Annotated in this window: 101 protein-coding genes, 2 tRNA genes and 1 pseudogene (1 of these 104 running past the window's edge); 51 read left to right on the forward strand and 53 right to left on the reverse strand. The window is 57.7% G+C overall.

The features are described 5' to 3' along the window. Positions 1-694 precede the first annotated feature (694 nt). Positions 695-2,533 (forward strand): AMP-dependent synthetase/ligase, encoded by a 1,839-nt coding sequence (locus BLT77_RS00005; RefSeq protein WP_281241939.1) that lies wholly within the window; start codon positions 695-697, stop codon positions 2,531-2,533. A gap of 67 nt (positions 2,534-2,600) precedes the next feature. Then, complete coding sequence (locus BLT77_RS00010; RefSeq protein WP_028111157.1) at positions 2,601-3,002, forward strand: acyl-CoA thioesterase; 402 nt, start codon at positions 2,601-2,603, stop codon at positions 3,000-3,002. Between the two features lie 42 nt (positions 3,003-3,044). Here BLT77_RS00010 and mtnC read toward each other — a convergent pair whose 3' ends face one another. After that, positions 3,045-3,731, reverse strand: coding sequence for an acireductone synthase (mtnC, locus tag BLT77_RS00015; RefSeq protein WP_090359748.1), 687 nt, complete (start codon positions 3,729-3,731; stop codon positions 3,045-3,047). A gap of 70 nt (positions 3,732-3,801) precedes the next feature. Further along, on the reverse strand, positions 3,802-5,031 hold the full coding sequence (hutI, locus tag BLT77_RS00020) for an imidazolonepropionase (protein WP_090359752.1): 1,230 nt from the start codon (positions 5,029-5,031) through the stop codon (positions 3,802-3,804). A gap of 109 nt (positions 5,032-5,140) precedes the next feature. Here hutI and hutC point away from each other — a divergent pair, with 109 nt between their 5' ends. From hutC to BLT77_RS00040, 4 genes are all read left to right on the forward strand, one after another. Next, entirely contained in the window at positions 5,141-5,845 is a 705-nt protein-coding gene (gene hutC / locus BLT77_RS00025) for a histidine utilization transcriptional repressor HutC (RefSeq protein WP_090359757.1), read from the forward strand. Positions 5,846-5,902: 57 nt separating this feature from the next. Then, positions 5,903-7,594, forward strand: a complete 1,692-nt coding sequence (gene hutU / locus BLT77_RS00030) for a urocanate hydratase (protein WP_090359760.1) — start codon at positions 5,903-5,905, stop codon at positions 7,592-7,594. Continuing rightward, positions 7,594-9,126 carry a histidine ammonia-lyase gene (gene hutH, locus BLT77_RS00035; protein WP_090359765.1) on the forward strand — a complete coding sequence of 511 codons (1,533 nt, stop codon included), beginning with the start codon at positions 7,594-7,596 and terminating at the stop codon, positions 9,124-9,126. The genes hutU and hutH overlap by 1 nt, the downstream gene beginning before the upstream one ends. 123 nt (positions 9,127-9,249) lie before the next feature. Then, complete coding sequence (locus tag BLT77_RS00040) at positions 9,250-10,527, forward strand: mechanosensitive ion channel family protein (RefSeq protein WP_090359769.1); 1,278 nt, start codon at positions 9,250-9,252, stop codon at positions 10,525-10,527. Here the strand turns inward: BLT77_RS00040 and BLT77_RS00045 are convergent. Next, entirely contained in the window at positions 10,515-11,066 is a 552-nt protein-coding gene (locus tag BLT77_RS00045; RefSeq protein ID WP_090359774.1) for a lysophospholipid acyltransferase family protein, read from the reverse strand. The genes BLT77_RS00040 and BLT77_RS00045 overlap by 13 nt on opposite strands. A 129-nt stretch (positions 11,067-11,195) precedes the next feature. Here BLT77_RS00045 and BLT77_RS00050 point away from each other — a divergent pair, with 129 nt between their 5' ends. Then, positions 11,196-11,609, forward strand: a complete 414-nt coding sequence (locus tag BLT77_RS00050; protein ID WP_090359778.1) for a YybH family protein — start codon at positions 11,196-11,198, stop codon at positions 11,607-11,609. Here BLT77_RS00050 and BLT77_RS00055 read toward each other — a convergent pair. The 4 genes from BLT77_RS00055 to rsmD all read right to left on the reverse strand — a co-directional run bounded on the left by BLT77_RS00055 (position 11,606) and on the right by rsmD (position 15,098). After that, complete coding sequence (locus tag BLT77_RS00055; RefSeq protein WP_090359782.1) at positions 11,606-12,427, reverse strand: ZIP family metal transporter; 822 nt, start codon at positions 12,425-12,427, stop codon at positions 11,606-11,608. The genes BLT77_RS00050 and BLT77_RS00055 overlap by 4 nt on opposite strands. A gap of 138 nt (positions 12,428-12,565) precedes the next feature. Next, positions 12,566-13,714, reverse strand: coding sequence for a cyclic di-GMP phosphodiesterase (locus BLT77_RS00060; RefSeq protein WP_090359786.1), 1,149 nt, complete (start codon positions 13,712-13,714; stop codon positions 12,566-12,568). A gap of 524 nt (positions 13,715-14,238) precedes the next feature. Next, positions 14,239-14,490 (reverse strand): DUF1145 domain-containing protein, encoded by a 252-nt coding sequence (locus BLT77_RS00065; RefSeq protein WP_090359790.1) that lies wholly within the window; start codon positions 14,488-14,490, stop codon positions 14,239-14,241. Continuing rightward, positions 14,490-15,098, reverse strand: a complete 609-nt coding sequence (gene rsmD / locus BLT77_RS00070; RefSeq protein ID WP_090359795.1) for a 16S rRNA (guanine(966)-N(2))-methyltransferase RsmD — start codon at positions 15,096-15,098, stop codon at positions 14,490-14,492. Before rsmD ends, BLT77_RS00065 begins: the two co-directional genes overlap by 1 nt. Before the next feature lie 122 nt (positions 15,099-15,220). Here rsmD and ftsY point away from each other — a divergent pair, with 122 nt between their 5' ends. The 5 genes from ftsY (at position 15,221) to BLT77_RS00095 (ending at position 19,481) form a co-directional block, all read left to right on the forward strand. Further along, positions 15,221-16,531, forward strand: a complete 1,311-nt coding sequence (gene ftsY, locus BLT77_RS00075) for a signal recognition particle-docking protein FtsY (protein WP_090359799.1) — start codon at positions 15,221-15,223, stop codon at positions 16,529-16,531. A 3-nt stretch (positions 16,532-16,534) separates the two neighbouring features. Continuing rightward, positions 16,535-17,212: a cell division ATP-binding protein FtsE gene (ftsE, locus tag BLT77_RS00080; protein ID WP_090359802.1), complete on the forward strand. Its 678-nt coding sequence runs from the start codon at positions 16,535-16,537 to the stop codon at positions 17,210-17,212. Beyond that, positions 17,209-18,162, forward strand: coding sequence for a permease-like cell division protein FtsX (ftsX, locus tag BLT77_RS00085; RefSeq protein WP_245709820.1), 954 nt, complete (start codon positions 17,209-17,211; stop codon positions 18,160-18,162). The genes ftsE and ftsX overlap by 4 nt, the downstream gene beginning before the upstream one ends. Positions 18,163-18,245: 83 nt before the next feature. Beyond that, entirely contained in the window at positions 18,246-19,109 is an 864-nt protein-coding gene (gene rpoH / locus BLT77_RS00090; protein ID WP_090359806.1) for an RNA polymerase sigma factor RpoH, read from the forward strand. A 66-nt stretch (positions 19,110-19,175) separates the two neighbouring features. After that, a complete protein-coding gene (locus BLT77_RS00095; RefSeq protein ID WP_090359811.1) occupies positions 19,176-19,481 on the forward strand; it encodes a YkgJ family cysteine cluster protein in 306 nt (101 codons plus the stop codon). On the opposite strand, the gene BLT77_RS00100 is transcribed toward BLT77_RS00095, so the two are convergent. The 4 genes from BLT77_RS00100 to gpmM are packed head-to-tail and all read right to left on the reverse strand — an operon-like array spanning position 19,387 to position 24,087. Next, entirely contained in the window at positions 19,387-20,208 is an 822-nt protein-coding gene (locus BLT77_RS00100) for a divergent polysaccharide deacetylase family protein (protein ID WP_245709821.1), read from the reverse strand. The two genes, BLT77_RS00095 and BLT77_RS00100, sit on opposite strands and share 95 nt — an antisense overlap. Next, a complete protein-coding gene (locus BLT77_RS00105) occupies positions 20,175-21,371 on the reverse strand; it encodes a S41 family peptidase (RefSeq protein ID WP_090359816.1) in 1,197 nt (398 codons plus the stop codon). Before BLT77_RS00105 ends, BLT77_RS00100 begins: the two co-directional genes overlap by 34 nt. Before the next feature lie 35 nt (positions 21,372-21,406). Next, entirely contained in the window at positions 21,407-22,552 is a 1,146-nt protein-coding gene (locus BLT77_RS00110; RefSeq protein ID WP_090359821.1) for a murein hydrolase activator EnvC family protein, read from the reverse strand. Further along, a complete protein-coding gene (gene gpmM / locus BLT77_RS00115; protein ID WP_090359824.1) occupies positions 22,552-24,087 on the reverse strand; it encodes a 2,3-bisphosphoglycerate-independent phosphoglycerate mutase in 1,536 nt (511 codons plus the stop codon). Before gpmM ends, BLT77_RS00110 begins: the two co-directional genes overlap by 1 nt. Before the next feature lie 235 nt (positions 24,088-24,322). Between gpmM and BLT77_RS00120 the strand changes: the two genes are divergently transcribed. From BLT77_RS00120 to BLT77_RS00150, 7 genes and pseudogenes are all read left to right on the forward strand, one after another. Beyond that, a complete protein-coding gene (locus BLT77_RS00120; protein ID WP_028111176.1) occupies positions 24,323-24,757 on the forward strand; it encodes a rhodanese-like domain-containing protein in 435 nt (144 codons plus the stop codon). Positions 24,758-24,896: 139 nt separating this feature from the next. Further along, positions 24,897-25,385 carry a protein-export chaperone SecB gene (secB, locus tag BLT77_RS00125; protein ID WP_028111177.1) on the forward strand — a complete coding sequence of 163 codons (489 nt, stop codon included), beginning with the start codon at positions 24,897-24,899 and terminating at the stop codon, positions 25,383-25,385. 14 nt (positions 25,386-25,399) lie between these two features. Continuing rightward, complete coding sequence (gpsA, locus tag BLT77_RS00130) at positions 25,400-26,404, forward strand: NAD(P)H-dependent glycerol-3-phosphate dehydrogenase (RefSeq protein WP_090359828.1); 1,005 nt, start codon at positions 25,400-25,402, stop codon at positions 26,402-26,404. Positions 26,405-26,478: 74 nt separating this feature from the next. Next, entirely contained in the window at positions 26,479-27,666 is a 1,188-nt protein-coding gene (locus BLT77_RS00135) for a BaiN/RdsA family NAD(P)/FAD-dependent oxidoreductase (protein ID WP_090359833.1), read from the forward strand. Between the two features lie 447 nt (positions 27,667-28,113). Further along, positions 28,114-29,148, forward strand: coding sequence for a LysR family transcriptional regulator (locus BLT77_RS00140; protein WP_090359837.1), 1,035 nt, complete (start codon positions 28,114-28,116; stop codon positions 29,146-29,148). Positions 29,149-29,187: 39 nt separating this feature from the next. Further along, a pseudogene (locus BLT77_RS00145) lies at positions 29,188-29,364 on the forward strand (transposase); the annotation flags it as partial. Positions 29,365-29,638: 274 nt separating this feature from the next. After that, positions 29,639-31,483: a multiheme c-type cytochrome gene (locus BLT77_RS00150; protein ID WP_090359842.1), complete on the forward strand. Its 1,845-nt coding sequence runs from the start codon at positions 29,639-29,641 to the stop codon at positions 31,481-31,483. A 320-nt stretch (positions 31,484-31,803) separates the two neighbouring features. On the opposite strand, the gene BLT77_RS00155 is transcribed toward BLT77_RS00150, so the two are convergent. The 8 genes from BLT77_RS00155 to BLT77_RS00190 all read right to left on the reverse strand — a co-directional run bounded on the left by BLT77_RS00155 (position 31,804) and on the right by BLT77_RS00190 (position 40,348). Continuing rightward, positions 31,804-33,147 (reverse strand): ATP-binding protein, encoded by a 1,344-nt coding sequence (locus BLT77_RS00155; protein WP_090359851.1) that lies wholly within the window; start codon positions 33,145-33,147, stop codon positions 31,804-31,806. Beyond that, the gene (locus BLT77_RS00160) at positions 33,140-33,820 is read right to left on the reverse strand and encodes a response regulator transcription factor (RefSeq protein WP_090359858.1); all 681 of its coding nucleotides are present in this window, start codon (positions 33,818-33,820) and stop codon (positions 33,140-33,142) included. The genes BLT77_RS00155 and BLT77_RS00160 overlap by 8 nt, the downstream gene beginning before the upstream one ends. A gap of 91 nt (positions 33,821-33,911) precedes the next feature. Beyond that, complete coding sequence (locus BLT77_RS00165) at positions 33,912-34,886, reverse strand: SLAC1 anion channel family protein (RefSeq protein ID WP_090359862.1); 975 nt, start codon at positions 34,884-34,886, stop codon at positions 33,912-33,914. A 177-nt stretch (positions 34,887-35,063) separates the two neighbouring features. Continuing rightward, the gene (locus BLT77_RS00170) at positions 35,064-36,695 is read right to left on the reverse strand and encodes an Ig-like domain-containing protein (protein WP_176819141.1); all 1,632 of its coding nucleotides are present in this window, start codon (positions 36,693-36,695) and stop codon (positions 35,064-35,066) included. Positions 36,696-36,848: 153 nt separating this feature from the next. After that, positions 36,849-37,493: a response regulator gene (locus tag BLT77_RS00175; RefSeq protein ID WP_090359870.1), complete on the reverse strand. Its 645-nt coding sequence runs from the start codon at positions 37,491-37,493 to the stop codon at positions 36,849-36,851. Then, positions 37,490-38,875, reverse strand: coding sequence for a sensor histidine kinase (locus tag BLT77_RS00180; protein WP_090359874.1), 1,386 nt, complete (start codon positions 38,873-38,875; stop codon positions 37,490-37,492). Before BLT77_RS00180 ends, BLT77_RS00175 begins: the two co-directional genes overlap by 4 nt. A gap of 132 nt (positions 38,876-39,007) precedes the next feature. Next, complete coding sequence (locus BLT77_RS00185; RefSeq protein WP_090359879.1) at positions 39,008-39,658, reverse strand: thiol:disulfide interchange protein DsbA/DsbL; 651 nt, start codon at positions 39,656-39,658, stop codon at positions 39,008-39,010. Positions 39,659-40,072: 414 nt separating this feature from the next. Next, positions 40,073-40,348 carry an accessory factor UbiK family protein gene (locus BLT77_RS00190; protein ID WP_090359882.1) on the reverse strand — a complete coding sequence of 92 codons (276 nt, stop codon included), beginning with the start codon at positions 40,346-40,348 and terminating at the stop codon, positions 40,073-40,075. Positions 40,349-40,476: 128 nt separating this feature from the next. Here BLT77_RS00190 and rep point away from each other — a divergent pair, with 128 nt between their 5' ends. From rep to BLT77_RS00205, 3 genes are all read left to right on the forward strand, one after another. Continuing rightward, positions 40,477-42,492, forward strand: coding sequence for a DNA helicase Rep (gene rep, locus BLT77_RS00195; protein ID WP_090359886.1), 2,016 nt, complete (start codon positions 40,477-40,479; stop codon positions 42,490-42,492). Positions 42,493-42,621: 129 nt separating this feature from the next. After that, positions 42,622-42,698 (forward strand) — tRNA-Arg (locus BLT77_RS00200). 37 nt (positions 42,699-42,735) lie between these two features. Further along, positions 42,736-42,811: transfer RNA gene (locus BLT77_RS00205), tRNA-His, on the forward strand. Between the two features lie 389 nt (positions 42,812-43,200). On the opposite strand, the gene moaA is transcribed toward BLT77_RS00205, so the two are convergent. From moaA to BLT77_RS00235, 6 genes are read right to left on the reverse strand one after another with little or no spacing between them, the layout of a single operon-like run. Further along, a complete protein-coding gene (gene moaA, locus BLT77_RS00210; RefSeq protein ID WP_090359893.1) occupies positions 43,201-44,187 on the reverse strand; it encodes a GTP 3',8-cyclase MoaA in 987 nt (328 codons plus the stop codon). A gap of 15 nt (positions 44,188-44,202) precedes the next feature. Further along, a complete protein-coding gene (locus tag BLT77_RS00215) occupies positions 44,203-46,002 on the reverse strand; it encodes a bifunctional molybdopterin-guanine dinucleotide biosynthesis adaptor protein MobB/molybdopterin molybdotransferase MoeA (protein WP_090359896.1) in 1,800 nt (599 codons plus the stop codon). Between the two features lie 2 nt (positions 46,003-46,004). Beyond that, complete coding sequence (gene mobA / locus BLT77_RS00220; RefSeq protein ID WP_245709822.1) at positions 46,005-46,616, reverse strand: molybdenum cofactor guanylyltransferase MobA; 612 nt, start codon at positions 46,614-46,616, stop codon at positions 46,005-46,007. Then, on the reverse strand, positions 46,604-47,281 hold the full coding sequence (locus BLT77_RS00225; RefSeq protein WP_090359899.1) for an energy-coupling factor ABC transporter ATP-binding protein: 678 nt from the start codon (positions 47,279-47,281) through the stop codon (positions 46,604-46,606). Before BLT77_RS00225 ends, mobA begins: the two co-directional genes overlap by 13 nt. After that, positions 47,274-47,981, reverse strand: a complete 708-nt coding sequence (locus BLT77_RS00230) for an ABC transporter permease (RefSeq protein ID WP_090359903.1) — start codon at positions 47,979-47,981, stop codon at positions 47,274-47,276. The genes BLT77_RS00225 and BLT77_RS00230 overlap by 8 nt, the downstream gene beginning before the upstream one ends. A gap of 5 nt (positions 47,982-47,986) precedes the next feature. Next, positions 47,987-48,784 carry an ABC transporter substrate-binding protein gene (locus tag BLT77_RS00235; RefSeq protein ID WP_090359906.1) on the reverse strand — a complete coding sequence of 266 codons (798 nt, stop codon included), beginning with the start codon at positions 48,782-48,784 and terminating at the stop codon, positions 47,987-47,989. A 211-nt stretch (positions 48,785-48,995) separates the two neighbouring features. Between BLT77_RS00235 and BLT77_RS00240 the strand changes: the two genes are divergently transcribed. Both BLT77_RS00240 and BLT77_RS00245 read left to right on the forward strand, forming a co-directional pair. Then, positions 48,996-50,369: a sigma-54-dependent transcriptional regulator gene (locus BLT77_RS00240; RefSeq protein ID WP_090359909.1), complete on the forward strand. Its 1,374-nt coding sequence runs from the start codon at positions 48,996-48,998 to the stop codon at positions 50,367-50,369. Beyond that, positions 50,369-52,459 (forward strand): sensor histidine kinase, encoded by a 2,091-nt coding sequence (locus tag BLT77_RS00245; RefSeq protein WP_090359912.1) that lies wholly within the window; start codon positions 50,369-50,371, stop codon positions 52,457-52,459. Before BLT77_RS00240 ends, BLT77_RS00245 begins: the two co-directional genes overlap by 1 nt. Positions 52,460-52,503: 44 nt before the next feature. On the opposite strand, the gene BLT77_RS20540 is transcribed toward BLT77_RS00245, so the two are convergent. From BLT77_RS20540 to BLT77_RS00255, 3 genes are all read right to left on the reverse strand, one after another. Then, on the reverse strand, positions 52,504-52,626 hold the full coding sequence (locus BLT77_RS20540) for a hypothetical protein (protein ID WP_281241940.1): 123 nt from the start codon (positions 52,624-52,626) through the stop codon (positions 52,504-52,506). A gap of 197 nt (positions 52,627-52,823) precedes the next feature. Further along, complete coding sequence (locus BLT77_RS00250) at positions 52,824-53,729, reverse strand: helix-turn-helix transcriptional regulator (protein ID WP_090359913.1); 906 nt, start codon at positions 53,727-53,729, stop codon at positions 52,824-52,826. Next, positions 53,726-54,541: a formate dehydrogenase accessory sulfurtransferase FdhD gene (locus BLT77_RS00255; RefSeq protein WP_090359916.1), complete on the reverse strand. Its 816-nt coding sequence runs from the start codon at positions 54,539-54,541 to the stop codon at positions 53,726-53,728. Before BLT77_RS00255 ends, BLT77_RS00250 begins: the two co-directional genes overlap by 4 nt. Before the next feature lie 273 nt (positions 54,542-54,814). Here BLT77_RS00255 and BLT77_RS00260 point away from each other — a divergent pair, with 273 nt between their 5' ends. From BLT77_RS00260 to BLT77_RS00315, 12 genes are all read left to right on the forward strand, one after another. After that, complete coding sequence (locus tag BLT77_RS00260; protein WP_090359917.1) at positions 54,815-55,282, forward strand: DUF3305 domain-containing protein; 468 nt, start codon at positions 54,815-54,817, stop codon at positions 55,280-55,282. Continuing rightward, positions 55,269-55,862, forward strand: a complete 594-nt coding sequence (locus BLT77_RS00265; RefSeq protein WP_090359921.1) for a DUF3306 domain-containing protein — start codon at positions 55,269-55,271, stop codon at positions 55,860-55,862. The genes BLT77_RS00260 and BLT77_RS00265 overlap by 14 nt, the downstream gene beginning before the upstream one ends. Positions 55,863-56,037: 175 nt before the next feature. Beyond that, positions 56,038-57,663, forward strand: coding sequence for a 4Fe-4S binding protein (locus BLT77_RS00270; RefSeq protein WP_090361297.1), 1,626 nt, complete (start codon positions 56,038-56,040; stop codon positions 57,661-57,663). Between the two features lie 12 nt (positions 57,664-57,675). Then, positions 57,676-58,305 carry a TorD/DmsD family molecular chaperone gene (locus BLT77_RS00275; RefSeq protein WP_090359922.1) on the forward strand — a complete coding sequence of 210 codons (630 nt, stop codon included), beginning with the start codon at positions 57,676-57,678 and terminating at the stop codon, positions 58,303-58,305. Positions 58,306-58,433: 128 nt separating this feature from the next. Next, positions 58,434-58,634 carry a hypothetical protein gene (locus BLT77_RS00280; RefSeq protein WP_090359923.1) on the forward strand — a complete coding sequence of 67 codons (201 nt, stop codon included), beginning with the start codon at positions 58,434-58,436 and terminating at the stop codon, positions 58,632-58,634. Positions 58,635-58,646: 12 nt separating this feature from the next. Further along, complete coding sequence (locus BLT77_RS00285) at positions 58,647-61,511, forward strand: formate dehydrogenase subunit alpha (protein ID WP_090359927.1); 2,865 nt, start codon at positions 58,647-58,649, stop codon at positions 61,509-61,511. A gap of 12 nt (positions 61,512-61,523) precedes the next feature. Next, positions 61,524-62,102 carry a formate dehydrogenase FDH3 subunit beta gene (gene fdh3B / locus BLT77_RS00290; protein ID WP_090359931.1) on the forward strand — a complete coding sequence of 193 codons (579 nt, stop codon included), beginning with the start codon at positions 61,524-61,526 and terminating at the stop codon, positions 62,100-62,102. Between the two features lie 25 nt (positions 62,103-62,127). Beyond that, complete coding sequence (locus BLT77_RS00295) at positions 62,128-63,165, forward strand: formate dehydrogenase subunit gamma (protein WP_090361300.1); 1,038 nt, start codon at positions 62,128-62,130, stop codon at positions 63,163-63,165. Positions 63,166-63,798: 633 nt separating this feature from the next. Next, on the forward strand, positions 63,799-63,996 hold the full coding sequence (locus tag BLT77_RS00300; protein ID WP_028111222.1) for a twin-arginine translocation signal domain-containing protein: 198 nt from the start codon (positions 63,799-63,801) through the stop codon (positions 63,994-63,996). A gap of 12 nt (positions 63,997-64,008) precedes the next feature. Continuing rightward, complete coding sequence (locus BLT77_RS00305) at positions 64,009-66,879, forward strand: formate dehydrogenase subunit alpha (RefSeq protein WP_090359947.1); 2,871 nt, start codon at positions 64,009-64,011, stop codon at positions 66,877-66,879. 23 nt (positions 66,880-66,902) lie between these two features. Then, a complete protein-coding gene (fdh3B, locus tag BLT77_RS00310; RefSeq protein ID WP_090359951.1) occupies positions 66,903-67,496 on the forward strand; it encodes a formate dehydrogenase FDH3 subunit beta in 594 nt (197 codons plus the stop codon). 67 nt (positions 67,497-67,563) lie between these two features. Then, on the forward strand, positions 67,564-68,553 hold the full coding sequence (locus tag BLT77_RS00315) for a formate dehydrogenase subunit gamma (RefSeq protein ID WP_090359956.1): 990 nt from the start codon (positions 67,564-67,566) through the stop codon (positions 68,551-68,553). 341 nt (positions 68,554-68,894) lie between these two features. Here BLT77_RS00315 and BLT77_RS00320 read toward each other — a convergent pair whose 3' ends face one another. Together BLT77_RS00320 and BLT77_RS00325 are read right to left on the reverse strand one after the other, a co-directional pair. Continuing rightward, positions 68,895-69,365 (reverse strand): YehS family protein, encoded by a 471-nt coding sequence (locus BLT77_RS00320; RefSeq protein WP_090359960.1) that lies wholly within the window; start codon positions 69,363-69,365, stop codon positions 68,895-68,897. 199 nt (positions 69,366-69,564) lie between these two features. Next, positions 69,565-70,290, reverse strand: coding sequence for a hypothetical protein (locus BLT77_RS00325; protein ID WP_090359964.1), 726 nt, complete (start codon positions 70,288-70,290; stop codon positions 69,565-69,567). Between the two features lie 268 nt (positions 70,291-70,558). Here BLT77_RS00325 and BLT77_RS00330 point away from each other — a divergent pair, with 268 nt between their 5' ends. Beyond that, entirely contained in the window at positions 70,559-71,032 is a 474-nt protein-coding gene (locus tag BLT77_RS00330) for a cupin domain-containing protein (protein WP_090359968.1), read from the forward strand. 154 nt (positions 71,033-71,186) lie between these two features. Here the strand turns inward: BLT77_RS00330 and BLT77_RS00335 are convergent, their stop codons facing one another. The 4 genes from BLT77_RS00335 to BLT77_RS00355 all read right to left on the reverse strand — a co-directional run bounded on the left by BLT77_RS00335 (position 71,187) and on the right by BLT77_RS00355 (position 76,950). Further along, entirely contained in the window at positions 71,187-73,520 is a 2,334-nt protein-coding gene (locus tag BLT77_RS00335; RefSeq protein WP_176819142.1) for an alkaline phosphatase D family protein, read from the reverse strand. Between the two features lie 395 nt (positions 73,521-73,915). After that, a complete protein-coding gene (locus tag BLT77_RS00345; RefSeq protein ID WP_090361303.1) occupies positions 73,916-74,959 on the reverse strand; it encodes a DcaP family trimeric outer membrane transporter in 1,044 nt (347 codons plus the stop codon). A 123-nt stretch (positions 74,960-75,082) separates the two neighbouring features. Next, positions 75,083-75,436: a cytochrome c3 family protein gene (locus tag BLT77_RS00350; RefSeq protein ID WP_090359983.1), complete on the reverse strand. Its 354-nt coding sequence runs from the start codon at positions 75,434-75,436 to the stop codon at positions 75,083-75,085. Between the two features lie 5 nt (positions 75,437-75,441). Beyond that, positions 75,442-76,950: a flavocytochrome c gene (locus BLT77_RS00355; RefSeq protein WP_090359987.1), complete on the reverse strand. Its 1,509-nt coding sequence runs from the start codon at positions 76,948-76,950 to the stop codon at positions 75,442-75,444. A 225-nt stretch (positions 76,951-77,175) separates the two neighbouring features. Here BLT77_RS00355 and BLT77_RS00360 point away from each other — a divergent pair, with 225 nt between their 5' ends. Beyond that, complete coding sequence (locus BLT77_RS00360) at positions 77,176-77,946, forward strand: TetR/AcrR family transcriptional regulator (RefSeq protein WP_090359990.1); 771 nt, start codon at positions 77,176-77,178, stop codon at positions 77,944-77,946. Positions 77,947-77,982: 36 nt separating this feature from the next. On the opposite strand, the gene BLT77_RS00365 is transcribed toward BLT77_RS00360, so the two are convergent. After that, complete coding sequence (locus tag BLT77_RS00365; RefSeq protein ID WP_090359993.1) at positions 77,983-79,065, reverse strand: rhomboid family intramembrane serine protease; 1,083 nt, start codon at positions 79,063-79,065, stop codon at positions 77,983-77,985. A gap of 8 nt (positions 79,066-79,073) precedes the next feature. Next, on the reverse strand, positions 79,074-79,661 hold the full coding sequence (locus tag BLT77_RS00370; protein ID WP_090360000.1) for a hypothetical protein: 588 nt from the start codon (positions 79,659-79,661) through the stop codon (positions 79,074-79,076). Between the two features lie 157 nt (positions 79,662-79,818). Here BLT77_RS00370 and BLT77_RS00375 point away from each other — a divergent pair, with 157 nt between their 5' ends. Next, positions 79,819-80,673: a 2OG-Fe(II) oxygenase family protein gene (locus BLT77_RS00375; RefSeq protein WP_090360004.1), complete on the forward strand. Its 855-nt coding sequence runs from the start codon at positions 79,819-79,821 to the stop codon at positions 80,671-80,673. Between the two features lie 297 nt (positions 80,674-80,970). Here BLT77_RS00375 and BLT77_RS00380 read toward each other — a convergent pair whose 3' ends face one another. The 7 genes from BLT77_RS00380 to BLT77_RS00410 all read right to left on the reverse strand — a co-directional run bounded on the left by BLT77_RS00380 (position 80,971) and on the right by BLT77_RS00410 (position 88,968). Continuing rightward, entirely contained in the window at positions 80,971-81,732 is a 762-nt protein-coding gene (locus tag BLT77_RS00380) for an outer membrane protein OmpK (protein ID WP_090360008.1), read from the reverse strand. A 77-nt stretch (positions 81,733-81,809) separates the two neighbouring features. Next, entirely contained in the window at positions 81,810-82,505 is a 696-nt protein-coding gene (locus BLT77_RS00385; RefSeq protein ID WP_090360012.1) for a LuxR C-terminal-related transcriptional regulator, read from the reverse strand. Between the two features lie 213 nt (positions 82,506-82,718). Next, the gene (locus tag BLT77_RS00390) at positions 82,719-83,909 is read right to left on the reverse strand and encodes a 4Fe-4S binding protein (RefSeq protein ID WP_090360017.1); all 1,191 of its coding nucleotides are present in this window, start codon (positions 83,907-83,909) and stop codon (positions 82,719-82,721) included. Positions 83,910-84,014: 105 nt separating this feature from the next. Next, a complete protein-coding gene (locus BLT77_RS00395; RefSeq protein ID WP_090360021.1) occupies positions 84,015-84,290 on the reverse strand; it encodes a tetrachloroethene dehalogenase in 276 nt (91 codons plus the stop codon). Positions 84,291-84,292: 2 nt separating this feature from the next. Beyond that, positions 84,293-85,690 carry a reductive dehalogenase gene (locus BLT77_RS00400; RefSeq protein ID WP_090360025.1) on the reverse strand — a complete coding sequence of 466 codons (1,398 nt, stop codon included), beginning with the start codon at positions 85,688-85,690 and terminating at the stop codon, positions 84,293-84,295. Positions 85,691-85,781: 91 nt separating this feature from the next. Beyond that, positions 85,782-86,744 (reverse strand): LysR family transcriptional regulator, encoded by a 963-nt coding sequence (locus BLT77_RS00405; protein WP_090360029.1) that lies wholly within the window; start codon positions 86,742-86,744, stop codon positions 85,782-85,784. Positions 86,745-87,102: 358 nt separating this feature from the next. Further along, entirely contained in the window at positions 87,103-88,968 is a 1,866-nt protein-coding gene (locus tag BLT77_RS00410) for a YdgH/BhsA/McbA family protein (protein WP_245709824.1), read from the reverse strand. A 167-nt stretch (positions 88,969-89,135) separates the two neighbouring features. Here BLT77_RS00410 and BLT77_RS00415 point away from each other — a divergent pair, with 167 nt between their 5' ends. Then, positions 89,136-89,927, forward strand: a complete 792-nt coding sequence (locus tag BLT77_RS00415; RefSeq protein WP_090360037.1) for a helix-turn-helix transcriptional regulator — start codon at positions 89,136-89,138, stop codon at positions 89,925-89,927. Here the strand turns inward: BLT77_RS00415 and BLT77_RS00420 are convergent. Continuing rightward, positions 89,924-90,610, reverse strand: coding sequence for a pseudouridine synthase (locus tag BLT77_RS00420; RefSeq protein WP_090360041.1), 687 nt, complete (start codon positions 90,608-90,610; stop codon positions 89,924-89,926). The two genes, BLT77_RS00415 and BLT77_RS00420, sit on opposite strands and share 4 nt — an antisense overlap. Positions 90,611-90,752: 142 nt before the next feature. Here BLT77_RS00420 and BLT77_RS00425 point away from each other — a divergent pair, with 142 nt between their 5' ends. Next, a complete protein-coding gene (locus BLT77_RS00425) occupies positions 90,753-91,658 on the forward strand; it encodes an AraC family transcriptional regulator (protein WP_090361306.1) in 906 nt (301 codons plus the stop codon). Positions 91,659-91,671: 13 nt separating this feature from the next. Here the strand turns inward: BLT77_RS00425 and BLT77_RS00430 are convergent, their stop codons facing one another. Beyond that, entirely contained in the window at positions 91,672-92,649 is a 978-nt protein-coding gene (locus BLT77_RS00430; RefSeq protein WP_090360045.1) for a LysR family transcriptional regulator, read from the reverse strand. 473 nt (positions 92,650-93,122) lie between these two features. On the opposite strand from BLT77_RS00430, the gene BLT77_RS00435 reads away from it, so the two are divergent. The 8 genes from BLT77_RS00435 to BLT77_RS00465 all read left to right on the forward strand — a co-directional run bounded on the left by BLT77_RS00435 (position 93,123) and on the right by BLT77_RS00465 (position 101,616). Next, on the forward strand, positions 93,123-94,085 hold the full coding sequence (locus BLT77_RS00435; protein WP_090360050.1) for a LysR family transcriptional regulator: 963 nt from the start codon (positions 93,123-93,125) through the stop codon (positions 94,083-94,085). Positions 94,086-94,175: 90 nt separating this feature from the next. Further along, the gene (locus BLT77_RS20135) at positions 94,176-94,343 is read left to right on the forward strand and encodes a hypothetical protein (protein ID WP_176819143.1); all 168 of its coding nucleotides are present in this window, start codon (positions 94,176-94,178) and stop codon (positions 94,341-94,343) included. Between the two features lie 6 nt (positions 94,344-94,349). Beyond that, entirely contained in the window at positions 94,350-95,816 is a 1,467-nt protein-coding gene (locus BLT77_RS00440; protein ID WP_245709825.1) for a disulfide bond formation protein B, read from the forward strand. Positions 95,817-96,053: 237 nt separating this feature from the next. Next, positions 96,054-98,258 (forward strand): molybdopterin-containing oxidoreductase family protein, encoded by a 2,205-nt coding sequence (locus BLT77_RS00445; protein ID WP_090361309.1) that lies wholly within the window; start codon positions 96,054-96,056, stop codon positions 98,256-98,258. A 10-nt stretch (positions 98,259-98,268) separates the two neighbouring features. Continuing rightward, entirely contained in the window at positions 98,269-98,817 is a 549-nt protein-coding gene (locus BLT77_RS00450) for a 4Fe-4S dicluster domain-containing protein (RefSeq protein ID WP_090360059.1), read from the forward strand. Further along, positions 98,817-99,407 (forward strand): TorD/DmsD family molecular chaperone, encoded by a 591-nt coding sequence (locus tag BLT77_RS00455; protein WP_176819144.1) that lies wholly within the window; start codon positions 98,817-98,819, stop codon positions 99,405-99,407. Before BLT77_RS00450 ends, BLT77_RS00455 begins: the two co-directional genes overlap by 1 nt. A gap of 61 nt (positions 99,408-99,468) precedes the next feature. After that, on the forward strand, positions 99,469-100,431 hold the full coding sequence (locus BLT77_RS00460; protein WP_090360069.1) for a formate dehydrogenase subunit gamma: 963 nt from the start codon (positions 99,469-99,471) through the stop codon (positions 100,429-100,431). 123 nt (positions 100,432-100,554) lie between these two features. After that, positions 100,555-101,616 (forward strand): porin, encoded by a 1,062-nt coding sequence (locus BLT77_RS00465; RefSeq protein ID WP_090360074.1) that lies wholly within the window; start codon positions 100,555-100,557, stop codon positions 101,614-101,616. Between the two features lie 413 nt (positions 101,617-102,029). On the opposite strand, the gene prpF is transcribed toward BLT77_RS00465, so the two are convergent. From prpF to BLT77_RS00510, 8 genes are all read right to left on the reverse strand, one after another. Further along, entirely contained in the window at positions 102,030-103,208 is a 1,179-nt protein-coding gene (gene prpF, locus BLT77_RS00475; RefSeq protein ID WP_090360083.1) for a 2-methylaconitate cis-trans isomerase PrpF, read from the reverse strand. Between the two features lie 53 nt (positions 103,209-103,261). Further along, positions 103,262-105,871, reverse strand: coding sequence for a Fe/S-dependent 2-methylisocitrate dehydratase AcnD (gene acnD, locus BLT77_RS00480; protein WP_090360088.1), 2,610 nt, complete (start codon positions 105,869-105,871; stop codon positions 103,262-103,264). 62 nt (positions 105,872-105,933) lie between these two features. Beyond that, positions 105,934-107,061 carry a bifunctional 2-methylcitrate synthase/citrate synthase gene (gene prpC, locus BLT77_RS00485; protein ID WP_090360092.1) on the reverse strand — a complete coding sequence of 376 codons (1,128 nt, stop codon included), beginning with the start codon at positions 107,059-107,061 and terminating at the stop codon, positions 105,934-105,936. A gap of 52 nt (positions 107,062-107,113) precedes the next feature. Then, complete coding sequence (gene prpB, locus BLT77_RS00490; RefSeq protein ID WP_090360097.1) at positions 107,114-107,998, reverse strand: methylisocitrate lyase; 885 nt, start codon at positions 107,996-107,998, stop codon at positions 107,114-107,116. Then, positions 107,995-108,669 carry a GntR family transcriptional regulator gene (locus BLT77_RS00495; protein ID WP_090360102.1) on the reverse strand — a complete coding sequence of 225 codons (675 nt, stop codon included), beginning with the start codon at positions 108,667-108,669 and terminating at the stop codon, positions 107,995-107,997. The genes prpB and BLT77_RS00495 overlap by 4 nt, the downstream gene beginning before the upstream one ends. Before the next feature lie 303 nt (positions 108,670-108,972). Continuing rightward, positions 108,973-109,911, reverse strand: a complete 939-nt coding sequence (locus BLT77_RS00500) for an acyltransferase (RefSeq protein WP_090360111.1) — start codon at positions 109,909-109,911, stop codon at positions 108,973-108,975. 6 nt (positions 109,912-109,917) lie between these two features. After that, positions 109,918-110,796, reverse strand: a complete 879-nt coding sequence (locus tag BLT77_RS00505) for an acyltransferase (RefSeq protein ID WP_425431705.1) — start codon at positions 110,794-110,796, stop codon at positions 109,918-109,920. Between the two features lie 85 nt (positions 110,797-110,881). Then, entirely contained in the window at positions 110,882-112,396 is a 1,515-nt protein-coding gene (locus BLT77_RS00510; protein ID WP_090360114.1) for a YifB family Mg chelatase-like AAA ATPase, read from the reverse strand. Between the two features lie 396 nt (positions 112,397-112,792). Here BLT77_RS00510 and ilvC point away from each other — a divergent pair, with 396 nt between their 5' ends. Together ilvC and ilvG are read left to right on the forward strand one after the other, a co-directional pair. After that, the gene (gene ilvC / locus BLT77_RS00515) at positions 112,793-113,791 is read left to right on the forward strand and encodes a ketol-acid reductoisomerase (RefSeq protein ID WP_090360118.1); all 999 of its coding nucleotides are present in this window, start codon (positions 112,793-112,795) and stop codon (positions 113,789-113,791) included. Between the two features lie 4 nt (positions 113,792-113,795). Further along, a protein-coding gene (gene ilvG / locus BLT77_RS00520) for an acetolactate synthase 2 catalytic subunit (protein ID WP_090360121.1) crosses the window boundary here: on the forward strand, positions 113,796-115,343 show its 5' portion. It continues 102 nt past the right edge of the window; only the first 1,548 of its 1,650 coding nucleotides appear in the window; the start codon lies at positions 113,796-113,798; the stop codon falls past the right edge of the window.

A 115,343-nucleotide genomic window follows, 5' to 3' on the forward strand; every position in this document is an offset into this window, starting at 1 on the left:
GATGGAAAGCCCGTCGCCCTTGCGAATGCGAGGGCCCAGTGTCTTCGGTTGTGCTGCTTTAAAGCCGCTGGGTACCCGCGTGCGCGGGCACGACGGAGGAAAGCCCGCCGCCCTTGCGAATGCGAGGGCCCAGTGTCTTCGGTTGTGCTGCTTTAAAGCCGCTGGCTACCCGCGTCCGCGGGCACGACGGATGGAAAGCCCGTCGCCCTTGCGAATGCGAGGGCCCAGTGTCTTTGGTTTTTGTTGGGTGCTGGAAAGCCGCTGGCTACGCGCGTGCGCGGGCACGACGGAGGGATGAGCTGGGTTTCGGCGGTCGCGATCAGCGCCGTCTGCCGCTTCCCATTCGTTGATTAGTTACTGCTACGCCATCCCGTTCGCACCGTCGTCCTTGCCAGCGCGAGGGCCGAAAATGGAGGCTTTCACTGCTTCTGAGCCGGCCAGTTTACTGGACTATTCTTGCTAGAGGCGCGAAAGGTATAACCATTTAGCCTTACTTGTGTTCGCTGAAAAGTTAAAATGTAATCATTTGGAATGCTGAATCCCTTCTTAACTGCTCGGATCAGTTGGTGCTTATTGTGCGGTAACGCACAAATTAAGTGGAATTGACCTTAACTGGGAGGCGTTAGTTGGGTAAGATTCGTGCCAATCAGTGTACATATGTACGCTAACTTTCCTGTTGTGGTGGGAGTAAGTAGTGACCCAACTATTAGAAGATCTGCATCTGGTTGATCTGGTTCGTGCACGTATCGATGAGATGCCGGAAAAGGCAGCGTTGTCCTATCGCGAGAAAGGACAGTGGCACGACATCAGCTGGAAACAGTTGGGCACGACCATCACTCAGTTGGCTCGGGTGCTTCTTCACCTTGGCCTGGAGCCTCAGGATAAGGTAGCGCTGTTTGGCCAAAACTCTGAAAAGTGGACCATGGCGGATCTGGCATGCATGCAGGCCAGGGCTGTGGTTGTGCCAATCTATCCCACCAATACCGCTGAACAGGCGGGTTACATCCTCAACGACGCCGCCGCTAAAGTAGTGTTTGTTGGCGATCAGGAGCAGTACGACAAGGCGTTGGAGGCACTGCCTCATTGCCCTAGCGTAGCTCACCTGGTGTTGATGAACAGCACCATTGCCAAGCGTGATGCGGCGGTGATTCAGCACAGCTATGAAGAGCTGCTGAGATACAACGTTGAATACTGCCGGCAAGCGCTAGAGCAGCGTATTGAAGAGTCCAACCTCGACGACCTGCTGACGCTGATCTACACCTCCGGTACCACAGGAGAACCCAAAGGGGTGATGCTGGATTACCGTAACTTTGCCAGTACTACCCGTCAGCACTCAAGGGTACTGGACTACGGAAAAGGTGATCGCAGCCTGGCATTCCTGCCGCTGTCCCACGTATTTGAACGCGGATGGACCCTGTACTCCCTGGGACTGGGTGCCCATGTGGGTCTGCTGGACAACCCTGCCGACGTGCAGCAGGCGATGGTGGAGTTTAAACCCAACGTCATGTGCGCGGTGCCGCGATTCTACGAGAAGGTCTACAGTGCCGTCGCCGATAAGGTATCCAAAGCGCCGGCACACCGTCGTGCCCTGTTTTACTGGGCGCTGCGTCAGGGCCAAAAACGCTTCCAGGCCGACAACGGTGGTCAGCCGCTGGGTAAAGTCTCTCAGGCGTTCTACCGGCTGGCCGACAAGCTGGTGCTGACGAAATTGAGAGCAGTACTTGGCGGTGAGATGCGGTTTATGCCCTGTGGGGGGGCCAAGCTCGATGATGTGGTTCATGAATTCTTCCAATCCATCGGCATTACCCTGTTGTGCGGCTATGGCCTGACAGAAACCACGGCCACGGTAACCTGCGGGTTGCCGGGGAGCATCAAGTTGCAAGGTAATGGGCGTCCGTTGCCCGAAGCACAGGTGAAGATCGGTGCCGAGAACGAGATCCTGGTTAAGGGCGATACCGTGATGCGGGGCTACTACAACCGGCCGGAAGACACCGAGGCGGTATTTGAGGATGGCTGGTTTAAGACCGGTGATGCCGGTTATCTGGATGAGCAGGGTATGCTGCACATTACCGACCGCATCAAAGAGCTGATGAAGACCTCTAATGGCAAGTACATCGCCCCTCAGCGGGTTGAGGGCATGGTAGGCCGCGATCCGCTGATCGAACAGGTTGCCATCATCGCCGAAGCGCGTAACTACGTGTCGGCCCTGATTGTACCGGCGTTCGAGTCGTTGGAGGCCTGGGCCAAAGAGAAGGGCATCAAGTACAAAGATCAGCTGGAGCTGATTCAACACTCTGCGGTTGTCGAGCACTTTGAGCAGCGTTTGAAAGAGGTGCAGGGGGAGCTGGCTAAATTTGAACAGGTGAAAAAATTCACCCTGCTGCCGCGGGAGTTCTGCATGAAGCGGGGTGAGCTGACGCCGACGCTGAAACTGCGCCGTAAGGTGATCAACGAGCGCTTCGAAGCTGAAATTGATGCCATGTACGCCAAAGCCAAGAAGCTGGTGGGGCGGAAGAAAGCCTCGGCAAAGTAAGCTAAGGGTTGACGAGAAGGGTGCCGGAAGGGCACCCTTTTTTTGTTCATACTAAAAAGGATTTGTGATGTACAGAACGTTGATTACACCTCGGTTCTCAGAAACCGATGCTTTGGGACACATCAATAACACCGTAGTACCGGTGTGGTTTGAAGAGGCCCGCACGCCGATCTTCCGCTGTTTTATTCCCACTCTGGATCATCGCCAGTGGAATTTGATTCTGGCGGGCTTCAATGTGGACTATCTGCTGCCCACTTACTATGGTGAAGACGTTGAGATTCGCTCCGGCATTCACCATATCGGCAACAGCTCTCTGAAGATCTGGCACCAGGCGCTGCAGGGGGGCAAGGTGGTGGCTCAGGCCGAAGTGGCGATGGTGCATTACGATTACGAGGCGGAAAGCTCTACGGCCATCGGTGAAGAGGTGCGGTTGCTGTTGGCGGAGCTGCAGGATCCGCGCCCCTGGTAGGCAAGAACAGCAATAAAAAAAAGCGGCCATAGGCCGCTTTTTTTAGAACTGGCTGAGTTCCAGCTGACTGAAGTCGTCGATGACGTGGTGCTTGCCCCGACGGGTGTCCTTGGAGCGCACCACCTGGCAGGTCTTGAGGCCGGCGGCTTTGGCTGCGTTTAATTCGTCCAGGTTGTCAGAGACAAACAGGATGAGGTTAGGCCACATGCTGATGGTGTTGATGATGTTGCGGTATGCCTGTGGATCCACCTTCTGACCGACGTGGGTGTCGAAGTGACCGTGGAACAGATCGCGCAAATCGCCAAACTGGCTGTGCTGGAACAGCAACTCCTGAGCTTCGGTTGAGCTGGAGGAGTAGCTGTAGATTCGTCTGCCATCCTGTTTCAGAGACTTCAGGCCTTCGGCGGCATCCGGAAAGATGTGGCCTTCCAGTTCACCATTTTGGTAGCCCTGACGCCAGATCATCCCTTGCAGGGTTTTCAATGGGGTGGCTTTCTTGTCCTGTTCGATCCACTCCAGCAGAATGGCAACAACACGGTTAAGGTCTGCCTCTGGCTCTGCAGCCATCTCCTTAACGTCATCGATACAGTGGGATACGACCACGTGATCCTGGTGGGTCTCAATAAACTTAGCCATCTCTTTGGCTGAGTAAGAGAACAACACGGTCTGAATGAAGTCGTAATCCGTGGTGGTACCTGCGGTATCTACGATAACGGCTTGAATTCCCATAATCCCTACAATTATTAATCTCGCTTCTGGGCAAATAGTAGCGCCGAGCCGGGTTCATTGCCAGCATTTACTACGGCATTCGCACCGGTTGGCCCTGTTTATAAACCGCTGAACAGGGGTTGGATCCGTATTGCCATGCCAGCTCGGCAGGGTGGCCGATTCGCCATTGGCTGATGTCGGCGTCGAAGCCGACTTTCAACTGCCCGCAGCGGGCCTGAACCCCCAGTGCCCGTGCGGCGTGGCGGGTAACGCCGGCCAGGGCTTCTGCCGGTGTCAGGCTGAACAGGGTGCAGCCCATATTGAGCATCAGCAGGGTTGAGCATAGGGGCGAACTGCCGGGGTTAAAGTCCGACGCCAATGCCATAGGAACCTGGTGCTGCCTGAGCAGATCCACCGGCGGCTTGCGGGTCTCTTTCAGAAAGTAGAAGGCACCGGGAAGCAGCACTGCGACGGTGCCGGATTGGGCAATGGCTTTGACACCCTCTTCATCCAGGCACTCGATGTGATCCACCGACAGCGCCTGATGCCGTGCCGCCAACTGGCTGCCGCCCATGTTGGACAGTTGCTCGGCGTGCAGTTTGACCGGCAGACCATGGGCCTTGGCGGCCTTGAACACCGCTTCGGTCTGGTCGAGGTCAAAGGCGATGTTCTCACAGAACACATCCACGGCGTCCATCAGTCCATCGGCAGCCAGTGCCGGCATCATGTCGTTGCAGACGTGTTCGACGTAGTCGTTATCGCGTCCCTGATACTCGCTGGGAATGGCGTGCGCCCCCAGAAAGGTGGTGTGAATATCGATGGGATGCAACTGCCCCAGATGGCGTGCCAGCTCCAGCATCTTGCGCTCCGTGTCCAGGTCGAGGCCGTAGCCGGACTTGATCTCGACCCGGGTTACCCCCTCTTTCAGCAGGCTGTTGAGTCGAAGCCGGGCGTCGTGGAACAGGGACTCGGTGTCGGCGGCGCGGGTCGCATTGACCGTCGATTGAATGCCGCCGCCCTGGCGGGCGATCTCTTCATAGGTGGCGCCATTCAACCGGGCTTCAAATTCGTTGGCGCGGCTGCCAGCGAAAATCAGGTGGGTGTGGCAGTCGATCAACCCCGGGGTCAGCCACTGGCCATTGCCCTTGAGCACCGGTACCGAAAAGGGGTCGAACTCAGGCAGGTCAGAACGACGCCCCAGCCAGGCGATTTTGCCGTCTTTCACCGCCAGGGCGGCGTCTTCGATCTCACCGTAACTGCCCGGTTGTTCAGGATCCATGGTGGCCAGATTGACTTCAATCCACAGTTGGTCCCAGTCCATTGTTCGCTCCTTCGGCGCTGATTGTCTGACCTCATTCTGGCAATCTTTGCTTGTATATACAAGTTGCCTGTGTCATTTTGTGGCCAGTTATCTTCAGGAGAGTGGACCCTTGGCCGCACCAAAGTTTGTCGAAATTAAGCAGCATTTGATCGCCAATATCGAGCGGGGAGTGTGGCGTGAGCATGCCAAGGTGCCGTCGGAAAATGCGCTGGCTGGCGAGTTTGGCTGCAGCAGAATGACCGCCAGGCGGGCATTGACCGAGCTGGTGGAGCAGGGGGTGCTGGTGCGCAGTCAGGGGCAGGGCACCTTTGTGGCTTCGCTGAAATCCCAGGGGTCGATGCTCAACATTCGCAACATTGCCGATGAGGTGCGGGGTCGGGGCCATGATTATCAGGTGCAGGTGCTGGAGCAGCTCAGGCTACCGGCCGACGCCTCGGTAGCGATCGCCCTCGGAGTGGCGGTAGGAGCCGAAGTGGGGCAGACCCGGCTGCTGCACAGTGAGGATGGTCGGCCAGTACAGCTGGAACTGCGTTTCGTCAATCTGGCGCTGGTGCCCGACTACCTGGAGCAGGACTTTTATCGCCAGACGCCCCATGAGTATTTGAGTCAGGTGGCGCCGTTGACGGAAGCCCACCATGAAGTGGAAGCGGTGGTGGTGGATGCCAAGACCGCCTCGTTGCTGGAGATCGACCAGGGCGAGCCCTGTTTACGGATTCATCGTCGTACCTGGAGTCGATCCGGTACGGTGAGTTTTGCACGATTGACCCACCCAGGCAGTCGATATCGTCTGGGCGGTCATCTGGTTATGGACTGATGCTGGTGCTCCTGCGGGAGCGATAACCCAGCCAACGACAACAGTGAGGAAATCACGATGAGCATTAAGAAGGACACTGCAACGCGCATCGATGAGAGTCGCGTCATTCGCGCTCCACGGGGCACCGAGTTAACGGCCAAAAGCTGGCAGACGGAAGCGCCGCTGCGGATGCTGATGAATAACCTGGACCCGGAAGTGGCTGAACACCCGCAAGGGCTGGTGGTGTATGGCGGCATCGGCCGCGCAGCCCGGAACTGGGAGTGTTTCGATCAGATTGTGTCGACCCTCAAGCGTCTGGAAACCGACGAGACCCTTCTGGTGCAGTCCGGCAAGCCGGTGGGCGTGTTTAAGACCCACGATAACGCGCCGCGGGTGCTGATCGCCAACTCTAACCTGGTACCTCACTGGGCCAACTGGGAACACTTTAACGAACTGGATAAGAAAGGCCTGGCGATGTATGGCCAGATGACCGCCGGTTCCTGGATTTACATTGGTACCCAGGGCATTGTCCAGGGTACCTACGAGACCTTCGTCTCCGTTGCCAAGAAGCACTTCGGTGGTGACGCGAGCGGCCGCTGGATCCTGACCGGTGGCCTGGGTGGCATGGGCGGTGCCCAGCCACTGGCGGCCACCATGGCCGGTTTCTCGATGATTGCGGTGGAGTGCGACGAGACTCGCATCGACTTCCGTCTGCGCACCGGTTATGTGGATAAGAAGGCCACATCGCTGGGTGAGGCGATGGCGATGCTTGAGCAAGCCAAGGCCGAAGGCAAGCCGGTGTCTGTGGGGCTGCTGGGCAACGCTGCCGATCTGTTCTCCGAGCTGGTGGACAAGGGCATTACTCCGGACGTGGTGACCGACCAGACTTCGGCCCACGACCCGCTCAATGGCTACCTGCCCCAGGGCTGGACGATGGCGCATGCCGCCGAGATGCGTCTTAAGGACGAGGCGGCGGTGGTGAAAGCCGCTAAGGCGTCCATGGCGGTTCAGGTTCGGGCGATGCTGACCCTGCAGAGTCGCGGTGCCGCGACTTTGGATTATGGCAACAACATTCGCCAGATGGCACTGGAAGAGGGCGTCAGCAATGCCTTTGACTTCCCCGGCTTTGTTCCGGCTTACATTCGGCCGCTGTTCTGTGAAGGCATCGGGCCGTTCCGCTGGGTGGCACTGTCCGGCGATCCCGAAGACATCTACAAGACCGATCAGAAAGTCAAAGAGCTGATTCCGGATGACAAGCATCTGCACAACTGGCTGGACATGGCCCGTGAGCGGATTCAGTTCCAGGGGCTGCCGGCGCGCATCTGCTGGGTGGGCCTGAAAGATCGGGCTCGCCTGGGTAAGGCGTTTAACGAGATGGTGAAAAACGGCGAACTGAAGGCGCCGGTTGTCATCGGTCGTGACCACCTGGATTCCGGCTCGGTGGCCTCGCCCAACCGCGAAACCGAAGGGATGATGGACGGCTCCGATGCGGTCTCCGACTGGCCACTGCTCAACGCCATGCTGAATACCGCCGGCGGCGCCACCTGGGTCAGCCTGCACCACGGTGGTGGCGTGGGCATGGGCTTCTCCCAGCACTCCGGCATTGTGATTCTGTGTGACGGCAGCGACGACGCCGACGCCCGCATCGGTCGGGTGCTGTGGAACGATCCGGCCACCGGGGTGATGCGTCATGCCGACGCCGGTTACGACATCGCCCGTGACTGTGCCAAACAGCAGGGCCTGGACCTGCCGATGCTGGAGGAGAAGTGATGTTTGAGCTGACTCTCAAGCCCGGTGAACTGACCCTGACCCAGCTGCGTCATGTGGATCTGCACGGGGTTCGGTTGACCCTGGATGCGGGCGCCTACGGCGCCATTGATCGCAGCGCCGCCATGGTGCAGCAGGTGATTGATGAAGATCGGGTGGTGTACGGCATCAACACCGGCTTTGGCCTGCTGGCCAACACCCGCATCGAAAAAGACGACCTGGCGTTGTTGCAACGCTCCATCGTGCTGTCCCACGCCGCCGGTACCGGCGAACCCATGAGCGACAGTGCCGTGCGCCTGATGATGGTGCTGAAAATCAACTCTCTGGCCCGGGGCTTTTCCGGCATTCGCCGCGAGGTGATTGACGCCCTGATCGCCCTGGTGAATGCCGAGGTGTACCCCATTGTGCCGGAGAAGGGCTCGGTCGGTGCTTCCGGGGACCTGGCGCCGCTGTCGCACATGGTGCTGCCGCTGTTGGGTGAAGGCGAGGTGCGTTATCACGGGGAAGTGATCGATGCCAAAACTGGCCTGATTAAGGCGGGATTGTCGCCGATGTCGCTGGCGCCGAAAGAGGGGCTGGCATTACTGAACGGCACCCAGGCCTCCACCGCATTGGCCCTGCAGGGGCTGTTCCGCGCCGAAGATCTGTGGGCCGGAGCCAGTGTGGTGGGTGCCATGAGCGTCGAAGCCGCCCTGGGCAGTCGTCGCCCCTTCGATGCCCGCATTCACGAAGTGCGTGGCCAGAAAGGTCAGATCGATTCGGCGGCGGTATTCCGCTTCCTGCTGGAGGACAACTCCGAGCTGGGAGACAGCCATGCCGGTTGTGAGAAGGTGCAGGATCCCTACTCCCTGCGCTGCCAGCCTCAGGTGATGGGCGCCTGCCTGACCCAGATTCGCCAGGCGGCCGAGGTGTTGCTGGTGGAGTCCAACGGCGTTACCGATAACCCACTGGTGTTTGCCGCCGAAGGCGACATCATCTCCGGCGGGAACTTCCATGCCGAGCCGGTGGCCATGGCGGCCGATAACCTGGCCATCGCCATCAGTGAGATTGGTGCATTGGCGGAGCGCCGCATCGCCTTGCTGATCGATCGCAACCTGTCCGGGCTGCCGCCGTTTTTGGTGGACAACGGTGGGGTCAACTCCGGCTTTATGATTGCCCAGGTAACGGCGGCGGCCCTGGCCAGCGAGAACAAATCCCTGGCGCATCCGGCCTCGGTGGACAGCTTGCCCACCTCTGCCAATCAGGAGGATCATGTCTCCATGGCCACCTTTGCGGCACGGCGATTGCGGGAGATGGCCGACAACAGCCGAGGCGTCCTGGCGGTGGAGCTGCTGGCTGCCGCCCAGGGACTGGATTTTCGTAAGCCCCTTCGGGCCAGTAAGCCGGTGGAGAGTGCCAAGGAGCAACTGCGCCAGCGGGTGAGCTTCTACGATAAAGACCGCTATTTTGCTCCGGATATCACCGAAGCAACGGCACTATTGCATCGTGCAAGCTACAATAGCTTATTGCCGGGCGGCATCCTGCCAAGCTTGTAATAGTTAATTAGCTCAATGCGATACATCAAGCCCTGCGTATGCAGGGCTTTTTTATGTGCGGGCTTGCCAGTATCCTGAGTCCCTATAACGGGCGGCGCCTACCTTTCGCAGACTGGAATTATTGTGGAACAAGAGATTAAGAACGAGATGCGCCACTGGCTGGCCGAGTGGATGACCAAGATGGACATTCCCACCAAAGGGGACGACCTGCTGGCGGTGGGCATTATTGCCGTGGTGGCGCTGATCACCGCCTTTGTGGTGTACAGCTTGTTTATCCGGGTTTTAGTGCGTGGTACCCGCCGGATTATCGAGCGTAGCAACACCACCTGGGCGTTGCCGATAAAGCAGCACCGGGTGCTGGAGAAGCTGGCTCAGATTGCCCCTCTGGTGGTGCTGGATCTGTTTACCCCCATGATGCTGAATCTCTGGCCCTTCTGGGAGGACATGGTGTCCAGGTTGCTGGAGTTGACGATGTTGGTGATGTCGATTCGGGTGTTGTATGCCTGTATGGACACCGTCAGGATGGTGGCGTCTATGCGGCCCGAGGGGCGACGGTTGCCGGTGCAGAGCATTGTCCAGCTGATCAAGCTGTTCCTGTTCATCGTTGCCTTGATCCTGTTTATCGGCATCATGCTGGACAAGTCGCCGTTGTATCTGCTGTCCGGTTTGGGTGTCGCCACCGGTCTGGTGATGTTGGTGTTCCGTGACACCATTTTGGGGTTTGTGGCTGGCATTCAGCTGGCGGCGAACCGCATGGTCAGCCCCGGAGACTGGATTGAGATGTCCAAGTACGGCGCCGATGGCGAAGTGATGGAGGTTACCCTGACCACGGTTAAGGTGCAGAACTGGGATAAAACCATCACCATGATTCCCGCGTATGCGCTGACCACCGATGCCTTTCGTAACTGGCGTGGTATGCAGGAGTCAGGGGGGCGGCGCATCAAACGAGCAGTGAACCTGGACGTGAATTCAGTGCGTTTCGTGGATGAGGCTCTGTTGGCCGAGTTGCAGCGTATAGAACTGCTGCAGCCCTATCTGGAGCAGAAGTTGGCGGAATTGAAGCAGGTGAACCTGGCCCACCAGGACATGGCGATGCCGGTTAACGGCCGCCGTATGACTAACCTGGGGTGTTTGCGCGCTTATCTGGACGCCTACCTGAATGCCAACCCTCACCTCACTGCTGAGATGACCATGATGGTTCGTCAACTGGCACCCTCAGAGTTAGGGCTGCCGCTGGAGCTGTATTGCTTCAGCAACGACACCCGATGGGAGGTCTATGAAGGCATTCAGGCGGACATCTTTGACCACCTGTTTGCCATCCTGCCCGAGTTTGATCTGCGGCCGATGCAGCGCCCCAGTGGCTTGGACCTTGCGGCACTGGTGCCGGCTCAACCCGAATAACGCGGTACCGGCTGCGGGTATTTGCCCGGGATGGCGCGGAAAAAGTCGAGTATGGTGTTCATGTCGGAGGCCATGTCGTTGCCGGGAACCAGAGGCGCACGAATGATCACCGTCTTGGACTTAAAGTCCAGACCGGCGCAGTAGATGGGAACCCGGGCCTGTTTGGCGATGTGGTAGAAGCCGGTCTTCCAACGGTTGACCGGTTTACGGGTGCCTTCCGGCGCCAGGGCAAGAATGAAGTTCTCCTGGCTGGCGAACAGTTCGATGGCGGTATTCACCAGGTTGTTCTGTTTGCCCCGGTTGACCGGAAAGCCCCCTAATGCCCGGAAAAACCACCCCAGCGGCCAGCGGAACAGCTGGTGTTTGCCGATGAAATTGGCGTTCATTCCCAAGGCCCACTGGGCCAGAATGCCGATGGGGAAATCCCAGTTGCTGGTGTGGGGGCCAACAATGATGATGTAACGGCCGGTGGCGGGAATCTGGCCTTGAATGGACCAGCCCAGGCGCTTGAGCAGCCAGGCCGAGATGCGGTGTGTCATAGTGGTTGGTCTGTGTGTAACGAGCAATGGATTAAGTATACCAACCCCGGCGTTTCAGAGTGACAATCGCTGCTGTTAAAGCCAGCAGTTAAACGGAATCAATAATTCCAATGACTAAGGAAGGTGATTATGACGAGGCTTTTGCTCCTGACCTGGCTGCTGTTCAGCCCGCTGTCTCTGGCCTCAGAGGCGGACATTCGGGCAGTCTTGGCGCAGCAGCAGGCGGCCTGGAATCGGGCCGACATCGAAGGCTACATGCAGGGGTACTGGAACAATGAGCAGTTGCGCTTTGTCTCCAGCGGCAAGATCAAGTATGGCTGGCACAATACCCTGAAAGGCTATCAGAAGCGTTATCCCGACGCGGAAACCATGGGGCAGCTGCATTTTGAACTGGAAACGGTACAGATGTTGTCCGACGATGCGGCCCTGGTGGTGGGCCGCTGGCAGTTACTGCGCAAAAAAGATCGACCAGCAGGTGAGTTTACCCTGATCTTCCAAAAGATAGGGGGTCAGTGGCGCATCGTCCACGACCATACCAGTTAGTGGTCGTGGCTCATCTCTGCCGGCGCTGACTCCTGATCGTGGTCGAGGTGTAACTCCGCTGCGTCGTGCAGGTGATCGCCGGCTTCACTGTGGCCATGATCCGGGTGGGCCGCCATCAGCAGCACCAGAAACAACAACCCCAGGCCGCCGCCGATCCAGTGGCTGGAGTGCAGCTTGGGCAGGCCGCTGTGCTGATGGTCATGGTGGTGCCCATGGCCGTGATGTTCATGGGGACGGTGCCACAATACGTGCAAAATGGAGCCGGTTACGAATGCCTGCAGGTAAACCACATGGCTGGCGGTCATGGTCAGCAGTAACTCTGGTCCCAGAACATAGCCGACGATGGTGGTCACCATCATCAGCCCCAATACCGATGCGGCGATAAGACGGCCGTAGGCCGGACGCAGCAGCCACCAGACCGCCAGGCCTGCGGGCATGCGGTGCAGTATGATACCGAACGCCAGCAACAATGGCCCTTGCGCGTTGGCTGCCATAAACAGCGCGCTGCCATCGGTGATCGAATGCAGCAGCAGGCCGCCGATTCCCAGGGTGACCGTCAGGTTGTGGGCAAAGGTCGAGTGGCGCTTAAACAACTTCTCCGACAACGTTGGGCCAAATAGCCCCAAGGTGATGAAAGCCAATGCTGCGCCGCCGCCCAGGCGCACGACCTGAGGTAAAATATCAAACAACACCAACCCGCCCAGGGAAACCATCACGAAGGCGCCAATGGCGGTGATGATGCCCCGTTGTTTACGCAGGCCGTGATGGAGGATGGGGCCGACTGCCAAGATCAGCAGGCTGGCGATTAAATAGTTCATAATGATAATTGTTCTCAATTGGGGGGCGTACGTTACCTCGTCGTCCCCACGCTGTCCAGCGAGGATTGCGGAAAATTATACCCGCATTCGCATTCAGATGCAGATGGAGTGGCTTGGATCCCCTTGGGGCAGTGAACCCTACAGGTAGTTGGTCAGTTCCAGTTTATGGTCCCGGGGATCAATCGCTTTCAGAATGTGGTCGTTATGGCGTTCCAGCTCAATCTCATTGGGCATGATGTGCGTGTGAGTCTTGAGGTTGTAGACCACCTTTACCATCGGCTTGGTGGGCTTACGGTTTTCCGTTTCCATCACAATGCCTACCCGGCCACTGGCGAGTTCAACCATGCAGCCATTGGGGTAGACGCCCAAACACTGAATGAATTTTACTACCAGGTTTTTGTCCAGTCCGTTGGGGGTCATCCCCAACAGCCGTTTGAGCGCCAGGGTGGGCGCCATGCCTTTGTGGTAGACCCGGTCGGCGGTCATGGCGTCATAAATATCACAAATGGCCACCATGCGACCGGCCATGGTGATCTGCTCCCCTTTGAGCCCCTGCGGGTAGCCGGTGCCATCGAGCTTTTCGTGATGCATGGCGGCAACGTCCAGGCTGACCTTGCTGATGCCGGGGGTGGACGAGATGATTTGGCGGCTGTGCCCGGCGTGGGTCTTCATCACTTCAAACTCTTCCGGGGTCAGCTTGCCGGGTTTGTTGAGGATCGCTTCCGGAATCCGAATTTTGCCGATATCGTGCAGCAGGGAACCGACACACAACTGGTGCAGGGTGGTGCCGCTGATACCCAGCGCCCGGGCAAACAGGGTCATCAGAATGGTGACCCCAAGAGAGTGCTCCAGCAGGTAGTCGTCCTTATCCTTAATCAGCCGCAAGCAGGCCAGTGCGCTTTGGTTGCGAAATACACTACCGATAAATTCGTCGGCCATGACGTTGACCGGTTGCAGATCCAGTTGCTGCCCCAACTTTACGTCAGACATCAATCGTGATTGCAGCTGTTTGGCTTGTGATAGCAGCTTCTTGGCTCTGGGCAGCTCACTTTTGAGGCTTTCTTTGGCCGGAGTTTTGGGAGTGACGGGTTGGGGTTTGGCGGCTGAAGGGGCACGCTTGGACTTGCTCGGGTCGATGACGATCCGCTCGACGCCCAAGTTGCGCAACATACCCAGGATGGACGGGTCATTGATGTAACCCTTTTGAACCATTGACAACTTTGGGTGGTCGGGAATGCTATCGACGTACATCCCTAACGCAAGCTGGTCAATCGAAATGATCTTCATCGTTGTGATAGTTGTCTTCTTTAGTTGTTCGGGAGTGTGATCTGCGCCACCTTCTTTCGGCTAACCTTAACTACTTGGCTATGAATATCAACACTCACATGATTGTTTAATATGTGTTTGTAATATCACTAAGTTACCAGAACAGAAACTAGGCTCATTATTATCCATTGGCGTAACGAAAAAAATGGGCAGAAGCTCATATTTTGCCGACAATTCCGAACAATCATCGATTTTAACTTTTTAGCAAGGTGCTGTGTTATGGCGCATTTTTAATGAATGTTAGCGTCGGGGTTGTTGGGGTTACCCAACTGGCAACAGTGAGGTTGGCACCGGACTTTCGGCAATCGGGGACGGGAGCCTGAGTATATCTGTCCCGCTGCAGTGGCAAGCAGGTGACGTCTAACTATAATCCCTGTCCGCCGGCCACCACCGGCGGTGAGCCATTCACCCATCTCTGAGCGCTACTGCAAACGGGTGACGGCCTCTTTAGCGGGTTCGGCCACATCGTTGGGTCGAAACCGCGGTTACGGCCTATCTTTGCTTGGCTGAGGGCGGAAAAACTCGAACACCCCAAACAGCAATACCCGGCCGACGGCGATCAGGCCCTGGCGCTTGTAGAACAGGCTGGCCATGGCCAGCGTCAGGTGGGCGGTCACGGTGACCAGCAGCAGCAGGGTGATGAATTCGCTGAGTGGCAACGGCCAGATCAGGTTGAGGATCATTACGCCCCAGGCAATGGCGGTGGCGCGGCGACCCCAAAAACACAGCAGTTCCATCAGGCCTCCTGTCGTTGATACAGACGATAACAGACCTGACCGGCCTGCTTTTCCTTCAGTGGCTTCCAGTTGGCAGGTATCGCCAGTGAGGCCAGAGCGGTTTCGGTTTCCAGATAGATCAGCGCGTGGTCATTCAGCCAACCGTGCTGTTCAAGCTGGTCGATCACCGGTTGAGCCAGGCCCTTATGGAAGGGGGGATCGATAAACACCAGGTCATAGGCCTCGGTGGCAGTGGTCGACAGCCGCTTTATGCTGTCACCGCAGATCACCGTGGCGTTGTCAGCACCCAGGGTGGTGAGGTTGCGTTGTAGCTGGTTGGCGGCGCCTTTGTCCAGTTCACACAGGGTCACGGATGCGGCATGGCGGGACAGGGCTTCCAGCCCCAGCGCACCACTGCCGGCAAAGCAGTCCAGTACCCGAGCATTGAGGGTATCGCCCTGCAGCCAGTTAAACAGAGTTTCACGCACTCGATCGGTGGTGGGACGCAGACCCTGCAGATCCGCAACCGGCAGTTTTCGGCCTCGATATTTGCCACTGATGATGCGGACCTGACCGCCGTTGCCAGCCGCCGATGTGCGGGATTTGGGGTTTCGTGAGCCTCTGGCCATGGATTCCTCGGTTTTTGCTGCGTTTCTGGTTAAACTATGGCGCTTGAAAAACTCGCTATTGTAACAGGGGCCAGGCCCCAAGTATCTAGGGCGAGCCCCAATGATCAGTAAAGGTTTTGAAGATGGCGAAAGGCATTTTTTCCTGGTTTAGCCGCAATAAAGATGAGCAGACCGAAGAGGTCGAGCAGGAGCTGCCTGAACAGGCGGAATCCCAGTCTCCCTCTGAACCTGAGTCCAGTGCTCAGGACCCGCAACCCACACCGACCGATAAGGCGGAGTCCGAGCCTGCCCCGATCGAAGAGGCGGTCGAAGACCCTAAGCCGGAGGTTGTTGAACCGCAGCCGACTCGGGTGGATGTGGCCCCCGACAGTAATCTTGACGCAGAACCGGTTGCGGTCGAGTCCTCTGCAGAGCCAGAGCCAGAGCCAGAGCCAGAGCCAGAGCCAGAGCCAGAGCCAGAGCCAGAGCCAGAGCCAGAGCCAGAGCCAGAGCCAGAGCCAGAGCCAGAGGGCGGCTTCTTTGCCCGATTGAAAGCGGGCCTGAAAAAGACCCGCGAGAACATCGGCGGCGGCTTTATGGCGCTGTTCCGGGGCAAGAAAATCGACGATGAGTTATTTGAAGAGTTGGAAACCCAGCTGCTGCTGGCGGACGTGGGCATCGAAACCACCACCCGTATCATCGATAACCTGACCGAACGTGCCGGCTTTGGTGAGCTGAAAGACAGCGATGCCCTGTTTACCCATCTGAGGGGCGAGCTGAAAACCTCACTGGACAAGGTGAATGAGCCGCTGTGCATCGACAATCCCGATGGCCCCATGGTGATCCTGATGGTGGGTGTGAACGGTGTCGGTAAGACCACCACCATCGGTAAGCTGGCCAAGCAGTTCCAGGCTCAGGGGAAATCGGTGATGCTGGCCGCCGGCGATACCTTCCGTGCCGCCGCAGTGGAGCAACTGCAGGTGTGGGGCGAGCGCAACGCCATTCCGGTGGTGGCTCAGCATACCGGTGCCGACAGTGCCTCGGTGATCTTCGATGCCCTGCAGGCCGCGACGGCTCGTAAGGTGGATGTGCTGATTGCCGATACCGCCGGCCGGTTGCAGAATAAAGCGCACCTGATGGAGGAGCTGAAGAAGATCGTCCGGGTGATGAAGAAGCTGGATCTCAAGGCGCCGCACGAAGTGATGCTGACCCTGGACGCCAGCACCGGACAGAACGCCATCAGCCAGGCGCAGCTGTTTAACGAAGTGGTGCCGTTAACCGGATTGACCCTGACCAAACTGGATGGCACAGCAAAGGGTGGCGTTATCTTCGCATTAGCTGATAAATTCAGCATTCCAGTACGTTACATTGGCGTGGGTGAGGGCATCGATGATTTGCGTCCGTTCGACAGCGACGCCTTTATCGAAGCCCTGTTTACCGAGGAAACAGGATAATCCATGATTCGCTTCGAGCAGGTCAGCAAGGTCTACAGCGGTGGTTTCCAGGCTCTGAACCGGGTCAACTTCAGCGTAGAACCCGGTGAGATGGCATTTTTGACCGGCCACAGTGGCGCCGGCAAAAGTACTCTGCTGAAGCTGATCACTGCCATTGAGAAGCCTACTACCGGCAAGGTGTGGGTTCATGGCCATGACATCGGAAAGCTGGCCCGCTCGAAAGTACCATTTCTGCGTCGTCAGATCGGCATCATCTTTCAGGATCACAACCTGTTGATGGACAAGTCGGTGAAGGACAACGTGGCCCTGCCGTTGTTGATTGAAGGCTTTAGTGCCGGTGAGATCGACAAGCGGGTCGGGGCGGCCCTGGACTTGGTGGGTCTGGGTGACAAGCTCAACTACTACCCCATGCATCTGTCTGGCGGGGAGCAGCAGCGGGTCGGTATCGCCCGTGCCATCGTCACCAAGCCGAAACTGCTGCTGGCGGATGAGCCGACCGGTAACCTGGATCCCAAGTTATCGATGGAGATCATGCGTCTGTTCGAGACCTTTAATCGAGCCGGCACCTCGGTGCTGATCGCCACCCACGATCTCGGCCTGATTGCCAGAATGCGCTACCGCACCCTGACCCTGCGCGACGGCGCCATGATCAGCGAAGCCTATCAGGGAGCCGAGTTATGAGTCTGTCCGGCCGTAAGATGACCCTGGGTCGTCGCATCAGCGTCTATTGCCAGGGGCACCTGCGCCATGCTCTGGGCAGTCTCGGTGAACTGTGGCGACTGCCGCTGACGTCGCTGCTGACCATGGCGGTGCTGGGGATCAGTCTCAGCCTGCCGACGGTGCTGGCGGTGCTGGTTAAAAACAGTGCCCAGTTGCAGCAGCAGTGGACCGATCCTACCGAAATCAGCCTGTTTCTTCGCGACGACCTCAGTGATGCCCGGTTGCAGGGTCTGCAGTCCCGGCTCAAGGGGATGGCGGAGATCGATCGTTTCGAGTACCTGTCGGCAGAGCAGTCGCTGCAGGACTTTAAAGCGATGTCTCAGTATGGCGATGCCCTGCAGTACCTGGACAACAATCCGCTGCCGGCGGTGATTCGGGTGATCCCCAGCCTGCGGCATCGCGAGCTGGAGCCGCTGCAGCAGCTGAAGCTGAAGCTGGAGGCGTTGTCGGACGTGGACATCGCCCGCCTGGATCTCGACTGGCTGATGCAGTTAAAGACGCTGATGAACAGCCTGGCCAAGATGGCTTGGGGACTGGCAGCGTTGCTGGTGGGAACCGTGGTACTGGTGACCGCCAATACCATTCGCATGGCCATTACTCAGCGCCAGGATGAGATTCGGGTGATGAAGCTGGTGGGGGCCACCAACGGCTTTGTCCGCCGCCCCTTCCTCTACGCCGGCGTCTGGTACGGCGTCATCGCTGCCGTGATCGCCTGGACCCTGGTCAGCGCCACCCTGGTGTGGTTTGACCGGGCACTGGGTGAGTTCATCAGCAGCTATCAGTCCGGTTTTCAGTTAGCGGGCCTCAGCGGGGCCGAACTCGGCACCATGATGTTGGCGTCGGTGTTGCTGTGCTGGCTCGGCGCCTGGCTGTCGGTGCAACGCCATCTCACTGCCATTGAACCTCAATAGCCATTACGGGTCATAAAGACAGCGTGTGAAGCGGATCCCGTTTCGTGCTAGACTCCCAAGCCAAGCGTTTTTCAGAGGTATCAATGAGCGACAAAACTAATGCCATGGGCTTGATGGTCGTCCCCCAGGGCGGCGGCAGTCTGGAGTCTTACATCCAGGCGGTTAACAGCATCCCCATGCTTGCTGCAGAAGAGGAATACCAACTGGCCGTACGTCTGCGCCAGAGCGGTGATATTGATTCGGCGAAAGCCATGATCATGTCTCATCTGCGTTTTGTTGTTCATGTGGCCAAAAGTTATTCCGGTTACGGCCTGCCTCAGGCCGATCTGATCCAGGAAGGTAACATCGGCCTGATGAAGGCGGTGAAGCGTTTCGACCCCGAAGTCGGAGTACGGCTGGTGTCCTTTGCGGTACATTGGATTAAAGCCGAGATCCACGAATACGTGCTGAAAAACTGGCGCATTGTTAAAGTGGCCACCACTAAGGCACAGCGCAAGCTGTTCTTTAACCTGCGTAAAGCCAAGCAACGCCTGGGCTGGTTTACCGCCGATGAGGTGTCCACCGTCGCCGAGACCCTGGGGGTCAGCGAATCCGAAGTGCTGGAGATGGAGTCTCGTCTGGCGGCTCAGGATGCGGCCTTCGACATCCCCAACGAGCCGGACGATCCGGACACCAGCTACGCCCCGGCCTACTATCTGGAAGATCAGGGCTCCAACCACGCCGACGACATTGAACAGGAAGATCATGAGGCTCAGGCCCGTGAGCGCCTGTATGCCGCCATGCGTACTCTGGACGAGCGCAGCCAGGAGATTCTGCGAAACCGCTGGCTGGAAGAGGACAAGGTGACCCTGCAGGAGCTGGCAGACCGCTATCAGGTGTCGGCCGAGCGCATTCGCCAGCTGGAAAAGAACGCCATTAAGAAGCTGCAGAACCTGATGGATGACTGACCGGGTGTTCGCGGGTCTGATTACCGGGTCGGCACTGCCGGCCCGTTTCGTTTGTGGAGGTGTGTGATGGAATGCCGTTTAGGCTGTGGTGCCTGCTGCATCGCGCCGTCCATCAGCTCGCCCATTCCGGGGATGCCAGAGGGCAAGCCCGCCGGGGTACGCTGCGTGCAGCTTAACGACGACAACCTGTGCAAGCTGTTTGGTCAGCCGTCACGGCCGGTGGTGTGTGGCGCTTTCAAGCCGGATGCCGACCTGTGCGGCGGCACCGATCAGCAGGCTATGGCGACGCTGATGGTACTGGAGCAGGCAACTTATGAAGATATGCGGTCGGGGGCTGCACTGGCCTTATCCACTGGCGCTGGCGGTCGCTGAGCAGCTTCGACGCCGGTACCAGCCGTATGCCCATCTCTGGCAATCGTGACAGATTGCGTTCCAGATAGTTGAGCGTTTCCGGGTAGGGGTGGCCGATGAGCACCGCCTGGCCGTATTTTCTGGCGATGGTCAGCGCTTGCTCAAACTGCCGATTCAGATCCACGTCCTGGGTTTCGTTATCGAGGAACACATGCCGCTTCAGGGTTGGAATGCCGTGGGCAGCGGCGCTGTCGTAGGCCACTGAGTCCGGGGTGGTCAGGCTGTCGACAAAAAACAGCTTCCGCTCGGCCAATTCGGTCATCACCTTATCCATCATCGGTCGCTGCCGAGTCAGTTCACTGCCCATGTGGTTATTGACGCCACAGACAAAGGGCACGTCGGCCAGGGCCCGCTTGATGGTCAGTTGTACCTGCCATTGGCTCATGCCCGGCAGCAGGGCGCTGGGGCCCAGGGCGTTGCCAGCCTCGGCCAGCATCGGCAGGTGCAGCATGATTTCGTGTCCCTGGCGCCAGCCGGACACGGCCAGCTGCCGGCCCCACGGCGTGTGGGGCAGTACACTGAGGGTGGTGCCTGGGGGCAGATCCAGCACGCGGTGATCGGTCTGCCGATAGCCTACGTCATCGATGATCAGGCTCAATTCGGCGGCCGTTGCCAGAGTGCTGCAACACAGCAGCACGGCGGCGACAATCTGTTTTATGGTGACTCCTGATCCGGTTGTAACAACCACTCATAGGCTGCAGCCAGCTGGCTATCCTGTTGCCAGCGCCCGCTGATGTCGGTGTTTTCCATTATAGGAGTTTCTTTCTCATTCTCCAGTAACACACTGACATCCGGGGAGATCCCCTGCTTATCGATGAAGGTGCCATTGGGAGTGGCGTAGCGGGCTGTGGTGAGTTTGATGGCACCCTGCTGGCCCATCAAGGGGATCAGACTCTGCACCGTGCCTTTGCCAAACGAGGTTTGGCCAAACACCGTGGCCCGGCGGTGATCCTGCAGGGCACCGGCCAGAATCTCCGCCGCCGAGGCGCTGCCTTCATTGATCAATACCCCCACTTTCATCTTGTTAAACAGGCTGTTTTCCGAGGCGTAGTAATCGTTATTGGCGTCCAGAAAGCGGCCGTGAGTGGAGACGATGAGGCCGCTCTGCAGAAACATGTCGGCCACCTGTACTGCCGCATCAAACATGCCGCCAGGGTTGTTGCGCAGGTCCAGAATCAGTTGCTGATAGCCCTGTTGCTGCATGCGGTCTGCCACCGTGGCCACCTCTTCGGCGGTCTGGCGGTTGAAGCTGGTGATCTGCAGATAACCCACCCGCTGTGGCAGTTCGAAAAACAGGGCGCTGTCGATGCTGATGTTGCTGGGCTGCAGCAACACGGTCACCGGCTCGGCCAGATTGCGGCGACTCAGCACCAGTGACAGCGAGCGATCCTCTTTGCTGGCGGTTTTAATGTAGCGGATCAGGGTATCGATGGTGTCGGGTGAGGCGGTCAGATCGTCGACCTTTATCAGAATGTCGCCGGGTTTTACGCCAGCGTAATCGGCGGCGCTGTGGGCCAGTGGAGCGATGACCTGAATTTGATCCTCTTCGATACTGACCTCGATACCATAGCCGTAGTAGTGACCGTTATTGGCTTCACGCAGCAGTTGCAGGGTTTGCGCTGTCAGGTAGGTGGAGTGGGGATCCAGGGATTCGAAGATCCCCTTGAGCGCAGCCTCGAGCATCGCCTGGCGATCCACCGAGTCCACGTAATAGTAATCGACGATGTCCTGCACCGTGATCAGGAGTTGCTGAGCTTCCTCTAAAGTCGGCGGCGCCACCTCCTTGTGTTCCTGTGCGTTGACGGAAAACGCGAACAGGATGCCGACCAGTAAGGCACCAATACGCGACATGGCGTACCCCTCTGGTCACTGATTTTGGGGAGGATTTAGCGTCTTCTCAGGTAAGGCGCCGGATCAACTGCAAGTCCCCGATGGCGAATTTCAAAGTATAGTCCGCTATCGAGTTGTCCGCCTGATCTTCCACTCAGGGCGATCACTTCGCCACTCTCGACCCGTTCGCCCACCTCTTTGAGCAGACTCTGGGCGTGGCCGTACAGGCTCAGGTAGTCGTCACCGTGATCCAGTACCACCACCAGCCCGTAGCCGCGCAGCCAGTCGGCAAATACCACCTGACCGGGGGCCACGGCTTCGACGTTACGGCCCTCTTTGGCATCAATGAGCATGCCGTTCCAGCGCAGTTGTCCCTGGCGGTGGTTGCCAAAACCCTGCTTTACCCGGCCACTGATGGGCCAGGGCAGTTTGCGCTTCAGCTTGCTGAGGCCGTCAAGAGACACCGGTTGTGCCGCCAGAGCGGCCAGGGCCTGTTCGATGGCCTGAGTCAGCACCTCGCTGTCGACCTCGAGCCGGTTCAGTCGGTTGCTCTCTTTTTGCAGTTGCTGGTCGAGTTTAGCCAGGGTTTGTTTGCGCCGCTGTTGCTGCTTTTTCAGCCGTTGCTGCTGTTCATCCAGCCGCTGCTGGGTCTGCTCCAGCTGTTGCTTGCGAGCCAGTTGCTGGCTGTGGTTGTCCATCAGCGCCTGCTTGGTGGTGGCGATGGCTTCCATCGCCTCGACCCGGGCCTGATTCAGGTAGTGGTAGTAGGTCAGCAGCCGCTGCTTATCGGCGCTGTTTTGATTCAGCAGCAACTGCCCGACTTCGCCTTGCCCGGCGATCCAGGAGGCTTTGATTTGATCGGCAAGTTGTTGCTGCTGTTCGGAATATTGCGTCTCCAGCTGGCGTTGTTCGCTGCCAAGGACGGTCAGTTGTCGGTTCAGTTTGGTCAGTTTTGCCTGATTGGCATTAATGGCCGCCGCCTGTTTGTTGATCGCCAGTTCATCTTCACGCAGAGCCTGGCTGGCCTTATCGCGGCCGGCCTTGCTCTTGATCAGTGCGGATTGGCTGGATTTGATCTGCTTCTGCAGTTGCTGCAACTGCAGCTGCTGTTGATCGATCTCCTCCTGGCTGGCGCCAGCGGAAACACTGATCAGGCCCGCCATTACTATGGCGGGCCACAAACGGGTGCGGCCACTCATCATCAGTTCTTCAGGGTCATGATCGGCGTGCCGGACATCTCTTCCGGAATCTCCATCCCCATCAGGTGCAGCATGGTGGGGGCGACATCGGACAGGCGGCCACCTTCACGGGCATCGGCGTTGCGGCCCACGTAGATGAACGGCACCGGCTCACTGGTGTGGGCGGTATGGGCCTGACCGGTGGCGGCATTCTGCATCTGCTCGGCGTTGCCATGGTCAGCGGTGATCAGGCACTCGCCGCCCACTTTCTGCAGGGCTGCTACGACTCGGGCAATGCTGGCGTCGACGGCTTCGCAGGCCTTGACCGCGGCGTCGAAGTCACCGGTGTGACCGACCATGTCGCCATTGGGGTAGTTGCAGATGATGGCATCGAAGTCGCCGTTTTCAATGGCATTGACCAGCTTGTCGGTCAGTTCGGTGCTGCTCATCTCCGGTTGCAGGTCGTAGGTGGCGACGTTGGGAGATTTGATCAGAATTCGCTCTTCGCCTTCAAACGGCTGCTCGATGCCGCCGTTAAAGAAGAAGGTGACGTGGGCGTATTTCTCGGTTTCCGAGATCCGCAGCTGACGCTTGCCGTTGTTGGCCATCAGTTCGCCGAAGGTGTTTTTCAGCGAGGCTGGCGGGAAGGCGCAGGCGGTGTCGATGTCGGCGGCGTACTCAGTCAGCATCACAAACTCGGCCAGCTTGGGCTGCTTGCTGCGCTGGAAGCCGTCGAAATCGGCGTCGGTGAAGGTGCGGGTCAGTTGACGGGCACGGTCGGCGCGGAAGTTCATGAACACCACCGCATCGCCATCGTTGAAGGTGGCGTCGGCGTTGAGACTGCTGGCGGCGACAAATTCATCGTTTTCATCGCGATCGTAGGCGGCCTGCAGGGCGTCGGTGGCGGACTCGAACCGATACTCGGCTTTACCTTGAGTCAGCAGTTCGTAGGCACTCTGCACCCGCTCCCAGCGCTGGTCACGATCCATGGCGTAGTAGCGGCCGACGATGGAGCCGATGGCGCCACAGCCCAGTTCGGTAAACAGGGCATCGAAGCGGGCCAGGGAGTCGTGGGCGCTGCGCGGCGGCGTATCGCGGCCGTCGAGGAAGGCGTGCAGGTAGACCTTGTTGGCACCGCGGGCGGCAGCCATACGAATGGCGGCTTCCAGATGGTCTTCGTGGCTGTGGACGCCACCGGGAGACAGCAGCCCCATGATGTGGACGGCGCCGTCGTTGGCCAGTGCCTTGTCGATGGCCTGGCACAGCGCCGGGTTGTGTTCGAACTCGCCGTCGTCGATGGACTTGCCGATGCGGGTCAGGTCCTGGTAGACGATGCGGCCGGCACCCAGGTTGATGTGGCCCACTTCGGAGTTGCCCATCTGGCCATCGGGCAGGCCGACGTCGATGCCTGACCCGGAGATCAGGGTGGAGGGATAATCATTGAACAGGCGGTCAATGTTTGGCGTGTTCGCCTTGCTGATGGCGTTGTCATCAGCGTCTTGACGGTGGCCCCAGCCGTCGAGGATCAGCAGGGCAAGGGGAGTAGTACGCTTGGTCATCTACGGTCCTTTTTGCCGCGTAGGCAATTTAAAAATACTGCCATCAGTGTACAACGTAACCAGCGGTCGTCACCACTTCCAACGCCCAATCCTGTAATTTTATTACAGCTGGGCTTTTTCGTCGCCGCCGTGATCTGGGGCAGGGCCCTTTGTGGTGTCAGCACTTCACAAGTGGGGTAATCGGGTTATACTGGCGATTTTCAGCCCTCCGAAGATAACCTAATTAGGCAACGACATGCAGGAATACATCGATTTTCTAAGCCGCCATCCAATGCTCAGTGCAGCCTGGGTTGGTTTGCTGGGCGCCTGGGTGTTTACCATGGCCAAATCCAGCTTCTCTAAGGTGAAAAACGTCGCCGCTCAGGAAGCGGTACGTATGATCAACAAAGAGGACGCTGTGGTGGTAGACGTGCGCGGTGAAGATGAGTTCCGCAAGGGCCACATCGCCAACGCCATCCATCTGCCACTGGCAGAAATTAAAAATAATCAGCTTTCAACCCTTGAAAAGCACAAGGACGCACCCATTATAGTTGTGTGTAACGCTGGCGTTAGCTCCGTTCAGGCGGCGCAAATGTTGGTATCCGCGGGCTTTGGACAGGTTTTCAGCCTGCAGGGCGGCATGACCGATTGGAAGTCAGCTAACTTGCTGGTAGTGCGTAAGAAGCGCTAAACCCAGGATTCAGGTCGCGCGATCACTATTAATTACGGCGAATGGACCCTGTCACAGGCATGCACGGCGCGACCGCCAGGAGTGCAGCCGACCATGACGGGACGCCCAGAACGATTACAACAATTTTAGGATTAGACACATGGCAGAAGCAGCTAACAACGCAGCGACCAACGAGCAAGCGGCACCTCAGTTCCAGATTCAGCGCGTTTACACCAAAGACATCTCTTTCGAGACCCCTAACTCGCCAGCCATCTTCCAGAAAGAGTGGAAGCCAGAAGTCAAACTGGACCTGGACACTCGCAGCAACAAGCTGGCCGATGACGTTTACGAAGTGGTTCTGAACATCACCGTAACCACCAAGGTTGAAGACGAAGTGGCCTTCCTGTGTGAAGTTCAGCAAGCGGGTATCTTCTCCATCGCCAACCTGCCTGAGCCACAGCTGGCCCACGCTCTGGGTGCCGGTTGCCCGAACATCCTGTTCCCATACGCTCGTGAAGCCGTAGCCAGCCAGGTTAACCGTGGTACTTTCCCTCCACTGAACCTGGCCCCAGTGAACTTTGATGCCCTGTTTGCTCAGTACATGCAGAAGCGTCAACAGGAAGCTGCTGGCGAACAAGCCGAAGCGTAAGCGGGAGCTGTCAGTTGACTGAACCAGCCGCAGTAACGGTATTGGGGGCGGGGTCGTACGGCACCGCCCTCGCTATTTCCCTGGCGCGTAATGGTCATCGAACCATTATCTGGGGACATTTGCCGGATCATATGGCCCAGCTGCAGGCGGATCGCCGCAACGAGGAGTTTCTCCCCGGTGTCGATTTTCCTGATGAGCTGATTGTCGAAGCCGACCTGGAAAAGGCCCTGGCTGCCAGCCGCAATGTGCTGGTGGTGGTGCCGAGTCACGTCTTTGGTGTGGTGCTGAAACAAGCCCAGCCATTGTTGCGTGATGATGCCCGGGTCGTGTGGGCAACCAAAGGGTTGGAGCCGGAAAGCGGCCGCCTGCTGCAGGATGTGGCCCGGGAGATTCTCGGCGACGGCATTCCGCTGGCGGTGATGTCTGGCCCCACCTTTGCTAAAGAGATGGCGGCGGGCCTGCCGACGGCCATCTCCCTGGCGTCCACCGACGACGAGTTCGCCGAGGACATGGCCAGCCTGATGCACTGCGGCACCTGGTTGCGGGTGTACCGTAACTCCGATTTCATCGGCATGCAGCTGGGCGGGGCGGTGAAAAACGTCATCGCCATTGGCGCCGGCATGTCCGACGGCATCGGCTTCGGTGCCAATGCCCGTACCGCCCTGATCACTCGGGGCCTGGTGGAATTGTGTCGTCTGGGCTGTGCCCTGGGCGCCGAGAAAGACACCTTTATGGGCATGGCCGGCCTGGGGGATCTGGTGCTGACCTGCACCGACAACCAGTCCCGGAACCGCCGTTTTGGTCTGGCCCTAGGTCAGGGTAAAGACGTCGATACCGCCATGGCCGAGATTGGCCAGGTGGTGGAAGGCTATCGCAACACCAAAGAGGTGTTCATGCTGGCTCAGCGGGTGGGCGTAGAGATGCCCATTACCGAGCAGTTGTACCAGGTGTTGTACCAGGACAAGCCGGTGCGTGAAGTGGCGAAACAATTGCTGTCTCGGGACCCCAAGTCCGAGTAAGATAGCCACCGCGATGACCAGAATAAAGGGATGCCAGGCGCATCCCTTTTTGCTTTTTGACTGAGTGAAACGAGATGACTGTACAGACAGACGTACTGGTGATTGGTGCCGGCGCCGCCGGCCTGATGTGTGCCGCTACCGCCGCCGCCCGTGGCCGCCGGGTGATGGTGATCGACCACGCCAAGCAGGCGGGCAAGAAGATCCTCATCAGTGGCGGCGGCCGTTGCAACTTCACCAACCTGTACCTGGAGCCCGCCAACTATCTGTGCGGCAACCGCCATTTCGTCAAGTCGGCGCTGGCTCAGTACACTCAGTGGGACTTTATCGACATGGTGGTGCGCCACGGCATCGCCTATCACGAGCGGGATCATGGCCAGCTGTTCTGCGATGATAGCGCCAAGGAGATCGTCAAGATGCTGCTGGCGGAGTGCGACAACGGCGGCGTGCAGCTGCGGCTACGCACCGAGGTGGAATCGGTCAGCAAGCTGGATCAGGGCTTTGCGGTTGCCACCAGCATCGGCCGGATTCAGTGCCAGTCTCTGGTGGTGGCCACCGGCGGCCTGTCGATGCCCAAGCTGGGGGCCAGCGCCTACGGTTACCGGCTGGCGGAGCAGTTTGGTCTGATGGTACTGCCGACCCGGGCCGGACTGGTGCCTTTCACCCTGCAGCCCCAGGACAAGCTGCATTTTGAACCGCTGTCGGGCATCAGCCTGACCGCCACGGTGGCGGCCCGGCGTGGGCCGGCATTCACCGAACAACTGCTGATTACCCACCGCGGCGTCTCTGGTCCGTCGGTGCTGCAGGCTTCCAACTATCGCCAGCCCGGCGAAGCGGTCAGCGTCGATCTGCTGCCGTCAGTGGACGTGGCCGAGGCGCTGGCCCAGGCCCGTCAGGCCCATCCGAAACGACAGCTGCAAACCTGGCTGTCGGAGCATTTCCCCGCCAGGCTGGCGGAAACCCTGATCGCCTACCATGGCTGGCAAAACCTGCCGCTGGGACAGCTCAACAAGGCCACGCTGGAGGCGATTCCGGCGCAACTGAACCGCTGGCAGCTTAAGCCGGGGGGAGACGAAGGCTACCGCACCGCCGAGGTAACCCTGGGCGGCGTGGATACCGACCAGCTCAGCTCCAAGACCATGGAGTGCAAGACGGTGCCCGGGCTGTTCTTTGTCGGTGAGGTGATGGACGTCACCGGCTGGCTCGGCGGGTTTAACTTCCAGTGGGCCTGGAGCTCCGGCTACGTGGCGGGGCAGAATGCCTGATTAGTTTTCGGAAACTATAACGAAGACACTAGGAAATTCGCCGAAGACAAAGATTTAAGCTTTTGCGCCTAACTCATTGATTTATTGCATATGGTGAGCGAGTGGATTGTCTTCGTTTTTTTCGAAGACAAAGTGGGGTATCCAGCTGCAAAGGTTGATGTCAGTGGGCACTGAGAGCGTTCTCAGTGCCTTCCGTATTCGCACAGTTCCAGTTGGGTCATGGTTACAAGCTAGCCCTCAACCCAGGGCGGCGTCAAACGCAGGCCAGTGCTCTTGGGCGACTGCGTACTTGGGGTGTTATGGTCAATGCTGGCTGATACAGAATCTCAAGAAGCCTAGGGGCTAACAGAGTGCCTATGAAATTGGGGATATTCACAGTAACTCGGTAGCTATTTAGTGTACCATCCTCCACAACAGCCCCTTTAGCTTGACAAAAATGTATTCAATATGAAGAACAAACTGCTGCATTTGGACCTCCTTACCCTCAGTGTATTTGTTAAATTGGTGGAGGAAAAACATGGTTTGACTGTGGCACGGCAGCTGGGACTGTCTCAATCAAAAGTCAGCCGATGCGTGAAGCAGTTAAAAGAGGCCTTTAAGGATGAACTGTTCCATAGATCTGGCGACGGGTTAATACCAAGCTCTGTAGCTATGGATCTCTACGAACATGCCAAAATTATCGTTAGTCAGCAGCTAACGATGCAGGATAAAATCAACACTAGCAGTTGCAAATCTTTGCACCTGAAAGTGCTCGCCAATGAACACTTCTACAATGCTTTTATGAAAGCAACTGAAGAGGTTTCAAGAAAACAAAAAATTAATCTGAGTGTCGAGTTTCTTTCCTGGGACCAGGATTCGACGAGTAAAGTTTCACAACGTGAGGTGGATATCGAAATTTGCCCAGGGCCGCGAGATAGTAGTTCAATCGTTAGTTTTCCTTTTGCCACATCCGTGGAGCCGTTTTTTATCGTCGCTCGCAGCAATCACCCAATCTTTACACGTCCTTTCACCATGAAACGGTTATTTGAATACCCGTTTGTCCTGACGAGGCACCCGAAAGAAGAGAAATCTAAAAACAACCTGGGCATGTATATTCAAAAGAACAATTTGTCTATTGTTTCTTGCTCAATATCGCCAAGTATCAAGTTCACTATGGATCGCGTTAAAAGCAGCGATGCCATAGGATTATTCGGCAATCTTTTTGCTTATCAGGAATGCCAAAATATTGAGGGGGTGCAAGCTCTCGATATAACGGATACCTTCGTTCCCATTGCATGGCCCAATCCGTCCGACAAACCTGAATCCATTAGTCTCCACTGCCGTAAGGCGGGCCCAGTTGCCTTAACAGAAGCTCTATCTTTGAGTTTAATGAAACAATTTCAGACTATGCAGAGGGAGTATTGGGGACCCAATCCTGAGAATCGCAGGCAAGTTAACAGGAATTTGCAAACACCCCCTAAACTCGGGGTCATTCCGAATTAGAGTTCTCCGGCTTACACTGAGCCAAGGGGAGGGCGCATGATGAAAAAATTACGCTATACAGAAACTCAGGTCGTTAAGATCCAGAAGGAAGTTGAATGTGGCCGCCTAGTCAAAGAGGTCTGCCGTGACTATGGCATATCCGGCGCGACCTATTATAACTGGAAGTCCAAGTACGGCGGCATGGAAGCCTCGGACGTAAAACTCCTGAAAGAACTGTAGTGCCAGTAATGCGACGACAGTTGGTTGATAACACAAAGCAGTCATTTGGCGTCAGCCTTCGCAGAGCTTGTCGGGTTGCTGACGGAGCCACCACAAACTGATTTCAGTTTCTACAATTCGTTATTCAGTTAATATTCTCAGTTTTGAACTTGAGTACTTTAAACCAACTCCGCTTTGAGCTTGGTCACAGAATAAGATGTGTTTAACAATATGATCACCCTGCTTTTTAAGCGAGCACGCTTCATAAAACAATTGAAAGCAGGGAATAGATATGATGAGAAAAGCGATACTCTGTCTGGCCATGACAGCAAGCTTAAGCCTGGTTGGCTGTGGCGATGGTAAAGACGGCTCACCAGGAGAGCCCGGTCAGCCAGGAGATCCGACGATACCAGTTGCAACCTATGTCAACCGGATCCAAATCAACACAGAAAGCGTCGATTATAGCGAAGGCTCAATTGCCCTGATCTTTAATGCCGAAAATGAGCAGGGTCTCGCCATCAGCGGCTTGAGCAAAATCCGCCTTTATGCAACCAAGAACGGTCCAGAAGGGCTCTATGGCGTTGACAAGGAGAAAGGCATTGCCGAATACCCCACCACCGAGGGCTCGGCTTTAGAAGAATTAGAAGCCGGTCGATATCGACTGACGGTACCGATCAGCAGCGTCACCGAGACCGATGACTCTCAACTTGTTCTGCTTACCCTGTCCCACACCACCGATGCTGGTGTTGCTATTCCCAAACAATATGCGATGGGTAAATACAGCGATAAAACCTACTCCGTGTCTACCGAGAAGTGTGCGACTTGTCACGTGAGTCTGGAAGAGCTAAAAATGGGCTGGCACTCTCCGGTTAACGATATCGCCAACTGCAATACCTGCCATGGCGACCACTATCCCGACGGTGGCCATTTCAAGTCGGAAACCCCATTGCATAAGCTGGGGCATACTATTCATAGGGACAACTTTGACGTCGGCTTCGACACACTTAATTGCAGCAGTTGCCATGCTAACGAAGTAGTCACTACCAGTCGGGGCTGTAATGACTGTCATGACAACCAGCAGCAAAGCAAAATTGGAAAGCAAATTGCCTATAGTGCTTCAGCATCCGACACTGACTGGCGGCTGGTTCACACTCGCGTGCAGCAACGTCGACAGCTTATTGAAAATCACGACATCGATATCATCGTGACTCCTTTTGATACATCTACACGGCAATACTGCACTGAGGTGACCATTGCTAACCTGGCCCCATCATTGGAACAACAGGTTGTTGACGGAACTATCAAACAGCAGGTGTATTTTGTAGATTCAGATCCTAATACCAAGCAGGTTCTGAACTCTTTTGGTGGTTACGGTGGAACCGAAGCTCCAACTTATTCCGGGAACACCATGTCTTTGTGCACTAAGCCGGTAGTTGAAGAGGCTCGTTATCCCTTAGTATCGGCGCGATTTACCCTTTTGGACCCGCTTGGAGATGGCAAAAACGTACTACTTTCCAAATTCTCTGAGGCTCCTCGCAACACTATGTCCGTCGAAAGTTGTAGTGGCTGCCACAATAGCGATCATACGGCACAGGCCATTTTTGTTCGTACCCGCAAAGGTGGGGTAGACAAAGATCACTCAACCTTTGGTGATTACAACGATGGGGGTTCTTCCTGCCTGGCTTGTCACAATGCCGGGGCTCACTACGGTGAAAATGGCAGCTTAATGGGTGCCATCCACAGCTACCATTTCGGTATAAATGCTGACGCACGCAACGAGCGGGAGCGGAGTGAACTCGGAAACCCTAAACATCGTGGTTCAACAGAGAAGCTAACTCCTAGCCAGTGCGTAGTATGTCACCAAAAAGGGATTGATCTGAACGCCGTTGAGCCCACTTATCTAGCTATGAAAGAGCATACCAATAGTGATGGTGTAGTATCTGGCGGCGGCAAAAACTCTCCCATCAGCGAGGCATGTCGTAGTTGCCACAGCGATGAAAAAGCCAAGATGCACATGCAAAGCCAAGGTGGCGAATTTAATGTCATAGGTACTGATTCAGGTTTTGAAAGCTGCGCCGTATGCCACGCCACTGGTAGCAGTGTTGGTATAGAAAAGTTCCACAAAATTTCTTTATAATCTTACTCAGGCAGCGCTAATTAGGCGCTGCCTGCTTCAATTCAATATGTAATCCCGTTGTGACCATCAATCTGGGAGTAACGTAACGGGTGAACCGCCACCAATTTCCTAGACACTCTGGGCAGTCCAGACTTGTTTTTTGCAATAAGCGCTTGTTTTCAGGCGCTTGGGTTTGTCTTCGGTGGGATTCCTTAAAAGGGGTGGAATGGAGGCGTCAAGAACGCGGCTTGTAGAGCAGGTTTGTCGTCGTTATTTTTCCATAAAGCTATGATCGCACCTGGAAAAGGTGTGGGTGAATCAGGAAGACCGCCAATGAGGCGTCAGAGTGTGCTGGCGGTGGGAAACAGCACCGTGAATTTGGCCCCGCCCAACGAACTGTCACTGACCTGAATCCTTGCCCCCATTCGACTGGCGGCCGCCTGGGCGATGGCCAGGCCTAACCCCAATCCGCCGGTGGCCTGAGTCCGGCTGGCATCCAGACGGGAAAACGGCAGGAAGATCAATTCGTGGTCTTCGGCGCTGATGCCCTGACCGTCCTCCTCAACCGAAATCTGAATGCCGTCCGGCATCGCCTCGGCGGTAACCTGCACCTGGCTGTGGCCATAGCGCTGGGCGTTGCTGACCAGGTTGTCGAACAGCAGCCGAAAGCAGCTGCCGTCGACGGCGTGTTGTGGCAGCTGTTTTACAAAGCAGCGCAGCGGCAGGGCATCGAGCTTTTTAAACCAGCTGAGTCGTTGCTCCAGCAGTAGAGACAGCTCCTGAAGCTGTCGTTCCGGCTGGCGGTCGAGGGCGTTCAGCCTGACCAGGGTCAGCACCTGATTGGTGAGCTGATCCATGTCTTCCACATAGGCGTCGATGTTGTCCAGCAGGGCGATCTGGTCGGCGCTGGAGCACTGTTTGCGCAGCAAGCCATTGGCCAGTTGAATGCGGCTGAGAGGGGTGCGCAGTTCGTGCGGTACCGCCTGGGCAAATACCCGGCTTTCATGAACCGAGGTGCTGATGGCCGAGGCCATGGTATTGAAGCTGTTGGCCAATTGGCGCACCGGCTCTGCGTCAGGCACGTCGGCTCGGACATCCAGTTGGCCCTGGCCAAAGCGATGCTGGGTGTCGGTGAGGGCCTGAATCTGCCTTTGTAGCTGCCTTGCCGGTACATACAGGGCCGCACCCATGGCCAAAATAGCCATCATAAACAACAGGTAAGGGAAAAACTCTTCCGGATCTTCCTCCCAGGCCGCTTCCAGGTCGACGGGCATGCCCGAGGCGCCGAGGTGGTCGATCAACAGCAACCGACCCTGGCTGCCCTCCATGCTGAAGCTGGCGAGCAGATCGTCGCTGTCGTGAAAGCGGTAGACATCGGCCAGATCGAACTTGGCCACCAGGTCGCACTGGGTGCAGGGCGCTGCCGGCACCACCTGCCAACGCACCTCGAAGGGGAAGTTCCACAGGTCCAGAGTGTCAAAGAACTCCGCCGGTGGCAGCGGTTGCAGGCGCCAGCTGTTGTAGAGAAACGAATAGGCGGCGTGGGTATCGGCGTAGAAGTCCTTGGTGTCGCTGTCATCCAGCACCAGCTCGGCGAAGTTCAGCGTCAGGGCGATGCTGCCCACCAGAGCCATAATCATGCTCAGGTACAGTCGGGTGAACAGCGGCGGAATCAGTTTAGTCATGGACCAGCATGTACCCGCGGTTACGGACGGTGAGAATCATCTTGTAGGGCGCCCGGTCGTCGTTGAGCTTTTTGCGTAGACCACTGATGCGCATATCGACAGAGCGATCGTGGCCGTCGTAGTGAATGCCTCTGAGCGCTTTGCAGCAGGCCTCTCGAGTCACCACCTGGCCGGCGTGCTCGGCCAGAAGCAGTAACATTCGGTACTCTGACTCGGTGAGGTCGACATGATGGCCGTCGAACTGCACCCGCTGCTGGCGAGGGTGAATCACTATATTGCCGCAGTTGATGCTATCGAAATTGACCGGACGCCAACGGCGCAGTAACGCTTCGATGCGGGCAGCCATGATGTGGGGTTTGACCGGTTTGGTCAGGTAATCGTCGGCGCCCATCTTCAGCAGACTGATCTCACTGAACTCATCGTCACAGGCGGTCATCACCATGATCGGCTTCTGATAGAAGGTGCGAGCCTGCTGGCAGACCTCGATGCCGCTCAGCCCCGGCAGCATCAGATCCAGTACCACCAGATCCGGGTCAACGTTCTTGATTGCCGTCAGCGCGTCGGCGCCATTGTCGACGATCTGGGGCTGGTACTGCTCCGCCTGCAGGTACATGGCGGTCAGGCGGGCGATCTCGGCGTCGTCTTCGACGATCAGGATGCGGGCTTTGGTCACGGCGGCGTCACTGGTGAATCGTTAGGGATACCGCCTATTGTAACGGGCTGGAACGGAATGCCCAGCCCGCTTACACCGGCTTACATCGACACTATTCCGGCTGGCAGATCTCATCGCGCCACACGGCGGCAAAGGTTTTTATCAGTAACACCAGGATCACCAGCGAAGCCAGTGACAGCAGGGCAAACGACAGGTAGCCGAACAGAGGCTTTGAGGTGGCGCTGTACATCACCTGGGCGGCGATGCTGGCGGCGGCCAACGGGAACGAGTAGGCCCACCAGGAGACATAGAAGCGGATTTTGGAGAAGCGGGCAAACTGGGTCAGCAGCAACAGCACCAGGAACATGGCAACGTTGAACAGTACCTGGGCCAGGGTATCGATGGTGCCCGTGAGTTTCAGGTAGGCGGTAAAGCCCACCGCTGGCGGGGCGATGAAGATGAACAGGGTTGGCAGCAGCTTTTCCGGCAGCGGGTCATGGAAGATAACCCGGTTCAAAATTAGTGCTTTTAGTATTATCCAGAACAGCAGGCCGATGGAGAAGAAGAACCAGCTGATCTCCATATAGCCATGTTCGACCCCGGCGATGGGAACGATGATGTTGCCGACGATGGGGATAAACCAGGCCGGGGTGCTGTGGGCAATCTTGAATTTTGGGTGGTGAATCCACTGGGTCAGTACGTACAGGGTAAACAGCAGGTGCAACACCGCCCCGATGCTCCAGAAGGCCAGCGAAAGTGGCTTGGACAGCGGTAGCATCGCGGCGCTCAGCAGCAGCAGGCTGATGGAAAACGTGGGAAAGAAGCTGAGTTTAATGGGATGGTTGAGTTCGGCGCGTACCGCCTCGGTCTGGGTGAACAACTTCATCAGATAACTGCCGCACAGGGCGGTAAACAGCACCAGGGTCAGGATCAGCAGCAGTTGGCTAATGATGGTTGGCGCAGCTAACACCTGGGCGGCTTTGCCCCAGGCCAGGGTTAAACCGCTCATGCCCATGATCATGGCAAAGAACGATACCGGAAAATACGCCAGTTGCGAGGAGCGAGACAGTTCCGCCTGCTGATTCATAAACTCATCCCTAATTTAGACTATTCTAATACGCTATGCTGAACGGGTATCCAAGTCCAGTGCTCGAACGGGGTTTTTATCTTTAGGCAGACAAATCTGTGAACTGACGACGGTTGACCCGGATTCATAAAAAAGCCGCCCCGAGGGGCGGCTTGCAGGTTTGACGTATGATGAGTCTTACTTGTGGATCTTGCCGCCGTAGTTGTCGGTCAGGCTCTGCAGTTTGCTGCCAGCTTCGTGGCAACTGCCGCAGGCGAAGCCATCCTTCAGGTAAGGGTACATAAACTTACCGTCTTCGGTGAACTGGCCCTTCTCATTGAACAGGTCAATCTTAAAGGTGTGAATCATCTCGTCACCGAACAGGTTACCGTTTTTCTCTGTTGAGGTGGCGTTCTTCACCGCTTCCGGCATGTGACAGTCGGTACAGGCAAAGTTCTTATGCAGGTTTACCACTCCGTCGTTAAAGTCCTGGGTCTGGTGACAGGTGGAACAGCTCTTCACTGCGCCTTCGTGGATGCTGTCGTTGTCCATATTGACGGTGGACTTGTGCGGATTGTGGCAGCTATCGCAGCTCATACCAGCGTTGTAATGCGGGTTGGTGGCGAGGCCGGTATCGGGGTCGATACCCATCAGCTCGTCATGGCCCTGGTGGTGACGTGGCAGGCCACCTTTAACGGCGATACGACCACCGAACTCTTCTCCGTCAGGGAAGGCTGTCTTATAGCCATTGACGTAGTTGTTGCCTGCGTCACCGCCTGAGCGGTTACCGTCACGGGTGTGACACTCGGCGCAGTGCATCGCCTCGCCATACCCCATGGTTTCGCTCTGCAGGCTCGCGGTGGTGCGAGGCTCGGCTTTTCTGGTGATGTTGTCTTTGCTTGGGCTGTTGATGTGCTCAGAAGCGGCACCGTGGCAGGCCTCACATTGAACACCAGCCATGGCAAAGGTGCCACCGAAACCAGCCAGATCGTCTTGACGTTGTTCGTATTCACCGGTGGTGAACGGTTTCCAGCCGGTATTGTGGCAGTTACCGCAGTTGTAGATCATATCGACATCAGTGGCGTGGTAGCTGCTCATCTGGTTGCCGGTGGCGTCGGATCCATACAGGTTATACTGCACACTGGTACCGGTCACAATGTGGCCATTGGCGTCAAACCAGCGGATCTTTTTCCAATAGCCGCCGGAGGTGTAGGTGACGTCGGCGTAGCTGGTCGGGGCGCCCAGGGTGTTCATGGTGGGCACTTCATTACCATCGGCATCGACGTTGGTGATCAGCGCCATGGCGCCATCAATGCTCACGCCATTCTCTTCATAGTAAGGGAATACTGGCTGCTCGCCGTCGATCTTGGTGATCTTGAAGTTGTGACCGCTCTTCTGGTGGGCGGCGTACGCTTCTGCGTGACAGCTTTGGCAAGACTCGGAGCCAACATATTCCAGTACCACGACTTCTTTGGTCACGGTTACCAGAATTTGTGCGGCAGTAGCATCGGTGCCGTCGCTGACGCTGTAATCGATGACGTCATTGCCGAAGAACCCGGCTGGGTCATACTCGATCTGGCCATCTTTAATGGTGGCGGTGCCGTGAGTGGCGGTGGCGGTGGCCAGAGTCAGAGTATCGCCATCGGCATCGCTGGCCTGAGTCAGCGCATCGATCATGATGGCGGTGTTACTGGTGGTTTCGGCGGTAATCTCTACCGCAACTGGCGGTGTATTTGGATCGGTGATAACTGCGTTGTTGTCATCGTCGCTACAGGCTGTCAATAGACTGGCGGCAATCAGTGTCGCGAGTAATTTTGTTTGGGTTTTCATCATCATTCTCCTGCAGTGGTGGTCCACTGTCTGTATCCCACTTGCAGTATCGAATGTGTGAATTGGTGTTGCCAGATTAGGGGAGTTGTCACCCTGAACCCGGTTGATAAGTTCTCTTATCAGAAGTGATTCAGGATGATGTTTTATAAGGAATTATTCATCGGACGAGGCGGCGATAAACTGCACCATTTGTTGGCCGTGAGTTGTTAAAAAGTAGATCTTGTTCGCATTTTGTTCCACCAGCCCGCTTTGCTTTAGCTGGCGCAGGTGGAAGTTGAATTGGGTGTGGTTGTCTACCCCTGCCAACCGGCACAGATCCATAAAGCGTAACTTCTTGTGCAGGGCCAGCTGTTGCAATACTGCCCGGCGCATGGGGTTGGACAGCGCCGAAAACACCTTGTTGGCTTCCTCCTCCGGCAGTGTCAATGCCGGTTGCCGCTGAGCCTGGACCCGTCTGAGGGTGGTAGCCAGAGTCGTCAGGTTAAAGGGTTTGGTGACAAAGTCATCGGCGCCCCGCTTCATGGCATCGACGGCGGTATCGACAGTGGCAAAGGCGGTGGTGATGACGATGCCGATGCCTGGCTGCAGACGCCTTAGGGCGGCGATGGCGTCGACCCCGGTCATGCCCGGCATCACCAGGTCAAGCAGGGCGATGTCGAATTTCTGTTGCTCGGCCTCGTCCAGCGCTTGTTCTGCGCTGTGACAGCAGGTGACGGTGAAACCTTCGCATTGCAGCGCCTCTTCGATGGCACTGTTGAGTTCGATGTCGTCTTCGGCAAGCAGAATCGACAGGGTCATGAGGCGCTCCTTGGCAGGGTAAACTGAGCCACCAATCCGGTGTCTCCATTGCTCAGGGTCAGTTCACCCTGATGTTGCTGAATAATTTGCTGGCAGATTGGCAGGCCCAGCCCGGTACCCTGCCCCTGGGGTTTGGTCGTGAAAAAGGGGCTCATGGCCTGGGTCAGCTGAGAGGGCTCCATGCCGCTGCCGCAGTCACTGACCCGCACCTCGATGCCGTTGGCACAGACTCTGGCGGAGATGGTCAGCCTCAGGGTATCGCTGCTGGCATCGATGGCATTGCTGACCAGGTTGATGATCACCTCCTCCAGTTTGATCTCGTCGCCCATGACTATCAACTCCGGATCAAGATCCAGCTGGACGCGGAACGGCTTGAGTCGATGCTGCATCAGGTCCAGTGCCGAGTGAATGACCTGTCCCAGCTCTACCGGTTGGGCTTCGGTAGTGCTGTTGCGGGCAAAGTGCAGCACCTCCTGGCTGATGTGGCTGGCCCGGTTCAGCCCGTGGCGAATTCGCTGCAGTTGTTTTTTCTGGGCCTCATTGGGATCCAGCTGGCGCTCCAGCAGATCGCAGCCCAAGGTCGCGTAGCTCAGTGGGGTCTTGATCTCATGGGCGATGCCGGAGGCTAACTCGCCGATGGCCCGCAGTTTTTCGCCACGCATTACCCGCCGTTGTTGCTCCTCAATCTGCTGCTGGTATTCCAGATCGAACAATTTCAGTGCCTGCAACAGCCCCAGCAGCAAGCCAAAGGCGCTGAGCATGCGGACAATGGGTACCCAGATGCCCCAATTGGAGGACAACAAGCCGGCGGCAATGGCGTAGCACAGCAGCGCCACACCACAGTAGCCAAACCATTGGGCGCCCTGATGGTGGCTGGCGGCCAGTTCTCGGGCGTAATAGATCATGGCGACCCCGGCCAGGCTGCCCCCCGCCAGGCCAAAGATCCAGCGGGTCAATTGCACCGATAGCAGCAGTGACTGCTCAACGGGAAAGATCAGCAGGTGCATCAGGGTGGCAGACAAGTAGAGTACCAGTAGTGTGGGCACCAGATAGCTCACCCAGCGCCGGTGGGGCGCTGTGAGAATATCCAGCATCTGCCAGGCAAACCACACCAGCGCCAGAAACGAGATCAGCAACTTGGCGATGCGCAGCAGCTTCACCTGAATCCACCACTGCTGGGACAGCTCACCGCCCACCAGCTTCAGGTAGAGTTCAGACCATTCATGGAAGGCGTGGGTAAAGCCAAACAGCGCCAGCGCCGGCAGCGCCGAGGCGATGGCCAGCTTACTGAATTTGAGATTGCGAAAGCTGATGACGCAGCCGATGGTGAAGAACACCAGACCGTAAAATAGGTAGACGTTGAACAGGATAAGCTCATTCATCGGCTAAAGGCTAGCCAATTCCTCGGTCATCTGCTGTGACCGCAAGAGGGTTCCTGAAGTAAAAGTGGCGGGAAGGGTCACAAAAAAGCCTCCACAAGTGGAGGCTTTTCAACTGGATAAGAGGTTTTCGATTTACTTCTGGGTGGCCAGATAGTTCATCAGATCGGTCAGTTGCCCCAGAGTTTCGATGTTGCGCATGTTGATCATGTACTTATCGTTGATGATAAAGGTGGGCACACTCTGAATGCGGAACTTCTGCTGCTCCATCATCCAGGTCATCACCTTGCTCTGGACCGCTTTACTGGCGGCGATGTTGTCGTAATCGCTGACGTCGACACCGTTATCGGTAAACACCTTTTTGATGTCGTCGCGGGTTTTGATCTTATCCTCTTTCTCGGCGTCATGGGCGCCTGGAGCATGATCATGGGCGCCACCGGCAAGGATGTCGAACATCGGAATCTTGACCTTGTCGGTCACACCCATCTCCTGCATAACAGCCAGGGACAGGATCACTTCGTTGCCGATGTCGCTGTTCATGAAGTCAACATGGGCCTGCTGGAAGTCGATGCTTTTGTCCAGGCCGGGCTTGATCAGCGGCAGGTAGCGCTTCTCCATGGTGATGCAGTTGTGGCAGTACAGGGAGAAAAACTCCTTGATGGTTGGTTGCTCAGTCGCTGGACCCTGGCTCACTACGCTGTAGTGGGTGCCTTCGGTAAATTGGGCTGCCCAGGTCGCCAGGGGGGCGATCATCAGGGCGACGGCTAGGGCGATACGCTTGCTCACAATGTGTGTCCTCGTTGTCTCTACAGGAGAAATAAGTGGGGGAAACAGTACAGGGGCTTAAGCTAACCTATGGAGCCACTCCAAGGTCAATAAATATCGCGTTAAACCTGCACTAATGTTGAACTGGTTCGCCTTTTACCAACTCTTCGGAGTCAGGCGGAACTTTTCGGTATTTTAACGAGTGAGCGGTGCAGGTCGGGGCGATGGAGTTGTATTAGTTGCCGTGGCCGGGTAATGGGGTCAATGCCCCTGGGCCGACAGTGTAGGTGGGCGTCGGCCAGCATCAGTCACCGCAGGCAGCTCAAACCATCGGCGAGCCTCCCGCGGTGCAGGTAGTGGCGGATAAGCGGGCGAAACAACCGGCAGCGGTCAGTGCTGACCCGGTAGTCGCCTAGCGGCCAGTGGTGGATGCCATCAGGCTTGTGGCTGATCGTCGCCCTGATCAACGGCCGGTTCGCCTTCCAGAACCGCCAGGCGCGCTTCCAGCGTTTCGACCATCTGACGGGTTTTTGCCAGCACGGCAGTCTGACGATCGAACTCTTCGCGGCTGACCATGTCCAGCTTGGACAGCTGGCTTTGCAGAATGGTTTTGGCCTTGGCTTCGAAGTCGTCCGCGGCGGCTTTGAGGCCGGAGGGCAGGGCGTCGTTCATCTGCTTGGCGATTTGTTCCAGTTTTTCCGTATTGATCATGGTTTCATTACTCCGTAACGCTTGCATTTATGGTAACAAAGTTTGCCCGGGGATTCCCCCTTTGTTCGGTTGCGGCGCTGAGCGGTCGTTTTAGGTAGAATGGCGCAGTATTTTGGTTTGGAGCAGCAATGAGACTTAATCCTGGTCAGCAGGCGGCTGTGGAGTTTGTATCCGGCCCCTGTCTGGTGTTGGCGGGTGCCGGCAGTGGCAAAACCCGGGTGATCACCAATAAGATCGCCCACCTGGTGCAGCAGTGCGGTTATCAGGCTCGGCACATCGCTGCGGTGACCTTTACCAACAAGGCGTCCCGCGAGATGCGGGAGCGGGTGGCGCAGACTCTGGGCAAGAAAGAGGCTCGCGGTTTGTGGGTGTCGACCTTCCATACCCTGGGGCTGGAGATCATTCGTCGTGAGCACAAGTCGCTGGGACTCAAGCCCAACTTCACCCTGTTTGACGACCAGGACAGCCTGGCTCTGCTCAAGGAGCTGACCGCTGATGAGCTGGAGGAAGACAAAGACCTGCTCAACCAGCTGATCAGCACCATCAGCAACTGGAAGAACGATCTGATTTTGCCAGCCAAGGCCACCGAACTGGCCCAGGATGCGCAAACGGCGTTGTTCGCTCAGCTGTATCAGCGCTACCGGGATCACCTTCAGGCCTATAACGCCCTCGATTTCGACGATCTGATCATGGTGCCGACCTTGCTGCTGGCCAGCAACGAAGAGGTGCGCGATCGCTGGCAAAACCGAATCCGCTACCTGCTGGTGGATGAATATCAGGACACCAACACCAGCCAGTACCAGCTGGTGAAGCTGTTGGTGGGCAATCGGGCCCGGTTTACCGTGGTGGGGGACGACGATCAGTCAATCTACTCCTGGCGTGGCGCCAAGCCGCAGAATCTGGTGTTGTTGCAGAAGGATTTCCCCAAGCTGAACCTGATTAAGCTGGAGCAGAACTACCGCTCCAGCCAGCGAATACTGAAATCGGCCAACATTCTGATTGCCAACAACCCGCACGTGTACGAGAAAACCCTGTTCTCGGAGTTGGGCTATGGCGATACCCTCAAGGTGCTCACCGCCAACAACGAGGATCATGAAGCGGAACGGGTGGTGGCCGAACTGATTCGGCATAAGTTTGTCAACCGCACCGACTACAAGGAGTACGCGGTGTTGTATCGGGGTAATCACCAGGCGCGGCTGTTTGAAAAGGCGATGATGACCAACCGCATCCCCTACAAGCTGTCTGGTGGCACCTCGTTTTTCTCCCGGGCAGAGATCAAGGACATCATGGGCTACCTGCGGTTGCTGGTAAATGCCGATGACGACAATGCGTTTTTGAGGATCTGCAACGTGCCCAAGCGGGGGTTGGGGCCGGCGACACTGGAGAAGCTGGGTCGACTGGCCAACAAGCGTCAGATCAGCCTGTTTGCGGCGGCGTTCGAACCGGATATGGAGCAGCACCTGCCCAAGGGGGCGGCCGAGTCGGTGATGGTGTTTACCCGTTGGGTGGTGGAGCTGGCGGATCGGGCCCAGCGTGGTGATACCCTGGCGGCGCTGAAGGATCTGGTGCGCGAGATCAACTACGAAGACTTTCTGTACGACACCTCGCCCAGCCCCAAAGCGGCGGAGATGCGGATGAAGAACGTCTCAGAGCTGTACCGCTGGATCACCGACATGCTGGAGGGCGATGAGCTGGAAGAGCCGATGACCCTGCCCCAGGTGGTGACCCGACTGACCCTGAGAGACATGATGGAACGGAACCAGGAGGAGGAGGCGGCGGATCAGGTGCAACTGATGACCCTGCACGCCTCCAAGGGGTTGGAGTTCCACTATGTGTTCATGGTGGGCATGGAGGAGGGACTGTTGCCGCACCAGAGCAGCCTCGATGAGGGCAACGTCGAGGAGGAGCGGCGGTTGGCCTACGTGGGCATTACTCGGGCCCAGAAAGAGCTGATCTTTACCCTGTGCCGGGAGCGGCGCCAGTATGGTGAACAGATTCGCTGTGAGCCAAGCCGGTTTCTGGCGGAGCTGCCTCAGGATGACCTGGAGTGGGATCGGGGCAAAAAGCGTCAGAGTGAACAGCAGCGGCAGCAGGCGGGCAAGGCCAATATTGCTGCGTTGCGGGCGATGTTGAAGGGAAAATAGGGTTCTGGGCGATTAGTCAGTGACAAAAAGCGTCGGGTTAGCTATTTTTTGCTCGGTTGAACGGTTTTTCTTGAAAAACTGTTGGACGTTGGCGGGCGTTCACCGTAAGATGGCCGCCGTCAAAAGGAAGCGCCCATAGCTCAGCTGGATAGAGCGCACCCCTCCGGAGGGTGAGGCCGGGGGTTCGAATCCTCCTGGGCGCGCCATGTTTTTGCGCGTGGCATGACGAAAGAAATCTCTATGGTGGCTGTAGCTCAGTTGGTAGAGTCCCGGATTGTGATTCCGGTTGTCGTGGGTTCAATCCCCATCAGCCACCCCATATTCAAGATTAAAGCCCTGTTTTTACAGGGCTTTTTTCGTTTCTGGAAGTGTTCTCGCTCTGTCTGGTGGCACATTTGGTTCCATTTTTGGTGGAACCAAAACGAGTGCGGAAATCTTAGGTAACGCAGAATTCTTGCTTGGACTACGGTTGTCGTGGGCTCAATCCCCGGAAGCCACCCCATATTCAGAAAGCCAGTCGAAAGACTGGCTTTTTTGGTTTTCGGCTTCGGAAGCCCGAGTGCTCAGTCCGCGCACTGCAAATCCCATTTGCCACCGACTAGCCCAGAATAGCCGCCGCTAAGCGGACTGGTTGTTTGCCGGGCCGGAGCAATAAAAAACCCCGTCGGGCAAGGCCACAACGGGGTTGATGGTGGTCACCGATGTCGGTTAGCCGCCGGTCAGGCTCATAAAGCGCAGAATCTGAGAGCCGTCGTCGTGGCCAAACAGGTGCTTTTCCGGTTTGACCTTCATGGCGGTGATGATGGCGGCCTTCACCGCTTCCACGTCGCCGTCGTTGTCCCGCAGCACCCGCTTCAGATCCACCGAGTTCTCGTTGCCCAGACACAGCAGTAATTCCCCTTTCACGGTGACCCGGACCCGGTTGCACTCATGACAGAAGTTGTGGCTGTGGGGAGAGATGAAGCCGATGCGGGACTCACTGCCTTCCATGCGGAAGTAGCGCGCCGGACCGCCGGTGCGCTCACTGCTGGGGATCAGTGGGTAGGTCGGCTCAATCAGGCCCCGCACCTCTTCACTGGTACACAGAGTCTGCTCTCGGCGATCGGTGTCAAAGGCCCCCAGCGGCATCTCTTCGATGAAGCTGATGTCGATGTTGCGCTCTCGGGCGAAGTTCACCAGATCCAGCACTTCGTGATCGTTCTTGCCCTTCATCACCACGGCGTTGAGCTTAACCCGTTCGAAATCGGCGTCACAGGCGGCATCGATGCCGGCCAGAACCCGCTCCAGGTTGCCCTTACGGGTCACTTGGGCAAACCGTTCCGGCTCCAGGGTATCGAGGCTGATATTGAGGCGCTGCAGGCCGCTGCCGGCCAGCACATGGGCGAACTTGGTCAGTCGTGACCCGTTGGTGGTCATCGACAGATCTTTGAGCCCGGGCAGTTTTCCGAGTTTGCGCACCAGAACCGGCAGGTCGGTGCGCACCAGTGGCTCGCCACCGGTCAGGCGGATGCGTTCAACACCGAGTTCGGTGAAGGCGCGGGCGATGGTGCCCAGCTCCTCCAGGGTCAGGACGTCGTCCCGGCGCAGGAAGGTGGGGTTCTCGTCCATGCAGTAGACGCAGCGGAAGTCACAGCGATCGGTGACCGACAGCCGCAGGTAATCGATTTTGCGTCCAAAGCCGTCTATCAGGCTCATTCTGTGTTCCTCGCTCTACAACAGATCCGCGAAGGGTTGTACCCAAACGCTGTCGCCGGCGGCGACGTTACCCTGACATTCTTCGACCACGATCAGGCAGTTGCCTTCGACCATAGAGCTGAGCATGCCGGAGCCTTGAGCGCCGGTGGTGGTCACCGTCAGTTCGCCCAGGGCGTTGAGCTGCATTATGCCACGCTGGAATTCGGTTCGACCGACTTTGCTGCGAAGCGGTTCGCAAGTTGTGGCCCGCATCATCTGTGGCTTCCAGTCTGGCTCGCCCATCATCTTGCGCAGTGCCGGTTGGACAAACTGCATGAAGGACACCATCACTGCCACCGGGTTGCCCGGCAGGCCGAACAGCAGGGTGTCATTGATCTTGCCAAACGCCAGCGGTCGGCCGGGACGCATGGCGATCTTCCAGAAATCGATGCTGCCCAGACGTTCCATCACCGGTTTGATGAAGTCGGCATCGCCGACGGAGACACCGCCGGAGGTCAGCACCACGTCGGCGGTTTCACTGGCTTGCTGCAGGGCACTGGCCATCGCATCTTCGGTATCTTCGAGGATACCGAGATCGATCACCTCACAGCCCAGTTTGGCCAGCATGCCCTGAATGGTGAAACGGTTGGAGTCGAAAATGCAGTTGGGTTTCAACGGTTCGCCGGGCTGGCAGACTTCGTCGCCGGTGGAGAATACCGCCACTTTGGGGCGGCGCAATACCGGCAACTGCCCCAGGCCCAGGGAGCCCAGCAGGCCCAGCTCGGCAGGGCCGATGCGTTTGCCGGCGGTCAGGGCACAGGCGCCTTCGGCGATGTCTTCGCCAGCGTTGCGGATGTTCTGTCCCAGTTCGATCTCGCCCTGGAAGCACACCTGATCCCCTTGCTGGTCGGCCACTTCGCGCATGATCACCGCGTCGGTGCCTGCGGGTACCGGTGCACCGGTCATGATCTTCACCGCCTGGCCCGGCAGCAGGGTGCCGTCGTAGCCGTAACCGGCCAGCACTTCCGCCACTACGGTGTAATGGCTGGTTTCAGGGGCGTGGCAGATGGCGTAGCCATCCATGGCGGAGTTGGTGTGCTGCGGCACATTGATCGGTGAGGCCATATCCTCAGCCAATACCCGGTTTTGAGCGTCCAGCAGAGGCAGGGTTTCGGTACTCGAGACCGGCTTGACCTCGTTCAGGATGCGGGCGATGCCCTGGGCAACCGACAGTTGCTTGCGCTCGACGTCGTCGCAACCACAGGTGCCCAGTGGCGCGTAGCCCACCGGCTTCCAGTCGGCGACGAAGGTTTCGATGAAATCGGCGATGGCGTCGACGTCGTTGATGTCCATCACCGGCAGGCTCAGATCCGCAGGCAGCTGGGTGTCGGCGTCCACCGCCAGGGCCTGAATGGCATCATCCTGGGTGTAGACGAACGGCTTGCCGACTTCGGCGCGGTGCAGCTCCAGCTTCGGCAGTGGCAGCTTTTTAAAGCCCTCCACCAGAATCATGTCGACCCGGCTCTGGTCGATCATTGCCAGCAGCTCTTTCAGGTCCGGATCGCCGTCGGTGACTTTCTCCGCCATCAGGCAGCGGCGTACGTGCGAGGCCACCAGCATCTGTTCGGCGCCAGCCTTGCGCAGCTCGTAGGAGTCTTTGCCGGGAATGTCGACATCAAAGTTGTGGTGAGCGTGCTTAACTACCGCCAGGCGCTTACCGCGACGGTTGAGTTCAGGAATCAGTTTCTTCAGTAGAGTGGTTTTACCGGTGCCGCTGTAGGCACAGATCCCCAGAACCGGAACCCGGCAATCCGCCAGGATTTGATCCACATTCATAGTTACGAATCCTTATCTGCCAGCAGCAGCTGCTCTAGCTGGTCTCGCTGCTCGGCTGTATTGATATTGGCAAAGGCCTGCGCTTGGCCTGCAAAGGTCACTTTGGTGACTCGGTGCTGGTTGTACCAAAGTAAAATCTTGCGATCGCCATTGGCCAAAAAGGCGTCAATGGAGTCCGTCAGGTTTGCTTTCATCAGCAGGATGACGGAGTGCTCGCGCTCATCGTCGCAGGCTACGGCGATCTCTGCATCGGTGGCTTGCAATTGCTCGAACAGTTTGTGAACCAAGTCACGGGGGGCCATGGGCACATCACAGGGAAGTACCACTAAATAGGGGGTGGTGCAGTGGGCCAGGGCGGTGCGTATGCCCGCCATTGGCCCCTGAAATCCTTGCAGGTCATCGGCATGAACCGGGTAGCCCAGTTGCCGGTATTGATCCTGATTGCGGTTGGCGATGATCTGTACCTGGGCCGCGTCAGCGGCGAAACGATCCAGAACATGGCTGACCATGGGTTTTCCGGCGACGGTGATCAGACCTTTGTCTTCGCCGTCCATGCGACGGGCCTGGCCACCGGCCAGTACCGCCAGGGTAATGAGTTGATCTATTGCTGACACGCGGTGGGTTCCTCGCTGACAGATTGGAGCAGGTGACCATTATGCAGCTGCCAGCGTTGCCGGCACAGCTTAGTGACCTCGGTGGTTTGATGGCTGGTGACCAGGATGCCGCACCCCTGTTGTTGCAGCTGGGTCACCATCTTGGCGACCACCTTGATGGAGTGGTCGTCCAGATTGGCGGTGGGTTCGTCCAGCATCAGGATCTCCGGCCGCACTACCCAGGCCCGGGCCAGTGCCAGCCGCTGGCGTTCACCTCCGGACAGCACCTGAGCGGGACGGTCGATCAGGTGGGTCAGTTCGGCAATTTCCAGTGCTTGCCCAATACGCCGCTGCTGCTCCTCTTTGCTGAGAGACTGCAGGCTGAGGCTGTAGGCCAGGTTCTGCTGAACGCTGCCGTCAAACAGGTAGGGGGTCTGGTGTAGGTAGACGATCTGACCGGCGCCGATGCGCAGTCGCCACCAGGGGCCGCTGGCACCGTCCACCTGACGGCTGCCGCGGTCGGGCTTACGCAGTCCGGCCAGGGTTTTCAGCAGGGTGGTTTTGCCGACGCCGTTGGCGCCCCGCAGCCAGACGCTCTGGCCGCTGCCGATGCTGATGTGGTCGATCTTGAGCAGCGGCCGGCCATCGATACTAATCAGCAGATCCGACAGCGAAACTTTAACCATGTTGTCGGTGCTCCTGTTTGCCGCGCAGTGCGCTCAGTGAAAAGTTCAGTAACAGCGCCAAAAACACCAGTACCATCCCCAGCGCCGCCGCCTGTGCGAACTCGCCCTTGCTGGTTTCCAGGGCGATGGCAGTGGGCATGTTTCGGGTCAGGTTCTGAATGTTGCCACCCACCAGCATGGAGCTGCCCACTTCGGTAATGATGCGGCTGAAGGCGGCAATGATAGCCACCATCAAGGGTACCCGCAATTCATGACACAGGGTGATAAAGGCGCGTAGCTTGGTGGCGCCCAGGGTGCGGGCGGTCTCCCAGGCCCGCCAGTCGCCGGCACTGAAGGCGGCGTAACTGGTGGACACCAACACCGGCGTGGCCAGAAAAATCTGGCCCAGCATCATGGCATTCTGGGTAAACAGCCAACGTAGATCGCCCAGCGGTCCTTGACGGAACAGCAACAGGTAGACCATCAGACCCACCACCACCGTTGGAATGGCTTGCAGGGTCTGAAACAGGGCGATGAGGGTCTCGCGGCCAAAAAAGCGCCCCTGCGCAAGCACGAAACCCGCCAGGATGGCGGGTATCAGGCACAGGGCCATGGCTTTGACGGACACCGAAAAGGACACCAGAATGATGCTCCAGACTTTCGGGTCAAAGCTAAGCAGCAGGCCTATGGCCTGCTGTAGGGTTTCGAGAGTACTACTCATTTACTCTACTTATTGTAGGTTGCTCTAAACAGAGGCTGATCCTGAACGCGGAAGGCGTCGATCAGTTTTTGACCTTTGTCACTGGCCAGCCAGTCGCTGAACGCCTTGGCTCCTTCGTGGTTCAGATCAGGGTACTTCTTATCGTTGATCAGAATCACCTGGTAAGGGTTCATCAGGGACGCATCGCCTTCAAACAGGACCTTCAGTTTCAGCTTGTGCATGAACGCCAGGTAGGTGCCACGATCGGCCAGCAGGTAACCTTGCATTTCGTTGGCGGTCAGCAGCGCCGGGCCCATGCCCTGGCCGATGGCGCGATAGCCGGCGTAGTCGGTGGTGACACCGGCTTTTTTCCATAGGTTCAGCTCTTTCATGTGGGTGCCGGACTCGTCGCCGCGGGACACGAAGATGGCGTTGCTGTCGTGGATGCGCGTCATGGCATCGACGATGCCTTTGGCGTCAGCCAGCTTGGCTGGATCGCTGTCCGGACCGAGAATGATGAAGTCGTTGGCCATAATCTGGCGAGGCACGCGGCCAAAGCCTTCTTCGACAAACTTGGCTTCGGCGCCCGGGGCGTGGGTCATCACCACATCCACGTCGCCGTTACGGCCGTGGCGCAGGGCTTTACCGGTACCGGTGGCGATCACCTGAACGTGGTAGCCGCTGTCCTTTTCAAAAGTAGGCAGCAGGTAAGCCAGCAGACCTGAGTTGTCAGTGCTGGTGGTGGTGGCCAGTTTAATGTCCTGCGCTGCGAAAACCGCAAAGCTAAGGGTAAAGGCCAGCAAGCCAGTCAGTATGCGCTTCATCAATTTCTCCGTCATTTGAATAGATGTTGCTGTGTTCTACTCAAATACGTAGCAAGGAGGGTGCCAACCTGTATGGGCTAGAAACTATGACCCAGATCACAGGATTTGGCTGGTCAACTAGGTCAAAATGACGCACCCTTTGTGGTGCCTTAGCCAAAATGCCCTAGCTTGCGACATATTGGCTCCATTTGCCTCGAGAAAAGAATAGATTATGACTCAAGAATCGTTTCAGGCTCCGGCGTTATCGGTGTTGATTGTGGACGATGAGCCGGGCATGCGCTCATTCCTGAAAAAAGCGTTGTCCAAGCGGTTTGCCCTGGTGGAAGCCGCAGGCAGTGTCGAGGACGCCGAGCGTCTGCGTAGCCGCTGTCATTTTGATTTGCTGATCGTCGACATCCGCCTGCCTGGCCGCGATGGCATCGAGTGGAACGAGGCACTGGATCCGGGCAGCAGGCGCTCGGACATCATCTTTATGACGGGCTATGCCGATATGGAAACCGCCATCCGTGCCCTGCGGGCTGGTGCTGCCGACTTCATTCTTAAGCCGTTCCACCTGGAGCAGATGATGCAGGCGGTGGACCGTTGCCTGGAACGGCGGCTGCTACGCCGGGAAAACCTGCTGTTGAAGCGGGAGGTGGAGCAGAGCCACGTCGGCCACAACACCCTGATCGGCATCAGTGATGCCATGGCGCAGGTGAAGGACGTCATCAGCCGGGTGGCGCCCACCAATTCGGTGGTGCTTATCGAGGGCGAATCGGGTACCGGCAAGGAACTGGTGGCGCGGATGCTGCACCAGAAGTCCGGTCGTAGCGGTCCTTTCGTGCCGGTGAACTGCGGCGCCATCGCCCCGGAATTGCTGGAGAGTGAGCTGTTTGGCCATGTGGCCGGGGCCTTTACCGGCGCCCGCAGCGCTCGGGAGGGGCTGTTCAGTTTTGCCAGCGGCGGCACCATCTTCCTCGATGAGATTGGCGAGATGCCCCTGCAGATGCAGACCGCGCTGCTGCGGGTGTTGGAGCAGCGTGCGATTCGGCCGGTGGGGTCGGAGAAGGAGACACCGGTGGACGTGCGGGTGATTGCCGCCACCAACCGTGAGCTGATGGATGAAGTGAACGAAAACCGCTTCCGCCGCGATCTGTATTACCGCCTCAATGTACTCAATGTGCGTATTCCGGCCCTGCGGGAGCGCCAGGACGACATTGTCGAACTGGTGCACCACTTCACCCGCCAGTTGTCGTCGGAGTTGGGTCTGAAAGAGGTCAGCTGGAGTCACGAAGACCTGGATCTGATGACCCGCCACGACTGGCCGGGCAACATTCGTGAACTGCGGAATCTGGTTGAACGCTGTCTATTGCTGGGTAAGCCGCCGGCGGAGTATTGGCGCCAGCAGCAGAACGTGCCGGTGGCGTCGGCCGAGGCCATCGAAAGCGGCTACCCCAACGAGATGCCGCTGAAAGAGGTGGAGCGGATGCACGTGATGCAGGTGGTGGAGAGCCAGCAGGGCAACAAGTCCGCTGCCGCCCGGGTGTTGGGCGTGTCCCGCAAGACGCTGGATCGTAAATTTAAAGAGTGGGGCCTGCAGGAGTGATGTTGTCCTCCTGGCGTGATCGAATTGAAGGGGATGTGCGGCTGCTGACCAGCACCGTGCGTTACCGCCTGCTGGTACTGATGCTGCTGCCGGTGCTGCTGACTCTGGCCAGCCTGGTGTTCATCACCATCTACTGGAACGTCTCTTACACCGGCAGTCAGCTGTTCATGAAAGTACGGGCGGATCTTGGGGTGGCTCAGGGGGTGATCCTGGAGCAGCTCAACGATCAGGAGCAGGTGATCTCTCAGGTTCAGAGCGCTTGGCGCCTGAAAAGCCTGTTGGGTGCCAAAGACTCCCACGGCGTGGCCATCAACCAGTTGCTGGAGCGAAATCGCGAACTGCTGGGGTTGGATTTCCTGCGGCTGATTTCGTTGCCGCAGGCGTCGGTGGATCCGCGTCTTCAAAAGCTAATACCGGCAGAACACGAGCGTGCTCGCTCTGGCATTCAGGTGCTCAATAAGCCGGAATTGGCGGATCTGGGGCCGGTTCTGGCCCGGCAGGCGCAGATGCCGATTCAGTCGACGCCGATGGCTGCCGACAGCGTTCAGGGGATGGAGAGCCGAGGCATGGTGATGCGCACCCTGCTGAAGGTCAAGGACACCGATGGTACCGTGGTGGGCTACCTCGATGGCGGTGTGCTGCTGAACCGCAACCGCGACATGGTGGATAACATTCGCGACTTGCTGTATGCCCCGGGTACCCTGCCCAACGGGGCGGTGGGAACCGTGACGCTGTTTCTGGATAACGTACGAATCAGTACCAACGTTCCCGGTGGCAACAGCGGTGAACAGCGGGCCATTGGCTCGCTGGTGTCGGATCAGGTGAAGATGAAGGTGCTGGAGCGGGGTCAGGTGTGGATTGACCGTGCCTTTGTGTTCCATGACTGGTATATCTCGGCCTACGCGCCGTTGTACGACATCGATGGCCGCCGCATCGGCATGCTCTACACCGGCTTTACCGAAGCGCCGTTCATCCATAACTATCTGCTCAATATCCTGGAGCTGGGCTTCATCCTGATGGTGGTGCTGTTCCTATCGGGTCTGGCGGTGTACAAGGGGGCCACCGGACTGCTGAAGCCACTGGATCGCATTCATACCGTGGTGCAGGCGATGCAGGAGGGCAAGGAGCGACGCATTGGTAACCTGGGTCTGGATCCAGACAACGAACTGTCGCAGCTGGCCCGTCAGTTTGACCGCATGCTGGATCTGCTGCAGCAACGAAACCGTGAGATTAAGGCGGCCGCCGAGCAGCTGGAGTTCAAAGTGGATGAGCGGACCCGCAGCCTCAAACAGCGCACCAAGGAGCTGAAAGAGAACCTCAAGTTGCTGGAGGAAACCCGGGCGCAGATGGTCACCAACGAGAAACTGGTGGCACTGGGTGAGCTCACTGCTGGCATTGCCCATGAGATCAACAACCCGACGGCGGTAATCCTCGGCAATATGGAACTGATGAAGTTTGAGCTCGGCGATCGGGCCGACGATGTCGAGGAGGAGATCGAGCTGGTGCTGCAGCAGGTGCAGCGCATCAAGGCGATCATCCAATCGCTGCTGCAGTACGCCCGCCCCGGTGACTTCGATGCACCGCTGGAGCGGCAGCAGATCAACCCCATTGTCGAAGAGATGCGGGTACTGGTGCGCCACTCCATCGAGAAACAGGCCATCGATGTGGCCCTGGACCTCAAGGCCGATGCCCGGGTGGTGGTGAACTCTCAGCAGTTGCTGCAGGTCTTGATCAACCTGGTGATCAACGCCAGCCATGCCATGGAGGATCGGGGCCAGATTCGGGTCAGCAGTGACAACTGGCTCGATGACGAGGGCAAGGTCAAAGGGGTGACACTGGCGGTGGCAGACACCGGCGTCGGTATTGAACCCGAGCTGCTGTCGCGGATTTTTGATCCCTTCTTTACCACCCGCAAAACCGGTACCGGTCTGGGGCTGGCTCTGAGTTACGGCATTATTCGCCGTTTCGGAGGCCACATCGACGTCGATTCGGTGCTGGGTGAAGGCACCACCTTCACCATCCGCCTGCCGTCGGATGTGTTACTGAAAGAGGACGCCCTGTCCGTCAATCTGCGCGGACTCGAGGGGTAACACAGGGCGCCGCAAGGCGCCCTTTTTTTGTCGGCCGATTTCTGTCAGTCGCTGGCGTAGTCGACGATGGCTTCGATTCCGGGGTGATTGTTGTCATACCCGTCGGCGATCACAGGATGGGAGTCGTCCACCACTTCAATGAAGATCAGCTTTTCGTCACTTTTCATCGCCAGGTGCCGGATCACCCGCCCGCTGCCATCGGGCCGCGGTTCAATCTGCAGGACTTCAGGGGAGAGTGAACTCTTCCAGTTCGACGCGATACTTCATGCAGCCTGCTTAGAATGGCAGGATAGGCATAAGGAGGCTGTTGAAGAAAATAGCTGATGTCGTTGAAAAAGGCGGGCAACTGCCCGCCCTGTGCCGGTTAGCTCGGGCTCCAGATAATGCGTCCGCAGTCGGACAGATCGTAGCCTCCCAGGCGTTGGGCGAAGGCCAGGGTGTCCGGTGTCTGCATCAGCTCAAACATCTGTTGCAGCAGGTAGCGGAAGTACACCCCCTGTGGCATCACCAGATCGAACGACTCTTTTCCCAGTGGCACGAAAGCCAGGCCGAACTCACCGGCGATGCCCTGGCAGCCCATGCCAAACTCGGCTTCCCCACGGGCGATCATGCCGGCCATCTCGCGCTCGCTGTAGGCGGTGCTGGTCACATTCAGGTCGGTACTGGTGCGGTGCATTCGGGTCAGCCAGTTGTCGAAATGGTGACGGGCGCCGGCACCCTCCTGCCGAGTGACCCAGCGGTAGCGCAGGGCCAGGGTTTCGTTCAGATCGTGGCACAGGTGCTGGTGTTCGCTGCGCAGCATGATGCCGTATTCGCGGCTGCAGGCGTGCACCATCACCCACTGTTTAAACTGCGGGTGACGCTTCAGCAAGGCGGTGTGGCGTAGATCCCGCTCGGCCTCGTCGCCCCAGTGCAGGGCACAGACGTCGGCGTGGCCCCGGGCCAGCTGGTTCAGGCCCAGGCGGGAACCGGTGGAGCAGTAGTTCACCAGGCCGGCAGACTCGATGCGACGGCCGAGACGGTTGATGACCCATTGCAACAGCGGATCGTCGCTGCCGGTGATGATCAGACGGTCGCTGAGCATGCCAAAATGGCAGGATTCCATCACCCAGCGGTCGATCATCGGTTTGGGGAACAACCATTTTCCGGTGACCTTGGTGCCAGGCAGTTGCTGCTCGTTGGCCATGGCGTAGACCTTTTTCTCGTTCAAGTCGAGATACTCGGCCACTTCCTTGGCATTCATAAACAGGTTATCGCGTTCCGTCGTCATGCTTGGACCTCATCAAAATCAATGGTATCGGCGCCGTTGTACACCAGGAAGTGGCGGCCCTTGGCGCGGGAGACCAGGGTAATGCCCATTTTTTGTGCCAGTTCCAGCCCCATCTCGGTAATACCGGAGCGGGACACCAGTACCGGAATCCCCATTTTGGCCACCTTGATCACCATCTCCGACGTCAGTCGACCGGTGGTGTAAAAGATCAGGTCGTCACCGTTCTGGCGTCCCAGAAACAGCTCACCGGCCAGGGTGTCTACGGCGTTGTGGCGGCCGATGTCTTCCACGAATGACAGGATCTCTGCGTTGCGGCAGACACCACAGCCGTGCACGGCACCGGCGTTCTTATAGGTTTCGTTGTATTCTCCGAGGTTTTTCAACAAGCCGTAGATGGTGGACTGCCTGATGGCGGGCACCGGCAGTTGGATCTCGTCCAGTCCGGCCATAAAGCTGCCAAACACCGAACCCTGGCCACAGCCAGAGGTAACGGTTTTCTCACTGAGCTTCTCTTTCAGTCCGTCGGTGGACTCACTGGTGATCACCGCGGCGGAGTTTACATCCCAATCGACAATGACCGACTCGACTTTGTCGATGTCGCTGATAAAGCCTTGGTTCTTCAAATAGCCCAGGGCCAGTTTTTCGGGCCGTGCACCCAGAGTCATCAGGGTGACGATGGGCTGCCAGTTGAGGTAAAGGGTCAACGGGCGTTCGCAGGCGATTTGACGTTCCTGTGGCTGGCCACTGGCGTCGATGGCAACCACGGACTTGGTCAGTGGAGCGTCGGTGTCGGTGCGACTGAACTGGGGCATAAGGGCTCTCAATTACGCGAGTAAGGGAATAAACAACGAATCAATGCATTAGACTAGCAAAATCCGTTCCAGCCCTAACCCGGCTGTTTGCCGGTTCTGGTGTGATCTGGATCACGGGATTAGGAACACAATGACCCACTGCGGGTAGGGGCTTGGGACAAAATGTCCTTGCCGCGGCCGAAGGTGTGACACGACTCACAAAAAACGGGCTATTTTTATTGGAACGCTTTTTGCTTTGCTATTGCGAGTTTCCCAATCTAGGGCACAAAATCGATGCAACGAACCGACAATATCTGGCCTCTGCAGGTCAAGCTGAAATCAAAACAGGTCACCATGGGCCGCTGGAGTCAGACCACCTGGGAGGTGGACCAGTTGCTGCCGGCGTCGGCGGATCCCATCGAGGGCGCCACCATCGTCGGCCTGGAGCTGTTTAAAGATGAGCGGTCCAACTACCGGCTGAACCTGGATCTGGATAACCCGTTGCTGTTTGTGGTGTGCGATGAAACTGAACAGGGGGAGCCGATCCCCATGTTGGTTACCGCCAACCAGAACATCGCCGCTGGCTGCCTGGAGAGCGATCAGCCGGTGTTTACCTGCCCCATTCCTCAAGCCATCGGCTGTTGGATTGAAGCCTACATTACCCGCCATGGCGAACAGCCGATCTGTGCCCATCGACGCAAACACATCGATGTGCGCGGCGAGATGAAGGCCAAGCGGGAGAAGCGCGATGAGCGATACTAAATCCGGCTTGTTGTCCCGCTGGCAACAGCGCCTGACCAAGGTCAAGGAGGAGGAGCAGGCGCTGGAGTCGTCGTTGGAACCGGCCTCGCCCGCCGAGGCTGAGCTTCCTGTCAGTCAGGAGGGCGAGCCTGTCGCCGAGGTGGAGGCCGAGTCGGCAGAAGTTGGTGCCGCTGCTGAAGCCGGTGAGCCTGACGCCCTGCCGGATCCCGATGCCATTGAGGAGGGGGGCAGCTTTGCCCAGTTCCTGGCGGAGGGGATTGACCCGGACAAGAAGAAGAGTGCCCTGCAGGCGTTGTGGCGCCAGCCTCAGTACAATGTAACCGACGGTATGGCTGAGTACGCCCTGGATTACAGCAATCAGCCGAAACTGAGCGCTCAGGTGGCCAAAGAGGTGGCGAAAAAGGTGTTCCGTCATCTGGATGCCAAGCTGGAGGAGGAGCGCCGTCAGGAGGCGCTGGCGAAGGCGCAGGCCGAGGCACCTGCCCTGGATGAAAAGCCGCCAGAATTACCCAGAGTGGCCCGGGAGGATGGACAAAATGACCCATCCGATCCGGACACCGGCAAAGAACAGCAGAGCTGACCGGCATTACCGTCAGCCACAGGCGCCGGGCTTTGGTACAGGCCTTGCAACTTACCGACCACCAGCCACGACCCCGTCCGCTGCATGAGACGTTGGCGATGGCGACAGAAAACAGGAACGCACAGTGAACAACCCTCAACACGCCGTAGCCGAACAGGCGCTGGCTCAGGTTCAGATGTTGGAGAACCTGATTCCGCAAACGGTCACCTATACCACCGCCGGTCACCTGTTGATCATCGGTGCTGAAGACGCCATTCGATTGGCCGCGGCCAGCCTCGATGGCATGGCCAGCATTACCCTGGTGGCCACCGACCCCATTACCAGCCAGGATGAGGAACATCTGGCCGAGGTGATGCGGGCGGTTGAACAAACCGAAGCACTGCCCAGCTACTACAGCAAACAGGTCATGGTAAAAGGCTTCCTGGGTCAGTACCAGGCGTTCATTAAAGACGACAGCGGTAAAGAGTTGGAGTTGGCGCCGGCGGCGGTACGCCGTCCCCACTACGATCTGGTGCTGGACTTGGGTCAACAGCCGAGCCTGACGCTGGAGTTGCTGCCACCCGGGTATTTTCATGTCGCCGACGATGCCCACAAGCTGGCGGGTGCGGTGGCGCAACTGCCTGAACTGGTCGGGGAGTTCTCCAAGCCCAGGTACGTGAAGATCAACGCCGATATCTGTGCTCACCATGGCAGCGGTATCGACGGCTGTAACCGCTGTCTGAACTTCTGTCCGGCGGACGCCATCGCCAGCGTGAACCACAAGATTGAGGTGGATCATAACCTGTGCCACGGTGCCGGCAGCTGCTCCAACGCCTGCCCCACAGGAGCCATCAGTTATGATCAGCCGTCCCCCACGGTGTTGCAGGACTATCTGAAACGCCTGGTTACCCGCTACATCGAGCTGGCCGACAGCCGTCCGGTGGTGCTGTTTCACGATATGACCGCCGGTGACGAGGCATTGAAAGCGCTGCAGGGTCTGCATGGTGCGGTGCTGCCGGTGGCGCTGGAAGAGATTGCGGTTGCCGCTACCGACAGTTGGATGTCGGCACTGGCCTGGGGAGCGCGCCAGGTGGTGGTGTTGACCACCGAAGTAACGCCACCGACGCTGATGGCCCTATTACAACGGGAACACAAACTGGCGTCGGATCTGCTGCAGGCCATCGGTCTGGAAGATCGGATTCAGATGCTGGCCACAACCGAACTGGACAGTCTGACCGGCTTGGTGGAGCAAAGTGCCGGTTGGCCGGAACTGGCCATCGCCGCCTATCCGTCCAACCTGCCCAAGCGGGACGCCTTCTACAACGGCCTGGATCACCTCAATGGCTGCGCGGCCGCCAATGATGAAAGCCTGTCGATACCGCACCTGCCTTACGGTGAGGTGGTGGTGGACGCCGACAAGTGCACCCTGTGCCAGAGCTGTTCCGCCCTGTGTCCGACTCGGGCCCTGATGGATGGCGGTGACACGCCGGCGCTAAACTTTACCGAGCAGGCCTGCGTACAGTGTGGCTTGTGTGAAAAGGCCTGTCCGGAAAAGGCGATCACCCTGATCAGTCAGGTGACCCTGGACCGGGATCGTCGTCAGCAGTCCAGAGTGCTGCATGAAGAGGAGCCTTTCGAGTGCATTCGCTGTAACAAGCCGTTTGCCACCAAGGCGGTGATCACCAAGATCACCGCTCAGATGGAGAGCCACAGCGCCTTCGCCGGCGATGCCCTTAAGCGGATTCAGATGTGTGAAGACTGTCGCGTCAAAGACATGTTCGAAGGCATCATGAACGATCCAGAAAAACAGTTGCGCGTCTAAACAGAGGTAATCATGACAGAACAACAACACCATCGAGTGGTTTCCGAAATTCAACAGTTTCGCGCCGACATCTATCAATTGCTGGCGGGCCTGTTGCGGGACGCTCCCTCTCAGGATCTGCTGGATTTTCTGGGTAACCTTGAGGTCAACAGCGACGACGACGGCGAGATGGTCAAAGCCTGGAGCAGCCTCAAACTGGCGGCGCAAACCTACAGCGTTGAGACTGTGACTCAGGAGTACACCGACCTGTTTATCGGTCTGGGCCATGGCGAAGTGATCCCCTACGCCAGCTGGTACATGACGGGCACCTTGATGGACACCCAGCTGGTACAGCTGCGGCAGGATCTGGTGCGTCTGGGCTTTGCCCGGGAAGACGCCGTTAAGGAGCCGGAAGATCACATCGCCGCCCTGTGTGAAGTGATGTCGGTACTGCTGCTGGAAAACCCTCAGCACGTGCAGCTGAGCTTCTGGCAGAAGCACCTTAAGCCATGGGCTGACCGGCTGTGGAGTGACCTGGCCAATGCCCAGGGAGCCGCCTTCTACGCCGCCGTGGCCCATCTGGCCGAGCAGTTCTTTATTCAGGAGAAGGATGAGTTTGCCGCCCTGACCCTGGAGACCCCGGTGCAGGAGGGCACCCTGTAAAGGAGTGAAGTGTGCTGGCTGTTCTACACTGAATAGCCAGTACCAGCGATTCCGTAAGACCGGAAACACCCGGCGGTGGGGCAGCCTGCAGTAGCCCCACCTTAATCCACTAACACCATGGAGGTGTTATGAAAGACAGGCAGCAACAACAGCGACGCAGTCTGCTCAAGGCGTTTGGCCTGGGAGCAGGGGCCCTGGCTCTGGCCAGTGGCAGCGTCCGGGCCCAGGCCAGTTCCCCGGCTGAGGCTTCTCCCCCCGATGCGCAGTCCGATACCCGCTTCAAGGTAACGGCTCATGTTCAATCCTACTACCAGACCTTAAAGGACTGACGGAGGGCGAGTATGAAACTCATGCGCAATTCACACGCCACTGCATCCGCTCGTGAGGCTATCTCACTTGGGTTGAATCGGCGTCAGTTTCTGCGGCGGGCGGGCGTGACCACCGGCGGCATTGCGGCGGCGTCCATGCTGGGCACCGGCATGATTCGCAAGGCCGAAGCCGCAGGCGGCAGTGCATCCGGTACCGTGGAAACCAAACGAACCATCTGCTCCCACTGTTCGGTGGGCTGCGGGGTGTACGCCGAGGTCAGCAACGACGTCTGGGTCGGTCATGAACCGGCGTTTGATCACCCCATCAACCGCGGCGCCCACTGTGCCAAGGGCGCGTCGCTGATTCATCACACTCACAGTGAAAAACGGGTCAAGTATCCGATGAAACTGGAGGGAGGCAAATGGAAGAAGCTCAGTTGGGAGGAGGCGATCGATCAGGTCGGTGAGCTGATGCTGAAGATTCGTAAGGAGTCCGGCCCCGACGGCCTGTTCTTTATGGGGTCCGCCAAGTTCTCCAACGAAGGCTGTTATCTGTACCGCAAATTCGCCGCCATGTGGGGCTCCAACAACATCGACCACTCGGCTCGGATCTGTCACTCCACCACGGTCGCCGGGGTCGCCAATACCTGGGGCTACGGTGCCATGACCAACTCTTACAACGATATGCGTAACTGTAAGAGTATGATTTTCATTGGTGCTAACCCGGCCGAGGCCCACCCAGTTTCTCTGCAGCACATCCTGATTGGTAAAGAGCGCGGTGCCAAGATGATCGTGGTCGACCCGAGGTTCACCCGTACTGCGGCGCATGCCGATGAGTACGTGCACATTCGCCCCGGTACCGACATTCCATACATCTACGGTTTGCTGTGGCACATCTTCGCCAACAATTGGCATGATCAGGATTTCATCGACCGTCGCGTCTGGGCCATGGAAGCGATTCAGGCCGAAGTGCAGAACTACCCGCCAGCGGAGGTGGAAAACATCACCGGGGTACCGGAAGCACAGATGTACAAGGTGGCGAAGATGCTGGCGGACAACCGCCCTGGCACCATTGTCTGGTGCATGGGGGGAACCCAGCATACCGTCGGAAACGCCAATACCCGTGCCTACTGCATTTTGCAGCTGGCGCTGGGTAACATGGGGACCTCCGGTGGCGGTGCCAACATCTTCCGCGGCCACGATAACGTTCAGGGCGCCACCGACCTGGGACTGCTGTTCGACAACCTTCCTGGGTATTACGGCCTGTCGGACGGTGCCTGGAAGCACTGGTCGCGGGTATGGGAGCTGGATTACAACTGGGTCAAGGGACGCTTTGATCAGGGCACCTATCTGGGCAAGCAACCCATGAATACTCCGGGCATCCCCTGTTCACGCTGGCACGATGGTGTGATGGAGGACCCCACCAAGCTGGGCCAGAAAGACAACGTCCGCATGGCGTTTTATTGGGGGCAGTCGGTGAACACCGAAACCCGCGGCCGGGATGTGCGCAAGGCCCTCGATAAGATGGATGCGGTGGTGGTGGTAGACCCCTACCCAACCATGGCGGCGGTGATGCACACCCGTAAGGACAACGTGTTTATTCTGCCGGCCTGTTCCCAGTTTGAGACCTCTGGCTCGGTGACCGCTTCCAACCGCTCCATCCAGTGGCGGGATCGGGTGGTGGCGCCGCTGTTTGAGTCCAAGCCTGACCACGAGATCATGTATTTGCTGGCCAAGAAACTCGGCTTTGCCGACCAGTTGTGTAAGAACATCAAGGTCAACGGCAATGAGCCCCTGGTGGAAGACATTACCCGCGAGTGGAACCGAGGCATGTGGACCATCGGCATGACCGGTCAGTCGCCGGAACGGCTGAAGATGCACCAGCAGAACTGGGGCACCTTTGAGTTTGAAGATCTGGAGGCCAAAGGCGGTCCCGCCAAAGGTGACACCTATGGTCTGCCCTGGCCCTGCTGGGGTACTCCGGAGCTCAATCACCCCGGGACTCACATCCTGTACGACACTTCGAAGCACATTATGAAGGGCGGCGGTAACTTCCGGGCCCGCTTTGGGGTCGAGTTCGAAGGCCAGGATCTGCTGGCGGCGGATCCCGGCTCCAAGGGCAACGAACTGGGCGCCGGTCATCCGGAATTCACCGCCGACATGCTCAAGCAGTTGGGGTGGTGGGACGATCTGACCGCCGAGGAGAAACAGGCAGCCGAAGGCCGCAACTGGAAGACCGATCTGTCTGGCGGCATTCAGCGGGTGGCCATGAAACATGGCTGTATCCCGTACGGCAACGCCCGTGCCCGTTGCCGGGTCTGGACCTTCCCCGATCAGGTGCCGGTGCACCGGGAGCCTCTGTATACCCCAAGGCGGGATCTGGTGCTGAAATACCCCAACCTGGATGATCGCCAGGTGCATCGACTGCCGACCCTGTACAAATCGATTCAGGACAAGGTGATTGCCGAGAATCTGGATAAGAAGTTCCCGATGATCGTCACCACCGGCCGATTGGTGGAGTATGAAGGTGGCGGTGAAGAGACCCGATCCAACCCCTGGTTGGCGGAGTTGCAGCAGCAGATGTTTGTGGAGATCAATCCGGCAGACGCTGCCGATCGCGGCATTCGCGACGGTGATAACGTCACCCTGCATTCACCGGAGGGGCCGGTGCTGTACATTACGGCGTTGGTGACCGAGCGGGTGATTCCCGGCGAGTGTTTCATGCCGTACCACTTTGCCGGCATTTTCGAGGGCGAAAGTCTGGTGCCTCGCTATCCGGACGGAACCGTGCCGTACATCCAGGGGGAGTCGGCCAATACGGCCATGACCTATGGTTACGACCCGGTGACCCAGATGCAGGAAACCAAGGTGTCCATCTGCCAGATTAATCGAGCTTAAGGAGGAAGTCTGATGGCTACGATGAAATTCTTGTGTGACACCAAACGCTGCATCGAATGTAACGGTTGCGTGGTCGCGTGTAAGAGTAAAAACGACTCCGCCCTGGAGTGGGGTATTCAGCGCCGCCGGGTGGTGACCCTCAACGACGGTCAGGTGGGGAAGGAAGCCTCGATCTCGGTGGCGTGCATGCACTGCTCCGATGCGCCCTGTATGGCGGTGTGTCCGGCGGACTGCTTCGAACGGACCGCCGACGGCATTATCCGTCACTCCAAGGACAAGTGCATCGGTTGCGGTTACTGTTTCTACGCCTGCCCGTTCGGCGCGCCGCAGTTCCCGAAACAGTCGGTGTTCGGCTCCAAAGGCAAGATGGACAAGTGCACCTATTGTGCCGGTGGTCCGGATGCCGAGCCGGGATCGGAGAAGGAGCGCGAGCTCTATGGGGCCAATCGCATCGCCGAAGGCAAACTGCCATTTTGCGCCGAAGTCTGCTCCACCAAATCGCTGCTGGCCGGTGACGCCGAAACGGTGTCGCAGGTGTTCCGTCAGCGGGTGGCGCAACGGGGTGCTGCGGAAGGCGGCTGGGACGGCTAAGGAGATCATTATGCGCAGTTGCAATATGAGCCGTTGGTGGCGATTGCCCCTGTTGGCACTGCTGTTCAGCGTCGGAGCGGTGCAGGCCACCACTCCGGACGCCGATGAGCAGGCGGGCAAGGCGTTGATGGCGGCCCAGGCGGCGGAGCTACAGGCGGCGCCTGCGGCACAAGCCACTAATGAGCCGGATCCTCTGTGGACCTCGGTGCGCGCCGGAGAATCCGGCCGCACCAGTGCTCAGGGGCCCTTTGCCGGGCAGTTGATCAATGCCTATGACCCGGCGCTGGTGTCGACCCGAAGTGATACCACCGCGCCGGTTCTCGCCTTGGCTCTGTTTGGCATGATCGTGGTGCTTGCCCTGTTTGTGCTGGTCAACGGTCCAGCCAAGCTGTCTGCCGGATTTTCCAATACCCTGGTGAAGCGGTGGCCGAAGACCGACGTGCTGATCCACTGGTTGATGGCGATTCCCTGTCTGTTGCTGATCATTACCGGGCTGATGCTGCTGGCCGGCCGGTTTGTGTTCGGCGACTGGTTGGGGCCGGATGCGGTGGGCGCCATGGCGGCCATGGCCAAGCCGATACACGACTACATGGCGATCCCCTTCGCCATCGCTGCGGTGTTGGCAATGATCCGGTGGATGAAGCACAACGTTCCCGCCGGCTATGACCTGAAATGGTTTGCGTCGGTGGGGGGCTACATCAACTTCGGGCCGTTCAAAGGCAAGCACCCGGATGCCGGCTTCTCCAATGCCGGTGAAAAGCTGTGGTTCTGGAGTTTTACCCTCTTTGGGCTGATTGTCATCGGCTCCGGGGTGATCATGCTGTTCCCCAACTTGATGGAGCCGACCCGGACCACCAGCCTGATCGCCATCACCCTGCATGGCCTCAGTGCCATTATTCTCACCGGCTTTACCGTGGTGCACATCTTTATGGCTACGGTGCTGTCTGAAGGGGGCATGGAGTGCATGGTGTCGGGTTACTGCGATGAGAACTGGGCCAAGCAGCACCACAATGTGTGGTACGACGAAATCAAAGCCGACGGCTCGATTGAGTACCGAACCTGATCGGTTGTGTATTGTTGGTGTGAAGCAGCACCAGCAATACGTTCCGGTACGACGAGATCAAAGCCGACGGCTCGATTGAGTACCGAACCTGATTGAATCCAGCCATTACCAACAGGGCCCCGACGGGGTCCTTTTTTTGAGCCTCAATGGCGAGTCGATCATGAACCGTCTGGCTTGCATTCTCGCCATCGTTTTTGTGAACCCGATCGGTTTGGTGGATTTTTGAACCGGCCGGGGGGTTGGAAAAACCCCGAAAAAGCCGTTTCAGGTCAAAAAAATCACATATTTTCGAAAACTATTTTTCAGGATGATTGAGAAATAGTCTGACCCATATGCCGCTGTTATGACCTTCGACCACTGTGGTTATAAGGGCATTTGTCCCACTCTGTCCACTTGATCACAATTTGGTTACAACTGTGGCCAATATGTCCCATATCTGTTTGTTTTTCTCGGAAAACCAGACTGAAACAAAGTTGATTTGAATCACGTTTTCTCGCCCTTTTGTTGGCATAATCGCCCATGCCAATGTGAGCAAAATCAAAGAATGGATCGTGGTGTGATGGTTGTTGGGGTGGCGCTGTGCGCTGTTTCCTGATTGCACATTCGGTCCCGCTACCACGAAAGAGGTAACAAATGACCAACAAGACCCAGCAGACGCGACGCGCGTTTCTGAAAAATCTGGGATTGGGCACCGCTGCTGCCACTGCCGCCGCGGCCGTGACCAGTACCCAGGCGGTTGCTGCCACCCCTGCCCACAGTGATGAGAAGCCCAGCGGTTACCGCGAGTCTGATCATGTCCGCAGCTACTACGCGTCTCTGCGTGGCCAATAAGCGAGGTTTTAGATGAAACTGGAACGTCAATCCAAGGTTGTCACGGCAGAGAAAAAGGTCGGGTTAGGCCTTAACCGTCGTCAATTCCTGAAAAATGCCGGTGTGACTACCGGTGGCATTGCCGCTGCCTCCATGTTGGGTGCCGGTATGATTCGCAAGGCCGAGGCTTCTCAGGCTGTCGATCCCAATGCACCGACTGAAGTGAAGCGTACCATCTGTTCCCACTGTTCTGTGGGTTGTGGTATCTACGCCGAAGTACAGAATGGTGTCTGGACTGGCCAGGAGCCGGCTTTCGATCACCCTATCAACCGTGGCGGCCACTGCGCCAAGGGTGCCTCTATCCGTCACCACGGCCACAGCGAAAAGCGGGTGAAGTACCCGATGAAGCTGGAAGGTGGTAAGTGGAAGAAGCTGTCCTGGGATACCGCCATCGAAGAGATTGGCGATCTGATGCTGAAGATTCGTGAAGAGTCCGGTCCAGATTCCCTGTTCTTCATGGGCAGTGCTAAGTTCTCCAACGAGCAATGTTATCTGTACCGTAAGTTTGCGGCCATGTGGGGCACCAACAACGTTGACCACTCGGCTCGTATCTGTCACTCCACCACAGTAGCCGGTGTAGCCAACACCTGGGGCTACGGTGCGATGACTAACTCTTACAACGACATGCATAACAGCAAGAGCATGATCTTCATCGGCTCCAACCCTGCCGAAGCTCACCCTGTCGCGATGCAACACATCCTGACCGGTAAAGAGCGTGGCGCCAAGATGATCGTTGTCGACCCTAGATTCACCCGTACTGCAGCGCACGCTGACGAGTACGTGCACATCCGTCCAGGTACCGACATCCCCTTCATCTACGGCCTGCTGTGGCACATCTTCGAAAACGGCTGGGAAGATCCTGATTTCATCCGTCGCCGCGTGTACGGCATGGAGATGATCCGTGACGAGGTGAAGAACTACCACCCTGCGGAAGTGGAAAACATCACCGGTGTGACCGGTGAGCAGATGAAGCGTGTGGCCAAGACTCTGGCCGAGCACCGTCCTGGCACCATCGTTTGGTGTATGGGTGGTACCCAGCACTCTGTGGGTAACGCCAACACCCGTGCCTACTGTATCCTGCAGCTGGCCCTGGGTAACATGGGCACCTCCGGCGGCGGCGCCAACATCTTCCGTGGCCACGATAACGTTCAGGGCGCGACCGACATCGGTCTGCTGTTCGACACCCTGCCAGGCTACTACGGTCTGAAGACCGGCTCCTGGAAGCACTGGGCCAACGTATGGGATCTGGATTACGACTGGGTTAAGAGCCGCTTTGACCAGGGCCAGTACCTGGGCAAGACGCCGATGAACACCCCCGGAATCCCGTGTTCTCGCTGGCACGATGGTGTGATGGAAGATCCGAAGAAACTGGGTCAGAAAGACAACATCCGCATGGCCTTCTTCTGGGGTCAGTCGGTGAACACCGAAACCCGTGGCCGTGAAGTGCGTGAAGCACTGAACAAGATGGACGCCATTGTGGTGGTGGATCCTTACCCAACCATGGCCGGTGTGATGCACCAGCGCAAAGACGGTGTGTACCTGCTGCCTGCGGCGACTCAGTTCGAAACCTACGGTTCCGTGACTGCGTCCAACCGCTCCATTCAGTGGCGCACCCAGGTGATTGAACCTGCCTTTGAAGCCAAGCCTGACCACGAGATCATGTATCTTCTGGCCAAGAAGCTGGGCTTTGCCGAGCAGTTCACCAAGCGCATCAAGGTTCAGAACAACCAGCCTAACGTGGAAGATACCACTCGTGAGTGGAACCGCGGTATGTGGACCATCGGCATGACCGGCCAGTCTCCAGAGCGTCTGAAGACCCACCAGGAAAACTGGGGCACCTTCTCCTGGGAAGACCTGGCTGCACCGGGTGGCCCGGCTAAGGGCGAAACCTACGGTCTGCCTTGGCCATGTTGGGGTACGCCTGAGGTGAAACACCCAGGTACTCATATTCTGTATGACACCTCCAAGCACATCATGAAAGGCGGCGGTAACTTCCGTGCCCGCTTTGGTGTCGAGCATGAAGGTAACAACATTCTGGCCGAAGACCCGGGTTCCAAGGGTAACGAGCTGGGTGATGGCCATCCGGAATTCACTGCCGACATGCTCAAGCAGCTGGGTTGGTGGGATGAACTGACTGCCGAAGAGAAGAAGCACGCCGATGGCAAGAACTGGAAGACCGACATCTCCGGTGGTATCCAGCGCGTGGCCATGAAGCATGGTTGTATCCCTTACGGTAACGCCAAGGCCCGTGTCCGTGTATGGACCTTCCCGGATGAGATTCCTCTGCACCGTGAGCCGCTGTACACCCCACGTCGTGACCTGATTGCCAAGTACCCGACTTACGATGACCGTCAGGTTCACCGTCTGCCGACTCTGTACAAGTCCATTCAGCAGAAGGTCATCAAAGAGGATCTGGATAAGAAGTTCCCTCTGGTGGTTACAACCGGTCGTCTGGTTGAGTATGAGGGTGGTGGTGAAGAGACTCGCTCCAACCCATGGCTGGCGGAACTGCAGCAGGAGATGTTCGTTGAGATCAACCCTGCCGATGCGGCCGACCGCGGCATTCGCGACGGCGATACCGTTAAGCTGCAATCTCCTGAAGGGGCAGTACTGACCATTCAGGCGATGGTAACCGAGCGCGTCATCGAAGGTGAGACCTTCATGCCATACCACTTCGCTGGTGTGTTTGAAGGTGAAGAGCTGAAGTACCCAGAAAGTGGCGGTGTCAGCACCAAGCCATACGTTGTGGGTGAGTCCGCCAACACCGCCATGACCTACGGTTATGACCCGGTAACTCAGATGCAGGAAACCAAAGTGTCCCTGTGTCAGATTGTTAAAGCTTAAGGCCGTTAAAGGAGATTAGCCTAATGGCGACCATGAAATTCATGTGTGATACCAAGCGCTGCATCGAATGTAACGGCTGTGTCACTGCTTGTAAGAACGAAAACGACAGCGCACTGGAGTGGGGTATCTCCCGCCGCCGCGTTGTGACCATCAATGATGGTCAGGTTGGTAAAGAAGCCTCTCTGTCTGTAGCGTGCATGCACTGTGCCGACGCCCCTTGTATGGCGGTGTGCCCGGTCAATGTGTTCTCCAAGACCGACGATGGCATCGTACTGCACGACAAAGAGCGTTGCATCGGTTGCGGTTACTGCCTGTACGCCTGCCCGTTTGGTGCCCCTCAATTCCCGAAACAGTCGACCTTCGGCTCCAAGGGTAAGATGGACAAGTGCACCTTCTGTGCCGGTGGCCCCAACACCGAAGCCGGCAGTGCCAAGGAGCGTGAGCTCTACGGTGCCAACCGTCTGGCTGAAGGCAAGCTGCCTATGTGTGCCGAGCTGTGCGCCACCAAGGCGCTGCTGGCCGGTGATGCCAACACCGTATCGGAGATCTTCCGTGAGCGTGTGGTAAACCGTGGCGGCAACCAGGCCTTCGTGTTTAACACCAAGACAGGTGCTTAAGTAGCATCGGCCAAGGGGCACGAACCGGTTTTCCGGCCCGTGCCCCTTTCCTCGTTTGGAGCAACCTATGTTGAAAACTCTGTTACGTCCTCTGTTGATGCTGGTCGCTCTGGCACTGCCCCTGGTTGGCGTTGCTGCCGACGATCCAGGCACCGTTGCCCAACAGGCCGGTAACCAGACCGAGTTGGTGTGGCAGGCGCTGCAGCAGGGCCAGGAGGGGTACACCACCTCTCAGAGCCCGTTCCATGCTCAGGCCATCAACACCTACGATGAGCGCATTATTCCGTTGCGGGAGCAGATTCTGGCCCCGGGACTGATGCTGGCGCTGTTCGGTATGATCGGCATCTTCGTGCTGTTTGTGCTGGTTAACGGCATCTCGAAGCTGCACGACGGCTACTCCGGTAAGATGGTGCTGCGCTGGTCCAAAGCCGACGTGGCGATTCACTGGCTGGGAGCCATCCCTTGTCTGACGCTTATCCTGACCGGATTGATGCTGATGGCAGGCCGTCATTTCTTCGAGCCAACCCTGGGGCAGGGCACCTTCGCCACCCTGATGGCGGCGATGAAACCGATCCACGACTACATGGCGATTCCGTTCATTCTTGGATGGGCGCTGATGACCGTGAAGTGGGCCAAAAATCAGATTCCGGCCAAGTACGACCTGGACTGGTTCCTGGTAGTCGGCGGCTACATCAACTTCGGTCCGTTTAAGGGCAAGCACCCGGATGCTGGCTTTGCCAACGCCGGTGAAAAGATGTGGTTCTGGACCTTCGTGCTGTTCGGCGCGGTGATCGTGGCTTCCGGCCTGGTTCTGCTGTTCCCGACCATCTTCGAGCCAAGCCGTACCCTGAGCCTGTTGGCGATCATCGCCCACGGCGCGTCGGCCATCATCATCTGTGCCTTCTCCATCGTGCACATCTTCATGGCCACCGTGATGTCTGAAGGCGGCATGGAGTGCATGAAGTCCGGTTACTGTGATGAGAACTGGGCCAAGCAGCACCACAATGTCTGGTACGACGAAATCAAAGCCGACGGCACCCTGGAGTACAAGTCGTAACCGGTTGTGTATTGTTGGTGCCGAGCAGCACCAGCAATGCATCCGGTACGACGACATCAACGCCGACGGCACTCTGGAATACAACTCCTGAACGGACGAGTATTGCGGGGTCGGTGATCGACAAATCGAAGTCCGAACTTCAGGTGGCAGCGACAGCTGTCGCCTGAGGTCAGGGCCAACGACCCGGATTGGACTGCCGCCGCGAAACGGCGACGGAGGAGCAGGTCAGGAGGCTCCGCCCACTGCCCGCTTCGGCAGTCCCCCATTTCCTCGGAAGGGAAACCCAAAGCCCCGATTTGCATCGCGCACGGGGCTTTTTTTTTGTTGCCGGCGTCGGTCGCCTACTCAGACGAGCCGGCGTTGTTGCGCAAGGCCGCGCCGGTGAAAAATGCCGCTAGGGTGTCATCGGTACAGTCGCGGTAGTGCTTGTTGCCGGGTTTACGGAACAGGGCGCTGACTTCGTGTTTGCTGAGCTCCAATCCGGCCAGGGCAAAGAGCTCCATCAGATCTTCGGCCTTTAGGTTAAGGGCGATGCGCAGCTTCATCAACACGATGTTGTTGGTGAGCGTCTGTTCAGGCTCGGGCTGGGGCCCCTCTTTCTTGCCTCTCAGGGTATTGATCAGGCCGTTCAGAAAGCTGGCCAGCTCCACGTCCTGCATGGTTTGGTAGTCCGGATGGCCGGTGGACTCGAGCCAGGCGTTGATCTGCAATTTGCCGACCTCCACCCCGGCCTGGGTGAAAATGGCCGCCAGTTGGGAGGGGGCGTAATCGAGGAGGTCGCGGACTGAGGTCAGAACGGTATTGTTGAGCATGGTATTTTCCTGATGAAGGTCCGCCGGAGACGGCCCGATGGCATACCCGAGTGTAATGTAAAATTCGGGTACGGCGCCGAATAATGGCTAATGCGGAAGTTTATACACCCAATCTGCGGCAGACAGAACCGTTTTTCTATTTGCGCAGGATCAGCCTCTGCGGCGCGGTGTTATGCCTCAACGACGCTGTGGCCCCGATTCAGAACTGGTAGTTGAGGCCCATGGAGTACTCCAGCCCGTCGTTGGGGTTGGCACCCAGGCTCTTATACCCCACCAGCTTTCCCTGAACACTCCAGTCCGGCCACAGTTGCCGCCGTGCCAGTAGGGTCAGTTGCTGGCCGCTGCCGGTGTAGCCAAAGGTAGAGGCGTGGGCATCACTGCGGAAAAAGTGCCCCATCCAATTCAGGCTCAGCCGGGTTGAACTGTGAGCCCAGTTCAGTTGAATGTTGGTGACCATGCCGCTCCAGTCGGCGTAATGCTGATCGGTAAAGTCCGATCGCCCGAAGGAGTAGTGGGCGCCGGCGCCTATACCCAACCCCAGCCCCTGCCAGTGGCCATCCCGTCGCAGCCCCATAAACAGATTGTTCTCAATGATGGCGTCGCTGAGCATAGAGAAGTGCTGCAGCCACAACTGTGCCAGCACCGGGGGCAGACTGCCCTGATAGCGTGCCGACACCTTGGCGGCCTGGCGGCCGGCCTGGTGCTGCTGGTTGTGGGCGGTCGCCCCCGGGTTCTCCAGCTTTAGTGAGGCGGACAGGCGTTGTTGGTCGTGGGCATTCAGGTAGCTCAGAAGCAGGTAGGGTTGGTCAAAGGCGCCGGGGTTCAGATTCAGGGTAGCCTGGGTAAAGCCCATATAGCCCACCTCGGCGGCGGTGATGCCACTGGCGGCCAGGTTGCCGGAAACGCCCAGTGTTGCCACCAGCATTGCCCATCCACTTCGTATGCGTGTCATTGATTGTCCCGTTGTTATTGATCGTGAGGCCGGACAGGGCAAGTTGTATACCAAGAGCAAGAGTGTTGAATTAAGCGCCTAAATCACCGTATTTCGTGGTTTGGTGGCGGCTGGCCGTCGAGAGATTTCGTGATTGACGATATTTGGTGTTTTTGCCTCCTTTCAATGGTTTGCTTTGAGTCATGGCAATTTGATTGCTGCTGGCCTACCCTGACCCGTTCGCCAACTAAGGGAGACAACCATGAAGCCAACCGCCGATGCTTTGATTCAGTCGTTACAGCTGCAGCCCCACGTGGAGGGCGGTTACTACGCCTCCAGTTTTGCCTCTGATCGCGGCTTCGATGAGCAGCGCGCACTGTGGACCAGCATCTATTTTCTGCTTAAGTGTGGCGAGGTGTCCCACTTCCATCGGCTGACCGCCGACGAGATGTGGTATTTCCATGGTGGCGAGTCGATGACCATCAGCATGATCCATCCTGACGGCCGGCTCGAGCAGGTGCAACTGGGGATGGATCTGGCGGCGGGAGAGCGGCCTCAGGTGTTGGTGCCCCGAGGCGTGATTTTTGGATCGGCCATGAACAATCCGGGCTACTCCCTGGTGGGCTGCATGGTATCCCCCGGGTTTACCTTTGGTGACTTCGAGCTGTTTGAGCGGGCGGAGTTACTGGCGCAATACCCCCAGCACCAGGAGATCATTCACACGCTTACTCGTTGATCAGGCGTCGAACCCGGGCACCTGTTTGCCAGTGTTTCGGCGGGGCGGGGCTGCGTCGATCGAGAGCCATCGGTCGGCTCCCGGGCACACTCAGCTCCGCACTACGCGGAGCTGAGTCGGGCCGTGCCGCTGCCGGCCTTACCAGAGACCGATCCTAGGCGGGTAACTGAGTCAGGCTGGCGCCGTCCCAGCTGAACCTGTGGGTACGAACCTGCGCCAGGAACCTGACGCGATCGTCGTAGAAGGGGGTTTTGGCCCAGTCGACGCCATCCCACACCGTGGGGATGTTGTGGTAGTCCACCTTGAAGGCACCGGCACCCGCGGTGGCCACCCCCACGCCGTGCTCCCACATTCTGGAGAACACCATCTTGGAGCTGACGTCGTCACGCTTGCTGGCGGTCAGGGCGATGGTGTCGAAGAAATACTTCAACTGGCTGACCTCCGGCGGCACGTCCCCCAGTTGGGCCAGCAGGCCATTGAGGCCATTGTCGAGGAAACTGCCAAAGGTGCCTGAGCTGACCGAAGAGACGGTGAAATCCACCGAGGCCAGTCCGGAGTTGGCGTTGGCCGGGTGCTGGGTGACAAAGCTGGCGTGGATGTCGCCGGACAGGGTGACGGTCCCGGTGGCGCTGAGCAGGTCGTTGATCAGCTCGGCTTTAAACTGCGGCAAGCCGTCCCAGTGATCGACGTTGAGGTAGAAGCGCTGCTTCAGGGCCGCGGGCACCAGATCTGAGTCCAGTACCGCTTCCAGGTCGGCGATACCGCTGTCCTCCCTGCTGGCGGACAGATCCGCCAGCAGTGGTGCAAACGAGACCGAACTGCCCATCACCTTGTGGGTGGCGCTGGATTGGTTCAGTACCCCCTGCAGCCAGCTGAGCTGGGCGGCGTCGTAGGGAGTTTGCACACTGCTGCCCTGCTGCTGGGCCATGAACTCCAGGAAGCCGGCGTACAGATCGAAGCTGTCTTTGATCACCAGGTAGCGGGCACCAAGATCCGAGAACAGGGTGGTTTTGCCCAGAGTATAGAAGGCCAGCCCGGTATCGACGCCGGTTTCCGGCAGCGGTGGCAGTGCCTTCAGCGGATGGCCGTCCGGCAGGGATGCCTGCGCCTGGGCCAGCACCAGATTCAGGTAGCTGCTGGTGAGCAGCCCCTGAATGGCAGCGGAGGCCCGCTCGCCGGCCTGAGCCACCGCCGTGGCCTGATCCAGGCCTAGCCGGGTCATCAGCTCCTCGGTGTAGAGACCGGTGAAGATCTCCGCAAACGCGGCTTTGTAGGGAGCAAACGGGGCGGCGTCGATGTCCACCACCGGGCTCATCTGTGCCAGGGTGGCGTCGATGCCAGCCTGGGGCATGCCCTGGCCCGCCAGGAACGCGGTCAGCGTTGTGCTGTCGATGGCGACGCTGGCGGGGAACGCGTCTTCGGGAATCAGGTGATCCGGGCGGTAGGTGCGGTAGTCGGTCAGGGCCAGATGCAGGTGTTTACCGAACTGCAGGTCGCGGTAGATCTTGGTGTTGGGGAATAGCTGATCTTCCAGCACTTCGAGGGCGCCGCTGCCACTGTCGCCGTGAGGGGCGCTGTGGTCGATGGGCATAAACTCGAAGTACACCTGTTCGGCGTTGCGCTTGCGGCTGGTCTGCTCCTCATCGGCGGCACCGGACTGATAGGTGGCGTTGGTCTGCCAGCTGTCATCGGAGAATTCGTGATCGTCCCAGATGGCCACCAGCGGAAAGCGCTCGTGCAGCTCCTGCAATACTGCGTCGCTGCGGTAGGTTTCATACAGCTGCCGGTAGTTGTCGACACTGTTGGCTGCCTGAAACGCGGCCTCACCGGTGCCGATGATCAGGGTGCCATCGGCGTCTCGGAACTCAATGCTGCGCTCGCCGTCGGTGTCCTGGAAGCTGGCGTCGCCGGTGGTTTCGTAGATGTAGTCACCCAGGTGCAGCACGAAGTCCAGGTCGTCGCGGGCCAGCAGCGACAGGTAGGTGTTGTAGTAGCGGCCCAGATAGTCCTGGCAGGACGCGAAGCCAAATTTCACCTCCACATCGGCATCGTTGGCCGGGGCGGTCTTGGTGCGGCCGGTTTTGGAGCTGTGCAGGGCGCCGTCCTTGCTGTACAGGAAGCGATAATAGTAATGCTGGTACGGTTCCAGATCGGTCACCCGCACCTTAATACAGTGGCCATTGGCGGCGGCTGCGATAAAGGCTTGTTCCACCACCACGGTGGCAAACTCCGGATCGCTGGATACCTGCAGAGTCAGGGATAGATCGCCGTCGCCGTCGACGGCGCGGGTCCACAGAATCACCGAATCGGGGCGCGGGTCGCCGGACATCACCGATTGGGGGAAATACTGCGGCGATACTACAGGCAGGTTTTCCGGTGCCGGGGTGCTGCTGTTGTCGTCGTTGGAGCAGCCGGTGAGGCTGGACAGGGTTACGGCCCCGGCGGAAACCACCAGGGTGTGTAGAAATCGGCGGCGGGTATAGCTCATTGAGTCATCCTTGTTCATTGTCGTTATCTTTGCCTCATATACCGGTCGGTATTACATCCTTATAGGCAGTCGGCTCAGAGAGGGTTTCATGAGCGCCCTATGTTGATAACAGATTATTACAGAAGTGTGAACAGGTATGGCCTGAAATTCTTCGCCACAAGAGTGGAGAGAGGGTTAGGTACAGCAACAGAAAGCGTTGAGGAGGCCAGAGAACCCAAGGCTTTTGGTCAGCAGAGGGAGCGAGGCCATCAGAGCTACCGGGGAATGGGTTTCATGGTGGTTGTACGAAAAGAGATGGCCGAATTAAGACAGCTAATTACGTTGAATCTGTACCTAGTTATCTCAGGCACCCAAGGCAGGTTTAGTTCACTTGGGCACCTGTGCTTTGGGTTTATCTAAAGTGCGTATCGGACTGAGAACTGCCCATAGAAGGCGTCTTTGTCTTCGTGGTCGATGGAGTAGTTACCCACTTCCGCGCCCACTGACAGCTCTGGAGTCAGGTTCGTAAACAGGTTCACCCCCCACTGGCTGGTCTCGTTTCCGGATACATCACCTTCAATGTGTCCGTAGAGCAGAGTAGATCGCAGAGACTCGGTCCAGAAGTGACGGTAAGCCACATTGTAAGCGGTGGTATCTTCTACCTGTTCACCCACCAGATCCTTGACCGCTGCGGTACCGACGTAGCGGCCCAGCTCACCTTGGTGATATTGGATACGTAGGTCGTCTTTACCGAAGGTGTAAATGCGACCGGCAATGGAGCCACCGACGGCAGTTTCGGTGTTACCACCGGTGGTATTCAATTGACGACCGACCGCAGCAATGGAGACGTTACCCCAGTCACCCTTGAAGGTGTACTTGACGATCACATCCGGCAGTTTATCGTTGGCGGTATCGCCACCGAAGCTTTCTGGATTCTCCAAAGCCAGCTGCAGACCGCCGTTGGTGTAACGAATCTGGCCCTGACGGACAAAGGAGATGCCCATCATGCTGCCGCCAAAGTCAGCGCTCTCACCAATGGCGCTGGTGTTCATGAAGGTGGTCCAGGTCTGACCGGCCAACACGTTCTGGTACTGGATAAAGGCGTGACGAAGACGGGGTTGGGTGGAGTTGGAGATAATCTGGTTTCCACCGTCACCAAAAAAGTCCATTTCGATGAAACCGACCAGGTCACCATGGATGTATTTGGTGTTGAAACGGGTTTCGTTGGCAAAGATCCGGAATTGAGAGGCGCTCTGATCCAGAGGGGTGCCAGCACCGGTCCACTGGTCTTTGTAGGCAACGTTGCCATCTACATATCGAACATCAGCCTTGATATAGCCGCCAAAAATCAGCGTATCTTGCTCGCCAATTTGAACTTCGTAGGAGGCGTCTGCTGGTAGGGATATCGAAGTCACTAAGCCGAAAAATAACGCGGGTTTCAGCTTATTATTAATACGCATGGTTTCAGTCCATTTTTTACAAAAAATATGTTCAACATCCCAGCCATGGTCACCGCCTTGAGGGAGAGGCTGGAACCATGGCTGGATGCCGAACATCATCTTTTCCTTGGAAGGGAGGTGTTGTTATTTAAACTTCGGGTAGCTGAAGTTGTGGCATTCCTGACACAGCGCTTTCTTTGGCGTGTGCTCGCCGTGACACTCCTGACACGGGGCTTCTTTGCCGTAGTGCATGCTGTTGTGTGGGTTTTGCTTGACCTCGTCGCCTTCACGGGCGGTCATCTCGGCCACATCATCAACGTCATGACACTGCAGACAGGCTTCATCAGACGGGAACTTGCCCATGCCCTGATCGTGGCAGGTGTCGCAGCCGGCTTCGTACACGGTGGCGTGGTGCTCACGCTTGTTCATGGCCTGAGTGTTGAAGCTGGCGGCCAGAATCACGGCAGCGGCGGTAAGCAGTACTTTTGAGCGGGTCATGGCGATTAGGCCTCCATAATTGAACGAGCGGCAGTCACGCCGAATGCCAGGCATTCCGGGGTGGAGCAGCCACCCAGTCGGCTGACGCCATGAATACCACCGGTCACTTCACCGGCGGCGAACAGGCCTGGAATCGGCTTGCCGGTCTTGGCGGCCAGCACTTCGGCCTTGGTGTTGATCTGGATGCCGCCCTGGCAGTAGTGCACCTTGGGCCACAGACGCTGAACGATGAAGGGGGCAGTCAGTTTGATGCCGCGACCGGCGTTCATGCGCTTGCCAAACTGTGGGTCTTCACCCTTGTCGACGTAGCTGTTCCAGTCGGCGATCTGTTGCTTCAGCGGTTGCAGCGGCACATCGAAGTGCTTGGCGATGGCTTCCACGGAATCAAACTCCCACGCCACGTTGTACTTCAGCACCTTGGCCATGGAGGGATCGTTCTTGGCTTCGTGCTTAGGGGCGATCAGCAGGGCCGGGTTGGGGTTGCCGTTCTGGTCGCGACGCTGCAGCTCCAGGTCGGCCCGGGTCTTACGGTCGGCGATTTCGTTCATGAAACGCTGGCCGGTGTTGCGGTCGATGGCAATGGAGTGGGGGAAGTTGTACAGCGAGAAACCGGCACCGTAGCCGAAACCGCCTTCATCGGGTGACGCCCAGGGGCCGGATTGAATGTGGGCCAGGTGCACCGGAGTCGCACCGGCGGCCAGCATCTCGATCAGGCCGTCGCCGGTGGCGCCTTTGGCGTTGGTGCAGCCCACTTCGGCGGTCAGGGTCGGATCCTGGGCCTGCCGCAGGCTGATGTTGTAGCCAAAGCCGCCGGTAGCGATGATGACGCCGCGCTTGGCTTTGATGTTGATCAGCTCACCACTGTCCTCAAAACCGAAGTGGTAGCCTTTACGAATGTTGACGCCAATGACCCGGCCTTTCTTGTCGTGAATCAGGTGCTCGAACTTGTGGCGGATCTGAGTCTCTACCCCCATCTTGCGGGCGGTCTTGAGCATGGGCTGAATGAAGCCGGATCCGGAGCGTTCCACCACCTGATGGCTGCGGGTGGCGCTGGTGCCGCCGGTGGTGATGATGAAGTCACGGTAGACACAGCCGCAGTCTTTGGTCATCTGGTATACGTAAGGGCCGAGTTCGGCGCTGTGGCGCAGCAGAGATTCGCTGGCGACACCGCGGCCGGATTTCAGCTGGTCTTTGACCATCAGGTCGGCACTGTCTTTGATGCCCAGTTTCTTCTGCAGATCGGTGCCGGCAAAGCAGGCCTGACCGGCGTTAAGGGTGCTGTTGCCGCCGTAAACGCCCATCTTCTCGAAGATGACGACGTCTTTGGCGCCTTTGTGCTTGGCCTCCACTGCCGCAGCCAGGCCGGCAAAACCGGAACCGATGATCACCACTTCGTACTCACCGTCCCAGCTGACGTCATCTTCGGCGCATTTGGCGGAGGCGGTCAGGGGTAACATGGCTCCGGCGGCGGCCACACCGGCGCCGAGCTTCATAAACGAACGTCTGTCATGCATAGTTTTTATCTCATGCTGTGAATGTGAAATTACTGTAGCGCTGTTACTGCGGGGTAAAATAAGCGCTGGATCACAGTGAGATCCGGTTGAAAAAAGTTTTCGCGAAGGGGTCTCAAAAAAAGATTCTGGCGGGATTCAGCAAATAATTTTTGTGGCCTTAACACCGAATTTTTTTCTGGCGCTGTGCGAAAGTAGCGGCAACGTAATTACCGACAGGTCCTTCTCATGCATTGCCCGAAAACCAAACTGGACAGCCTTCGCTGTAATCAGTTATTGGACGTTGCCGAAGAGTTAGTGGATGAACACGGAGTGATGTCATTCCGGTTTGCCCAGATCGCGAAAGAGGCGGAGTGCTCCAATCACACCCTGTATAAATTCTTTCAATCCAAGGAAGATGTGCTGGTGTGCCTGTTCCTACGTAATTGCACTTCCAACTACATTCCGCTGTTTTTGGAGTGCCATCCGGAACTGACCGAGCTGGAGCGGGCGGCGCTGCCGGCGGTATTCTCTCTGGTAGCGGTGGAGAAGAGCCCGACCTTCAATATTCTGCGGGTGGTGTCGATCAACAGCATGTTCTGGCAGATGGCCAGCGATGAGAAAGTGAACCTGCTCAGGGCCCGGGTCAATATGTTCTGGAGCCGGGTACATCTGCATATTGAGGAGGCGCAGCAGAGTGGAGCGTTGCAAGCCTCTGAGACTCAGGTGATGGAGTTAACTCAGGCCATCTATTTCTTTATGGCCGGTTGTTTATCCTCTTATGAAAGTCAGTTGATGGAGCCTAAGTACCTGACCGAGAAAAATCCGACTTACTTCCGCCATCTGGCCGAGATGATGAATCGGTATCAATGGAATGAGATCGCCACTGCCAGCAAATTTGAATCCCTGTCGACTAAAGTGGATGGGTTTTTTACTCAACACTACCAACCCAATAAGAACTGCCAGCGCTGCCGGCAGCTCAATGGGGTCAATGACTGCCGTCAATTAGCCTCAGAGTAGAGGCGTCCGCGGTGTCTGGGTACCGCGGAGCGGCGCTCAGCGGCGAACCTTGATGCTGTCGGAGTTCAGCATCGCCAGCACCGGGTTGGTGCGCATTACCGACGGTTTCAGCCACCAGCCCAGCCCCAGTCCGGCGGCGAAACCACCGATGTGGGCCCAGTAGGCAACGCTGCCCTGGCCTTGCCAGGCGCCGACCAGGTTCAGGGCCAGCCAGATGGCGAAAAAGACCATCGGTGACAGCTTCTTCTGGTAGATAAAGAACATGAACGTCAGGCTGGCGTTTCTAAACCACAGCAGGTACATGCCGAACAGGCCGGCGATGGCACCGCTGGCGCCCACCATGGCGGTGGTGGAACCGGGGTCGGACAGAATCTGTGCGGCAGCGGCGGCGAAGCCGCACAGCAGGTACAGCATCAGGAAGCGCAGCGATCCCAGCGCATCCTCGATGTTGTCGCCGACCACGTACAAAAAATACATGTTGCCCAGCAGGTGCATCAGCCCCCCGTGCAGGAACATGTGGCTGAGCAGGGTGCCGAAATGGTGCCCCTGCAGCAGGTAGTCGGAACGCAGGGCAAAGGCATCGAACACCTGCTCGGCCAGCTGAATATCGCTGTTGTAGCCAAAGAAGATCAGGATATTGAGCGCCAGCAACAGGTAGGTCACCCAGGGGGTGGTGCGCGCCTTGACGTTGTACTCCACCGGCATTTTCAGTAGAAACTGGAACAGCCAGGTTTTGGTACTGGTGGGTTGATTCATCTGCTCCAGCGCCGACTGAACTCGCGGTGACTGGACCACTTTTTCCCGCTCGCTGTCATTGATCCAGATGCCGGTGCAACTGTGGCAGACCTCCACCTCAACTCTGAAATCCTGCAGCAGTTGGTAGTACTGCAGACCGTCGTCGCATCGGCAGCATTGTCGTGGCGAGGCACCCAGGTGGTTGCCCAGGTTGTGTTCGACGCCGACGTCGTCGTTGCCGTTGTCGGCCCGGGACAGGGCGCCGTTGAGTTCGCCGTGATCAAACCAGATGCCGCCGCACAGGGTGCAGCGATCCACTCTCTGGCCGTGGAAATGCAGCTCGCGCATCTGGCGGGTCCGGCAGTTGGGGCAGGTGATGGTCATGGTGTCTGTTACTCCACGATGATGTCGGCGGCTTTCAGCTCCGTCGCCAGCGTCTGGTAGTTGTGCTGCAACGCGGGCAGAGTACGGCTACTGATGCCGGCGGTCAGTTCCTTAAGCTTGTTGGCGCCATAGTGGGAGCCGTAGGTACGGCTTTCCATCTTTTGAATGATGTCGGCGGCCGCCATATAAAAACGGCGGGTTTCGGTCAGAATTTGAGAGGGGGTTTCCAGTGTCTGGCTGGAGTAACGCATGTTGTTCCAGACAAACTGGGCCATCTGCGGGTGGATGGTCTTGAGGTTGCTGTGTGATTCGGTTAGCACGGTATCGGCATAGGCATTGATGATGGCGACGTTGTCGTTGACTTCGTCGTACAGGGCGTGGCGCAGGTAATAGTTGTTCTGCTTGCTGGTCAGGGCATCGAAGGCGATGGCCTGGGACAGCCCCTGCTGGGCCGCCAGGTAGACCCCGACAACAGTGGCGATAAGCATAAACACCTGGCTGATCCAGAAGCTGGTTTTGACCAGGTCTTGGTTGTCCAGCTTGGGGCGGCGTTTGCCGACCTTGGCCGAGGCTTGTGCTTTCGAGTCGATTTTCATATAGTCCCTGATTCCTAAAAAACTGAAAAAAATTCGTTCGCAAGAGCGAAAAAATGCACAGCATATATAAAAAAATATTCAGTATCTACAATAACTTACGCCAAGGATTTGATTGGGCGGGAAAATAATATTCATAAGTAGAAACAGGGGTCAAAAAATGGATTTACCAGTAACACGCCTGGAAGCCGTGGATTTTCAAAGTGACGGTGCGGCAGAGCAGTTTGTGCAGTCGCTGCGGGAGACCGGCTTCGGCGTGCTCAAGAACCACCCGTTGTCACAACAGGCGGTGCAGAGCATCTACGACAACTGGCTGGGCTTCTTCGGCGGTGATCAGAAACATCAGTTTGCCTTTAATGCCGAAGCCCAGGATGGCTTTTTTGCCGCCAACGTCGCCGAAACCGCCAAGGGATCAGACAAACGCGACATCAAAGAGTATTACCACTACTACCCTTGGGGTCAGTGTCCGTCGCACCTGAAAACCGAGTTGCAGGCCTACTACGACACCACACTGGCGTTTTCGGCGACGCTGCTGGAGTGGATTGAACGCTACACTCCGGCGGACGTGGCCAAGCGCTACCGTGAGCCATTACCGAACATGATCAGTGGCAGTGATCAATCCCTGCTGAGGGTGTTGCACTACCCGCCGATGCAGGGCGATGAGGAGCCTGGGGCCATACGTGCCGCCGCCCACGAAGACATCAACCTGATCACCATCTTGCCGGCGTCCAATGAACCGGGGTTGCAGGTGAAAGGCAAAGATGGCCAGTGGCTGGATGTGCCATGCGACTTTGGCAACCTGATCATCAACATCGGCGACATGCTGCAGGAAGCGTCCGGTGGTTATTTTCCCTCGACCACCCACCGCGTAATCAATCCTGAAGGCATGGATCACAACCGTTCCCGGGTGTCACTGCCGCTGTTTATCCATCCGCGCCCTGAAGTGGTGCTGTCTGAGCGCCATAGCGCCCATAGCTATCTGATGGAGCGGCTGCGGGAGCTGGGTGTCATCTGATAGCCACCCGCTCGACCCACGAACGCCGCTGCCGAGCCAGCGGCGTTTGTGGTTCTGGGCCAAAATCGGGACTCCTTCTGTTACCTGCCCAGACTGAATGTCATTATCCACCGGCCCGGCTACAACGAGGTGGAAACCGGACTGAGTACCAGTCCGGCGAAGAGTTACTTACCATCGGCACCGATGCCGGCAGCACGATGGCCGTTGTTGCCCTGCGACGTCATCTCCCTCAGCCATTATTGGAGATGGTGGTTGAGGAAAACCATGCACCGTCGGGGGGAGCCTGTAAGGGAAGCGTTAGAATCGGTAACCGAGATCGAAGAACAGGTTGCCGCCATCGTTTTTGGCGCCGCCCCAGCTCTTGCGGTGGCGGTAAGAGGCTCCGGCCCACAGCTTTTCAGCGAAATAGTAGTTAGCGCCGACTACCAGCATGTGGCCATAGCTGTTGTAGATCAGTGTCTGCTTCATCTCCTCGGAGCGGCCAAACTGGGTTTCGTAATAGATTTTGCCGCTCAGTCGGTTGGCCAGCGGGTAGACCAGCAGCAGGTGTGCCGCGCCGCCGTTCATGCCGTTGTAGCTTTTTCCGGTAGGGTTGAAAGTGCCCCAGCCGTAGTGACCGCCCAGGCCCACCGTTCCCTTCAGCTTGCCATAGGCGAGGTCGTAGGAGGCACCGAAGTAAAAATCCTCCTCGGTACAGGTCTTGTTGCCCATGGTGTAGGACTGGGCCCACAGGTTAAACGGGCTTTTACCCAGGTTGAAGTCCAGCTTGAGCCAGGTCTTGGTGGTGGCCCCGGCGTCTTTTCCCTGTTGGTTTTCGGCGCTGTCAGTGGGATTTTCCAGCCGCAACCAGCCGGCGATGCTGCCCCAGTCCGCCAGGGTGAAATGCTGGAAGGAGAGATAGGGCTGGTCGTACAGGTTGGGGTTGTTGTCCTCGGCGTCCAGCAGCAGTTCATAGCCGACCTTAACACTGTTGACCTGGTTAAAGACCTGGGCATGACTGGCTGGGGTGGAGAGTAATCCAGATAAAACAATCATGGATAGGGTGGTTTTGTTTTTCATCAACATCTTCCTTTAGGTTAGGCCGTGTATTCGGCCTTTGGTTTTTTATATATAAAGAAGGAAACGGGTAGCGGTTTTTATAAAAGTCGATTATGGCTTCCGATTAATACCAGGTGGGCGGTATTTTTGGCTTTAAGAAGTTCTTTTAGTACGCCAATATGATAATCCACGCCCCGCTTGGTTAATCGCATCTCTTTTGCAATCTCAGAACGTTGGTTACCATGGGCCAGTCGCTTTAATATGTGGTGCGATACGCTGCTGATAATCTGATAATCCACCAGAGGATTAACTTGCGCCGCCGTTGGCTGGGCGTACTGGTACTGCCATGCCTGCAACCGTTGAAGCAGCGCCTGTGGGTCGTCCTCCAGGGTTTGCCACTGTTGGCGGCTTTCCGCCATTAGGATAAAGCGCCCCGCCAGTCCGGATGCCCCCCGGCAGGGAACCAGCAGGCTCTGGATGGCGAACAGCCGCTGAGCCTCGCGGCAGCGGGGATTTAACTGGGGCCTGTGCCAACTGCTGCGGTTGCTGAAGTACTCCTGCAGGAAAGCTGGCCGCTGTTGCAGGTGGCGAATCTGTCGCTCCCACAGGCGGGTGCCGGAGTCGTCGCAAGAGTACAGGCCGCGCCGCTTGTACAGGGCGTTGAGCACTTTGTGTTCGGCTGCAAAATATTTAAAGCAGTTATCCAGGTTATCGATATCCAGACAGTAGACAATATCGGATAGGGACAACTCATCCCGGAGCCGAATTAATTCCTGGCGCAATTTCGATTTCATAATAGTGATTTTCTTAACTGGTTGTTATCATGAAGTTGTCTGGGTTAATTCACGAAGCACTGTAGATATATGTGCATCATTTATAATTTCCATGGCCGTTGTCGCTAAGTAGGTGCTGAGCAGAAAATAGAGCCCTACGATAAACAGGCTTGTTCCCCACTCTTTGGCTCGTTTATTATTTATTGGCATGACGTTTTCTCCTGCTCTTTGGTATTACCGGCCTATACCGAGTTTTTGGCTGATTTTGCGTCTTACTCTTACCGCTTCGTTGATTGACAGGCCGACCGGGCAGAAGAACCGGCACCAGAAGTCGCCGATAAAGAAGGCACCGATCAGCGACAGTGGCAGTACGTACCATTGGATCCCCATCCCCTCGAGGGCAAACATCATCGAGAACGGCTCATAGGAACCGAGAGCGGGATGACGGGACAGCAGCACCAGCATCAGCGAGGCCCACATTAGGGTCAGGATCAGCGCTCTCGCTCCCTTGGCGAAGCGCGATGGAACCCTCAGGTTGAGGCCGCTGATTTTGGTCAGTTGGGCCTGGATGGCGCCGAAAGGGCACAGCTTATTGCAGTAGATATTGCGGCCCATTAATGCAACGCCGGCGACAATGCCCAACATCAGGATCCACCAGATGGGGTGCTGCTTGGGGCTGGGAAGGTAGCCGAGCAGCACGGTGTACAGGCTGCTGACGCTGATGGAGGCGTTAACGTAGAAGCCGACGTACAGCAACGATGCCAGGGGCAACGCCACCTTGAGCTGTCTTGCCACTTTTCCACGGCTGCCACGCTTGCTGCTGATGAACAGCGCGGCGGCCACCAGCAGCAGCGTCAGGAGCTCGTCCAGGCCCAGAGTCCAGGGTTGTTGCTGCCAGCTGGGTGTGAGCCCGAGATGCTCAACGGCACTGAAGTGTGCCGCCTTGGCAACGGCGCTGCTGACGCCCCGGGCGGTGATGGTCGCCCCGGAGTAGCTGTCGATGTCGTTGTCGACGATGAAATCGTCGGTGATCCTCTTGTTGGCAAACTGGTTGAAGAAGTTTTTCTTCAGCAATCGCTCCACATAGGGCGGCGTTTCCCGGTTGTCCAGTAGGGCCACCTCATCAATTCGGGCGCCGTCCTCGGATTTACGGGCCTTGATGGCCACCGACAGCGGGCCGCCATAGCCGTTTCCGTCCACCAGCAACACGACGCCGGTCTTGTCCGGCTGCGATGATTCGATGCGGTAGATGCTGAGATCGCTGCCGCGATCCATCAGCGACAGTTTGGCTCCCGGCAGGTAGTTTGCCAGCTGGGATTGGTAATTCGTTTGGGCTGCCATCTGGCCCACCACAAAGGCGGCGATCAGGCTCAGCCAGGCCAACAGCCTGAGCAGGGGCTGGCCGTATTTGCGTAGTGTCTTCAATGTTGAGTCCCTAATTCTGCAATCGGGTAGGGCGTTCCTAAGGTGGCCGAAGGAGGGGGAGCCTTAGATGGGCTCCGGCTTCGGCCACCATCGAGGGTTATCGGCCTATCTACGGCTTGAGGCGATAAACTGACGCCAGGTAACGGCGCTGACCACCAGGCCGCTGAGACCAAAGATCAGCAGTCCCATGGCTCCGGACTGGGACTCGCCTTCGGCGAAGGAGGCCCAGGACCAGCCGAAGGTGAGCCAGAACAGGACAAAGGCGCCGAATAGGCCAAGGTTCGCCTTCCAGTCCAGGATGAAGTGGCGCTCGAGTTTGCGATAAGCCAGTAGTGAGACGATGGTGAGCATGCCCAACAGGTACCATTGCAACCAGATCATGATCAGACCTCCTTATTCCAGAACAGTAGATTTGCCTTTTCGATCTCCATATTTCCGTAGCCGAACAGGCTGTCCATCTCCCGCATGAAGGAGTGGATCTCGCCGCCGGTGAAGGTGTTGGAGGCATCGATAATGCGGTGGTGCCAGAAGTCCGGCTTGTTCCAGGGGCAGGTTTTGATGCACTGGGCACAGCCAATGCCGTTATCGGCCCAGAATTTGAAGCACTTCTTGGCGTCGTTGTGGAACTTGTAGATCCCCTTGTGACCATGCCAGTTCAGTGCCGGGTCATCGGCGCCCTCGAAGGTGGGGGTAAAGCTGGGCTTGTCATCATGGGTGATCGCCTTGCCCGGGCAGGCATCGGCACACAGCTTGCAGTGTTCACAGAACTCCTGGATACCGAAGCGGCGTGGCACGTCGTACTCGACAAAATCCAGTTCGGTAATCACCGCCGAGATCCGCACCCGTGGCCCGAGGCCGGGGGCGACCAGTGCACCGTTGCGGGCGGCTTCGCCCAGGCCGGCCTTCATGCCGTAGGCAACCTTGTTGATCATGTCGTTGTGGGAGGCCACCGCCTTGTAGCCCAGGCGACGGATAAAGTCGGCCAGCTGACCGGCCTGAACCGCCATATCGACGTAGGCCTTGTTGACCGTACCGATGGAGGGCAGGGAGGGGGCGGTACGGATGGCGTCATAATCCATTTCGTGCAGCAGTACGATCACCGTTTTCGGTTTGAACCCCAGCCCATCCCAGCTGATCTCCTGGTCTCTCATGATGTCGTACATGGGGTCGTAGTTGAACCTGTGGTCGTTGTAGGTGATGCCACAGCGGTCGGCACCGAACAGCTTGGCGGCACGCTTGATGTATTGCGCCGCTTGTTGTTTGGACTCGAACTGCCACTGGTTTTCCATCAGGTTCTTCTGTTCCCAGCTCATCATGCCCGGAGCGTTGGGCTGGCCATATTTGGCCGCCTTACCCAGCACATCCAGCGGCCGTTGGGCCGCCAGGCCCAGGGCCCAGTCCAGCTGGGTATAGCCGGGTTTGTTTTCGATCCAGGTCTGGGGGGTTCCGGCGCTGAAGATCTTCTTCAAGCCGTCGCGGAAGGACCAATTCTCACCAATCAGCTTGGCAAAGGCTTGGTCACGCTCGGGAAAGTCGGCCCAGTTCTTCTTGGAGCCAGCCTGGGCGAAGATCCAGTTACGCTGGTTAAAGGGCTTGAGCACCGCATCGTCTACCGGAACAGGGTAGTCACCTGCCACAGGTATGCCTTCGATGCGCTTCTTGATCCAGCTGCCGGCGCCGACGGCGACGGCAACGCCGGCGGCCGCGGCGGAGTACTTGAACAGACGCCGGCGGGAGGGATCGCTCGGAAGGTCTGTTGTCATATCGGTGTGATCGGTCATGGGGTTTCCTTGCAGCAATACTGAATTTCACTGCAAGGATAGTGAACCGCCTCCAGGGTAATAAGGCGGGCAGATGGAAAGCGTTATTGCCCTATTGGCAATAATGTTTGGCCAGGTATCGTGAAAGTTCTTCGATAAAAACCTCAATCTTAGGTGGAATCAGCTTTTGCGACTTGTAGTAGGCTTTCAGCTCGAAGCATGAACCATATTTACCGTCAAAAAGACGGACCAATTTGTCTTTATATTCTGTGGTTTCGATCAAAACTTCCGGGCAAAACACCACTCCGATTCCATTACTGGCCCATTCGAGAGCGATTTCAAAGTTATCCAGTACCCCGTAGCTGTTGACCGGAACCCACTTGCGCATCCCCTTCTCGTCGGTCCATGGCCATGCCTGCTCGGAAAAGTAGGGGTTGCGGATCCAGATTCCCGGGTGGGAGGAGAGTTGCAGCGGATGGGTGAGAGGGGGGGAGGCGGCCAGATACTCGGCGCTGGCATAAAAGTTGGTTTTTAGTGGCATCAGCACCTTACCGGTCCACTTTTTACTCGGCGGCTCAAAAACGTGCAGATAGACATCGATATCCACGTTCTCATTTAACCGCGAGGCGAGTATGTCGTAGATGGAGAAGCGGATCCCCGGGTAGGTTTTGCCAAACTCCTGAATAAACTCGGAGGCGAACAGCCTCAGCATCCAGTGGGGCAAGCCGATGGTCAGTACCCCTTCGGGCGCCGACTTGTGGTGCTGAAGGAAGTGGTGGGTGTTGGCGATCTCCGCCAGTACCCGTTTGCTGTGGGCGAAGAACTGATGGCCAAACTCGGTCAGGGCAACCCGGCGGGTGGAACGCTCGAACAGCGGTTCCCCCAGCCTTTCCTCCAGGCGGCGGATGTTCTTGCTGGCGGTGGGCACCGTCATATTCAGCGCCTTGGCGGCGCGACTGAAGTTGCCCGCATCCACCACCGCATGGAACAGCACCAACTCATCCACGCGGATGCTGCGCATCAGTTCCAGTTGTGAGCTGAGGTGGGCGGTATCGCTATCGGTACAGGCTTTCATGCCGGGCCTCCCGGTGTCGTTTCAGGGTGATTGGACCGCAGATTTCCGGCCGAGTCTTTACTGAACGATATTAGGCAAGGGGGCGGCAGGAAAGAACCCCGATAACTGTCGTTAGTTGCAGAGATTTGCTCCAATACTGAAAAATTGGCGTTGGTTCACGCTCTTTGGGGGCCACTCTGCGTTGTATGGCAGCTCGAGGTGTGAAGTCAGAACGGTAACGGCTTAATCGTCTTACAGCCGCTATCAGGCATAATAAGAGCAAAACCGTCACTGTTCCCGACTCTTACTAGGAAAGCCTCTGTGCCAGGCCCAGAGGCGGATTGAAAAGTGGGCGCTCTCGGGGAGCGCCACTTGGGAGTTAATGGTTAGGGTGGCAGGTCATGCAAGAGTATGGATCCGGGAAGTTTTTGCTCATATTCCAGTCGGAGTTGATGGTGCTCAGAATGTTGGTGTAGGGAGCGTGGTTGCCTGCCGCATCCCGGGGAAGAGTGGAGGCAGGAATTAGGTAGTTGAACCGGTTGCCTTCCAGGTTCTCCTGGCCGTTGATCCAGCGTTTGGTGGATGCCTCACCGTGATTTTTGGGGAGCTGATCTTCAGAGTGACACCAGAAGCACCGTGCGGTTTCGCCATGGCCCTTGGGGGCTCCATTGCTGCCGTGACAACTGGCACAATAATAAGGCTGTTGTTGATCGAATCCATCCACGCTGTTGATTGGCCAATGGTAGCCGCCGTGTCCTTTGGGGCTTTGATTGTTGTGGCAGCTTTCGCAGTCCGCGATTCCCCAGCCGAAATGTGACGCATCCAGAAGGGGGGATGACGAAGCATCGTCTGGCAGGGGGAAGGTTCGCAGTGTCACCAGGTCACTGCCATCCTGATGCTGGCTGAAATCCCGCTCTTTTGGTTCGTTGCCGTTAAACTCCTCCATGCCGAAGATATCGTAGTGACTCTTATAGATGAGATGGACTTGCTCTACGGGCTGGTTCATTACCCAGACGTCTGTCATCAAGTGCAACATGTTGCCACCGAAGTAGGTGTTCCAGTCTTTCCAGCAGGATTCATGCGGCACTTTGGGGGCCCCTGTTGGAGTGCCGTCGGCACCGAAATCACACTGTGCAAAGGGGGCAAAGTCCTTCAGGGTGGCCTTTTCTCCGAAACGGGTAGTCCAGCCGGCGCCTACCCTGGAGGCCAGGCCTTTTAGCCGAAACAGGGCGAAGTGGCCTACCGGCGCCTTACTGGCCACAGTGGGCCAGTAGTTAAGCGCCACATCTACGCCTTGGTCAAAGGCCGACAGGAAACTGTCGGCGGCGGTGATCACTCCGGGTTGAAAAATGTCGGCCCTGAGATTGTGGGCGGTGACTTCGAAATCGTTGAGCAGTGTTTGGTAGCTTTTACCGCCGTCGAAGGAGGCCACCAGCTCGGGAACGATAACCCGGTTACCATTGCTTCGGAATCGCTCCATCTCCTGCTGTTGGACCCAAGTTCGGCGTGCCGTCATCTCCGGAGTAAAGGGTTGGAACCGCAGGTTCATGCCGGGCTGGACCCAGAATTGATCCATACGTAGATAGAGTGCCTCGCCTTCGGGACCGACACCATCGAGACTACCGGTGATGCGGCGCTTCTCGCCGCCATCCAGCTTGAAGCGGAAATGCCAGTCCGGACTCTGAAAGCTCTGTTGATCCTGCGGATCCAGGATGCCGTCACCGTTTTGATCCCAAGACACCCGGAAACGGTAGGTATCCAGCCCGGTTTCACGGTGGGAAGCGATGCCATCCACCTTCAGTTCGGGGCGTGTTAATGCCAGATAACGCAGCACATCGAAGGCGGAGTAGTGACCTTGGACAAAAATGTCGGGTCGGGCGCTACCGGATCCCAGACCGTCGGGGTTGCTGCGCAACAGGGCGTCCATCTCTGATGCGTCGATAACGATGGCGGTATCCAGTTGATTGCGAATGCCAAGGCTTTGGGCATCCCGTTCGTCGATATGCCCATCGGAGTTGACGTCTCGAGCCTCCGGGCTGAGTCGCCAATTTTTATAGTGGTCGGTGAACCGTCCCAGATTGACACGAATGGTTCCGGAAAATTCCGCGTTGGGGGTGACATCCAGGGTTATTGGCAGCTCTGGTGCTGGTTTGGGCGAGGGCTGGGGGGCATTATCGGAGCTGTCGGAACATGCCGATAACAGCAGGGAGCAGGCGGCAGTTAACCACAAAGAGTGTTTCATCATCAGTGTCCTTTATTGAGTTACCGAAACTATTGTTGTTTTTCTCGGCGGGCTGGCACTGGTATTTCTGACACCCAATTCCGCTGCCGCCGGGGGAGTGTGAATTGGGTCATGCTGCCGTGCGATGAGCGTCTTACAATGAGAGAAGACTAAGGAAATCTTGGAGCATCATGACTGAGAACTGTCCGTTGCCTGACGGTGTGGTGGGGGATCTCCTGGAGCTGCTGGCGCCTTTGGGGGTGCAAGGGTTCTTTTACGGCATCACCACCGATGTCACCAACACCCAGATCCACTCTTTTCGCAAACTGCACAAACGGTTGCCGCTGGAGATGGCGCGGGCGCGCTACGCGGTGTTTTCCGATGAGCGCACCCGGTTGTACCGGGATACCTACCTGAGGGTATTTGCCCGGCACGATCCCTGCTATTTCGAGCGCAAGCGGATGGGGCCCAATCTGTGGCGTCAACCGGCCGAGGATCAGCAGCAGCTGAAGCGGCTGCTGGAGGAGTTTAATATTCGCGGCCGTGTTGCCTGGCTGCTGCCCTGCCGCTACCACCCGGGGTGGATCAGTGTGTTCCTGTTGCACTCCTCGCTGCCAGAGGGGGAGTTGAAGGCGGCACTGTCTGCCCATCAGGTGAGTCTGGAGAGGGGGCTGAGGGTATTCAGCGACAGCCTGGCCAGTCAATGGATCCAGCGGCTGAACCCCATCTATAATTTTCGCTGCATCACCGACAAGGGGCTGGAGGTGTTGCGCCTGGCCGCTGAGGGGATGGCCAGCCAGCGCATCGCCCGGAAACTGTGCCTGACCGAGCGGGGGGTGAACTACCACATTGACCGGATGAAGGCCCTGTTTGGTGCTAAAAACCGGGCACAGCTGATCAGCCGGGGGTTCCAGATGGGAATCTTAAACTCTCCCCCACCAGAGGGCGTCTGCTACGCGACTGATGGGGGCGAGAGCCCTTAAAACAGAGCGATCTCCTCCTCGGTCAGCGGCCGCCACTGGCCCGGCGCCAGACCAGCATCCAGCTCCAGGGCACCGATCTGCTGGCGGTGCAGGCCCACGACCTTGTTGCCGACGGCGGCGCACATCCGTTTGACCTGGTGGTACTTGCCCTCCTCAATGGTCAGCCAGATCTGGCGTTCGTCAATGCGCTCCACCTGGCCGCGCACCGGGCTGTCCTCGCCGTGCAGCAGCACGCCGTCGCCCAGTTGAGTCAGCGCCTCGTCGCTGATGGCGGCCTCAAGGATCACCCGATAGCGTTTGCCGCAACGGGCATTGGGAGAGGTGATGCGATGGGACCACTGGCCGTCGCTGGTCAGCAGCAGCAGGCCGGTGGTGTCGGCATCCAGGCGGCCGACGATTTTCAACTGTTCCCGTTTGGGCAGATCCAGCAGAGTCAGTACCGAAGCGTAGCCGTCATCGACGCTGGAGCAGACGGTATCCACCGGCTTGTGCAGCATCAGGTAACGCTGGCCTCGCACTTCGGTGGGTTCGCCGTTGATGCAGATGGTGTGTTCCGGCTTTACCTTGAAGCCCGAATCTTTGACTACCTCACCGTCACAGGTCACTTCGCCGCGATGCAGCATTTTCTTGGCCAGGGAACGGGTCAGTTCGGTGGCATTGCATAGGTATTTATCCAGTCTCATTGGGAACTCGGTGGGGGGATTCTGGTGCCATTATCCTTCATCTGCGGATCCTTGACCATGGGCAGTGGAGCCGGGCGGGGTTGCACAGGTGCGAATCTTGCCTCAGGCTGGGGGCCTTGTTCTCCCTGTGGTGACTGCCGGCATGGCTACGGATTACCTGCAACGTCTTCAACCTGTGATTCGCTATCTGGAGCGTCATTACAACCAACCTTTGAACCTGAGCAAGGTGGCCGCCCTGGCGCACCTGTCGCCCTATCATTTTCATCGCATCTTTAAGGCCGTCACCGGTGAGACCCTCAATGACTACCTGCGTCGGCTGCGTCTGGAGGGGGCGGCGGGCGACCTGTTCTATACCAAGGCGCCGGTGGTCAATGTGGCCATGGAGTACGGGTTCTCCAGTTCACAGAGCCTGGCCAAGGCGTTTCGACAGTATTTCGGATTGACGCCGACCCAGATTCGCGACTGTCAGGTATTGGAGGAGCTGTCCCAGGTTCTGAGAAGCAGCAAGATTGGACACCGGCTTCGCAAGCCGGGACACGATTCGGCGGCGGCGGTTCCCTACACTGGAACGGTGTTTAATTCGTGGAGTACAGAGATGAACCATCACCATTTTGAAGCCGGCACCATGGCCTTCATTCGCGTCACCGGTCCCTATGGGCAGGGCTATGAAGCGCCCTGCACCCGATTACACCAGTGGGCGCAGGCTAGTGGTCTGGGCCAGTGCAAGTGTCTGTTTATTTACCATGACAATCCGGAGATCACCCCGGCGGAACATTGTCGCACCGACATCGGCTTGCTGGTGCCCCAGGGAACCCGGGTGCCCCAGGGCGTGGAGTTACAACCCTTTGATGGCGGAGACTATGCCACCATCCGTAAGACCGTGTCCGAGCATGATCAGTATGTCTCCAGCTGGAACGATCTGCTGGGGCAGGTCGTGGCCGCCGGACTGGAGTGTGACGACCGGTTCTGTTTCGAGTGGTACCACGACGTCGACCTTGCCACCGGCGTAGCCGACGTCAGTTTTTGTACCGCCATCCGGGCCGGTTAGGCGGCAATTTGGGTTAGAGCTCCGGCACCGGCTGACCCAGGTTGCGGTACCACTCTGCCCTCAGGGTATCCAGCAGTTGCTGTTTAACCCAGTTGTGGGTCGGCGATTGGTTGATCTGTGAGTACACCAGGTAGTTGCCGACGGTGCGACCGACGTCGATCAGGTCGATCAGTTGCCGGGTGACCTCCTTGGGCAGGGTGCAGGTACGCAGGTTGCGCACCAGCTTCAGGTACTCCCGAGTAAAGGCGTTGCAGCTCAGGGCGATGGCGTTGGTGTCCATCAGGTGGCGACTCAGGGCTGCCAGGTTGTCGGTATAGCCGGCGACCTTGAGCTCCAGTCCATGCTGACGGGCGACCTGAGACAGCAACGGGCAGGGAATATCATCGAAGTTGTCCAGTTCGAAATAGGGATGACGGCACAGGTTCTCCAGCGTCGGCTCGGCATTGAATACCGAATGCCCCTCCTTGGCAATCAGGTACATCTCTTCGGTCGGAGAGATCAGCTCACCAATCAACTTATCGCCGCCAAAGTTCTCGTACACCACCGCAAAGTCGATATCGCCGTTCTCGATGGCCCGGCTGCAATCGGAGGACAGCGTCCGCACCTCAAAGCTCAGGTTAGGGGCTTTGGGCAGAATCACTTCATTGACCGCCTTGTTGGTGATGTAGGTGAATTCGTTGTAGGCATAGATGGTGAAATGTTCCCTTGCGGTGCTGGGATCAAACTGGGTGTGGCTGCTTTTCAGTTCCTGGTAATCCATCAGGATCCGGTTGATGATCGGCAGAATTTGAGTGGCCTTATCGGTGGGCACAAAGCCGTGGCAGCGGCGAATGAACAGCACATCCTGAAACACCTCACGCAGGTTGGCCATGTGGCGGCTGACGGTGGAGCTGCTCATGCCCAGTTCATTGGCGGCCAGCCCCGCGTTCAGGTGGCGGGAGACGGACTCAAAGACCGTCAGTGAGCGGTAATCCAGGTGTTCGATGTCCACGACAGTTCCTTAACAAGTATCAAGGTGCCCATTTTTCATGGCTGCAGAGGCTGGCGCGGTGCGTTGGATCACAGCCACCCGGATTCAATTGTTAAAACTGTTAAGCCGCACCGAATTTGCATGAACCGCAAAATGCGTTTTGCCAGCACTGAAAATGGTCGCAGCAGTGCGGAGTTTGAAGATGGGCAGATTTCGCGGCATTTTGAGAGCTGTCCCCGGAAACGACTTACTGGTACTAATGTGCGCCTTAAGTTGACAGCAGTGAGGTGAATGCGATTTCACCCGGTTTCAGAGTGAGGCAAGTCACATCTGAATTGCCGATGGAAAAATAAGGAAATATCGAATAGTGAAACTTAGGTGAGATCTCATGTTCTTCGAATTTAGCCCCCCCATAATGTGATCTGTGTAATAGTCAGCCAATCCGTAAAGTTAGACCATCTGCGCACACCAATTATTTCGCGAATAAGAGTGTCATGAAGCTGGATCAATTAAATTACAACCAACTGAAAGTGTTACTTGCGGTTTACAAGCATGGCCAAGGACATCAGGCCGCAAATGAGTTGGGAATGACCGCTTCTGCTGTCAGCCGGACCCTGAAGGGATTACGTGACATCTTTAAGGATTCACTGTTTGTGCGTCGCTCCTGTGGACTGATCCCCACAGAGAAGACTAACCAGTTGATTCCTTTGGCCAAAAAGCTGGTAGATCAGTACCAGCAAATTGAGCAGCACTACTCGGTCTTTACTCCGGAAGAGTCTGGAGGCCAGTTCATCATTCTGGCGTACGATGAGTTTGTGTATGCGGTACAGAAAGTCGTCAATCAGCACATCATGCCGGAGGCGCCGAACCTCAAGTTTGAAATTCGGACCCTGAGCCATGATTGCACCGCCGAAGTGGCCAACGGTGACATTGACTTCATGGTGGTCTACGAAGGCTTTGAGGGGAAGAACCTGAATTGGGACATGTTTGCTGAAACCGCCGATCTTTATATTCTGGCGAACAGCAGACACTCGATATTCAATAAGGAACTGACCCTGGATATGCTGAGTCGTTACCCCTTATTGGAACTGGATAACTATAACGACCTGGCTTGTCCTCTGCTGGTGAACTTATGCCGTGAAATTGGCTGCGAAATGGAGGTGGCTGGATATACCGACAGTGTGGCCACAGCCATGAGGTTACTGGCGGAATCTAACAGCATTACCCTTAGTTGCAATCAGTTCACCCGTGAATTTGTGGATATGGTTCCCGGGGTTGATTACGTAAGGTTGCCCGATGAGTTGGCGCGTAAAATTCGCGAACGTCGTCGAACCGAAAGAGATATTGGAAACTATATCCTGTATGGGGATATTAATAACTCGGCCTCATTTAACTGGGTGAAGTCGAAACTGATTTACGGATTAGAGAAGGAATGGCGTAAAGCTTCCGAGCGCTAATTCAAACAATTTGAAATAACATTTTTATTTAGGGTGGCTTCTTATTCTGAGAAGCCATCGAGGACCCTTTTTGCCTAATCGAGGTGGCAGGTGGAATTTACTAACTTTTGCATTATGGCTTTTGCGGCCTATTTGGTGCTGAAAAAGCCTGAAAAAGAAAAGCTGGCAGACCGGCTTTTATTTGGCTCTATCGGATTGAGCTTCTTTATCTGGATCATGATGTCTTGGGGCACTTTGATGCCCATCGGTAACTATTAAGGAAGCATGATGAACAGTCGTGGAGATATATTTAACAAGCTGGCGTCACTGGCTTCCATCGTAATCATGGCCCTGCCGGTGGGCATCGCCTGTTTCGTGTTCGGCTTCATTATGAAGGACAACCCTTGTGCCTTCTGCTGGGAAGAGCGGACCGCCATGGTACTGGTGGCATTGACGGCCATCTACATCGTCCGTTATGGCCTCAAGCCTAAGTACATTGCGGCCCTGGTGTTCCTGGGCATCTACGGTGCCTACATGGCGTCGGTGCACACCGGCTTTAACTTTGCCAGCGACATCGGTCAGGGCTTCTCGGTCAAGATCATGGGTGCCCACACCTATTCCTGGGCCCTGTTTGTGTTCCTGGTGGTATTGGTGGTGGTTGCGGCTCTGCTGATGTTCCTGGGCAATAAATTCCCCGAGCACAGCCCCCGCAGCAGCAAGAATGACGGGTTGGTAAAAGTGGCCAGCTACGTGTTCCTGTTTGTGATTGCCGGCAACATCGTTCAGGCCTTTACCCAAACCGGTCCCGCGCCGTTTGTGGGTCAGGACAGCCCGGGGCGGGTGTCGTTCAATCCCAAGTACATGAGCTGGGAACTGGACCATTGGCCAAGCTACTCCCCGGATGCCCGCGGTCCTTACGCCGTGTCGGATCCTGACTACGATGCCATCATCGCCACTGCGCCCATCTACAAAGGTGCCGCACAGCAGCCGATGAGCACCCTGTCTCTGCCTGCAGAGATCGCGACCCGGGTTACCGGCATCGATTATCAGCCGGAAGCCAAGCTGTACGCCGTGACCACCAGCGACATGTGGGTCTACATCCTGGACGCCACCATGACCAAGGTGATCACCAAGGCCGACATCGATGGCATGTACATGCTGCACATCTCGCCGCTGGTGGGCGTGGGCTTCGTGTCCCCGACTGAGCTGGTTGTGATGGGTGACAATAAGGCGTTTGCCAAGCTGGTTCTCAGTAATGATCAGACTTGGGAAGTAAACTATCGTCGTTTCAATGAAAGCAGCGACGGCATCGGTGAAACCGAGCGTGGCCAGTTTGCCACCGTGCGTGCGAAGCACAGCTACTCCGTTGCCTTCGGCTTTGACAGCGACAAACAGCAGTTCGTCAGTGTAACCGCCAAGAACGAACAAACCGAAAACCTGGTGGCTTCCCGCTTTGCGCTGGAAGACATGACTCTGTCAGCCGAACAGCCGTTGTCCGTGGCTGCGAAGCAGGGGCAGTGGTTGCAGAACCTGCCACTGGTCACAGGTATCAGCGTCGATAACGGCGTCAGCTACCTGCTGAGCAACTCCGGTTCTGAAGTACTGGTGATGGATAACGAATCCGGAGAGATTGAAAGAGGCATCAAACTGGCGGCGCCGGTTAATCCTTACGGTCTGGTTAAGACCGGAGACTCTCTGTTGGTGACCGGATTCGAAAATGGAATTAATAAGGTTTATCAGTACGCACTTTAAATCGTAACTCGTTTATTTTCGACCTGCTATTTCAGGCTTATTTGTTGGTGCAGTTTCAGGCTCGGTGGTGAGGTTAATCTCTCTCATTCCCTGCTCAAGAATGACCCTTAGTTGTCCTCAAGCAAAATTAGCTTTGCCATTGAGCCTGACTTTTTAAGTTACTGAAAATAGCCGGTTAAAAACGTAGCGATATTTTGACCTTGAATTCATAGATTATAAAAGGTTGGTAGTAAGATGATGAAAATCGATAGACGTAAGTTCTTGCAAGGGGTCGGTGCTACATCGGTATTTACCTCCTTGTCCGGACTGGCTCCTGGTGTCGCGAACGCCAAGCCTCGGGGCGGTAATGACAGCCTGCTCGACAAACGCAATGGTGAAATTAAATACCACACCTGTGCCCGTAACTGTGCTGACCGTTGTCTGCTGAAGTTCCGTGTTCAGGACGGTCGTATGACCTACGTCAGTGGTGCCGAAGAGCAGGAGAAGACCGGCACGTCTCCCTGTGTCAAAGGCCACACTTACGTGCAGTACACCTACGCCGCAGACCGCATCCTGCACCCTATGAAGCGTGTGGGCAAGAAAGGCGAAGGCAAGTGGAAGCGCATCAGCTGGGATGAGGCTTACGCCGAAATCAGTACCAAGCTGAAGAGCATCGTAGAAGAGCATGGCCCGGAAGCGGTCCTGCCTTACTCCTACTCCGGCCACGAAGGCATGATCGGCAAGTACGGCGGCCCATGTCGCTTCTTCCATAAGTTGGGTGCCACTCAGCTGGACCGTCTTGTGTGTGTATTCGCCGCCTATGAAGGCCTGAAGTCTGTGACCGGCACCTGGCGTGGTCCCGATCCGGAAGATACGCCGAAGACCAACTGTTACATCGCTTGGGGTCAGAACGAGACCGCCACCAACGTTCACGGCATCAAGTACATCAACCGTGCCCGTGACAATGGTGCCAAGCTGCTGGTTGTGAACCCTATCCGTACTCCGATTGCGTCTCAGGCCGACATCTGGCTGCAGCCTCGGCCGAGTACCGATACCCACCTTGCCGCCGGCATCATGAAGTACCTGGTGGAGAAGGATTTGGTGGACCATGAGTTCATCAAGAAGAGCACCCTGGGTTACGACGAGCTGGTGAAGCGTCTGAATGAGATCAGCTACGACGAAGTCGAGCAGGTCACCGGTGTGCCTCGGGCCAAGATGTTTGAGTTTGCCAAGGTCTATGGCGAGTCCAAGCTGTCGGTATTGCGTCTGGGTTACGGCATGCAGCGTAACTATAACGGTGCCCGCATGACCCGTGCCATCGCCATGATGCACGCCATCGGCGGTAACTTCGGTCAGATCGGTAACGGTTTCATCTATGACAACGTTCAGGCCGATGATGGCATGAACTACGCCAAGGGCACCGCGTCCCACCTGCGTACCAACTCCGACACCGTTCAGCACGTCAACATGACCGAGATCGCCAAGGCGATTCATCCGACCAACCCGACTGCCTATGGTAAGCCGATCAAGCCGATTCACGCGCTGATCAACTACAACGGTAACTTCGTTGCGGTGGCACCGGATTCAAACGCCTGCCGACTGGGCGCCATGCGCGACGACCTGTTCCTGGTGGTGCATGACTTTATCATGACCGATACTGCCGAGCTGGCCGACATCATCGTACCGGCGGCGACTCAGTTTGAGTCTGATGACTACTGCCCGGACTACAACTGCTACTACCAGCAGATCTGTGAGAAGGTGATCGAGCCTGTGGGCGAGTCCAAGGACAACTGGACCTTCTTCAAAGAGCTGGCGCACCACATGGGCTTCGATGATCCGGAGTTCCAGGTTGACCACGAAGGCATTCTGCGTGACTTCATGGATACCGATGACTACGCCTATGAAGGCATCACCTACGAGCAGATCGCCCGTGAGAAGTTCGTTAAGGTGAACGTGCCACGTCCATTCTTCGGTGACGGCAAGTACCACACCGAAAGCGGCAAGATCGAGCTGTTCTCCGACTACATGGCCAATGCCGGCTTCGATCCGGTTATCGACCTGGGTCTGCCGGAAGATGAGATGATCAAAGAGGAGCGTGAACTGCCGTTCCGCCTGTTGTCTCCTGCGATTCCTCAGCGTGCCAACAGCTCCTTCTACAACGTGAAGTACATGCGTACCTTCCCGGCTTACTTCGCCAAGATCCACCCTCAGGATGCAGAGAAGTACGGCATTAAGCACAACGATCGGGTGCGTCTGAGCAACCATCGCGGTGAAGCCCACTTCGTGGCCATGGTGACCAGTCAGGTGGTTCCAGGAACCATCATGGCGCCAAAGAACAACTGGCGTCGCATGGACCCTCAGGGCAAGGCCAGCTGTACCAACAACCTCACCACCGACAAGTTGACCGATATGGGCGGTTGCTCGGCCTATCACTCAACCCGTGTCGGCCTGGAAAAGGCTTAAGGAGTAACCGATGGAAAACAAACACCAACTTGGATTTGTATTCAGACAAGAGAACTGCGTCGGTTGCGGTGCCTGTACCGTGGCCTGTCAGATTCACAATGAACTGCCAGAGAACGTTCGCTTCCGTAAGGTCGATCGTTACGAAGTCGAAAAGGGCGATGGCATTGTCGATGTGTGGCTGAGCCACTCCTGCATGCATTGTGGTAACCCTGCCTGTCTGATGGTGTGCCCGGCTCAGGCCTACACCATCCGTCACGACGGCCTGGTGGTTCTGGACCGTGAAAAATGCACCGGCTGTGGCCTGTGTGTGTCCGCCTGTCCTTACGACGCGGTGGCCATGGTGGATACCGACGGCAAAGCGGCCAAGTGCAACATGTGCATCGAGCTGATTGACCAGGGTAAGAAACCTGCCTGTGTGGATGGCTGCCCGGTACAGTGCCTGGATCAGGACAAGATCCACCAGGTTCTGGAGCAGAAGGCATCGGCCAGCAAACAGGGCGTCGGTTACTCAGACTGCGTGACCAAGCCAAACATGGTGATTATCAAGGAGCGTGCGTGATGAATTGCGACTATGGACCGATCGCCTCCGCGTACCACGCCCTGAAAGGGATGGTGTTTGCCCCCTCCAATCCGGAGTCTGTGGCCAATCTCATCGCCTATCTGGAGGCCAGCGGCAGCAATCCCGAATTGTTGGCTGAAGCGCAGCGGCACGCCGACGCGCCAGAGGATTTGGAGTGTGACTTCAACCGCATGTGCATCGGCCCATACCGCTTACTGGTGCCGCCCTATGAGTCTGTCTACTGCGCCAGCGGCCGTCAGATCAACACCGATGACACCGTAAAGGTGGCTGATTTCTATCAGAACATCGGTCTGGTTATCGACGAAAAGCTGAACGAGCCGGCGGACTACATCGGCAACGAACTGGAGTTCCTCTACTGCGTGGAGGCTCTGGTGAGTGAGCACCAGAAACAGGAAAACAGCGACACGGCGACCGCCCTGGAGGAGCTGGCTCAGGAGTTTCTGAGCCTGCACCTGGGAACCTGGTATCAGAAGTTTACCGAAGGCATGGAGAAGCATGCCCAGACCGACTTCTGGCGCCTGTACGCCGGTGAACTGCGTCGCTTCCTGTCATCCCGAATGACTCATTAATTCTGGTGGGGTAACCACTCCCCGCCTGTACGGGAGCCTGTTTGGCACCTAAGGATTAAAAATGAAACGTTTGATTGCTTTATTTCAGCTGGTGTTGGTGTCGGCATTTGCCAGCCAAGCCGTCGCGGCCCCTAAGGCCGAACTTCAGCCTCAGCAGTGGCAGCCGATCCAGGAGATCAGCATTCAGGGCGATATCCCTGAACTGCGTGGTATGCCCATGCAGCCTGAGCTGCCTGTGGTGAACACCGCCGTTAACCAGGGCTACCTGGAGACCCTGTCTCCGGCCAGCTACTGGGCCGATCTGCTGATCTACTCCTTCTTCGGCATGATTGTGCTGCTGGCCGCGTTCGTGGTCATCAACGGTAAGTCTAAGCTGACCGACGGCTTCTCCGGCAACAAGATCGATCGCTGGAGTGGTATGGATGTGTTCGTTCACTGGGTAGGCGGCATCGCCTGCCTGTTCCTGATTGGTACCGGTCTGGTGATCGGCGCCGGCCGCTTCCTGCTGGAGCCGAACATGGGCGCCAGCCACTGGGTTGGCGTGATCAACACCTCGGTGTCGCTGCACGACATGATGGCTTTCCCCTTCATTCTTGGTTGGGCGGTGATGGTGCTGAAATGGGCACCGAAGCAGATGCCAGAAGCCTGTGACCTGGGCTGGTTCAAAGCCGCCGGCGGCTACCTGAACTTCGGTCCTTTCAAGGGCAAGCACCCGGACGCTGGCTTTGCCAATGCCGGTGAGAAGCTGTGGTTCTGGTGTTTTGCCATCTTCGGTCTGGTGATGATCGGTTCCGGCCTGGTGATGATGTTCCCCAGCCTGGCAGAGACCAAAGACGGCGCCAATCTGGCCCTGATTCTTCACCTGATCGGTGCCGTGGTACTGGGCGCCTTTGCCGTGGTGCACATCTTCATGGCCACCATCATGTCTGAAGGTGGTATGGAGTGCATGGTTTCCGGTAAGTGTGATGAAAACTGGGCCAAGCAACACCACAACCTGTGGCTGAAACAGGTACGCAAGTCCTAAGCATCGTTTGATGCATTAATGGCCCCACATTCGTGGGGCCATCTCATTGATACCCATGCTGCACGCCTCTCCTATCAGGAGCAGGTGCAGCCCCGTAGTGCTTAATGGAATGAGTTTGTAACAATGAATACCAAAATGACTTTGATGGCCGCCGCCATCGCCGCAGTATCCGTGAACGCCGTTGCCGCCGATTCTCTGGAAGAGCAGGTTCGTGTCCTGTCCGAGCGCGTTCAGCAACTGGAACAGCAGACCCCGACCCTGGCCGAAGGCACCAGCTTCAACCTGTATGGCAGCCTGCGTCCGACCTTCAACTACCTGGACGATGGTGACAACGGCAAGTGGGACGTGCGCGATGCCCTGTCCCGGGTCGGCATTAAGGCCCAGACCGAGCTGAGCAATGGCTGGGTGGCCATCGCCCAGGGCGAGTGGAGCGTCGACATCTCCAACAACGGTGACTTCGGTAAGGCCCGTCAGGCGTATGTGGCCCTGGCGACTCCTTACGGTCAGTTGGGTGTGGGCAAGCAACGCCCGGCGCAATACACCCTGGTGGCGGAGTACGTGGACATCTTTAACCACGGTAACAGCCCGTTTGCCTACGACGCCGAAAGCCCGTTCTTTGTGGACAACTTTGTCACCTATAAGCTGCAGAAGCAGGGCTTCACCCTGATGGCCGGCGCGCAGATCAACGGTGACAAAGGTGACGACAACGCCGATATGGTTAACGTCGGTGTCGGCTATGATCTGGCCGGCCTGCACCTGGGTCTGGGTTACGTGACCCAGGATCGTCTCGGTGACAGCAACCAGGTGGTCGGCGACGACCAGACCATCGGTGGCGTGGTGGCGTACAGCTTTGACAACGGTCTGTACCTGGCTGCCGCCTATCAGGACAAAGACTACAACCTGGACAACGGCGTCGACCGCAGTGGCAGCACTTTGGACACTGCGTTGGCTTACCCCTTTGCCGATCAGTACAAGGTGAAACTGGGTTACTTCATCTTTGAAGATGGCGTCAAGGACAACAGCAGCAAGGATTACGACGGCTACAACACCACTCTGGAGTGGAACGCCGCCGACAACCTGCGTTTCCACGTCGAGTACCTGGTGAAAGACTTTGACTACAGCGACAAGGACACCTCCATCGCTGTGGGCATGCGTTACGACTTCGATCTGGGTTGGAACTTCTAACCGGATTGAAATGCTGCGATGGTTCGAGTTAGCCCCAGACCATCCTGTTGACTTATCTCCTCACCTTCAAGGCAGCCGCAAGGCTGCCTTTTTTGTCAGCAACCGCCGAATTCCAGCTGATAGTTGGGGCTGGCATTTGGGGCGTCGCGATCGCAACTTTGCGGGTTGGTGTTGCCGTAGGCCTGCTGATACAGAAAGTAACACTGGCTGGCCTTGATGTTGCTGTCGCCGCTGAGATCGCCGCGGCCACCACCGTCAGGGTGCCCGGAGGCACCAGAACCACGGTCAGTTCAATCAGGGGATGCAGTTTGAAGTGGGGATTTTGAGCAGAATGTCGAACTGTCCAAATTCCGGTGGTATTTGGCGGGCCGGGAAGGGGCAAACTGTGAGCCCGGCAGGGCCGGGCTCGGAGGTTACCGCATCAGGGTGTCGGCGGGCAGTCGCACCCAGCCCTCCATCAGCACCCGGGCGCTGCGGCTCATGGTGGCGGCACTGATGTGCCACTGCTGCTGATGCTGGTGGGCACTGGCGCCGACCTTGAGGGTGCCGGAGGGGTGGCCGAAGCGCACCGATTGCCGTTCACCGCCACCGGCCGCGAGATTGACCAGGGTGCCGGGTATCGCCGCGGCCGCGCCAATGGCCACTGCCGCGGTGCCCATCATGGCGTGATGCAACTTGCCCATGGACAGTGCCCGTACCGACAGGTCGATCGTTTCGGCCTCGACGTGTTTGCCGCTGGAGGCCTGGTAGCTGGTGGCGGGGGCCACGAAGGCGATTTTCGGGGTGTGCTGGCGCTGGGCGGCCTCGTCGATGTGGCTGATGAGGCCCATCCTGACGGCACCGTAGGCGCGGATGGTTTCAAACCGGGCCAGCGCTTCGGCGTCGTTGTTGATGGCGTCCTGCAGTTCGGTGCCGAGGTAGCCGAGATCCTCGGCCCGCAGAAACAGGGTCGGGATGCCGGCATTGATCAGGGTGGCGTCGAACTCGCCGACACCGGGTACCTCGAGGCGATCGACCACCCGACCGGTGGGAAACAGGTCGCCGTCGCCCGGATCGGCAAAGGCGACCTCTACTTCGGCGGCGGGAAAGGTGACGCCGTCCAGTTCAAAGTCTCCGCTCTCCTGCACCTGGCCGTCGCGGACGGGAACCCGGGCGATGATGGTTTTTTCGATGTTGGCCTGCCAGATACGAACGGTGGCGATGCCGTTGTCGGGGATTCGGTCGGCCGCCACCAGACCGTTGCTGATGGCGAAGGCACCGACAGCGGCGGTCAGGTTGCCACAGTTGCCGCTCCAGTCCACAAACGGCTGGTCGATGGCTACCTGGCCAAACAGGTAGTCGACGTCGTGATCGCTCCGTTCGCTGGCGGACAGGATCACCGTCTTGCTGGTGCTTGAGGTGGCACCGCCCATGCCGTCGATCTGTTTGCCGTAGGGATCCGGGCTGCCGATGACCCGCAGCAGCAGGGCATCCCGGGCCGGGCCGGGGACCCGGGCCGCCTCGGGCAGATCATTGAGAGAGAAAAACACCCCTTTGCTGGTGCCGCCGCGCATGTAGGTGGCGGGTACGCGCAGTTGAGGAAGATAAGCCATGGGAATGGGGTTCCTTATTCGGTGCGGCGGCACCCAGGGTGCCGCCGTCACGGTTAGCGGTTGGCTTCGGCGTTGAGGAAATCCTTGGCAAAGCGTTGTAGCACGCCGCCGGCCTCATACACCGATACCTCTTCGGCGGTATCCAGCCGGCAGGTCATCGGTACCTGCAGTTGTGCACCGTTGGCCCGGTGCACCACCAGAATCAGGTCCGTGCCCGGTGCGGGACTGCCGAGAACGTCGTAGGTTTCGCTGCCATCCAGTCCCAGAGTCAGACGGGTGGTGCCGGGTTTGAACTCCAGTGGCAGTACCCCCATGCCGATGAGGTTGGTGCGGTGAATGCGCTCAAACCCTTCGGCGGCGATGGCTTCCACTCCGGCCAGACGCACCCCTTTGGCGGCCCAGTCACGGGAGGAACCCTGGCCGTAGTCGGCGCCGGCAACGATGATCAGCGGCTGTTTGCGCGCCATGTAGGTCTCGATGGCTTCCCACATGCGGGTAATGGTGCCGTCCGGCTCAATGCGGGCCAGCGACCCCTGAGTGATGACACCGTTATCCTGCACCATCTCATTCAACAGCTTGGGGTTGGCAAAGGTGGCCCGCTGTGCCGTCAGATGATCGCCACGGTGGGTGGCGTAGGAGTTGAAGTCCTCCTCCGGCAGGCCCATTTTGGCCAGGTATTCTCCGGCGGCACTGTTGGCCAGAATGGCGTTGGAGGGCGACAGGTGATCGGTGGTGATGTTGTCCCCCAGCATCGCCAGCGGTCGCATGCCGGTGAGATTGCGGGCCCCCGCCAGGGCACCTTCCCAGTAGGGCGGGCGGCGAATGTAGGTGCTGGTGGGGCGCCAGTCGTACAGTGGGTCGATGTCATCACCATAGTCGACGTCGAGATCAAACATCGGCTCGTACACCTGACGGAACTGTTCCGGTTTCACTGCGGCGGCGACGATGGCATCGATCTCGTCGTCACTGGGCCAGATGGACTTCAGCGTTATCGGGTTGCCTTCGGCATCGTGACCCAGTACGTCCTTCTCGATGTCGAACCGCACGGTACCGGCAATGGCATAAGCCACAACCAGAGGGGGCGATGCCAGAAAGGCCTGCTTGGCGTAGGGGTGAATGCGGCCGTCGAAGTTGCGGTTGCCGGACAGCACGGCGGTGCTGTACAGATCGCGTTCGATAACCTCCTTTTCGATGGCCGGGTCCAGGGCGCCGCTCATGCCGTTACAGGTGGTGCAGGCATAGGCGACGATGCCGAATCCGAGTTTTTCCAGTTCCGGCAGCAATCCGGCCTCTTCCAGGTACAGGCGGGCCACTTTGGAGCCGGGGGCAAAGGAGGTCTTGACCCAGGGTTTACGCACCAGTCCCAGGGCATTGGCTTTTTTGGCCACCAGGCCGGCCGCCACCACATTCCTGGGGTTAGAGGTGTTGGTGCAGCTGGTGATGGCGGCAATGATCACCGCGCCGTCGGGCATCAGCCCCTGGGCTTCCTGGCTCTGGGCCTGGGCCAGATCGGTGGCGATCCCCCTTTCCGCCAGGGCGCTGGTGGGAAGGCGTCGGTGCGGGTTTGACGGCCCGGCCATGTTGCGGCCGACACTGGACAGATCAAAGGTCAGCACCCGTTCATAGCGGGCATCGGTCATGGCGTCGGCCCACAGTCCGGTGGTTTTGGCATACTGCTCCACCAGCGCCACCTGCTCGGGTTCGCGGCCGGTCAACTTGAGGTAGTCGATGGTTTGCTCATCGATGTAGAACATGCCGGCCGAGGCACCGTACTCCGGGGTCATGTTGGCGATGGTGGCGCGATCACCTATGGTCAGGCTGCGGGCGCCGTCGCCGAAAAACTCCAGATAGGCCGAGACCACCCGCTGGTTGCGCAGGAACTCGGCCAGGGCCAACACGATGTCGGTGGCGGTGATGCCGGGCTGGCGCTGACCGGTCAGCTCCACGCCGACGATGTCAGGCAGGCGCATCATCGACGGGCGCCCCAGCATCACGGTTTCCGCTTCCAGGCCACCGACGCCGAGGGCGATTACTCCCAGGGCATCGACGTGGGGTGTATGAGAGTCGGTGCCGACACAGGTATCGGGAAAAGCCACCCCGTCGCGAGCCTGAATCACCGGTGACATCTTTTCCAGGTTGATCTGGTGCATGATGCCGTTGCCGGCGGGAATCACATCGACATTTTTAAAGGCGGTCTTGCACCAGTCAATAAAGTGAAATCGATCGGCGTTGCGGCGCTCTTCAATGGCGCGGTTTTTTTCAAAGGCATCGGCGTCAAAGCCGGGGTGCTCCACCGCCAGTGAGTGGTCGACAATCAACTGGGTCGGCACCACTGGGTTGACTCGGGCCGGATCCCCCCCTTGGTCGGCGATGGCGTCCCGTAGGCCGGCCAGATCCACCAGAGCGGTCTGCCCCAGAATGTCGTGGCAGACGACCCGGGCCGGGAACCAGGGAAAATCCCGCTCCCGCTTGCGTTCGATGATCTGGCTCAGGCTGGCGGACAGGGTAGCGGCGTCGCAGCGACGGACCAGGTTTTCGGCCAATACCTTGGCGGTGTAGGGCAGGGTATCGTAGGCGCCGGGTTGGATCGCCTCGACGGCGGCACGGGTGTCAAAATAGTCCAGTCCGGTGCCGGTTAAGGTGGTGCGGTAGGCAGTGTTCATAACATCAGAAACCCAAAAAGTGATCGTCAACCAGGCGGGCCGGAGCCCGCCCTATTCTGCGATTATCGGCGCTCGTTCAGAGCCGGTACGTCCCGAGGTTCGGGACCGGTGTAATCGGCGCTGGGGCGGATAATGCGGTTGTTGGCCCGCTGCTCCATGACGTGGGCCGCCCAGCCGGTGAGGCGGGAGCAGACGAAGATCGGCGTGAACAACTTGGTGGGAATGCCCATGAAATGATAGGCCGAGGCATGGAAGAAATCGGCATTGCAAAACAGCTTCTTCTCTTCCCACATGGTTTGCTCACAGGCCACCGACACCCGGTACAGGCGATCGTCACCGAACTCCTCGGCCAGCTTGGCGGACCAGCCTTTGATGATGGCGTTACGGGGATCCGACTCTCGGTAGATGGCGTGACCAAAGCCCATGATCTTCTCTTTGTCGGCCAGCTTCTGCTTTAGGGTGGCGATGGCGTCCTGCTCATCCTGCATCCCTTCAATCAGCTCCATGGCCGCTTCGTTGGCGCCGCCATGCAAAGGCCCCCGCAGGGAACCGATGGCGCCGGTGATGCAGGAGTGCATGTCTGACAGGGTCGAGGCACAGACGCGGGCGGTGAAGGTGGAGGCATTGAACTCATGCTCGGCATACAGAATCAGCGATACATCCATCACCTTGGCATGCAGTTCGCTGGGGGCTTTGCCGTGCAACAGCCGCAGGAAATGGGCGCCGATCTGCTCATCTTCGGTCTCGGTGACGATGCGAACGCCATCGTGGCTGTAGCGGTACCAGTAACAGATGATGGAGGGAAAGGCCGCCAGCAGACGATCGGCAATGTCGGCCTGATCCTGAAAACCGGCCTCGGTTTCCAGATTGCCCAGCATGGAACAGCCGGTGCGCATGACGTCCATGGGATGGGCATCGGCGGGGATCTGCTCCAGCACGGTTTTCAGCGGCTGGGGCAGGCCGCGCAGGTTTTTCAGTTTGCTGCGGTAGGCATCCAACTGCTCGGCGTCGGGCAGTTCGCCCTTGAGCAGCAGATAGGCCACCTCTTCGAAACTGACCTTATCGGCCAACTCGGCAATGTCGTAGCCGCGATAGGTGAGTCCGGTGCCGGACTTGCCCACTGTGCACAATGCGGTTTCACCGGCGCTCTGCCCACGAAGGCCTGCGCCTCCCAATGCTTTATCTACCATGATCCATTCCTTCTGTCCGTAAATGTCTTGGCCGCCACGGCGGCCGCGTCCGTTAGCTACTGCTGCCTTTAAATAGCTGATCCAATTTGTTTTCGTAGTCGTGATACCCCAGGAACTTGTACAGATCCATGCGGGTTTGCATCCGATCCAGCTGGCTGCGCTGATGGCCGTCCTGCTTCAAAGCCTGATACACATTGAGGGCGGCGGCGTTGGCGGCGCGAAACGCCGACAGCGGGTATAGCACCATGTCGGCACCGGCCTCGAACAGCTCCTGTTTGCCAAACAGTTCGGTCTTGCCGAACTCGGTCATGTTGGCCAGGATCGGAGCCTTCACCTTGGCCTTGAACTGACGATAGTGATCCAGCTCGGTCAGGGCTTCGGCGAAGATCATGTCGGCGCCGGCCTCGAGATAGGCCTGGGCACGTTCGATGCCGCACTCCAGCCCCTCGACGGCGACGGCATCGGTGCGAGCCATGATGACAAAGCTGTCATCGCGGCGGGCATCGACGGCGGCCTTGATGCGGTCGCACATCTCATCAATGCTGACTACGGCTTTGTTGGGGCGGTGACCGCAACGCTTCTGAGCGACCTGGTCTTCCATGTGCACCGCTGCCACACCGGCCCGTTCGAACTCCCGAATGGTGCGGGCGATATTGAAGGCGCCGCCCCAGCCAGTATCGATGTCCACCAGCAGTGGCAAGTCGGTGGCGGCGGTGATGCGGCTGGCATCGGTGACCACGTCGTTCATGGAGGTCATGCCCAGATCCGGCAGGCCAAAGGAGGCGTTGGCCACCCCGGCGCCGGACAGATACAGGGCCTGGTGGCCGCTCTGTTCAGCCATCAGGGCCATGTAAGCGTTGATGGTGCCGACAATCTGCAGCGGTTTAGCGGTGGCAACGGCGTCGCGAAAGCGCTGGCCTGGGGTAGGTGTAGTCATCCTAAATGTTCCTCCATTTGGTTGCGCAGCACCTGCTCGGTATTGGCGCGGCCGGATTCGATGTGGCGGCGCATCAGCAGGGCGGCGAGTTCGCCATCTCCGTCGGAGAGGGCGCCTAAAATACGTCGATGTTGCTTCAGGGCTTCCGTGGGGCGCCGACCGGCACTGCACTGGTTGCGGTACATCTGCAGCAGGTGGTACAGGTCGTCGGTGAGGGTGTGGATCAGCGTCTGGTTGCCACTGGCGTGAATGATGCCCAGATGAAAATCGATGTCGTCGTGAACGGCGTAGTCTCCTGGCTGGTTATTGAAGACCCGCTGCTGACGTTCCAGCAGTTGATGCAACTGTGCCAGTTGGTGGCCGCTGATGCGGGCCGCAGCAAGGCGGCAGGCCATGGCTTCCAGTTCGGCCCGGACCTGATACAGGTCATTGAGCTCCTCCGGGGTCAGGCGGGCGATGCGGGCACCGATATGCGGCGCCCGCACCACCAGGCGTCGTCGCTCCAGTTTCTGCAGGGCTTCCCTCAGTGGCCCCCGGCTGACGCCGTAGTGGGCGGCCAGATCCTGTTCACTGATTTTACTTCCGGCGCGCAGCTCCCCCTGAACGATGGCGATTTGCAGCTTGTCTGCCAGTTGGTCGGCCAGAGTCGGTTGGCGTTGGGTGTCGGGCATGATTAAAAAGTGGTCAAGTGGGACGTGGATCACAGTGTGTAATCTGACCGAACGATTGTCAACAATATGTTAACTTAGACGTTAGTGGTAGCTGTGGCGGAATCTTTGGCGGCGATCTCTACTTAATTAATTGTTTTTATTGTTTATTTTTCTTGATTGTACCTGTATCCATACTGTTTTTTTGCCAGCCTTACCTGAGTAATTCAGTGGGTGACTCTTCAGATTGTTGACAATCCAGGGTTTAATGCTCGTGGTGTAGGCATAAAAAAAGCGACCTGGGGCCGCTTTTCTGGATGGGGTGCGCTACTTGGATGCCAGTGCCTCGTAGAAGCCTGGCTTATGTTGATGCTGCTTCAGCAGGGCATCGATGGTGGTGTCCTTGTGCTCCCACACCTGGTTGAGCCAGCGTTGGAATACCACCCGGTGTGCCTTGTCCTGATCGTAGTTGCCCTGGGGGACCTCGGTCATGGGGATAACCCGGACATCGACGGCGATGGTGTCCAGGCGGCCGCTGAGCAGGGCGGCCATGATGTTCTCCGGCGCGCCGGGGTAGACGATGGTCAGATCCAGCACATGTTCAAACTGATTGCCGAGGGTGGCCATAGCAAAGGCGATGCCACCGGCTTTGGGTTTCAGTAGGTAGCGGTAGGGGCTGCGCTGGCGGCGATGTTTCGATGGCGTCAGTCGTGAGCCCTCGATGAAGTTGATCACCGTGGTGGGGATCTCCTTGAACTTGCTGCAGGAGCGCCGGGTGGTTTCAATGTCCTTGCCCTTAAGTTTAGGGTTTTTGGTCAGTTCTGACTTGGAGTAGCGGCGCATGAAGGGCATGTCCAGCGCCCAGCAGGCCACACCCATAATCGGAATGTAGATCAGCTGGTGCTTTAGGAAGAACTTCAGCATCGGCACCTTGTCCCGCAACACGATGGAGACCACAAAGATGTCGGCCCAGCTCATGTGATTGGAGATCACCAGGTACCAGCCCTGGGTGGACAGCGTGTCCGACAGGCCGGTGATGTTCCATTGAGTCTTGGTGGTGAGCCGGAACACCAGCGCATTGGTGATGACCCAGCCGCGCATCATATGATTCAGTAACCAGGACAGCTTCAGCCGGATCCCCTTAACGGGAATCACCATCTTCACAATGGCCACCACCAGGATGACCGAGCTCCAGAACAGAATACTCAAAGCGGCCAATGAGGCATTGAGAACAAACAGCACTGGGGCGGGTAAAAAATTCAACATAGTTTTCTATTGCTTATCTTCGTAACTGCGCTGAGCAAGGAGTCGCTCTTTCTCCTGCCACAAGGTATTGAGCCAATCCTGAAAGGCGGCTTTGTCCTCCGGGGTATCGTAACCCAGCCGATGCAACGGCTCCATGGAGCGGGCTTCGACGGAGATTTCGACCTGGCGGACTCTGCCGCACATAAAATCCCAGAATGAGGGGGCGCCGTCCGGGTAGTAGATGGTGACATCCAGCATCTTATCCAGGCGGGTTCCCATGGCGTCTAGGGTAAAGGCTAAGCCGCCGGCCTTTGGTCTGAGCAGTTGGTCAAACGGCGACTCTTGTCGCTGATGTTTGGCCCGGGTATAGCGGGTACCCTCGACAAAATTCATGATGGTGACCGGCGAGTGCTTGTACTTTTCGCAAGCCTTACGGGTTGTTTCTACGTCTTTCCCCTTCATATGGGGATATTTTTCCAAATATTGTCGATTGAAGCGACGCATAAAGGGGAAGTCCAGTGCCCACCAGCACAGGCCGATAAATGGCACGAAAATCAGTTCCGCCTTCAGAAAAAATTTTATGAAGGGGATTTTGCCGATAAACAGACGCTGCAGCATCAGGATGTCCACCCAGGACTGATGGTTGGCGATCACCATGTACCACTCTCTGTCGGACAGTTCCGGCAAGGGATGCACCACCACCTGGGTACCGCTAAGCAGGCGTTGATTCAGGTTGTTGATGGCTATCCAGGTGGTGGCGCAGCGATCGGCTCCCCAGCTGCACAGGCGCTTCAGCGGCGCGATGGGCAACAGTTTCAGCAACCCCAGGCCAAACACCATAGGAAACCAGAGCAGGGTATTGATGATGTAGCCCAGAAAGGCCAGCACGCCGCGTAAAGTGGTCAACAGATCTATCCATAACAAGAACTTAATATGCTGATATGTTAAACAGCTCCGACCAGAGCCTCAAGCAAAAAACCCGGTCCATGACTCAGCCATTCAGCTGAGTCAGCAGCTTGTCCATGGCCCGATAGCCAAATGCCTGAGCCACATGGCGCTGCTCGACCCGGTCGCAGTCGTCCAGATCGGCGATGCTACGGCTGACCCTCAGCAGACGATGAAAGGCGCGAATGGAGAGTTTGAGTCGGGTTACGCCGCGCTCGGTGAAGTCCGCTATTTCGCTGCTGATGCCGACGTATTGGTTTAATTTCGACGACGATAGCTCGGCGTTGAGGCAGCCTTGTCGGGTCAGGGCCCGCTGGCGTGCCAGTAATACCTGTTGGCGGGCCTCGGTGCTGGTGAGGGTGCCGCGCTGGCTATCGTCGGTCAGTTGTCCCGGGGGCAGGCGGCTGACCTCCACGGTCAGGTCGAAGCGATCCAGGAACGGTCCGGACAGGCGGGCCAGATAGCGGCGAATCTGCTCCGGAGTCGAGCGAGACTGGGCCCCGGTCTCGCCACAGGGGCTGGGGTTCATGGCGGCAATCAGCTGAAAACGGGCGGGGAAGGTCAGCTTGGCGGCGGCGCGGGAGATCACCACTTCGCCGGATTCCAACGGTTCCCGCAGGCTGTCGAGCACCGTGCGGGGGAACTCGGGCAGCTCATCCAGAAACAGGACTCCGTGGTGGGACAGGGAGATCTCTCCCGGCCGGGGAATGCCACCGCCGCCCACCAGAGAGGCGGCAGAGCTGGAGTGGTGGGGAGCCCGAAAGGGCCGCTGCAGCAGTTGTGCCGGCCGTCTCGGGCGACCGGCAATGGAGTGGATGGCTGCCACCGACAACGCCGCCTCGATGGTCAGGGGCGGCAGCAGATCGCAGAAGCGGCTCGCCAGCATGGTTTTCCCCGTGCCCGGCGGGCCGAGAAACAGCAGATTATGGCCCCCGCTGGCGGCGATCATCAGTGCCTGTTTGCCCTGTTGCTGACCGATGATGTCGGTGAGGCAACCATGGACTGGCGATGGCGTGGATTGATTCAAGGGGGTCAGGCCGGGCAATTGCTGTTGCCCCATCAGTGTTGCCACCAGCGGACGCAATTGGCAGGCCTGAATCGCCCGGATTCCGGGAATCAGCTGCAACTCGTCGCTGCCACTGGCGGGGACCACCATCACCCGTTGTTGTTTCTGAGCCGCCAGACCCGCAGGCAGCAGGCCGGTGCAGGATTTGACCGCGCCCGACAGCGATAGCTCGCCGTAGAACTCGTAATTGTTAACAGCCTCTGCCGGCAGTTGACCGGTGGCCACCAGGATTCCCAGGGCGATGGCGAGATCGAATCGGCCTCCCTGTTTGGGCAGATCCGCCGGGGCCAGGTTGACGGTAATGCGGCGGGCGGGGAACTCGAATCCTTCGTTTTGCAGCGCGGCCCGAACCCGCTCCCTGGCCTCGCGTACCGAGGCTTCCGGCAGTCCTACCAGGGTGAATGAGGGCAGGCCGCCGGCGATGTGCACCTCCACCTGAATCTGCGGCGCATCAATGCCCACCTGGGCCCGGGTCAGAACCTGTGCTAACGCCATACCTGCCTCCCTGCAATGGCGATTTTGTTTCAAGTTTAGATGTTTTTACTCTGGGTCGGCCCAATTAACAAAATGTTACAATTCTGTTTTCCTGACAAATGGAAAATAATCTTTGCATAGTGAAATTGCCTATGCTAAATCTAAATAAGCTTAATTTTCGAACGTCCGCAGAATCTGTCTGCGGGCCGAACCAAAGGAAAAATTTTCACATGTTGCCTGTATCTTTCAACCTACTGCTAGTCGTGGTCCTAACCGTGGTGATTATTATCACCGGCGGGGGAGCGCGTTTGGGAGAGGCACAGGCAGCCTAGAAAATACACCAGACAGCAACCCCCCGCACCGAAAGGTCCGGGGGGTTTTTTTTAGCCCTAAGGAAAGTCCACGGAGAGAAGCACCATGACCCAGATGTATCACCAAGCAGACGCTAACCCGAGTTTGTTGCAAGGTAAGACCGTCGCCGTACTTGGTTACGGAAGCCAAGGCCGAGGCCAGTCACTGAACCTGCGGGACAGTGGTGTCAACGTCGTTATCGGCCTGCGCCCCGGCGGTGCCAGCTGGAAACAGGCGGAAGAGGAGGGCTGGCAGCCCGTGCCTTTCGCCGATGCGGTGCGTGATGCCGACATTGTGATGGTGCTGATCCCCGACATGGCTCAGGCAGACAACTACAAGGAGTTCATCGAGCCCAACATCAAAGACGGCGCCATGCTGATGTTTAGCCACGGTCTGAACGTGCATTACGGCATGATCGAACCGGCCAGCAACATCGATGTGGCCATGGTGGCACCGAAGGGACCGGGTTATCTGGTTCGGACCGAGTATGAGAAAGGCGCTGGCGTTCCCTGCTTGATGGCGGTCCATCAGGATGCCAGTGGTTATGCCCACGCCCGTGCACTGGCTTACGCCGATGCCATTGGCGGAACCCGGGGCGGTGTGCTGACCACCAATTTCAAAGAGGAAACCGAAACCGATCTGTTCGGTGAGCAGGCGGTATTGTGCGGCGGAGCGGTAGCCATGGTGCGCAAGGGCTGGGAAACCCTGGTGGAAGCCGGTTATCAGCCGGAATTGGCTTACTTCGAGTGCTTGCACGAACTGAAGCTGATTGTCGACCTGTTGTATGAGGGCGGCATCTCCAGAATGCATGAATTCGTGTCCGATACCGCGGCTTACGGCGCCTTGACCCGAGGGGACCGCATCGTCGACGACCGCGCTAAGGAGACCATGAAGCAGGTGCTGGCCGAGATTCAGAGCGGCGAGTTCACCCGTCAGTGGGTTGAGGAATATAAGGCGGGCAGCCACAACTACCGGGCGGCTCAGGAAGCGGAGTGCAATCATCCCATCGAGAAAGTGGGTGCCGATTTGCGCAGTCGCATGAGCTGGTTGAACCGGGGAGAGTAAGCCAATGATCAGCGGAGCGGAAGCAGTCGTTCGAACCATAGAGGGATTTGGGGTAGAGACGGTCTTTGGGTATCCCGGTGGCGCCATTATGCCGGTATACGATGCCATGCTCGACTCGCCCGTGAATCACATGTTGTGCCGTCATGAGCAGGGTGCCGCATTTGCGGCCATCGGCTTCGCCCGGGCCTCGGGCAAGGTGGGGGTGTGCATCGCCACCTCCGGCCCAGGGGCCACTAACCTGCTGACCTCGTTGGCGGACGCCTACATGGATTCCATTCCGCTGGTTGCCATTACTGGCCAGGTGCCCACCGCCGCCATCGGTACCGATGCCTTTCAGGAGATCGACGTACTGGGGTTGTCGCTGGCCTGCACCAAACACAGCTTTTTGGTGCAGCGCCCGGAGGATCTGTGCGACACCCTGCAACAGGCATTCGCACTGGCGAAAGAGGGGCGTCCCGGTCCGGTGTTGGTGGACATCCCGAAAGATGTGCAGCAGGCGATGGTGGAGTTTCATCCGCCACTGACCGCCCACAGCAACGGCGACGGCATCGGTGATTTCCCGTTGGCGGAGGCGCACCAGATGCTGCATGACGCCAAACGACCGGTGCTTTACGTCGGTGGCGGCGTGGGGATGGCGGGGGCGGTGCCGCAGTTGCGCCAGTTTATCGACACCACAGGTATGCCGTCGGTGGCCACCCTCAAGGGGCTGGGCGCGGTAGCGCCGGGAACCCCGGGCTTCATGGGCATGCTCGGCATGCACGGCACCAAGGCGGCCAACCTGGCGGTGCAGGAGTCGGATCTGTTGATCGCCGTTGGTGCCCGTTTCGATGATCGGGTGACCGGCAAGCTGGATCAGTTTGCGCCCAATGCCAAGGTGATTCACCTGGACATCGATCCGGCGGAGTTGTCGAAGCGGCGGCCGGCTCACCTGAGCCACAGTGCCGACCTGAAGCTGGTGTTGCCGGCCATGGCCATGGCTCTGGAGCTGGATGACTGGCGCCAGCTGTGCGATCAGCGTGCTCAGGATTGGGCCTATGATTACCGTTGTCCTGGAGAGGGGGTGTTTGCCCCGGCGCTGCTGAAAAGCTTGTCGGAGCGGCTGCCGAAAGGCACGGCCGTGGCCTGTGACGTGGGCCAGCACCAGATGTGGGTGGCCCAGCACATGAGCTTTGACGGCCCGCAAAACCACATCTCCAGCTCCGGCCTCGGCACCATGGGGTTTGGTATTCCGGCGGGGATCGGCGCCCAGTTTGCCCGGCCCGACGAAACCGTATTGGTGGTGTCCGGCGACGGCTCATTCATGATGAATGTGCAGGAGTTGGCCACCATCAAACGGGCCAAGTTGCCGCTGAAACTGTTGTTGCTGGACAACCAGCGCCTGGGGATGGTGAAGCAGTGGCAGGAGTTGTTCTTCGAGGAGCGTTACAGCGAAACCGACCTGTCCGATAACCCCGATTTTGTGTCACTGGCGGCGGCCTTTGACATTCCCGGCAGCCACATCTGGCGCCACGACCAGGTTGAGGAAGGCCTCAACCAGTTACTGAACAGCGAT

The organism is Ferrimonas sediminum (assembly GCF_900100175.1).
In the GTDB taxonomy this organism is placed as follows: domain Bacteria; phylum Pseudomonadota; class Gammaproteobacteria; order Enterobacterales; family Shewanellaceae; genus Ferrimonas; species Ferrimonas sediminum.

What these genes read in the sequence shown, in the direction of transcription:
- BLT77_RS00010 (WP_028111157.1), top strand. Translation starts at nt 2,601, where the DNA reads ATGTACAGAACGTTGATTACACCTCGGTTCTCAGAAACCGATGCTTTG.
- mtnC (WP_090359748.1), bottom strand. Translation starts at nt 3,731, where the DNA reads ATGGGAATTCAAGCCGTTATCGTAGATACCGCAGGTACCACCACGGAT.
- hutI (WP_090359752.1), bottom strand. Translation starts at nt 5,031, where the DNA reads ATGGACTGGGACCAACTGTGGATTGAAGTCAATCTGGCCACCATGGAT.
- hutU (WP_090359760.1), top strand. Translation starts at nt 5,903, where the DNA reads ATGAGCATTAAGAAGGACACTGCAACGCGCATCGATGAGAGTCGCGTC.
- hutH (WP_090359765.1), top strand. Translation starts at nt 7,594, where the DNA reads ATGTTTGAGCTGACTCTCAAGCCCGGTGAACTGACCCTGACCCAGCTG.
- BLT77_RS00045 (WP_090359774.1), bottom strand. Translation starts at nt 11,066, where the DNA reads ATGACACACCGCATCTCGGCCTGGCTGCTCAAGCGCCTGGGCTGGTCC.
- BLT77_RS00050 (WP_090359778.1), top strand. Translation starts at nt 11,196, where the DNA reads ATGACGAGGCTTTTGCTCCTGACCTGGCTGCTGTTCAGCCCGCTGTCT.
- BLT77_RS00055 (WP_090359782.1), bottom strand. Translation starts at nt 12,427, where the DNA reads ATGAACTATTTAATCGCCAGCCTGCTGATCTTGGCAGTCGGCCCCATC.
- BLT77_RS00060 (WP_090359786.1), bottom strand. Translation starts at nt 13,714, where the DNA reads ATGAAGATCATTTCGATTGACCAGCTTGCGTTAGGGATGTACGTCGAT.
- BLT77_RS00065 (WP_090359790.1), bottom strand. Translation starts at nt 14,490, where the DNA reads ATGGAACTGCTGTGTTTTTGGGGTCGCCGCGCCACCGCCATTGCCTGG.
- rsmD (WP_090359795.1), bottom strand. Translation starts at nt 15,098, where the DNA reads ATGGCCAGAGGCTCACGAAACCCCAAATCCCGCACATCGGCGGCTGGC.
- ftsY (WP_090359799.1), top strand. Translation starts at nt 15,221, where the DNA reads ATGGCGAAAGGCATTTTTTCCTGGTTTAGCCGCAATAAAGATGAGCAG.
- ftsE (WP_090359802.1), top strand. Translation starts at nt 16,535, where the DNA reads ATGATTCGCTTCGAGCAGGTCAGCAAGGTCTACAGCGGTGGTTTCCAG.
- ftsX (WP_245709820.1), top strand. Translation starts at nt 17,209, where the DNA reads ATGAGTCTGTCCGGCCGTAAGATGACCCTGGGTCGTCGCATCAGCGTC.
- rpoH (WP_090359806.1), top strand. Translation starts at nt 18,246, where the DNA reads ATGAGCGACAAAACTAATGCCATGGGCTTGATGGTCGTCCCCCAGGGC.
- BLT77_RS00095 (WP_090359811.1), top strand. Translation starts at nt 19,176, where the DNA reads ATGGAATGCCGTTTAGGCTGTGGTGCCTGCTGCATCGCGCCGTCCATC.
- BLT77_RS00105 (WP_090359816.1), bottom strand. Translation starts at nt 21,371, where the DNA reads ATGTCGCGTATTGGTGCCTTACTGGTCGGCATCCTGTTCGCGTTTTCC.
- BLT77_RS00110 (WP_090359821.1), bottom strand. Translation starts at nt 22,552, where the DNA reads ATGATGAGTGGCCGCACCCGTTTGTGGCCCGCCATAGTAATGGCGGGC.
- gpmM (WP_090359824.1), bottom strand. Translation starts at nt 24,087, where the DNA reads ATGACCAAGCGTACTACTCCCCTTGCCCTGCTGATCCTCGACGGCTGG.
- BLT77_RS00120 (WP_028111176.1), top strand. Translation starts at nt 24,323, where the DNA reads ATGCAGGAATACATCGATTTTCTAAGCCGCCATCCAATGCTCAGTGCA.
- secB (WP_028111177.1), top strand. Translation starts at nt 24,897, where the DNA reads ATGGCAGAAGCAGCTAACAACGCAGCGACCAACGAGCAAGCGGCACCT.
- BLT77_RS00135 (WP_090359833.1), top strand. Translation starts at nt 26,479, where the DNA reads ATGACTGTACAGACAGACGTACTGGTGATTGGTGCCGGCGCCGCCGGC.
- BLT77_RS00140 (WP_090359837.1), top strand. Translation starts at nt 28,114, where the DNA reads ATGAAGAACAAACTGCTGCATTTGGACCTCCTTACCCTCAGTGTATTT.
- BLT77_RS00150 (WP_090359842.1), top strand. Translation starts at nt 29,639, where the DNA reads ATGATGAGAAAAGCGATACTCTGTCTGGCCATGACAGCAAGCTTAAGC.
- BLT77_RS00155 (WP_090359851.1), bottom strand. Translation starts at nt 33,147, where the DNA reads ATGACTAAACTGATTCCGCCGCTGTTCACCCGACTGTACCTGAGCATG.
- BLT77_RS00165 (WP_090359862.1), bottom strand. Translation starts at nt 34,886, where the DNA reads ATGAATCAGCAGGCGGAACTGTCTCGCTCCTCGCAACTGGCGTATTTT.
- BLT77_RS00170 (WP_176819141.1), bottom strand. Translation starts at nt 36,695, where the DNA reads ATGAAAACCCAAACAAAATTACTCGCGACACTGATTGCCGCCAGTCTA.
- BLT77_RS00175 (WP_090359870.1), bottom strand. Translation starts at nt 37,493, where the DNA reads ATGACCCTGTCGATTCTGCTTGCCGAAGACGACATCGAACTCAACAGT.
- BLT77_RS00180 (WP_090359874.1), bottom strand. Translation starts at nt 38,875, where the DNA reads ATGAATGAGCTTATCCTGTTCAACGTCTACCTATTTTACGGTCTGGTG.
- BLT77_RS00190 (WP_090359882.1), bottom strand. Translation starts at nt 40,348, where the DNA reads ATGATCAATACGGAAAAACTGGAACAAATCGCCAAGCAGATGAACGAC.
- rep (WP_090359886.1), top strand. Translation starts at nt 40,477, where the DNA reads ATGAGACTTAATCCTGGTCAGCAGGCGGCTGTGGAGTTTGTATCCGGC.
- moaA (WP_090359893.1), bottom strand. Translation starts at nt 44,187, where the DNA reads ATGAGCCTGATAGACGGCTTTGGACGCAAAATCGATTACCTGCGGCTG.
- BLT77_RS00215 (WP_090359896.1), bottom strand. Translation starts at nt 46,002, where the DNA reads ATGAATGTGGATCAAATCCTGGCGGATTGCCGGGTTCCGGTTCTGGGG.
- BLT77_RS00225 (WP_090359899.1), bottom strand. Translation starts at nt 47,281, where the DNA reads ATGGTTAAAGTTTCGCTGTCGGATCTGCTGATTAGTATCGATGGCCGG.
- BLT77_RS00230 (WP_090359903.1), bottom strand. Translation starts at nt 47,981, where the DNA reads ATGAGTAGTACTCTCGAAACCCTACAGCAGGCCATAGGCCTGCTGCTT.
- BLT77_RS00235 (WP_090359906.1), bottom strand. Translation starts at nt 48,784, where the DNA reads ATGAAGCGCATACTGACTGGCTTGCTGGCCTTTACCCTTAGCTTTGCG.
- BLT77_RS00240 (WP_090359909.1), top strand. Translation starts at nt 48,996, where the DNA reads ATGACTCAAGAATCGTTTCAGGCTCCGGCGTTATCGGTGTTGATTGTG.
- BLT77_RS00245 (WP_090359912.1), top strand. Translation starts at nt 50,369, where the DNA reads ATGTTGTCCTCCTGGCGTGATCGAATTGAAGGGGATGTGCGGCTGCTG.
- BLT77_RS20540 (WP_281241940.1), bottom strand. Translation starts at nt 52,626, where the DNA reads ATGAAAAGTGACGAAAAGCTGATCTTCATTGAAGTGGTGGACGACTCC.
- BLT77_RS00250 (WP_090359913.1), bottom strand. Translation starts at nt 53,729, where the DNA reads ATGACGACGGAACGCGATAACCTGTTTATGAATGCCAAGGAAGTGGCC.
- BLT77_RS00255 (WP_090359916.1), bottom strand. Translation starts at nt 54,541, where the DNA reads ATGCCCCAGTTCAGTCGCACCGACACCGACGCTCCACTGACCAAGTCC.
- BLT77_RS00260 (WP_090359917.1), top strand. Translation starts at nt 54,815, where the DNA reads ATGCAACGAACCGACAATATCTGGCCTCTGCAGGTCAAGCTGAAATCA.
- BLT77_RS00265 (WP_090359921.1), top strand. Translation starts at nt 55,269, where the DNA reads ATGAGCGATACTAAATCCGGCTTGTTGTCCCGCTGGCAACAGCGCCTG.
- BLT77_RS00270 (WP_090361297.1), top strand. Translation starts at nt 56,038, where the DNA reads ATGTTGGAGAACCTGATTCCGCAAACGGTCACCTATACCACCGCCGGT.
- BLT77_RS00275 (WP_090359922.1), top strand. Translation starts at nt 57,676, where the DNA reads ATGACAGAACAACAACACCATCGAGTGGTTTCCGAAATTCAACAGTTT.
- BLT77_RS00280 (WP_090359923.1), top strand. Translation starts at nt 58,434, where the DNA reads ATGAAAGACAGGCAGCAACAACAGCGACGCAGTCTGCTCAAGGCGTTT.
- BLT77_RS00285 (WP_090359927.1), top strand. Translation starts at nt 58,647, where the DNA reads ATGAAACTCATGCGCAATTCACACGCCACTGCATCCGCTCGTGAGGCT.
- fdh3B (WP_090359931.1), top strand. Translation starts at nt 61,524, where the DNA reads ATGGCTACGATGAAATTCTTGTGTGACACCAAACGCTGCATCGAATGT.
- BLT77_RS00295 (WP_090361300.1), top strand. Translation starts at nt 62,128, where the DNA reads ATGAGCCGTTGGTGGCGATTGCCCCTGTTGGCACTGCTGTTCAGCGTC.
- BLT77_RS00300 (WP_028111222.1), top strand. Translation starts at nt 63,799, where the DNA reads ATGACCAACAAGACCCAGCAGACGCGACGCGCGTTTCTGAAAAATCTG.
- BLT77_RS00305 (WP_090359947.1), top strand. Translation starts at nt 64,009, where the DNA reads ATGAAACTGGAACGTCAATCCAAGGTTGTCACGGCAGAGAAAAAGGTC.
- fdh3B (WP_090359951.1), top strand. Translation starts at nt 66,903, where the DNA reads ATGGCGACCATGAAATTCATGTGTGATACCAAGCGCTGCATCGAATGT.
- BLT77_RS00315 (WP_090359956.1), top strand. Translation starts at nt 67,564, where the DNA reads ATGTTGAAAACTCTGTTACGTCCTCTGTTGATGCTGGTCGCTCTGGCA.
- BLT77_RS00320 (WP_090359960.1), bottom strand. Translation starts at nt 69,365, where the DNA reads ATGCTCAACAATACCGTTCTGACCTCAGTCCGCGACCTCCTCGATTAC.
- BLT77_RS00325 (WP_090359964.1), bottom strand. Translation starts at nt 70,290, where the DNA reads ATGCTGGTGGCAACACTGGGCGTTTCCGGCAACCTGGCCGCCAGTGGC.
- BLT77_RS00330 (WP_090359968.1), top strand. Translation starts at nt 70,559, where the DNA reads ATGAAGCCAACCGCCGATGCTTTGATTCAGTCGTTACAGCTGCAGCCC.
- BLT77_RS00335 (WP_176819142.1), bottom strand. Translation starts at nt 73,520, where the DNA reads ATGAGCTATACCCGCCGCCGATTTCTACACACCCTGGTGGTTTCCGCC.
- BLT77_RS00345 (WP_090361303.1), bottom strand. Translation starts at nt 74,959, where the DNA reads ATGCGTATTAATAATAAGCTGAAACCCGCGTTATTTTTCGGCTTAGTG.
- BLT77_RS00350 (WP_090359983.1), bottom strand. Translation starts at nt 75,436, where the DNA reads ATGACCCGCTCAAAAGTACTGCTTACCGCCGCTGCCGTGATTCTGGCC.
- BLT77_RS00355 (WP_090359987.1), bottom strand. Translation starts at nt 76,950, where the DNA reads ATGCATGACAGACGTTCGTTTATGAAGCTCGGCGCCGGTGTGGCCGCC.
- BLT77_RS00360 (WP_090359990.1), top strand. Translation starts at nt 77,176, where the DNA reads ATGCATTGCCCGAAAACCAAACTGGACAGCCTTCGCTGTAATCAGTTA.
- BLT77_RS00365 (WP_090359993.1), bottom strand. Translation starts at nt 79,065, where the DNA reads ATGACCATCACCTGCCCCAACTGCCGGACCCGCCAGATGCGCGAGCTG.
- BLT77_RS00370 (WP_090360000.1), bottom strand. Translation starts at nt 79,661, where the DNA reads ATGAAAATCGACTCGAAAGCACAAGCCTCGGCCAAGGTCGGCAAACGC.
- BLT77_RS00375 (WP_090360004.1), top strand. Translation starts at nt 79,819, where the DNA reads ATGGATTTACCAGTAACACGCCTGGAAGCCGTGGATTTTCAAAGTGAC.
- BLT77_RS00380 (WP_090360008.1), bottom strand. Translation starts at nt 81,732, where the DNA reads ATGAAAAACAAAACCACCCTATCCATGATTGTTTTATCTGGATTACTC.
- BLT77_RS00385 (WP_090360012.1), bottom strand. Translation starts at nt 82,505, where the DNA reads ATGAAATCGAAATTGCGCCAGGAATTAATTCGGCTCCGGGATGAGTTG.
- BLT77_RS00395 (WP_090360021.1), bottom strand. Translation starts at nt 84,290, where the DNA reads ATGATCTGGTTGCAATGGTACCTGTTGGGCATGCTCACCATCGTCTCA.
- BLT77_RS00400 (WP_090360025.1), bottom strand. Translation starts at nt 85,690, where the DNA reads ATGACCGATCACACCGATATGACAACAGACCTTCCGAGCGATCCCTCC.
- BLT77_RS00405 (WP_090360029.1), bottom strand. Translation starts at nt 86,744, where the DNA reads ATGAAAGCCTGTACCGATAGCGATACCGCCCACCTCAGCTCACAACTG.
- BLT77_RS00410 (WP_245709824.1), bottom strand. Translation starts at nt 88,968, where the DNA reads ATGATGAAACACTCTTTGTGGTTAACTGCCGCCTGCTCCCTGCTGTTA.
- BLT77_RS00415 (WP_090360037.1), top strand. Translation starts at nt 89,136, where the DNA reads ATGACTGAGAACTGTCCGTTGCCTGACGGTGTGGTGGGGGATCTCCTG.
- BLT77_RS00420 (WP_090360041.1), bottom strand. Translation starts at nt 90,610, where the DNA reads ATGAGACTGGATAAATACCTATGCAATGCCACCGAACTGACCCGTTCC.
- BLT77_RS00425 (WP_090361306.1), top strand. Translation starts at nt 90,753, where the DNA reads ATGGCTACGGATTACCTGCAACGTCTTCAACCTGTGATTCGCTATCTG.
- BLT77_RS00435 (WP_090360050.1), top strand. Translation starts at nt 93,123, where the DNA reads ATGAAGCTGGATCAATTAAATTACAACCAACTGAAAGTGTTACTTGCG.
- BLT77_RS00440 (WP_245709825.1), top strand. Translation starts at nt 94,350, where the DNA reads ATGATGAACAGTCGTGGAGATATATTTAACAAGCTGGCGTCACTGGCT.
- BLT77_RS00445 (WP_090361309.1), top strand. Translation starts at nt 96,054, where the DNA reads ATGAAAATCGATAGACGTAAGTTCTTGCAAGGGGTCGGTGCTACATCG.
- BLT77_RS00450 (WP_090360059.1), top strand. Translation starts at nt 98,269, where the DNA reads ATGGAAAACAAACACCAACTTGGATTTGTATTCAGACAAGAGAACTGC.
- BLT77_RS00455 (WP_176819144.1), top strand. Translation starts at nt 98,817, where the DNA reads ATGAATTGCGACTATGGACCGATCGCCTCCGCGTACCACGCCCTGAAA.
- BLT77_RS00460 (WP_090360069.1), top strand. Translation starts at nt 99,469, where the DNA reads ATGAAACGTTTGATTGCTTTATTTCAGCTGGTGTTGGTGTCGGCATTT.
- BLT77_RS00465 (WP_090360074.1), top strand. Translation starts at nt 100,555, where the DNA reads ATGAATACCAAAATGACTTTGATGGCCGCCGCCATCGCCGCAGTATCC.
- prpF (WP_090360083.1), bottom strand. Translation starts at nt 103,208, where the DNA reads ATGGCTTATCTTCCTCAACTGCGCGTACCCGCCACCTACATGCGCGGC.
- acnD (WP_090360088.1), bottom strand. Translation starts at nt 105,871, where the DNA reads ATGAACACTGCCTACCGCACCACCTTAACCGGCACCGGACTGGACTAT.
- prpC (WP_090360092.1), bottom strand. Translation starts at nt 107,061, where the DNA reads ATGGTAGATAAAGCATTGGGAGGCGCAGGCCTTCGTGGGCAGAGCGCC.
- prpB (WP_090360097.1), bottom strand. Translation starts at nt 107,998, where the DNA reads ATGACTACACCTACCCCAGGCCAGCGCTTTCGCGACGCCGTTGCCACC.
- BLT77_RS00495 (WP_090360102.1), bottom strand. Translation starts at nt 108,669, where the DNA reads ATGCCCGACACCCAACGCCAACCGACTCTGGCCGACCAACTGGCAGAC.
- BLT77_RS00500 (WP_090360111.1), bottom strand. Translation starts at nt 109,911, where the DNA reads ATGTTGAATTTTTTACCCGCCCCAGTGCTGTTTGTTCTCAATGCCTCA.
- BLT77_RS00510 (WP_090360114.1), bottom strand. Translation starts at nt 112,396, where the DNA reads ATGGCGTTAGCACAGGTTCTGACCCGGGCCCAGGTGGGCATTGATGCG.
- ilvC (WP_090360118.1), top strand. Translation starts at nt 112,793, where the DNA reads ATGACCCAGATGTATCACCAAGCAGACGCTAACCCGAGTTTGTTGCAA.